The organism is Nocardioides luti, from assembly GCF_014212315.1.
Lineage (GTDB): Bacteria > Actinomycetota > Actinomycetes > Propionibacteriales > Nocardioidaceae > Nocardioides > Nocardioides luti.
The window spans coordinates 3439331-3552303 of record NZ_JACKXE010000001.1; the positions used below are offsets into that span (position 1 = coordinate 3439331).

Genomic DNA, 112973 nt, shown 5'->3' on the forward strand with positions numbered 1-112973 from the left:
AGGTCGTGGTCGTCCGGCGCTCCGGGACGGGCCACGGCCGCACCGACGGGGTCACCGGTGACCTCGTGATCCTCTACGCGGTCTGCGGGTCGCGCGGGCCGATCCGGGTGCGCACGAGCCTGCCCCGCGTCGCGCCCCTGTCGGTGCCGTGCGACGGGGTCGTGTCGCGGGCGCAGGTCTACACCGAGCCGGGCACGCGCTTCCGCGCGGTGGTCGACGCGCCGGACGCCACGTCGTGGCAGCTGCTCGTGACCCGGCGCGACGAGTGAACCAGCCGGCGGACCCGAGGGTCAGGGGCTGACGAGCCGGTAGCCCGCCGGGGTCAGCTCGATCCAGCGCGGGTCCGGCCGGTGCTCGCCCAGCCGGGTCAGCAGGCTGCTCATCGCCTGGTTCACCAGGAGCCGGTCCGACTCGAGCACGGGGCTGCCGGCGCGGTAGGTCTCGCCGCGCAGGCTCAGCGCGAGGTCCGCGGCGCTGCGGACCTGCTCGCCGGAGTAGAGCAGGATCTCGAGGAGGTCGAACTCCAGGGGCTGCAGGTCCACCGGTGCCCCGTCGACCACCAGCTCGCCGCGGCCGGGGTTCAGGTCCAGCCCGCGGAAGTGGATCCACTCGGCCGCGAACTCCACGCCGCCGCGGGGTGCCGGGACGGGCGCGGCCGGCTCGGCCACGGGCGCGGGTGCGGGCTCGGTGGGCGGGGCGGGGCGCACCGGCTCCACCGGGCCGGCGTACGGCGTCCGCGCGGGCCGCACCGGCTCCGGCGGGGCGTACGACGGGTGGGCCACGCGACGCTGCGGGCGGCGCAGCCCGGCCATGAACCGCGACCGGAGCTCGCGGGGGCGGAACGGCTTGCCGACGTAGTCGTCCGCGCCGGCCGCGAACCCGCCGAGGATGTCCGCCTCGGCCGTCAGCGCGCTGACCATGACGATGTAGGTCTCGCTGAAGCTCCGGATCCGCCGGGTCGCCTCGAAGCCGTCGAAGCCGGGCAGCGCGACGTCCACGGTCGTCACCACGGGCTCGTGGGAGCGCACGGCCTCGACGCCGCTGGGGCCGTCGTGCGCGACTCTTACGTCGAAGCCGGCCTGGGTCAGGATCACCAGCAGCAGGTGGGCGACCTCGGGGTCGTCCTCGATGACCACGGCCTTCGGCGGGACGAGGGCGCTCTCAGGAGCAAGGGACATTGCTGGCCTTCCCGCTGGGGGGTGTCAGGATCGTCTGGTCACAGGCAACCACGGTGCCGGTGCCCTGTGCGGCGCCCTCGGCGTCGACGGCGTAGCCGCCGCCCACGAGGGAGAAGATATTGCCCAGGACGCGGTTGCCTTCGCCCCAGCCCGGGAGCACGACGTGCACCTGGACGGCGTCGAGGCCGTCCGCGTCGATGCGGTTGCGGCTCAGCACCCACGCGTTGCCCTTGAGGTCGACGACCGAGTCCACCTCGTCGCCGACGGGGGAGTGCAGGCGGTTGCCGCGCAGGACACCGCCGGTGGTGCCCTCCTTGACGTCGATCGCCTCGGCCGTGGTGCGGGCGACCGTGTTGCCGACGAGCCGGTTGCGGTCGCTGCGGTCCGCGCGGCAGTCGGTGAGCTCGCACCAGTTGCTCTGCGCGCTGCCGACGTAGATGCCCTCGCCGTACGCCGGCTCGCGCAGCCCGGTGCCGCGCACGACGGAGTCCTCGAGGAGGTTGTCGCTGCTGCCGGCGCGCAGGTGCACGCCCTCGTCGCCCACGTCGCTCACCGCGAGCCCCGACAGGACGTTGCGCGAGGAGTGGTCCAGCATCACGCCCTTCTGGCCGCCGGTGACGCTGAAGCCCTGCAGGCGCCAGTGCGCCACGCCCTCGAGGTGCAGGGTGTAGCCGTGGTCCACCGGGCCGCCGTCGAGCACCGCGTCGCGCGACCCGCAGAGCGTGATCGGGGCCCGGCGCGTCCCGGACACGGCGATCCGGAAGCCGCCGGCGTACACCCCCGGCGCGAGCGCGATCGAGTCGCCGGGCGCGGCCTCGCGCAGGGCGTCGGCGAGCGCGACCGCGTCGTCCACGACGCGGGCGTCGGCGTCGCAGCCGGCGACCGGCGACGGCGCGGCCCGGTCGCCCGACGAGCCCCCCGAGCACGCGGTCGCGGACGCGACGACGAGCGCGAGGACGAGCCCGCGGAGCAGGGGAAGCACCCCACGAGTCTCACAGGCATCTCCTGCCCCCGCTGGAATGCGCCGAAATCCAGACGGGCCGCGTGCTGCGGCACTAGCCTTGGAGGCGCGGCTGCGTCCTGAACGAGCCGCCCGTGACCGCGATCTTCGCCGGGGGGAGGAGACCTCGCATGGACGCGCTGTCCTGGACGCAGCTCGGCGACGTGCCCTCCTGGCTGCTGCCCTTCGGGATCATCGGCATCATCTCCTGGACCTTCTGGCTGGTCCGCAAGGTGCTCTCCGCGACCTCGTCGCCGGTCCTCAACGACTTCCGGACCACGACCACGATCGTGGTGCCGTCCTTCCACGAGGACCCCGACGTCCTCCTGCGGTGCCTCGGCACCTGGCGCCGGCAGCGGCCCTCGCGGATCATCATCGTGCTCGACGTCGCCGACACCGAGTCCGAGGAACGGATCAACGCGCTGGGCGACCCGCGGGTCGAGGCGGTGATGTTCAAGCACCGGGGCAAGCGGTCCGCGCTGGGCGTCGGCCTGCGGATGGTGGACACCGAGCTGGTCGTCCTCGTCGACTCCGACACCGTGTGGGAGGAGGGCATGCACGAGCACATCCAGATGCCCTTCATCGACCCGGCCGTCGGCGCGGTGAGCACGCGGCAGAACGTCTACCTCCCCAAGACCAGCATCTGGCGCCGCGTCGCCGACTGGATCATCGACCTGCGCTACTACGACTACGCGCCCGCGATGGGCCGCTTCGGGGGCGTCATCTGCGCCTCCGGCCGCACCAGCTGCTACCGCTACGCCGCGATCCAGGACTGCATCGAGGACCTGGAGCACGAGATCTTCCACGGGCGCGAGTGCATCGCGGGCGACGACGGCCGGCTCACCTGGTTGGTGCTCGCCCAGGGCTTCCGGGTCGCGCACCAGGACAGCGCCCGCGCGCTGTCGATGTTCCCGGGCACGTTCCGCGCCTTCTGCAAGCAGCGGGTCCGCTGGAGCCGCAACTCCTACCGCTGCTACCTCACCGCGATCCGGAACGGCTGGATCTTCAAGACGCCGATCATCTCGCAGATCACCGTCATGCAGATCCTCATCACCCCGATCAGCAGCACGCTGGCGCTGACGTACGTCGGCCTCGCGCTGTGGTCCGGCCAGGACTGGCACTGGGGCGCGTTCGCGATGGCCGTGGCGTGGCTGTTCATCGGGCGCGGGATCCGCGGCATCTCGCACCTGTGGCGGCGTCCCGAGGACCTCTGGATCCTGCCGCTCATCACGCTCGTGGTGTTCTTCATCGCCGGCCCGATCAAGCTCTACGCGTTCTTCACCATGAACAAGCAGGGCTGGCTGACCCGCACCGACGACACCATCGGCGGCGAGGGGCAGACGGAGGCGAGCCTCACGAAGCCGGTGGCGGACGCGGCCGCGACCGACGACCCCGCCGCCCCGGTCGCGGTCCCCGTCGGGGTGGACGCATGACCGCTCCCGACCCGACGCCCGACGAGGACGTCTCGGCCACCGCGCGCGAGCGCGGCGACACGATCCCGCGCTGGCTGCGCAACGTGATCCGCCTGGTGGCCGTGCTGGCGCTGGTCGGTGCGACGGCCGGGCTCGCCCTGGCCCGCAACGACGGTTTGCCGGACCTGTCGGCCCCGCCGCCCCGCAAGGCCCCGACCGCGGGCGAGGAGGCCCGCCGGGTCGAGCCCGAGGTGCGGCTCCTCGCGGCGGAGGACGCCCGGCTGCGCGCGGTCAGCCTCGGCGAGGCCCGCCAGGTCGGCTGGGTCGACGGCACGCTGGTGCTGGGCGCCCGCCGGGCGCCGTACACCCTCGCGACGCTGGTCACCGCCGGCGCCGTGACACGCAGCGGCTCGACCTACCTGCTGACCCGTCCGGTCGTCGTACGCCGGGACGCGCGCCTCGTCCTCGACGCCCCCGGCGCCACCCTGCGGATGGCCAGCGCCCCGCGCGCCTTCACCAGCATCGTGTCCTGGGGCGGCTCGATCACGCTCGCCGGCACCGAGAAGCAGCACCTGCGGGTGGTCGGGTGGGACGCCCGGGTCACCGGCCCCGACAAGGTGACCGACGACGGGCGGGCCTACGTCCGCGTCAAGGACGGGACCCTGGACGTCGCCTGGACCGACCTGTCCTACCTCGGCTTCTGGAGCGGCCGCACGGGCGGGCTCGCGCTGACCGGGTCCTCGGAGACCTCGGCCACGGGGACCCTCGACCACGTGTCGGTGGCGTTCTCGCACATCGGGCTCTACCTCTCGGGTGCGCGCCAGGTGGACGTGCGCCACGCCGACATCCGCCACACCGACCGGCACGGCATCGAGGCCAGCAACCGCTCCGAGCGGGTGCACCTGCGGCAGGTCGAGATCCGCGACGCCGGCGAGGACGGCGTCAGCTCCTCCAACGGCAGCGCCCGGCTGCGGCTCGACGACGTCGAGGTGTCCGGGTCGGGCGGCTACGGCCTCGAGGTCGACGGGTCGCCGCTCGCGGACGGGATGAACTCCGCCGGCTACGGCACCGAGAACTACGCCGGTCTGCGCGTGGCGCACAGCGACTTCCGCGCCAACGCGCTCGGCGGCATCGCGGTGCGCTCGATGGACGCCGTCTCGGTCACCGACCGGACCACCGTCGAGTCCGACCGCACCGCGCTCGACGTGCACGGCGGCTCGCGGGGGCTGGTCGTCAGCGACAGCCGGCTGCTGTCCACGGGTGGGTCCGGGCTGGTCGTCCGGGCGGGGGTGCGCGACGCCAGCGTCAGCCGCTCGCGGATCCTGGGCGACACGGTGGCCGTCGAGGTGACGGGCTCGAGCGTGGACCTCTCGCAGAACGACATCGGGGTCGGCACGGGCCACGGGGTCGACGTGCGCGGCGCGAGCGCCACCGCGACGATCTCCGGCAACACGATCAGCGGCCGCGGCGCCGGGGCCGTCCACGGCGCCGACGGGGCGCAGCTGAGCCAGGCGTCGCCGAACGTGACCGACGACTGGACCTACCGGCCGTCCCTGCTGATGTGGGCCGAGAAGCACTCGGCCGCGATGCCGCTGCTGCTGGTGCTCGTCCTGCCGGTCCTCGGCACCGCCTTCGTCGTCCGCCGGCGCCGCCAGCAGCGCGAGCTGCGGCGCCTCTTCGAGGCGGCGCTCGTGAGCCAGGGCCGCAGCAGCATCGCGGCCTACGACCCGCAGTCGGGTCGCCGCACGCTCGACCTGCCCGCCGCGCGGGCCGCGGCGGAGCATCGCGGTGCCGCCGCCCGCGGCCCGCTGGTGGGCACCTCGGCCGCCGCGATCATCACCGACGGTGCGCCGCCGCGGGCCTCGGCCACGACCGGCACCGGCCTCGCCTCGCTCGAGGGCCGGCGGTTCGCCTCGGCCCGCGAGTTCGCCGTCGCGGCCGTCCTCGACGCCGGCTTCCCCGCCAGCCAGGTCGCGCAGGTGCTGCACCTGCCGACCTCGCGGGTCCGGGCCTGGGTCGCCGAGGGCGGGACCGGCCAGCCGGTGGTGCCGACCACGGCTCCGGTCGACCTGCCGGGCGACGCACCGGCCGAGGCGCCGGCCGACACGCCGGCCGACACGCCAAACGGGGCGAGCGGGGAGCCGCGAACCGACGACGAGGACGGGCCGCGCGACGCGGAGCCTGCCGACGAGGCCACCGACGACACCACCTCCGACGCCCCCGCCGAGACCACCTCGCCCGCCCACTGAGCCGCACACCGGCCCGGGCGACCCGGGCGGCGTACTAACCTCGACCCGATGCCTGCCGAATCCGCTGCCCTCATCGACTCCGTCGTCGACAAGTACGACGCCGAGCTGGTCGAGCTGCGCCGCGACCTGCACGCGCACCCCGAGCTCAGCTGGTCGGAGTCCCGGACGACCGACCTCCTCGCCGAGCGGGTCGAGCAGGCCGGCTGGCGCGTCACCCGGCTGCCCCGCACCGGCTTCGTGGCCGACCTCGGTGACGAGGGCCGCCTGGTCGCCCTGCGGGCCGACATCGACGCGCTGCCCGTGCACGACACCACCCGGGACCCCTGGGCGAGCACCGTCCCCGGCGTGGCCCACGCCTGCGGCCACGACGTGCACACCACGGCGCTGCTGGGCGCGGCGCACGCGCTGGCCGAGGTGCACGCGCGCGGGCAGCTGCCCGGCCGGGTGCGCCTGTTCTTCCAGCCCGCCGAGGAGGTCATGCCCGGGGGAGCGGTGCACCTGATCGGCCTCGGGGCGCTCCAGGACGTCGAGCGGGTCTTCGCCCTGCACTGCGACCCGGGCGTCGACGTCGGCCAGGTGGGCCTGCGGCTCGGGCCGCTGACGAGCGCCGCCGACCGGCTCGAGGTCCGCCTGGAGGGCCACGGCGGCCACACGTCGCGCCCGCACCTGACCGGGGACCTCACCTTCGCCCTGGCCAAGGTCACCACCGAGCTCCCGGCGATCCTGTCGCGCCGCTTCGACCCGCGCTCGGGGGTCAGCCTCGTCTGGGGGATCATCAACGCCGGCGCCGCCGCGAACGTCATCCCCGACAAGGGCGTGGTGGCCGGCACCGTGCGGATCCTGGACGCCGTCGCGTGGGCCGACTGCGAGGAGCTGGTCCGCGACCTGGTCCACGAGATCGTCCGCCCCTACGGCGTCACCGCCCACGTGGACTACCTCCGCGGCGTCCCGCCGGTGGTCAACGAGACGGTCTCGCACCGGATGATGGCCTCCGCCGTACGCCGCGTCCTCGGCGACAACGGCCCCGTGCCCGCCCACCAGAGCCTCGGGGGCGAGGACTTCGGGTGGTACCTCGACAGCGTCCCCGGCGCGATGGCCCGGCTCGGCACCCGCACGCCCGGCGGGCCGACGTACGACCTCCACCAGGGCAACCTGCGCGTCGACGAGCGGGCGATCGGGATCGGGGCCCGGGTGCTGGCGACCGCCGCGTGCGAAGCGTTGGTCACTGACCGATAACAACTCGGCGTTCTGTCACCTTTTGCCCATCCGGTCCCCGTCCCACCCCACTAGGGTGTGCGGGAATCTGCGCCGGTTCGACGGCGCGGGACCTGAGACGAGGAGGGCATCTTGCGTCGTGTGAGCAAGATTGCTGCCGTTGCCTGCATCGCTTCGATGGCGCTGACCGGCTGTGGCAAGAACGACACCACCAAGGCCTCGGGCGGGAGCTCGTCCGCGAGCAACGCCGACGCCTGCGACGGCGCCAGCGGCGACGGCCCCAAGGTCGGTCTGGCCTACGACGTGGGTGGCCGCGGCGACCAGTCCTTCAACGACTCGGCGTACGCCGGGCTCAAGAAGGCCGTCGACGAGCTCGGTGCCACCTGCACCGAGGGCGAGGCCACCGACGGCGAGGCCGAGTCGGCGCGCGAGACGCGTCTGCGCGACCTGGCCGACGCCGGCATGAACCCGATCATCGGGGTCGGCTTCGCCTACAGCGACGCGGTCAACGCCGTCGCGGTCGACTACCCGGACGTGAGCTTCGGCGTCATCGACGGCTTCGACCCCGACGACAAGGCCAACGACAACGTCGCCTACCTCGGCTTCGCCGAGAACGAGGGCTCCTTCCTCGTGGGTGTCGCCGCCGCCATGAAGACCGAGGCCGACCACATCGGCTTCGTCGGTGGTGTCCACAACGACCTCATCAAGAAGTTCGAGGCGGGCTACGTCGCGGGCGCCGAGGCCGTCAACCCGGACATCAAGGTCGACGTGAAGTACATCGAGGAGAGCGACCTCTCCGGTTTCGGCGACCCCGCCGGCGGCAAGGACGCGGCCACGGCCGAGTTCGACAACGGCGCGGACGTCGTCTACCACGCGGCGGGTGCCTCCGGCTCCGGCGTGTTCGAGGCGGCGGTCGACGCGGGCGACGGCAAGTGGGCCATCGGTGTCGACTCCGACCAGTACCTCACCGCTCCTGCCGAGCAGCAGGCGCACATCCTCACCTCGATGCTCAAGCGCGTCGACGTGGCGACGTTCAACATGATCAAGTCGGTCGCCGACGGCTCGCCGCTGGTGAGCTACCAGACGTACGACCTCAAGGCCGACGGCGTCGGCTACTCGACCTCGGGTGGCTTCATCGACGACATCACGTCGGACATCGACGGCTACGCCGACAAGATCAAGTCGGGCGACATCAAGGTGCCCACGGCTCCCTGATCGACCTCGCACGGCATCTGCAACAGGTGTGAAGCCCGGGCCCGGGGCCAGACGGTAGCGTCTGTCCCCGGGCCCGGAGCATGTCCGGCACCACGAGCACCACGGCACGGCACGAAGGAGCAGCACATGACGTCCCTGGCAACGGCGCCAGAGCACGGCCCCGTCACCGGCGGCATCGACGTACGCGGCATCACCAAGCGCTTCCCCGGCGTCGTCGCGAACAAGGACGTCGACATCACGATCCGTCCCGGGACGGTGCACGCCCTGATCGGGGAGAACGGCGCCGGCAAGTCGACGCTGATGAAGATCCTGTACGGCGTGCAGAAGCCCGACGAGGGCACCATCGCCGTCGACGGGACGACCGTCAGCTTCTCCTCGCCCACCGACGCCATCAAGGTCGGGATCGGCATGGTCTTCCAGCACTTCATGCTGGCCGACAACCTCACCGTGCTGGAGAACGTCGCGCTCGGGGCCGAGAAGCTCTTCGGCATCGGTGACGCCGCCCGCGCCGAGATCGTCCGCATCTCCGACGCCTACGGCTTCGGCCTCGACCCCGACGAGCTCGTCGAGCACCTCGGGGTCGGCCAGCGCCAGCGCGTCGAGATCCTCAAGGTCCTCTACCGCGGCGCCCGGATCATCATCCTGGACGAGCCGACCGCCGTCCTGGTGCCGCAGGAGGTCGACGCGCTGTTCGACAACCTGCGCGAGCTGCGCGCCTCCGGGCACACCATCCTCTTCATCTCGCACAAGCTCGACGAGATCCTCGACATCGCCGACGACATCACCGTGATGCGTCGCGGGACCACGGTCGGCGAGGCCGACCCCAAGACGGCGACCAAGCGCCAGCTCGCCGAGCTGATGGTCGGCTCCGAGCTCCCGTCGCCCGAGACCGAGGAGTCGACCGTCACCGACGTCGTCCTCCTCGACCTCGACCACGTCAACCTCGTCGACGCGCGCGGACGGCACCTGCTCCGCGACATCGACCTCACCATCCACAAGGGCGAGGTGCTCGGCATCGCCGGCGTCGAGGGCAACGGCCAGGCCGAGCTCGTCGAGACCATCATGGGCATGCGCAAGGGCACCGGCACGATCACCCTGGCCGACCGGCCGATGACCGACTGGGGCACCCGCGCACGGCGCGAGGCCGGCATCGGCTTCATCCCCGAGGACCGCCACCGCCACGGCCTGCTGCTCGACGCCCCCCTGTGGGAGAACCGCGTCCTGGGCCACCAGACCCGCAGGCCGGCCGACAAGCACGGCCTGATCGACCGCGCGGCCTCGAAGGCCGACACCCAGCGCATCGTCGAGGACTACGACGTGCGCACCCCCTCGATCAACACCCACGCGCGCGCGCTGTCCGGCGGCAACCAGCAGAAGCTGATCGTCGGCCGGGAGATGAGCGGGGACCCGGTCCTCCTCATCGCCGCCCACCCCACCCGGGGCGTGGACGTCGGCGCCCAGGCCGATATCTGGGACCACATCAAGCGCGCCCGGCGCCTCGGCCTCGGGGTGCTGCTGATCTCCGCCGACCTCGACGAGCTGATCGGCCTGTCCGACCGGATCCAGGTGATCCTGCGCGGTGAGATCGTCGGCGAGTTCGACCCCCAGGACGTCACCCCGCAGGACCTCGGCTCCGCCATGACCGGCGGGAAGGACACGGCATGACCGCCTCCCTCGCGCTGCGCAAGGCGGCGCAGACCCTGCTCGCGCCCCTGATCGCCGTCGTCGCAGCGGTCCTGGTCACCAGCGTGGTGGTCACGATCGCCGGTGCCTCGGTGAGCGACTTCTGGTCGGTGCTCACCACCGCGCCCAGCGGCCGCAACTGGGTCAACATCGTCAACCAGACGTCGATGATCTTCCTCGCGGCGCTCGCCGCGGCCATCGGCTTCCGGATGAACCTCTTCAACATCGGCGTCGAGGGGCAGTACACCATCGCGTCGTACGCCGCCGCGCTCGTCGCCGGCTTCGCGATCTTCCCCGGCAAGCTGAACGTGGTCGTCGCCGTCCTCGTGGCGGTCGTGACCGGCGCCCTGTGGGCCGGCATCGCCGGCCTGCTCAAAGTCACGCGCGGCGTCAGCGAGGTGATCTCCACGATCATGCTGAACGCGATCGCGGGCACCCTGGTCGGCTACCTGCTGTCCAACCACGGCGACCAGTACGGCCAGGGCCGCCGGACCACGCCGATCCCCGAGTCCAGCCAGTTCGCCGGGTGGACCTTCTTCGGCGCCCGGGACGGCGCGGTCTGGACGCTCGCGCTGCTGGCCGTCGCGGCCGGCGTGCTCGTGTCGTTCCTCATCAACCGGACCCGCTTCGGCTTCGACCTGCGCGCCACCGGGCAGAACGAGGACGCCGCCGTCGCGTCGGGCGTCCAGGTCAAGAAGATGGTGGTCGTCTCGATGCTGCTGTCCGGCGGCATCGCCGGCCTGATCTGGATGCCGGCGCTCTTTGGCGGCGCCGACTACTACGGCCCGCCGTTCCAGCACCAGCTCGGCTTCACCGGGATCGCGGTCGCCCTGCTCGGGCGCAACCGCCCCCTCGGCATCTTCTTCGGCGCGGTGCTCTTCGCGTGGCTCAGCGAGCAGGCCAACCCGCTCGGCCTGATCGCCGACATCTCCCCGTCGATCGTGCAGATCACCCAGGGCGTCGTCGTGCTCGCCGTGGTCATCGCCTACGAGGTCGTCCGGCGCTGGATCGCCGCCTCCGAGCAGCGCGCCCTGCGGGCCACGCTCGACCAGGCCGCCCCCGCCGGTGACGAGAAGAAGGAGGTCACGGCGTGAGCACCACGACCGCCCCCACGACCGGGACCCCGTCCCCGTCGCCTGCCGCGCGCAGCCGCGGCCGGGCGCAGAACTACTACCTGATCGCGCTCGCCGCGCTCGTCTCGATCGCCGCCGTGCGGATCATCGCCGGGGCCGACGAGATCGACTCCGCCGGCAGCCTCCGCGCCGCGATCGCGGCCACCTGCCCGATCCTGCTGGCCGCGCTCGGCGGCCTGTGGAGCGAGCGCGCCGGCGTCGTCAACATCGGCCTCGAGGGGCAGATGCTGCTCGGCACCTGGGGTGCCGCCTACTTCACCTACTACTACGGCCCGTACGCCGGTCTCATGGGCGCCGTGCTGTTCGGCGTCATCGGCGGGCTGATCCACGCGCTCGCCACGGTCACCTTCGGCGTCGACCACATCGTGTCCGGCGTCGCGCTCAACGTGATCGCCCTGGGCCTGACGACCTTCCTGGCCGAGGCCTACTTCTCCGACCTCGACTCGGAGTTCGGCCACGGCGGTGCCCAGCAGCTCACGGGCCTGCAGAAGCCCGACTCGATCACGATCCCCGGGATCTCGTCCGGGGCCGCGGACCTCGCCGACAAGCACTGGTTCGTCGTCTCGGACATCGCCTCGCTGGTGACCGCGCTGACCACCCGCATCTCGGTCGTGACGATCCTGGTGTTCGTGCTGGTCGCCGTGACGGCGTACGTCCTCTGGCGCACGCGGTTCGGCCTGCGGCTGCGCTCCTGCGGCGAGAACCCGCAGGCCGCCGAGAGCCTCGGCGTCAACGTGATCCGGCACAAGTACGCCGCCGTGCTCGTGTCCGGCGGGCTCGCCGGCCTCGGCGGTGGCTACCTCGCGCTCGTGTCGTCGCCGGGCTTCCACACCAACCAGACCAACGGGCGCGGCTACATCGGCCTCGCGGCGATGATCTTCGGCAACTGGCGCCCCGGAGGCGTGCTGCTCGGCTCGGGCATGTTCGGCTACACCGACAGCCTCCGCCTGCGCGACGCCTCCACGATCCACGCCCTGCTGCTGCTCGTCGGCTTCTGGCTGCTCGTGATCGGCGCCTGGCGCGCGCTCCGCACGGCCAACCGCGCCAGCGGCATGGTGCTCGCGGTCTTCGGTGCCGGCTTCCTCGTGTGGTTCTCCCTGACGGACTCGGTGCCGACCGACTTCACCAGCATGACGCCGTACGTCGCGACGCTCCTGGTGCTCGCCTTCGCCTCGCAACGGCTGAGGATGCCGAAGGCCGACGGGCAGATCTACCGCAAGGGCAGCGCGGGGTGACGGGCGAGGACTTCGACTGGGAGGCGCTCACCGAGCGCGCCCGGGAGGCGATGTCGCACGCCTACGCGCCGTACTCCCACTACCCCGTGGGGGCCGCGGCCGTGGTCGACGACGGCCGGGTCGTGGCGGGCTGCAACGTCGAGAACGCGGCGTACGGCGTCGCGCTCTGCGCCGAGTGCGGGCTCGTCTCCCAGCTGCACCTGACCGGCGGCGGGCGGCTGACCCACTTCGTGTGCGTGGACGGGCAGGGCGCGGTGCTGATGCCGTGCGGTCGCTGCCGCCAGCTGCTCTTCGAGAACGGCGGGCCCGACCTGCTGCTGATGACCGTCTCCGGCCTGCGCCGGATGGACGAGGTGCTGCCGGATGCCTTCGGTCCCGACAACCTCGCTTGACCTGGGCTCGGCGGCCGTCGTCGCGGACCCCTACCCGGCCTTCGCCGAGGAGCGGGCCGCGCACCCGGTCGCCTGGCACGAGCCGTCCGGGATGTTCCTGACGTTCGACCACGCGACCACGGGCGCCGTCCTGCGCAACCGGTCGCTGGGGAGGATCTGGCGCGACCGGCAGCCCGTCGACCACCTCGAGCCCTTCAACCTGCTGCACCGCAACCAGATGATGGAGAGCGAGCCGCCGGAGCACACCCGGCTGCGACGCCTGGTCGCCGGCGCCTTCAACCGCGGTCACGTCGAGCGGCTGCGGCCGCGGGTCCGCGAGCTCGCCGCCGGCCTGCTCGCGGAGACCTCGGGCGACGGGTTCGACGTCCTGGGCGACTACGCCGAGCCGCTCCCGGTCCTCGTCATCGCGGAGCTGCTGGGCGTGCCCGCGTCGTACGCCCCCGACCTGCGCGACTGGTCCCAGGCGATCGTGCGGATGTACGAAGTGGCCCCGCCGCCCGCGGTGGTGGACGCCGCCGTCGCCGCGGCCGCCGACTTCGCCGGGCTGGTCCGCGAGCTGGTCGCCGAGCGCCGGGCGCGGCCCGCCGACGACCTGGTCAGCGACCTGGCGGCCACCGACCTCTCCGACGACGAGGTGGTCGCCGCGGTCGTCCTGCTGCTCAACGCCGGCCACGAGGCCTCGGTCAACGTCTTCGGCAACGGCCTCGTCGCGATGCTGCGGCGCGGCCTGCGGCCGGGGGACGACGTGGCCGCCTGCGTCGAGGAGATGCTGCGCTTCGACTCCGCGCTGCAGCTCTTCGAGCGCACCGCCACCGCCACCGTCGAGATCGGCGGCGTGGTCGTCGAGGAGGGCCGCAAGATCGCGGCGCTGCTGGGCGCGGCCAACCGCGACCCAGCGGTCTTCGAGGCGCCGGACGAGTTCCGGGTCGCCCGAGCCCCCAACAACCACCTGGCCTTCGGGGCCGGGGTGCACTTCTGCCTGGGCGCGCCGCTGGCGCGCATGGAGCTGGTCGAGTCGGTGACGGCGCTGTGGGCGGCGTACCCCGACCTCGGGCTGGCGGGTGAGCCCGAGAGCCGGGGCACCTTCGTGTTGAGGGGCTACCGCACGGTGCCCGTGGGAGGAACCCATGCATGACGCCGTCGAGGTGATCCTCGCGAAGCGCGACCGCGCCGAGCTGAGCGACAGCCAGATCGACTGGGTGATCGACGCCTACACGCGCGGCGAGGTCGACGACGCGCAGATGTCGGCCCTGGCGATGGCGATCCTGCTCAACGGGATGGACCGCCGCGAGATCGCCCGCTGGACCGCCGCGATGATCGCGTCGGGGGAGCGGATGGACTTCTCCACGCTGTCCCGGCCGACCGCCGACAAGCACTCGACCGGTGGGGTGGGCGACAAGATCACCCTGCCGCTGGCGCCCCTCGTGGCGGCCTGCGGCGTCGCGGTGCCGCAGCTGTCCGGGCGCGGCCTGGGCCACACCGGCGGCACGCTCGACAAGCTCGAGTCGATCCCCGGCTGGCGGGCGGCGCTGTCGAACGACGAGATGTTCGCCCAGCTCGAGTCGGTCGGCGCGGTCATCTGCGCGGCCGGCGACGGCCTCGCGCCCGCGGACAAGAAGCTCTACGCCCTGCGCGACGTGACCGGCACCGTCGAGGCGATCCCGCTGATCGCGTCCTCGATCATGTCCAAGAAGATCGCCGAGGGCACCGGCTCGCTGGTCCTCGACGTCAAGGTCGGCACCGGCGCCTTCATGAAGTCCGTCGAGTCCGCCCGCGAGCTCGCCGCGACGATGGTGGGGCTCGGCCAGGACGCCGGCGTCCACACGGTCGCCCTGCTCACCGACATGTCCACGCCGCTCGGCCTGACCGCCGGCAACGCGATCGAGGTCGCCGAGTCGGTCGAGGTGCTCGCCGGAGGCGGTCCCGCCGACGTGGTCGAGCTGACGCTGGCCCTGGCCCGCGAGATGCTCGCCGGCGCCGGGGTCACCGACGTCGACCCGGCCGAGGTGCTCGCCTCCGGACGCGCCATGGACACCTGGAAGGCCATGGTCCGCGCCCAGGACGGCGACCCCGACGCCGACCTCCCGGTCGCCCACGAGTCCCACGTCGTGACCGCCCCCGCCACCGGGGTGCTGACCCGCCTCGACGCCATGGCCGTCGGCATGGCCGCCTGGCGCCTCGGCGCCGGCCGCGCCAAGGCCGGGGCCTCCGTCCAGGCCGGCGCCGGTGTCGTCTGGCACGCCCGGCCCGGGGACGCCGTCACCGAGGGCGCGCCGCTGTTCACGCTGCTCACCGACGAGCCGGACCGCTTCGAGCGCGCCCTCGACTCGCTCGAGGGCGGCTACGACGTCGCGGCCGCAGGGACGGCGTACACCCCCGACCCGCTGGTCATCGACCGGATCGGCTGAGGCTCGGGGGCGGGCGTCCGGCCGCCGGCGCCTCCGCCCCGCTCACTGCCAGGTGCTGATCGTCCCGAACGCGAGCCCGTCGGCGACCGGCCGTGCCAGGTGCGGGTCGTCGAGGCCGCAGCGCCGGCACGCGCGGTAGGGGTGCCCGTCCGAGGTCCGGAGCACCCGCCAGCGGTGCCGCAGGCCGAGCAGGCACCCGAGCGGGGGGTCCGGGTGGCCCCGGTGCGCGGCAGCCGCGGCGAGCACCGCCAGGCGCAAGGGCCACGCGGCCACGAGCAGCCGCAGGGCGTGCCCCGGCCGCCGGGACGCCGGCAGCTCGGCGAGCTCGGAGGCGAACTCGGCGCGGTAGCGGTCCCGGGCGTACGACGGCACGAGCAGCGCCGCCAGCCCGCTGATCGCGGCGCTCGGCCCGCGCGTCCGGCGGCTCACGACGTACCACCCAACGCGCCCGGCGCCAGCCCGAGCCGGGGCCGTCGTCGTGCGGCGTCCGCCGCAGCCAGCCGGGCCGCGGCCCGGGCGCGGCCCTCGTCGGTGAGGCGGTAGTACCGCCGGGCGGGCCGCCCGGCCGCCGCCGGGTCGACGTCCTCCCACTGCGAGACCACCCACCCGCTGCCCTCGAGCCGGGCCAGGATCGGGTGCACCGTGCCGCTGGGCAGCCCGGCCACCTCCCCGATCTCGAGGCCGTACCGCGCCGTGTCTGGGTCCTCCAGCAGCGCGGCGAGGACCAGCCGGGTCGGGATCGTGAGGCGAGCCACCATGGTCTTACTCTACCTAGGGTGGGGTGAGGTGCAAGGGGTGAGCGGCGGGCAGTTTCACCGGGTACCCGGTGAAACTGCCCCACGGTCCAGCCTCAGGGCAGCAGCAGCACGACGCTCTCGGCGACGCAGGCGGGCTTGTCCTGGCCCTCGATCTCGACGACGTGCTTGAGCGTGAGCTGCTTGCCGGCGGGCAGGTCGGTGACCTCGCCGACGGAGATGGTGGAGCGGATGCGGGAGCCCACGCGGACCGGGTTCGGGAAGCGGACCTTGTTGACGCCGTAGTTCAGCTTGGCGCCGGGGGTCTCCAGCGCGAAGACGGTGCTGCCGAGCCACGGGACCAGCGACAGGGTGAGGTAGCCGTGCGCGATGGTGCCGCCGAACGGGCCGTCGGCCGCGCGCTCGACGTCGACGTGGATCCACTGGTGGTCGCCGGTGGCCTCGGCGAACTGGTCGACGCGCTCCTGCTCGATCGTCACCCACTCGGAGGTGCCGAGCTCCTCGCCGGCTGCTGCGGCGATCTCGTCCAGGGTCGTGAAGGTGCGCATGCATCGCTCCTCGTGTGTCGGTCGCCGACGGCGACGCGGGCGGAAGGTGCTGACAGGATGGCGGCATGACCGCCACGACGGACGCTACCGTCCCCACCCGCGACCAGGTGCTCAGGGCGCCGAAGGTGCTGCTGCACGACCACCTCGACGGAGGCCTGCGGCCGCAGACGATCATCGACCTCGCGGCCGAGTGCGGGCACCCGCTGCCGGCCGACGACGCGGACGCGCTGGCCGCGTGGTTCGCCGAGTCCGCGGACTCCGGCTCGCTGGTCCGCTACCTCGAGACGTTCGACCACACGGTGGCCGTCATGCAGTCCGGACCGGCCATCGCCCGGGTCGCCCGCGAGTGCGTGGAGGACCTCGCCGCCGACGGGGTGGTGTACGCCGAGATCCGCTACGCCCCCGAGCAGCACGTCGAGGGCGGCCTCACGCTGGACGAGGTCGTCGCGGCGGTGCAGCAGGGCTTCGACGAGGCCACGGCGGCCGCGGGCGGGCGGATCGTCGTACGCCAGCTGCTCACCGCCATGCGCCACCAGGCGCGCTCGATGGAGATCGCGGAGCTCGCGGTCGCCTGGCGCGGGCGCGGCGTCGCCGGCTTCGACATCGCGGGGGCGGAGGCGGGCTATCCGCCCACCCGGCACCTCGACGCGTTCGAGTACCTCCAGCGCGAGAACTCCCACTTCACGATCCACGCGGGCGAGGCCTTCGGGCTGCCGTCGATCTGGCAGGCGATCCAGTGGTGCGGGGCCGACCGGCTCGGCCACGGCGTCCGCATCATCGACGACATCACCGTCGCCGACGACGGCTCGGTCGAGCTGGGCCGGCTCGCGGCGTACGTCCGCGACAAGCGGATCCCGCTCGAGATGTGCCCCGCCTCCAACATCCAGACCGGGGCGGCGGCCTCGATCGCCGAGCACCCGATCGGGCTGCTGACCCGGCTGCGGTTCCGCGTCACCGTCAACACCGACAACCGCCTGATGAGCGGCACCTCGATGACCGCGGAGATGTGGGCGCTGGTGGAGGCGTTCGGCTACACGCTCGACGACCTGCGCTGGTTCACCATCAACGCGATGAAGTCGGCCTTCCTGCCGTTCGACGAGCGCCTCGCGATCATCGACGGGGTCGTGAAGCCGGGGTACGCCGCGCTGGCGGCCGAAGGATGACCCGGTGACCGTCCACGTCCTGGCCTCCGCCCTGCTGCTGGGGGCGGGTGCCGTCTTCCTCCTCGGTGCGGGGCTGCTGTTCCTGCGCGGCCTGCGCCAGCGCCGCTTCGCGGCCGGCTTTCGGGCGAGCGCGGTCGAGGTGCTGGCCGAGGTGCTGTCGCTCGAGGCCAAGGACGTGAGCCTCACGACGAACCCGGAGACGCTGTACTTCCCGGTGGTCTCCTTCACCACCGCCGAGGGCCGCGCGGTCACCGCCGAGTGCCTGACCGGCGTGCCGGCCCCGCCGCCCCCGGTGGGTCAGCAGGTCGCCGTCCGCTACGACCCGCAGCACCCCGAGCGCGTCGAGGTCCTCGACGACGCCGAGGGTCCGGTGAGCGCCGCGCTCACGTCGTTCCTCCTCGCCCGGGTCCTGCTCGGGCTCGCGGTCGCCATGCCGCTCGCCTGGCTGGTGCTGGTCTTCGTGGTGTGGACGTCCTGACTCCTGGGTCCTGACGCCGCCCGCCGGCCGGCCGCGCCGGGACGTCCGACGATGTGGTCGTCCTGGCGACCAGTTCGCATGACGTCCCGCGTTCGCGCCGGGCGTCGGCCGGGCGAGGACGGTCAGGCCGGGACCACCACGCACCACGGACGGTCCCAGCCGGCCAGGCCGAGGCGGGCACCGGTGAAGGACGCCCGGTCGACGTCGACGAGCTGCCCGCGGGCGGGCTCGTAGCAGCGCAGCCGGCCCTCGACCGGGCCGAGCGCGAGGACGACATGGCGGGGCAGCCAGCGGTCGCCGACGTACACGGGGACAGGGCGACGGTCCCCGGTCACCGCGAGCAGCCGGTCGAAGACGCGTCCGCGGTCAGCCCCACCGGCACCACCGGGCCGCACCGGCCGGGCGACGTACCGCACGGGCGGCAGGTCCGCGCCCCCGGTCGTCGACATCTGGTGCGCCACCGCCCACGGCGGCGTGCCGAGCGCGCGCGGCCACGGCACCTGCAGGTGCCCCGCGGCGTCGACGGCGCCGGTGACGCGGTGGTGCATGCCGAGCACCTCGTAGCGGAACCGCCCGGCCACGTCCCCGGCCAGCGTCACGCCGGTACGGGGGTGGCGGCCGGTCGCGACCAGCTGGGCGTACGCCGGGTCGAGCAGCATCCGCGCGACCACCAGCACCGTGGCGCCGCACGAGCGCTGGTCGGGCTGGCGCAGGCGCTCGCGGAACGCGACGGCCGGCCAGTCGGGCTGGTCCGGGCCGCTCACGACCCGACGCCCGCCGAGCCGGCGGGGGAGCCGCCCGGCCGCGCCAGCGCCCGGATCGCCGCGAACGCCGCGTCCGGGGTGACCGGCTCGCAGCCCCGGGCGACCGCACCGGCCACCACCCGCCGCTGGTCGCGCAGCAGCGCCAGGCCGCGCCGCACCAGCACGAGCGGGGGCTTGCGGTGCTCGCGCAGGTCGCGGGTCAGCCGGCGCCAGAAGGTGACGACGGGGTGCTGGCGCACGCAGTACGCCGCGGCGAGCAGCCCGGCCTCCCGGCACGCAGGCACGACCTCCTGGGCGAAGATCCCCTCCGCGACGAACAGGTCGTGCCCGGCCAGGTCCAGCGTCCGGGAGCCGCAGCGTCCGTCCTGGGCGATCTCGTAGATCGGCACCTCGGCCCGGCCCGCACGGCACAGCTCCTCGAGCGTGGCCAGGGCGTCCTCGAGCAGCCACGACGCGGGCACGTCCCAGTCGACGATGCCGGCGTTGGCGCCCTCGGTGATCCGGGGCAGCGTCGGGTCGTCGCCGTTCTTGTAGAAGTCGTCGAGCCGCAGCACCGGCAAACCGGTGCGCTCCGCGAGTCGCGACTTGCCGGCCCCGGAGGGGCCGGCCAGGACGATCACCCGCGCGCGCATCCGGCCCATTCTGCCCCCTGCGTCGTCAGTCTCGATACGCCGGTCGCGGCCTCCTGCGTCGGCCGCGCGGCTACTCGACCTGGGTGCTGGTCTCCCGCCCTCGCGAGCTCGGGCGGGAGGCACCTCACACCCCGATCGGGTGCCAGACCGTCTTCGTCTCGAGGAACGCCGTCATCGCGTCGGTGCCGGGGTCGGCGCTCCAGTCGGGCTCGGCGGCCGGCGCGCGACGGACGCGCTTGAGGTTGTCGGCCGCGGCCACCTCGAGCGACGTCGCGAGCTCGGTGTCGCCGGCGACGCCGGTGAGGTCGATCGCGTTGACGTCCATGTGCGAGGCCAGCCACGGCGCGACGGTCGCCGCCGAGCCGGTGAGGATGTTGACGACGCCGCCGGGCAGGTCGGAGGTCGCGAGCACCTCGGAGAAGGTCACGGCCGGCAGCGGACGGGCGTACGACGACACCACGACGACCGTGTTCCCGGTGACGATGGCCGGCGCGACCACGCTCACGAGACCGAGCAGCGAGGAGTCCTGGGGGGCGAGGACGGCCACGACCCCGGTCGGCTCGGGCGTCGAGAGGTTGAAGAACGGCCCGGCGACGGGGTTGGCGCCCCCGACGACCTGGGTGATCTTGTCGGCCCAGCCGGCGTACCAGACGAGCCGGTCGATGGCCTCGTCGAGCACCTTCTCGGCGCGGGCGGCGCTCAGCCCCTCGGACTGGCGGACGGCGTCGACGAACTGCGGGCGACGGTCCTCCATGACCTCGGCGATGCGGTAGACGATCTGCGCGCGGTTGTACGCCGTACGCGAGGACCAGCCCCCGAAGGCCTTGCGGGCGGCGACGACCGCGTCGCGGGCGTCCTTGCGGGAGGCGAGTGCCGCGTTGGCCACGAACGCACCCTTCGAGTCGTGGACGACGTAGGAGTAGCCGGACTCCGAGCGCGGGAAGGCGCCGCCGATGAACAGCTTGTAGGTCTTGCGGACGTCGATGCGGCTCATGCCGAGGCTCCCTTCAGGTAGGCCTCGAGGCCGTGGCGGCCACCCTCGCGGCCGTAGCCCGACTCCTTGTAGCCGCCGAAGGGGCTGGTCGGGTCGAACTTGTTGAACGTGTTAGCCCACACGACGCCGGCGCGGAGCTGATTGGCCATGTGCAGGATCAGCGACCCCTTGTCGGTCCAGACGCCGGCGGAGAGGCCGTACGGCGTGTTGTTGGCCTTCTCGACCGCCTCGGACGGCGTGCGGAAGGTCAGCACGGACAGCACGGGGCCGAAGATCTCCTCGCGGGCGATCCGGTGCGCCTGGGTGACGTTGGTGAAGATCGTCGGGGGGAACCAGAAGCCCCGCTCCGGGAGCTCGCAGGCGGGGGACCAGCGGCCCGCGCCCTCGGCCTCGCCGAGGTCGCTGAGCTCGGTGATCCGGGCCAGCTGCTCGGCGGAGTTGATCGCCCCGATGTCGGTGTTCTTGTCGAGCGGGTCGCCGACGCGCAGGGTCGAGACCCGGCGCTTGAGCCGCTCGAGCACCTCGTCGGCGACGGACTCCTGCACGAGCAGGCGCGAGCCGGCGCAGCAGACGTGGCCCTGGTTGAAGAAGATGCCCGTCACGATGCCCTCGACCGCCTGGTCGATGGGGGCGTCGTCGAAGACGATGTTGGCGGCCTTGCCGCCGAGCTCGAGGGTGACCTTCTTGCTCGAGCCCGCGACGGCCTTGGCGATCGCGCGGCCGACGTCGGTGGACCCGGTGAAGGCGACCTTGTCGACGTCGGGGTGGGCGACCAGCGCGCGGCCGGTGTCACCGGCGCCGGTGACGATGTTGACGACGCCCGGCGGGAGGTCGGCCTGCTGGCAGATCTCCGCGAAGAGCAGCGCGGTCAGCGGGGTGGTCTCGGCGGGCTTGAGCACGACGGTGTTGCCGCAGGCCAGGGCCGGGGCGATCTTCCACGCGAGCATCAGCAGCGGGAAGTTCCACGGGATGACCTGGCCGGCCACACCGAGGGGCGTGGTGCCGTAGCCGGAGTACTCCAGCTTGTCGGCCCAGCCGGCGTAGTAGAAGAAGTGCGCCGCGGCCGTCGGGACGTCGACGTCGCGGGCCTCCTTGATCGGCTTGCCGTTGTCGATCGACTCCAGGACGGCGAGCTCGCGGCCGCGCTCCTGGATGATCCGGGCGATCCGGTAGAGGTACTTCGCGCGCTCGCGGCCAGGCATCCGGCCCCAGACGCGGGTGTGGGCGCGACGCGCGGCCTTCACGGCGAGGTCGACGTCGGCGTCGTCCGCCTCGGCGACCTCGGACAGCACCTCCTCGGTGGAGGGGCTGATGGTCTTGAAGGACGTGCCGTGGCCGTCGACGAACTCGCCGTTGACGAACAGGCCGTACGACGGCTTGATGTCGACGATCGCGCGCGACTCGGGGGCGGGGGCGTACTCGAAGGGGGAGCTCATGGTGATCAGTCCAGGGTGAAGTAGTCGGGACCGGAGTAGCGACCGGTCGTCATCTTGGTGCGCTGCATGAGCAGGTCGTTGAGCAGCGTGGAGGCGCCGAAGCGGAACCAGTCCGGGTCGAGCCAGTCCTGGCCGGCGATCTCGTTGACCATGACGAGGTACTTGATCGCGTCCTTGGTCGAGCGGATCCCGCCCGCGGGCTTGACCCCGACCATCTGGCCGGTGGCCTCGCGGAAGTCGCGGACCGCCTCGAGCATCACGAGCGTGACGGGCAGGGTCGCGGCGGGCTGCACCTTGCCGGTCGAGGTCTTGATGAAGTGGCCGCCCGCCATCATGGCGAGCCAGCTGGCGCGGCGGACGTTGTCGTAGGTCTGCAGCTCGCCGGTCTCGAAGATGACCTTCAGGTGGGCCGCGCCGCAGGCCTCGCGGACGGCGACGATCTCGTCGTACACGTCCTTGTAGCGGCCCGAGAGGAACGCGCCGCGGTCGATGACCATGTCGATCTCGTCGGCGCCGGCCTCGACGGCGTCGCGGGTGTCGGCCAGCTTGATGTCGAGGGCCGCCCGGCCGCTCGGGAAGGCGGTCGCGACGGCGGCCACGTGCACGCCGCTGTCGCCCAGGACCTCCTTGGCGGTCGCCACCATGTCGGGGTAGACGCACACGGCGGCCGTCATCGGGCACGAGGGGTCGGCCGGGTCGGGGTGCATCGCCTTGGCGGCGAGCGCGCGGACCTTGCCGTGGGTATCGGCGCCCTCGAGCGTCGTCAGGTCGACCATCCGGATCGCGAGGTCGATCGCGAAGGCCTTCGCCGTCGTCTTGATCGAGCGTGTGCCGAGGCCGGCCGCGCGGGCCTCCGCGCCGACCTGGTCGACGCCGGGGAGGCCGTGGAGGAAGCGCCGCAGCGTGGCATCCGAACGAGTGATGTCCGTGAAGTCCGCCGCCGGCGCCGTTGCCGTGGTGGTGGGGGTGCTTGTCACCGACCCAGCATAGGGTTGTCCGCGGATCGGGCGGGAATCGCCAGATCGGCACCCGAGGAGCGTTGATGAGTGACGAGGCGGTCGAGCGTTTCAGGCCCACGAGCGGCAAGGTCCTGGGCATCCTGGCCCTCGTCCTGTCCGCCGCGGTCGTGGTGATCGGGATCGTCGACCGCGACCACGGCTTCCCCTTCCCGGTGGTCGCCGGAGCCCTCGTCTTCGGGGTCCTGGTGTGGTCCGCGATGCTCCGTCCCCGGGTCTGGGTGACCTCCGACCGGCTCGTGCTGCGCAACATGCTCGACGAGGTCTCGATCCCCCTCGCGGCGATCGAGCAGGTCGTCGTGCGCCAGGTCCTCGCCGTCGGAGCGGGGGAGAAGCGCTACGTCTCGCCCGCCGTCGGGAAGAGCTGGCGCAAGCTCCGCGCCGGCAAGGACCAGACCGCCGACCCGCTGCAGTCCTACCCGGACTTCGTCCAGGACCGGATCAGCCAGCTGGCCGAGGACGCGCGTGCCCAGGCCGGCGTGAAGCTGCTCTCCGACGAGCAGCTGGCGCTCGCTGCCGGCGTACGCCGTCGCTGGGCGTGGCCGGAGGTCGTGGCGCTCGGGGCGTCGATCGTGCTGTTCCTCGTCGCCGTGGTCGTCTGAGGCCGCCGCGATGAGCGGGCTGGCGCTGCGTCCGATGACGGACGACGAGTACGCCGACTTCCTGGCGCGGCTCACCCGCGAGTACGCCGCCGAGCACACCGCCGCGGGCAACTGGCCGGCCGACGAGGCGCTCGAGCGGTCGCGCTCGGAGCTCGCGCAGCTGCTGCCGGACGGGCCCCGCACGACCGGGCACGACCTGCTGCTCGCGGTCGTGGACGACGAGGTCGTCGGCCACGTGTGGATCGACCACGGGGGCCGGCCGGGTGGCCGACGCGGCGCCTTCCTCTTCGACATCGAGCTCGTCGAGGCCGCCCGTGGCCGCGGCCTCGGACGGGCGCTGCTCGCCGCGACCGAGGCGCGGGTGCGGGAGGCGGGTGGCGACTCGCTCACGCTCAACGTCTTCGGCCACAACACGGTGGCCCGGCACCTCTACGAGACTGCCGGCTACGAGGTCGTCACCGAGAACCGTCGCAAGCAGCTCTCCTGACCGCTCGGGGTGGGGCAGCATCGGCGTCGTGGAGACGCTGAGCAGCACCGAGAGGTTCGCCAACCCGTGGCTCGCCGTGCGGGAGGACGTCGTCCGGCTGCCCGACGGCGGCACCGGCACCCGGACCGTGGTGACCGGCCCCGACATCGCGCTGGTCGTCGCGCTCGACGGCGACCGGGTGCACCTGGTCGAGCAGCACCGCCACCCGGTGGGCGGCCGGCGCTGGGAGCTGCCGTCCGGGTCCCTCGACGAGCGGGACGCCGACGCCGTCGCGGCGGCTGCCCGGGAGCTGCGCGAGGAGACCGGGCTGGTCGCCGGCACGCTCACCCCGCTCGGCACGCTCGAGATGTCGCCCAGCACGCTCGACCAGCGCTGCCGGGTGTTCCTGGCGACCGACCTCACCGCGGGCGCGCCGGCGCCGGACCCCGAGGAGCAGGACCTGCGGTCGGCGTGGTTCGCCCGCGCCGAGGTGGAGCAGATGGCGCGGGACGGTCGGCTCAGCGACGCGAAGTCGCTGGCGGCGTACGCCCTCCTGCTGCTGCACGAGCGCGCGACGCCGTCCTGACGACCCGGCTCAGATCCCGGCGGCGGCCTTGATCCCGCCGCGCAGGGCGTCCAGGCGACCCACGGCGGCGATCCGGGCGGCCTCGACGCCGTCCTCGGGGTGCACCGGGACGACGACCTCGAGGTAGCACTTCAGCTTGGGCTCGGTGCCGCTCGGCCGCACGATCACGCGGGCGCCGTCCGCCAGGCGGTAGCGCAGGCCCTCCGTGGGCGGCAGGTCCGCCGAGCCCTCGGCCAGGTCGTCGACCCCCTCGACGGCCAGGCCACCGAGGGAGGTCGGCGGGGTGGCGCGCAGGCGCTGCATGGCCGCGGCGATCTCGCCGAGGTCGCTGACCCGCACGGAGAGCTGGTCGGTGGCGTGCAGCCCGTGCTCGCGCGCGATGTCGTCGAGGAGGTCGGTGAGCCCGCGACCCTCGGCCTTCGCCGAGGCGGCCAGCTCGCAGAGCAGCAGCAGCGCGGAGACGCCGTCCTTGTCGCGCACGTGCTCGGGGTCGACGCAGTAGCCCAGCGCCTCCTCGTAGCCGAAGGCGAGGTTCTCGACGCGCCCGATCCACTTGAAGCCGGTGAGCGTCTCGACGTACGGCTGCCCGGCGGCGGCGGCCATCTTGCCGAGCAGCGACGAGGAGACGATCGAGGTGGCGTAGGTGCCCTGCTTGCCGGCCGCCAGGAGGTGCGCGGCGAGCAGTGCCCCCACCTCGTCGCCGCGCAGCATCCGCCAGCCGTGCGGGCCGGGGACGGCGGCGGCGCACCGGTCGGCGTCGGGGTCGTTGGCCACGACCAGGTCGGCGCCCTGGGCGTCCGCGAGCGCCATCGCGAGGTCCATCGCGCCGGGCTCCTCGGGGTTGGGGAAGGCCACGGTGGGGAAGTCGGGGTCGGGCTGCTCCTGCTGGCTGACCACGCGAGGGGCGTCGAAGCCAGCCGTCTCGAGCACCTGGACCACCGAGGCGCCGCCCACGCCGTGCAGAGGCGTGTAGACGATGTCGAGGTCGCGCGGGCCGTCGACGGCGAGGTCGGCGACGGTGTCGAGGTAGCGGTCGACGAGGTGCTCGTCCTGCACCGTGCCGGCCGGTCCGCGCGGCACGTCGGCCAGAGCGCCCACGGCGGCGATCGCCGCGGCGATCCCGGCGTCGGCGGGCGGCACGATCTGGCTGCCGTCGCCGAGGTAGACCTTGTAGCCGTTGTCCTCCGGTGGGTTGTGGCTCGCGGTCACCATGACGCCCGCGACGCAGCCCAGCTCGCGGATCGCGAAGGCCAGCAGCGGGGTGGGCAGCGGGCGGGGGAGGACGTGGGCCTTGAAGCCGGCGCCGGTCATCACCTCGGCGGTGTCGCGGGCGAAGACGTCGGAGTTGTGGCGGGCGTCGTACCCGATCACGACGGTGGCCTCGCGGGGCGCACCCTCGGCGCGGAGGTACGCCGCCAGCCCAGCGGCCGCGCGCGTGACGACGACCCGGTTCATCCGGTTGGAGCCGGGTCCGAGGGCGCCGCGCAGGCCGGCCGTGCCGAACTCCAGCGTGCCGTCGAAGCGGTCGGCCAGGTCGGTGGCGTCCCCGCCGGCCTCGACCCCCTCGACGATCGCCTCCAGCTCGCTGCGGGTCTGCGGGTCGGGGTCCTCCGCGGCCCAGGCCCGCGCACGCTCCAGGAGGGCGGTCACGTCAGGTGTCGTCATGGGCCGCACGTTAGTCCCTGCGCCGGGTGCGGCGAGAACCCGCCATAGTGGGCGGGTGACCCCCTCCCTGCCGCCCCCGACCGACCGCGACCTCCCGCTCGGGGTGCTGGTCGCGGAGCTGGTCGCCCTGGTCGGCGAGCCGGCCGTGGTCCGGGTCTGTCTCGACCTGCTCGGGGGGGCCCGTCGCGAGGACCACGTCGACGAGCTGGGCTACCTCACCGGGCTCAGCTTCGCGCCGGGGGAGCCGACCCTGGACGAGTCCAGTTGGAAGCCCTACTGGACCCGGTCCTGGGGTGCGCGCGGGCTGCTGTACGCCTGGGAGGACAGCGCCGCCCCGGCCGTCGTCGTGGGTCTCGACGACGAGCACTGGCGGGTCGCCGAGACCTGCCTCAAGGTCGCGACGCGCCGGGAGCTGGGCGAGGCCGGCCCCGGTGCCGTGCGCTTGCTCGGGCACGAACTCGACCGGGTCCGTGCGCAGGCGCTGCGGACCCTGGGCGCAGCCGGCGACACCGAGCACGTCGAGGCCGTCCGGGCGCTGCTGCACGACCCGCACCCCGACGTACGCCGTCAGGCCGGTCGGGCGCTGGAGCGGATGGGAGCGCGGCTCGACCTGCCCGCGTGAGGCCCGGCTGAGCGCGGCGAGTCAGTCGCCGGTGCCGGGCTCGTCGTCGGTGGTGCCGTGGCCCCGGCCGTCGGTGTTGTCGACCTCGGCGCCCTCGGGACGGTTCTCGGGAGCCAGGCGGCGCTCGCGCTCCTCCTCGATCTCCTTGATCTCCTCGTCGGAGGGCGGGTTGTCGCGGAAGGCCTGCGCGGGGTCGGAGGTGCCGTCGGCACCCTCGCCGGAGTGGTCGCCCTTGACGAAGTCCGGCATGTTCTCGCCCGTGTTGTCGACCTCGGCACCCTCGGGCCGGTTGTCCGGGTCGAGGCGGCGCTCGCGCTCCTCCTCCACTTCCTGCTCCGTGGCGGCGTCCGCGCCGTCCTGCGTGTCGGTGCGCTCGTCGGTCTCCGTGGAGCGGTCCGTGGCGGTGTCGGTGTCGGGCGCGTTCATGTACGACCTCCTCGATAGGCTCCGCGCCACGTTGCCACCGGCCTGCGACGTGGGTCACACCCGGAAGGGTGGTAGCCGTCGCAGGCCGGGGCGGTGGGCTCAGGTGTCGATCGAGCTCATGTCGCCGTACCGCGCGCCGGCGACCGCGTCGCGCGGGACCGCCCGCTCGAGCGCCGTGAGGTCGTCGGCGGAGAGCTCGACGGCGGTGGCGCCGACGTTCTCCTCGAGGTAGGTCACCCGCTTGGTGCCGGGGATCGGGGCGACGTCGTCGCCCTGGGCGAGCACCCACGCCAGCGCGAGCTGGCCCGGCGTGCAGCCGTGCTCGGTCGCGAGCGCCCGGACCTTCTCGACCAGCGCGAGGTTGGCGTCGAGGTTGTCGCCGGAGAAGCGGGGGAAGTACGCCGAGCGTCGCGAGTCGTGGTCGTCGAGGGCGTCCGGGCTGGTGATCGCGCCGGTCAGGATGCCGCGGCCCAGGGGCGAGTACGGCACCAGGCCGATGCCGAGCTCGCGGATCGTCGCGAGGATCTCGTCCTCGAGGTCGCGCGTGAAGAGGGAGTACTCCGTCTGCAGAGCGGTGATCGGGTGCGTGGCGTGCGCGCGGCGGATCGTGGCGGCCGAGGCCTCGGAGAGCCCGAGGTGGCGGACCTTGCCGGCCTCGACCAGCCCGGCCATCGCGCCGACGGTCTCCTCGATCGGGACGGACTGGTCGACGCGGTGCTGGTAGTAGAGGTCGAGGTGGTCGACCCCGAGCCGCTGGAGCGAGGCGTCGCAGGCGGCCACGACGTACTCCGGACTGCCGTTGATGCCGACCCGGGTGCCGTCGGGCAGCCGCTCGTTGCCGAACTTGGTGGCGAGCTGGACCTCGTCGCGGCGGTCGGCGATGGCCTGGCCGACGAGGCGCTCGTTGGTGAAGGGGCCGTACATGTCGGCGGTGTCGAGGAAGGTGACGCCCAGGTCCAGCGCGCGCTGGATGGTCGCGATGCCGGTGGCCTCGTCGCCGGTGCCGTAGAACTCCGACATGCCCATGCAGCCGAGGCCGAGCGCGGAGACGGTGAGGGGGGAGGTGGTGCCGAGGGTGCGTTGCTGAAGGCTCATGCCCCCACTCAAACGCTTGGAGCGCGCTCCAGGTCAAGGCCCTCGCGCAGCACCTTGTCCTCGTAGATGCCGATCTTCTTGTCGATCGCGCCCAGGTGCTCCTGGACCTCCGCCAGCTGGGCGAGGACGTGCTGGCGGTGCAGGCGCAGGAAGTCGAGGCGGGAGGCCTCGGTGCCCTCGCCCTGGCGGACCAGGTCGCCGTAGCGGCGCACGTCGCGGATCGGCATCCCGGTCGCGCGCAGGCAGGTGACCATGTGGATCCAGCGCAGGTCGGAGTCGGAGTAGCGCCGGTGCCCGGTCGCGGACCGGCCGACGGCCTCGAGCATCAGCCCGTCGCGCTCGTAGTAGCGCAGCGTGTCGGCGCTCAGGCCGGTCCGCTCGGCGGCCTCGGCGATGCTCAGTCCGGTCGTGGGGCTCATCGCGCCAGTGTGACTCCTGGAGTGCGCTCCAGGTCAACCGGGTCCGTGGGTGCCGCGGCCGCGGTCGCGGCCGCGTCTCGCGTCAGGAGCGGTCGAGGGCCGGTCGCTCGAACGTCGCGGTGGCGTAGGGGCCGCCGACGTGGGTCGCCTCGGCCTCGTCCTGCTCGCGGGGCGCCAGCCGGTCGGCGTACGTCGCGGCGTCGTCCTGCGGCTCGTAGCCCAGCGCGCGGCCGGGCTCGAGGTCCCACCAGGCGTCGCTGTTGGCGGAGATGCCGTAGAGGACCGCGAAGCCGGGGGCCGTCGCGGTGAGCGCGGCGTGCACCATCCGGACGCAGTCGTCGGGGGAGAGCCAGGTCGCGAGGTTGCGGACGGTCTCGGGCTCGGGGAGGAACGAGCCGATCCGGCAGGAGACCGCGTCGAGGCCGTGGCGGTCGGCGTACAGGCTCATCAGCGCCTCGGCCGCGACCTTGCTGACGCCGTAGTAGGTGTCGGGGCGGGGGCGTACGTCGGTGCCGAGCAGCTCGGAGCGCGGGGTGCGACCGACCGCGTGGTTGGAGCCGCCGTACACGAAGCGCGTCACGTCGTGCTCGACCATGGCATCCAGCAGCGCGGCCGTGGTGACGACGTGCGAGGTGAGCGAGTCCGGCAGGCTGGCCTCGCCGGGGTGCCCGGCCATGTGGACGACCGCGTCGAGCGACTCCTCGGCGAAGACGGCGGCGACGGCGTCGGGGTCGGCGCAGTCCGCGACGTGCCACGGCAGGTCGTAGCCGTTCGGCGCGGGGACGCGGTCGAGGCCGACGATCGTGTGGCCGCGGTCGGTGAGGCCGTCGACGAGGACCCGGCCGATGGCGCCGGCAGCGCCGGTGACGAGGACGCGCACGTCAGATCCTCGGAACGATCTGGCCGAGCAGGTCGCCCATCCGGGAGGCGGCGGCCTTGCCGGCCGCGAGCACCTCCGCGTGGTCGAGCGGCTCGCCGCTGATGCCGGCGGCGAGGTTGGTGACCAGGCTGATCCCGAGCACCTCCAGACCGGCCTCGCGGGCCGCGATCGCCTCGAGCGTGGTGCTCATGCCGACCAGGTGGCCGCCGATGGCGCGCACCATGCCGATCTCGGCCGGGGTCTCGTAGTGCGGGCCGGGGAACTGCACGTAGACGCCCTCGTCGAGGCTGCTGTCGACCTCGCGGCACATCGTGCGCAGGCGGCTGGAGTAGAGGTCGGTGAGGTCGACGAAGTTCGCGCCCTCGATCGGGCTCCGCCCCGTCAGGTTGATGTGGTCGCTGATCAGCACCGGCGTCCCGGGCTGCCACGTCTCCTTGAGGCCGCCGCACCCGTTCGTGAGCACGATCGCGCGGCACCCGGCGGCTGCCGCCGTACGGACCGGGTGCACGACCGCCCGCACGCCCTTGCCCTCGTAGTAGTGGGTGCGGCTGAGGAAGACGAGCAGGTTCCGCTCGCCCGCGCGGATGCTGCGGATCTTGCCGCTGTGGCCCACGACCGCCGCCGCGTTGAAGCCCGGCAGGTCCGTCGTGTCGATCTCCGCGGTCGCCTCGCCCAGCGCATCCACCGCCGGCAGCCACCCCGACCCCAGCACCAGGGCCACGTCGTGGCGCTCGACGCCGGTCAGCTCGGCGAGTCGGGTGGCGGCCTGCTGGGCCAGGTCCTGCGGGGTGGTCTCGTCGGTCACGCGGAAAGCCTAGTGCGGTGGGTGGGGGGTGTCGGAATCCCCGGATATCCGGGGAAGTTGGCGCTTTCCGGGTGTTGCAACACCCGGAAAGTGACAGGTTCCCCCGGTCAGTCCGCGCAGCGCCCGACGTTTTCCACAGATTCGGGATCGGCTGCGTGCCGGCGCTGCGGCCCGGGCATCTCACCTCCATGACAGCCAGACCACCCACCAAGGAGCTCCCGGAGCCCATGCTGCGACGCGAGCTCCTCGCCGTTGGTTTCGACGACCGCGCCATCGCCCGCCAGGTCAAGCACGGCCAGTGGATCCGGATCCGGCACGGCGCCTACGTCGACAGGGCGGCGTACTCCGCCCTCCAGCAGGACGCGAAGCACGCCGTCCGGGCCCGTGCGGTCCTCAAGGCGGCCAAGGTCGATGCCGTCCTGTCGCACGCGTCGGCCCTGTGGGAGTACGACGCGCCGACCTGGGGCGTGGATCTCACGGACGTGCACCTCACGCGGCTCGACAAGGAGGCGGGACGACCGGAGGCAGGGGTGCGGCAGCACTGCGGCACCGTGCTCCCCGGCGACGTCGAGGTGCGCAACGACGTCCCGGTGACGAGCGCGACGAGGCTGGCGCTCGACATGATCACCGTGGTCGACGTCGAGGTGGCCCTGGTGATCGTCAACCACCTCCTGCACGAGAACCTCACCTCGATGGCGCTGCTGAACGACCGGGCGCTGGGGATGGCGCACTGGCCGAACTCCCTCCGTGCCCACGTCGTGCTCAGGCTCGCCGACGGACGCTGCGAGTCCATCGGTGAGTCGCGGACCCTGTTCCTGCTCTGGAAGCAGGGCCTGCCGGCGCCGCAGCCGCAGTACAAGGTCCGCGATCGCACGGGGCGAGTGATCGCCCGGGTCGACTTCGCCTGGCCGGAGTACGGCGTCTTCCTCGAGTTCGACGGCCGGGTGAAGTACCTCCGCGACGCCGACGCCGAGGACGAGGACGACGTGGTCACGAAGGTCCTCCGCGAGAAGCGACGCGAGGAACGCGTCCGCGAGCTCACCGGATGGACGTGCATCCGGATCACCTGGGCCGACCTCGAGCACCCGCGCCGGACTGCGCAGCGGATCCGCGCCCTGCTGTTCCCGGCCACCGACGCCGCCTGAGCCACGCGCCGGCCGCTGGTCGCGAGGTCTGTCCCGGCTGCCCGACGATCGGGTAGAACGTCGGCATGCACCGATTCGTCCTCGACGATGCAGCCGCGGGCGATGCCGGCGACCAGTTGTGGCCGGTGTACGACTCCGTGTTCGGCGACCATCCCTCGGAGTCGGCGTGGCGGGAGGCCGTGTGGGACCGGCACCGGGTCCGGTCCGGGTTCCGGCTGGCGCGGGCGTACGACGGCGACGGCCTCGTCGGGTTCGGCTACGGCTACACCGGTGAGCCGGGGCAGTGGTGGACCGACCGGGCGCGCACGGTCCTGGACCCCGCGGTCGGTCGCGCCTGGCTGGGCGGGCACTTCGAGTTGGTCAGCCTCGGAGTGCTGGACCGGGCCCGACGTGCGGGTGTCGGCCGGTCGTTGATGCGCGCCCTCGTGCGGGACCTGCCCCACGACCGGTTGTTGCTCATGACGACCGACGACCCTGCTGACGCCGCACGACGGCTGTACGCCGCCGAAGGGTGGCACGTCCTCGGCCCGGGCATCGGCGACGGGACCGTGATCATGGGGCGGCGCCCGGATCACGCCGACTGACCGGGGGAAACTGTCACTTTCCGGGGGTTGCAACACCCGGAAAGTGACAGTTTCCCCGGATATCCGGGGAAATCGACGGCCCCCGCTGTCCGCGGCGTGCGGCAGGATCACGCCATGATCGATCACTTCGGCATCAACTGCGCGGACCTGGCGGCGTCCGCGGCGTTCTACGACAAGGTCCTCGGCGTGCTGGGCTACTCCCGGCAGATGGATGTCGAGGTCGCGATCGGGTACGGCGCCGGCTCACCCGACTTCTGGATCGGGGTCCAGCCGGCGGAGGGCCCGGCGTCCGGGCCGAACCGCGAGATCCACGTCGGGTTCACCGCGGCCGACGCGGCGGCGGTCCGGGCGTTCTTCGAGGCCGCGACGGCGCTCGGGGCGGAGGTGCTGCACGAGCCGCGGTTCTTCCCGGAGTACCACCCGTCGTACTACGGCGCCTTCGTCCGCGACCCCGACGGCAACAACGTCGAGGCGGTCTGCCACATGGCTCAGCCCGGCGACTGAGCCCGGCCGGCGTCTGCAGACGCGCCGACTCGGCTAGTGGCCGATGGAGCGGCAGGGCCGGCGGCGCAGCGCGGCCACGTAGTCGACGGGGGCGTCGGCGGCCTCCGCGGCGTCGGCGAGGACGCCGAGGTACGACGCCGAGGGCAGCCCGCCCTCGTAGGCGTCCAGCACGTAGGTCCACACGACGATCTCGCCGTTCATGGTCGCGACCCGGACCTTGGTCTTGCGGTAGAGCCCGAGGTCCGCGGCCTCCCAGCCGTCGAGGTTCGACTCGTCCTCGCGGGTGATGTCGTAGACCGCGACGAAGACCTGGTCGATGGGGTCCTCGACGATCGTCGAGAGCGCACCGTCCCAGCCGTGCTCCTCGCCGCCGAAGGTCAGCCGCCAGCCCTGCAGCCAGCCCGTCGTACGGAGCGGGGAGTGCGGGCAGCGCTCGCTCATGCGGGCCGGATCGAGGTTGGTCCCGTAGGCGGCGTAGAGCGTCACGGGCGCCCACGTTAGTGGACGGACCTCCCTGCCTTGGTCGTCGGCACGCACAACTCCTAGGCTGAGGGGCGTGACCCACTTCAACGTTCTCGTCCTTGGTGCCGGCCCCGGTGGATACGTGGCGGCCATCCGCGCCGCACAGCTCGGTCAGTCCGTGGCCGTCATCGAGGAGAAGTACTGGGGCGGTGTCTGCCTCAACGTCGGCTGCATCCCCTCCAAGGCGCTGCTCAAGAACGCCGAGCTCGCCCACGTGCTCACGCACGAGAAGGACAAGTACGGCATCGAGGGCGACGCCACCATGTCGTTCGGCCCGACCCACAAGCGGAGCCGTCAGGTGTCCGCCGGGATCGTCAAGGGCGTCCACTTCCTGATGAAGAAGAACAAGATCCAGGAGATCGACGGCTGGGGCACGATCCAGGCGCCCGCCGACGGCAAGCAGACCGTCGAGGTCCAGGACAAGGACGGCAAGACGACGACGTACACCTGCGACAACCTCATCGTCGCGGCCGGCGCGAAGGTCCGGATGCTGCCGGGCATGAAGGCCAGCGAGCACGTCGTCACCTACGAGGAGCAGATCCTCGACGAGAACCTCCCCGGCTCGGTCATCATCGGCGGCTCCGGCGCGATCGGCGTCGAGTTCGCCTACGTGATGAAGAACTTCGGCGTCGACGTCACCATCGTCGAGTTCCTCGACCGCATGGTGCCCACCGAGGACGCCGACGTGTCCAAGGAGCTGCTCAAGCACTACAAGAAGCTCGGCGTGAAGGTGCTGCTCTCGACCAAGGTCGAGAACGTCGAGGACACCGGCTCCGGTGTCCGCGTCACCGTCAGCAAGGACGGCAAGGAGGAGGTCCTCGAGGCCGACAAGATGCTGGCCGCCTTCGGCTTCGCCCCGCGCGTCGAGGGCTACGGCCTCGACAACGCCGGTGTCGAGCTGACCGAGCGCGGCGCGATCGCGGTCGACGGCCGTGGCCGCTCCAACGTCGAGGGCATCTACGCGATCGGCGACGTCACCGGCAAGATGATGCTGGCCCACGCCGCCGAGGCGATGGGCATCGTCGCGGCCGAGACGATCGCCGGCGCCGAGACGCAGGAGATCAACTTCGACATGATCCCGCGGGCGACGTACTGCCAGCCGCAGATCGGCTCGTTCGGCTACTCCGAGGCCCAGGCCAAGGAGAAGGGGTACGACGTCAAGACCGCGACCTTCCCGTTCTCCGCCAACGGCAAGGCGCAGGGGCTCGGCGACACCGCCGGCTTCGTCAAGATCGTCGCCGACGCGGAGTACAACGAGATCATCGGCGCCCACCTGATCGGCCCCGACGTCACCGAGCTGCTGCCGGCGCTGACCCTGGCCCAGCAGTGGGACCTCACCGCCGACGAGGTGGCCCGCAACATCTTCGCCCACCCGACGCTGGGCGAGTCCGTGAAGGAAGCCATCCACGGCATCGCCGGCCACATGATCAACTTCTGATGTCGCCGAGCGGGAGGACCGAACGCGTCGTGATCATCGGCGGCGGACCGGGCGGCTACGAGTCCGCCCTGGTCGCCGCGCAGCTCGGGGCGCAGGTCACGGTCGTCGACACCGACGGGCTGGGCGGCTCGGCCGTCCTGACCGACTGCGTGCCGAGCAAGACGCTGATCGCGACCGCGGAGCTGATGACGGACGTCGCGGGCGCCGCCGAGCTCGGCGTGAACTTCCAGGACCACGAGGGCGACGCCGCGACCACGATCCGGGTCGACCTGGCCCGGGTCAACGCGCGGGTCAAGCAGCTCGCGGCAGACCAGTCGGCCGACATCGGCCGCCGGCTCGCGAAGGAGGACGTCACGGTCGTCCGCGGCCGCGGCCGCCTCGACGGACCCGGCCGCGTGGTCGCGACGCTGCCGGACCACACCGAGCAGGTGCTCGAGGCCGACGCGATCCTGATCGCCACCGGTGCCGCGCCGCGCACGCTGCCCACCGCCCAGCCGGACGGCGAGCGGATCCTGACCTGGGAGCAGGTCTACGACCTCACCGAGGTGCCGACGAAGCTGATCGTCGTCGGCTCCGGCGTCACGGGTGCGGAGTTCGCCAGCGCCTACCTCGCGCTCGGCATCGACGTCACCCTCGTCTCCTCCCGCGACCGGGTGCTGCCCGGCGAGGACGCCGACGCCTCGGCCGTCCTCGAGGAGGTCTCCACCCGCCGCGGGATGAAGGTCCTCTCGACGTCGCGGATGGAGTCGGTGACCCGCGAGGGCGACACGGTGACCGTCACGCTGACCGACGGCCGCACCGTCGAGGGCTCGCACTGCATCCTGGCGCTCGGTTCGGTCCCGAACACCGACGGCCTCGGGCTCGAGGAGGCCGGGGTGAACCTCAAGGACGGCGGCTTCGTCAACGTCGACCGGGTCTCGCGCACCTCCGCGCGGGGCGTGTACGCCGCCGGCGACTGCACCGGTGTGCTGATGCTGGCCTCGGTCGCCGCGATGCAGGGCCGGATCGCCATGTGGCACTTCCTCGGCGACACCGTGCACCCGCTGGACCTCAAGAAGGTCTCCTCGAACGTCTTCACCGCGCCGGAGATCGCGACGGTCGGCTGGTCCCAGCAGTCCGTCGACAACGGCGAGATGCAGGCCGAGACCGTGATGCTGCCGCTCTCGGGCAACCCGCGCGCCAAGATGCAGGGCGTCCACGACGGCTTCGTGAAGCTGTTCTGCCGTCCCGGCACCGGCATCGTGGTCGGCGGGGTCGTCGTCGGTCCGCGCGCCAGCGAGCTGATCCACCCGGTCTCGATCGCGGTCGCGGAGTCCCTGACCGCCGACCAGCTGGCCCAGGCGTTCACGGTCTACCCGTCGATGAGCGGCTCGGTCGCCGAGGCGGCCCGGAGGCTGCACCGCATCTGAGCCGGCCTCAGATCGGGAAGCCGCCCATCCCGCCGCCGGTGGCGGTGTTGATCCCGGCGCGGATGCTGGCCTCGGCGACGGCTGCCTCGGTGAGCCGGGCGCGACCCCGGACGAGGTGCGCGCTGTAGCGCTCCGACGCGGCCGACTCGTGGGCGTACCACGGGACGTACCGGTCGCCCACCCGCACGAGCCGCACCTCGGGCTCCTCGCCGCCCTGCAGGCGGCGCAGGTCGGACCGGCAGACCGGCACGCTCCGCTCGACGCCCTGGGGCGGGGTCCACAGCACGTCGTCGACGGCCGGCCCGTGCTGCGGGTTGAAGAAGCAGGGCTCCCGGCGCTCCGGGAGCGCGACGCCGTCCCGCCGCGCCAGCACGCAGGCGAGGTGGAAGCGGCCGTCGTCGAGCACCGGCGTGATCGCGCGGACGGCCGGGGCGTCGGTCGCCGCGGCCAGGGACCGCTTGGCGTCGTCGTACAGGTCGAGCGCCTTCTGGTAGTCCCAGCGCATGTCCGGGTCGAGCTCCGTCGTCAGGGTGTCGACGTGCAGCTCGGCGAGCTGTTCGCCGAAGACCGTGACGTCGTCGTCGACCAGGTGCCGTGCCTGGCGCAGCTCCTCGAGCGCGGCCAGCCGTCGCTCCTTGCGTCCCCCGAAGAACCACATGGGGGCACGGTACGCCGTCCCGGCTTGCGTCGGGGGCTGCCGCGTGTTCGGATCGTGGCTCGTCGCCGCACGTCTCGGGGGAGATCACATGCCGTACGCCGTCCGCCTCAGCACCGCGCTCGGAAGCCTGGTGCTCGCCGCCGCCGGTGCGCTGACCACCGTCGGCGCCGCCACGGCCGACGACCCGTACGCCGTCCCGGACTCGGCCGTGATCACCATCGAGGGCGACGGCAGCGGCCACGGCAAGGGCATGTCGCAGTACGGCGCCTACGGGGCCGCCCGGTCCCCGTACCTCCTGAGCAGCCAGCAGATCCTGGACTTCTACTACCCCGGCACCCGCACGGGGAGCACCGGCGGCAAGGTCGCGGTGCTGATCAGTGCGGACGACGACGGATCCCTCGTCGTCGCCGACCGCGGCGGGCTGACCGCCCGCAGCCTGGCCAACGGCAGGACGGTCAAGCTGCGCGAGCCGAAGGCGAAGCGCTGGCGGATCACGCCGGCCGGCACGCGCAGCGAGATCGCCTACAAGACCCGACGCTGGCACACCCTGACGGTGCTGCGGGGCGACGCCGAGATCGCGGCCGGCGGCAGGCCGGTCGCGCTCCGGACGCCCGACGGGACGGTGTCCTACCGCGGCGCGCTGCGCTCGACGCACCACGCCGGCGACCGGGTCACCGTGAACGTGCTGCCGATGGAGAAGTACGTCGCCGGCGTCGTGCCCAGCGAGGTCGCCGCCCTGCGCTGGCCGCAGCAGGCGCTCCGGGCGCAGGCCGTCGCGTCGCGCACCTATGCGGCCTACGAGCGCGCTCACGGCGGCAACGCAGCGTACGACCTCTGCGACACCGCCGCCTGCCAGGCCTACGGCGGCGCGTCGGCCGAGTTCCCGTCCTCGGACGACGCCGTGCGCGCCACGGCCCGGCGGGTGCTGACCTACCAGGGCGAGCTGGCCTTCGCGCAGTTCTCCGCGAGCAACGGCGGCTGGACGGCGGCCGGCCAGTTCCCCTACCTGCCCGCGCAGGAGGACCCCTACGAGGGCTCGTCCAGCGACTACTACGGCTGGACCGAGACCGTCACGTCGGCGGCGATCGAGAAGGCCTACCACCTCGAGAACCTCACCTCCCTCCAGATCGAGACGCGGGACGGCAACGGACCGCGCGGCGGACGGGTGACGACGGTGCGGCTGCAGACCGAGGCGGGCTTCGACGGGACGGTCACCGGCGACAGCTTCCGCCGCAACCTCGGCCTGCGCTCCACGCTCCTCGAGATCACCGGCGTCGCGGCTGGCTGAGGCCTACTCTTCGACCATGTCGGGAGACGGGGACGCGAGGACCTGCACGAGCTGCGGCCTCGCCCTCCCCGCGAGCGCGAAGTTCTGCCTCGAGTGCGGCACCCCCGTCGTGGCTGCGGCGCCCGAGCGCGAGGTCCGCAAGACCGTCACCCTGCTGTTCACCGACGTCACGGGCTCGACGGTGCTGGGGGAGCAGCTGGACCCGGAGTCCTACCGCGGGGTGATGGGCCGCTACTTCACGGTCTCGCGGGCCGCGGTCGAGCGGCACGGCGGGACCGTCGAGAAGTTCGTCGGCGACGCGGTGCTGGCGGTGTTCGGCGTTCCGGAGGTCCGCGAGGACGACGCCCTGCGCGCGGTCCGGGCCGCCCACGAGCTCAACGCGGCGGTCGCCGCGCTGTCCGAGGAGCTGACCACCACGCTGGGCGTCCGGCTCGAGATCCGCACGGGGGTGAACACCGGCTCGGTCGTGACCGGGGCCGCCCGGGCGGGCGGGTCGTTCGCCACCGGCGACGCGGTCAACACCGCCGCGCGGCTGGAGCAGGCGGCCACCCCGGGCCAGATCCTGCTCGGGGAGACGACGTACGCGCTCGTCCGTGACGCGGTCGAGGTCGCCGAGGTCGAGCCGGTGGTGGCGAAGGGCAAGGCCGAGCCGGTGCGTGCCTTCCGGCTGGTGGCCGTCGACGGCGACGCCGCCGGCCGCCAGCGCCGACCGGACGCGCAGCTCATCGGCCGGGTCCGCGAGACGCGAGCCCTGGACGACGCGCTGGAGCGGACGCTGGAGAGCGGCCGCGGCCACCTGGTGACGGTGATGGGAGCTCCCGGAATCGGCAAGACCCGGCTCGTGGCGGAGTTCCTCGAGCGCGTCGGTGGCCGGGCCGACGTGCTGCGCGGCCGCTGCGTCGCCTACGGCCAGGGGATCACCTACTGGCCCGTCGTGCAGGTGCTGCGTGCCGCCGCCGGGCTGGAGGGCGACGAGTCGCCCGAGGTCACCCGGCACGCCCTGGTGCAGGCGATGTCCGACGCCCCGGGCGACGCGCTCGACGACGAGGCCGTCGACCTCCTGCTGAGCCTGCTCGGCAAGGGCGGCGAGCCAGGTGGCAGCGACCAGACCTTCTGGGCCGTGTCCCGGGTCCTCGAGCACCTCGCCGTACGCCGTCCGCTGGTCGTGACCGTCGACGACCTGCACTGGGCCGAGCCCACGCTCCTCGAGCTGCTCGAGCGGGTGCGCGACGAGACCCGCGACCTCCCGCTGCTGCTGGTCTGCCAGGCCCGGCCCGAGCTGATGGAGCAGCACCCCGAGTGGGGCCAGGGCTCGCTCAACGCGACCACCTTCGGGCTCGAGCCCTTCGACGAGGCCCTGACGGCGACGTCGCTGGCGTCCCTGCTCGGGCCGGGGGTCCCCGCCGAGGCCGTGAGCGCGGTGGCGGGCTGGTCGGGCGGGAACCCGCTCTTCGTCGAGGAGATCGCCACGCACCTCGTCGAGAGCGGCCTGCTCCGCCGAACCGACGACGGCTGGGCCGTCACCGGCGACCTGGCCTCCGCCGGGGTCCCGCCGACCGTGAGCGCCCTGCTGGCCGCCCGGCTCGACCGGCTGCCGCCCGACGAGCGCGACCTCCTCGAGCGGGCCTCGGTGATCGGGCTGGAGCTCACCACCGAGCAGGCGCGGCTGCTGGCCGAGCCCGAGCGGCGTCCGGCGGTGGCGGCCGTCCTGACGTCGCTGGCCCGGCGCGACCTGCTGCGGCGGGTCCGTGGCACGGTGGGGGAGACCTGGGCCTTCCGGCACGTCATGGTGCGCGACGCGGCGTACGACTCGCTGCCGAAGGCCACCCGCGCCGAGCTGCACCTCACTGTCGCCGACTACCTCGCCGCGAACACCGGCCAGGCCGGGGCGGAGGGCTCGGCGTTCGTCGCCCACCACCTCGGCCGCGCCACCGAGTACGCCGTGCTGCTGGCGCCCCACGCGCCCGCGACCCGGGCCCTCGCGGACCGCGCCGGCGCGGCGTTCGCCGAGGCCGCCCAGGACGCCCGGCTGCGGGAGGACCTGTCCGGTGCCGCGGCCCTGCTGGGCGACGGGCTCGCGCTGCCGACCGGCGCGCGGGTGCGCCGCGACCTCGCGGTCCGGCTGGAGCAGGTCGAGATCTTCCGCTACGACAACGACGCCCAGATCGCGGCCTCGGAGATCTTCGCCGCGACGCTCGCCGACGCGGACGAGCCACCCACCGAGCTGGACCTCGTGCACGACGAGCTGTCCCGGCTCGTGGGGGAGACGACGGCCGGCCGCTCGGTGGACGTCGAGGCCGCCCAGGCCCTGGCCGCGCGTGCGGCCGCCCTCGCCCGACAGGCGGGGGACACCCGCCGCGAGGTGATGGCCCTGGTCGCGCAGCAGCTGGTCGCCGCCATGAGGGCCCGCTTTGCCGACCTGGCGGGCGTCCTGGACGAGATCTGCCGCATCGGGGACGACCAGGACCGGCGCGACGCCCAGCACTGGCGCGGGGCCCAGCTGCTCTACGGCCCGGCTCCCCTCGAGCAGATGGTCGCGTGGTCGGTCCGGGGCGCCGCGGACGCGCGGTCGCCGGGCCAGCACGCCATGTACACCATGTTCACGGCCATCGCCCGCGTGTCCCGTGGTGACGAGGACGGCCCCGAGCTGGTGCGGTCGGCCGACGCGGAGTCCGAGGCGGTCGCGGGGGACGAGGCCATCTCCCTGATGATGCGGGGCATGGCCTGGGCGCTCGCAGGCCGACCCAGCGAGGCCGCCGACCGCCTCGAGCGGATGGTGGCGCTGGCCCGGAGCACCGGCGACTACAGCTACGGCAGCACCTACCTGGCCTGGCGCGCGCTGCTCGGCCTCGAGCTCGGCGAGGACCTGGCCGAGATCGTGCCGATGGCCGACGAGGCGGCGAGCTGGACGGCGCCCGAGGACGTCTGCTCCATGGCGCTCGTGGCGGCGCTGAAGGCCGTGATCGCGACCCGCGGCGGGGACCTCGACGCGGCGGACGCGCGGGCCGCCGAGGCGCTCGCGATCGTCGACCGCAGCGACCAGCTCTGGCAGCGGGCCGACGTCCGCCGCTGGGTGAGCGAGCTGCCGCGCCGACGCGGCGACGTCGAGGAGGAGCGCCGGCTGCTCACCGAGGCGATCGCGCTGTACGACGCCAAGCAGGTCGTGACCTGGCGCGCGGACCTCGAGGCCCGCCTCCGCGAGCTCGGCGGCACCCCCTGAGAACTACAGATCTGTAGTTCGCCGGCAACGATTGCGGGGCCGGTGTGACCCGTGGTGCGATGCGGTGTTGCCCCATCGTTCACTGCCGCCCCAGTCGTCACACTCGTCACCCCGGAGACCCGCCATGCGCTCCTTCCCGGCCCTCGCGCGCCGCACCGCCGTGCCCCTGATCGCGGCCGCCGTGGCGCTCGCCGGCGGGTCGCTGGCCCCGGCCGGTGCCGCCACCGGGGACTCCTGGAAGGTGCCCGCGCAGGCCTGGCTGACCATCAAGGGGCACGGCTACGGGCACGGCCACGGCATGTCGCAGTACGGCGCCGAGGGCGCGGCCCGCGAGGGCCTGAGCGCCCGCGAGATCATCGACTTCTACTACCCCGGCACCACGTGGGGGACGGCCAAGGGCCCGGTGAGCGTGCTGATCACCGCCGACACCGACGACGACCTGGTCGTGGTCGCCCGCCCCGGCCTGGTCCTGCGCGACAGCGCCGTCGAGGGCCGCACCGTGCTGCCGGACAACGGCGCCTCGCGGTGGCGGATCGACGTCGGCGGCGCCGGCTCGGACCGGGTCTCCTTCCTCAAGGGCGGACGCTGGCACCGGTTCTCGACCCTGCGCGGCACCGGTCAGCTCGGGGCGGCCGGGCAGCCGATCACGCTGGTCACGCCGAGCGGCACCCGGGCCTACCGCGGCTGGCTCCAGCTGGCCGCACCCTCCGGCTCCTCGCGGGCCCGCGACACCGTCAACGTCCTGACCCTGGAGAACTACGTCCGCGGCGTCGTCCCGCTCGAGATCCCCGCGCTCTGGAGCCCCGCGGCGGTGCAGGCGCAGTCGATCGCGGCACGCACCTACGCGTCGTACGAGCGCGCCCACCCGCTCGGCTCGACCTACCAGATCTGCGACACGTCGTCATGCCAGGTCTACGGCGGGTACGACGCGGAGCACCCGGCCGCGAACGACGCCGTCGACGCCACCCGCCGCCAGGCGCTGCTGGCCGACGGCGAGCCGGCGTTCACCCAGTTCGGCGCCAGCTCCGGCGGCTGGACCTCGGCCGGCTCGGTGTCCTACCTGACCGCCCGCGAGGACCCGTACGACGGCTGGTCGGGCAACCCCGTCCACGCCTGGTCCCTCAAGCTGGCCGACACCCGCCTCGAGCAGGCCTGGCCGGCGCTCGGCAACCTGCAGCGGATCACCGTCACCCGCCGCGACGGCAACGGCGACTGGGGCGGCCGGGTCGCGGCCATGACCCTCGTCGGCTCGGACGGCAAGGTCGTCGTCTCCGGCGACACCTTCCGCTCGGTGCTCGGGCTCCGCTCCACCTGGCTGACCTTCAAGGTGGGGCAGCGCAGCGGCGCCCGCCAGGTGATGGCGCCGCGCGACGCCACGCCCGACGTGCTGACGACCGGCACCCGCTAGCCGCCCGCCCCGAAGCCGGGCTCAGCCCAGCACGAGCACCAGGTCGCCGCCCTCGACGGCCTTGGGGCCGGCGATGGCGACCCGCTCGACCGTGCCGTCGACGGGCGCGGTGATCGAGGCCTCCATCTTCATCGCCTCGATGGTCGCGACCGTGTCACCGGCGGCGACCTTCGCACCCTCCTCGACGACCACGGTGACGACGCCCTGGAACGGCGCGGCCACCTGGCCCGGCTTCGACGTGTCGGCCTTCTCCGCGGCGGCGACGTCGGAGGACACGGACTTGTCGCGGATGCTGATCGGGCGCAGCTGGCCGTTGATCGTGGCCATCACCGTGCGGTAGCCGCGCTCGTCGGCGTCGCTGATCGCCTGCACCCCGAGGATGAGCGTCTTGCCCTCGGCGATCTCGACCTCGTGCTCCTCGCCCTGGCGCAGGCCGTAGAGGTAGTCGAGGGTCGGGAGGACCGACACGTCGCCGTAGGTCTCGCGGACCTCGTTGAACGCCTTCGTCGGGCCGGGGAACAGCAGCTCGTTGAGCGTCCGGCGTCGCACCGGGTTGGGGACGCCCGGCTCGCCGGCCAGACCGGCGCGCGCCTCGGCGCTGAGCTCCTCGGCGGGCGGCTTCCAGGAGCGGCCCTCGAGGGCCTTGGTGCGGAACGGCTCGGGCCAGCCGCCGGGCGGGTCACCGAGCTCGCCGTTGAGGAAGCCGATGACCGAGTCCGGGATGTCGAACTTCCCGGGGTTCTCGGCGAACTCGACCGGGTCGGCGCCGATCCCGACGAGTGCCAGCGCGAGGTCGCCCACGACCTTCGAGGACGGGGTCACCTTGACGATGTTGCCGAGGATGTCGTTCGCGGCGGCGTACATGTCCTCGATCTGCTCGAACTTCTCGCCGAGGCCGAGCGCGATCGCCTGCTGGCGCAGGTTGGAGAGCTGGCCGCCCGGGATCTCGTGGGTGTAGACGCGGCCGGTCGGCGACGGCAGGCCGGACTCGAACGGCGCGTAGACCCGGCGGGTCGCCTCCCAGTAGGGCTCGAGCGCGCAGACCGCCTCGAGCGACAGGCCGGTCTCCCGCGACGAGTGGTCGGTCGCCGAGACCAGCGCGGACAGCGCTGGCTGCGAGGTGGTGCCGGCCATCGACGCGGTGGCCGCGTCGACCGCGTCGACGCCGCTCTCGATCGCCGCGACCAGGGTCGCGAGCTGGCCGCCGGGGGTGTCGTGCGTGTGCAGGTGCACCGGCAGGTCGAAGCGCTCGCGCAGCGCCGTCACGAGGGTGCGGGCGGCGGGCGCCCGCAGCAGGCCGGCCATGTCCTTGATCGCCAGCACGTGCGCGCCGGCGTCGACGATCCGGTCGGCCAGCTCGAGGTAGTAGTCGAGCGTGTAGAGCCGCTCGTCGGGGTTCGACAGGTCGCCGGTGTAGCAGAGCGCGACCTCCGCGACCGTCGTGCCGGTCGCGCGGACGGCCTCGATCGCCGGACGCATCTGCTCGACGTCGTTGAGCGCGTCGAAGATCCGGAAGACGTCGATGCCGGTGGCCGCGGCCTCCTCGACGAAGGCGTTGGTGACGTCGGTGGGGTACGGCGTGTACCCGACGGTGTTGCGGCCACGGAGCAGCATCTGCAGGCAGATGTTCGGCACCGCCTGGCGCAGCGAGGCAAGCCGCTCCCACGGGTCCTCGGACAGGAAGCGCAGGGCCACGTCGTACGTCGCCCCGCCCCACGCCTCGAGGGACCACAGCTCCGGGGTGGTGCGGGCGACGTGGCCGGCGACCGCGAGCAGGTCCTTGGTGCGGACCCGCGTCGCGAGCAGCGACTGGTGGGCGTCGCGGAAGGTCGTGTCGGTGACGCCGATGCGGTCCTGCGCGCGCAGGCGGCGGGCGAACTCCTCGGGGCCGACCTCGAGCAGCAGCTGGCGCGAGCCGTCGGGGGCGGGCACGTCGAGCGAGAGCGGCGGCAGCTTCGTCGCCGGGTCGACGCTGACGGGCGCCGGGCCGTGCGGCTGGTTGACGGTGACGTCGGCGAGGTAGGTGATCAGCTTGCTGCCGCGGTCGCCCTTGCCGCGCGCCGCCATCAGCTGCGGGTGCGTCTCGATGAACGACGTCGTGATGTGGCCGCTCGCGAAGTCGGGGTCCTCGAGCACCGCCTGGAGGAAGGCGATGTTCGTGGAGACGCCGCGGATGCGGAACTCGGCGACCGCGCGACGGGCCTTCTCGACGGCCTTGTCGAAGGTGCGGCCGCGACACGTGAGCTTGGCCAGCATCGAGTCGAAGTGCGCGGAGACCTCGGCGCCGGTGTAGACCGTGCCGCCGTCGACGCGGACGCCGGCGCCGCCGGGGGAGCGGTACGTCGTGATCTTGCCCGTGTCGGGCCGGAACCCGTTCGCGGGGTCCTCGGTGGTGATCCGGCACTGCAGGGCGGCCCCGCGGAGCACCACGGTGTCCTGCGAGAGCCCGAGGTCGGCCAGCGACTCGCCCGACGCGATCCGCAGCTGCGACTGGACGAGGTCGACGTCGGTGACCTCCTCGGTCACGGTGTGCTCGACCTGGATGCGCGGGTTCATCTCGATGAAGACGTAGTTGCCGGACGGGTCGAGGAGGAACTCGACCGTCCCGGCGTTGCGGTAGCCGATCTCGGTCGCGAAGCGCACCGCGTCCGCGCACATCCGCTCGCGGAGCTCCGGGTCGAGGTTGGGCGCCGGCGCGATCTCGACGACCTTCTGGTGGCGGCGCTGGACCGAGCAGTCGCGCTCGAAGAGGTGGATCACGTTGCCCTGGCCGTCGGCGAGGATCTGCACCTCGATGTGGCGCGGGTCGACCACGGCCTGCTCGATGAAGACGGTCGGGTCGCCGAAGGCGCCCTCGCCCTCGCGCATGCAGGTCTCGACGGCCTCGCGCAGGTCCTTCGGGTCGTCGACGCGCCGCATGCCGCGACCGCCGCCCCCGGCGACCGCCTTCACGAAGAGCGGATAGGGGATCTCGGACGACTCGACGGCCGCGATGAGCGCGTCGACGTCGGTGGACGGCTCGACGGAGGCGAGCGTCGGGACGCCGGCGGCCTTGGCCGCGGCGATCGCGCGCGCCTTGTTGCCGGTCAGCTCGAGCACGTCGGAGGTCGGCCCGATGAAGGTGATGCCGGCGTTCGCGCAGGCCTCGGCCAGGGCCGGGTTCTCCGAGAGGAAGCCGTAGCCCGGGTAGACCGCGTCGGCGCCCGCGCGCACCGCGACCGCGACGATCGCCTCGGGGTCGAGGTAGGCGCGCACGGGGTGGCCGCGCTCGCCGATCTCGTAGGCCTCGTCGGCCTTGAGCCGGTGCTCGGACCAGCGGTCCTCGTGTGGGAAGACGGCGACGGTCCGCGCGCCGACCTCGTAGGCAGCACGGAACGCCCGGATCGCGATCTCGCCGCGGTTGGCCACGAGCACCTTGGTGAACATGGGCGACAGGCTAACGGCGTCCGGATGACGATCGTGTGTCGTGCGCGGGTGACGAGACGCCCGGGTCGCCGGCGGTGGGCTGGACCGGCGGCCGGTCGTGCAACCGACGGCGCCCGCGGGGCGTAGGAGCACCGGACGTCGTCACCGACCGGGTGGGCGACGTGCCCCGTCCACGGAGGGTCTCCCCATGCACCGCCTGCTCGTCCCGCTCGTCCTCACCTCGGCCGTCCTCGGCACCCTCGGGGTGCTCCCGCCCGACGCCTCGGCCGCGACGGTCCGGTGCCACGGGCTGGTCGCGACGCTCGTCGGCACGCCCCACGCCGACTTTCTCACCGGCACCCGCGGCCGCGACGTGGTCGTCGGGCTCGGCGGCGGCGACGTGATCGACGGGCGCGGGGGCGACGACGTCGTCTGTGCCGGGCCGGGTGCCGACCGGGTCAGCGGTGGCGCGGGCGACGACCGGCTGTACGGCGAGGGCGACCGGGTCGCGGGCCTGCCCGGCGGCCGGTACCTCGACGGCGACACCCTCGAGGGTGGTCCCGGGGACGACCTCCTCGACGTCGGGTACGACCCCCGCCACGAGCACGTCCTGCCCGACGCCGTCAGCTACGCCCGGGCGCCCCGCGGGATCGTCCTGGACACCACGCGTGACCGGGGCTCCGTCACCGGCCAGGGGCACGACACCGTGGTCGGCACGCCGCGCCTCGGGGTGGTCGGCTCGCCGTACGACGACCGGATCACCACCGGGCCGGGGCGCGACCACGTGGTCGGCGGAGCCGGCTCCGACGTGATCTCGACCGGCGCCGGGCGGGACGAGGTCCTGGCGGACTCGCTGGGCGCCGAGCCCGGCGACGACACCGTGCGCAGCGGCCCCGGCGCCGACCTCGTCGTGAGCCGGTCGGGGCACGACATCGTCGACGGCGGGCCGGGCGACGACACGGTCGAGGCCACCGGGGCCGACCCGACGACGGTCGACGCCGGCCCGGGCGACGACGTCGTCCAGCAGGACCTCACGGCGTCCGGCGGCGCCACGGCGTCGGGCGGCGACGGCACGGACGTGCTGGTGCTCCGCGGCAACGACCTGCCGGCGCCGGCCGGGACGCTGACGCTCGACCTGCGCGACGGCACCACGACGCTGGACCGCGGTGCCGCGGGCGGCGGGGCCGGTGCGGTCGCGGGCTTCGAGGACCACCGGTTGATCGGGGACCTCACGTGGGTCGTGCACGGCACCGACGGACCGGACCGGGTCTGGGCGCTCACCGGTGGACCGCTCCTGGCCCGGACGTACGCCGGCGACGACTGGGTCGTCGGCACCGAGCGCGACGACACGATCGACGCGGGCGAGGGCGTCGACGAGGTGCACGGCGTCGCGGGGTCCGACACCTGCGTCGGGTTCGAGACCGGGGAGTGCTGGGGCCCGGAGCGCCGCCGCTCAGGCGGTGAACTGGCCGACGAGGTGCGGCAGGGCCGTCTCGGCCAGCCGGACCGCGGCGTCCTCGGGGATGTCGAGGACGGCGACCCGCTGGTCGCCGCCGGCCGTGGTGGCGACCAGCGTGGTGAGCCCGGCCCGGCGCTGGAACCACGTGGCCCGGAAGTTCCACCCGATGACGTCGTCGGTGGCCAGCGCGCGACGGCGGCGGTCCAGGCTGCCGCTGCGGGACACGACGTACCCGTCCACCAGCGCGTGGCCCAGGCCCCGCGCGCGGTCCGCGGCGAGCGCGAGCGCGGCCACGGGGAGCACCAGCGCCGGCACCAGCAGCCACCACGGCCAGTCGCGCAGGACGACCAGCAGGAGCACGGCGACCACGACGGCCAGCGCCGGCACCAGGGCGCGCACGAAGCGGCGGGTCCGGGCCTGCGGACCGTGCCCCGTGAGCTCGGCGTCGACCGGGCCGGCGACCCCGAGCACCGTGCGCGCGACGCCCGCCACGACGTCGTACGGCGCCGGCGGGACCAGCAGCGACGAGCCCTGCTGCTTGCGGTCGAGCCCGGTGACGATCGCGGTCAGCCGGGCACCGCCGGCGGTACGGAGCCCGAGCGGCTCGCCGATGCTGATGCCGCCGACGCGCTCGTCGTCGAGGCTGGTCTCGCGGGTGGTGAGGAGTCCGCGGCGCAGGTGCCAGGCGCCGGCGGCGTGGCTCAGCGTGAAGCCCCAGGACGTCACGAGGTAGCCGCCGACCGAGAACAGCGACACCACGACGACGAAGGTCACGAGCCCCAGCGGGAGGGCCACCCACAGGGGCAGGGCGGACGTCCCGTCGACGATCCCGCTGACGTCGACCGACTCCCACCCGCCGAGCGCCTGCACGACCTGGCTGGTCGCCCCGATCGCGGCGGCGGCGATGACGAGCCCCGAGCTGGTGAGTGGGGCGAACCGGAGCCACGACGGGTCCAGCCGGACGACGACCCGCTCGGCGGGCGTGACGGGCGCGAGGCCCGCGGTCCCGGTGTCCGGGGTGGCGCCGCCGGTCGGCGCCGGGGTGGCCGCACCCAGCAGCCCCTCGCGCAGGCTCCGGGCCCGGTCGAGCGGCAGCCCGTCGAGGTCGAGCCGGTCGTCGCCGTCGGTGGACGACGTCCCCGTGCCCACGCGGACCGTGGTGAGGCCGAGCAGCCGGTGGATGGGGGAGGAGGTGAGGTCGACGGTCCGCACCCGGTCGAGCGGGGTCGACAGCACGTGGCGGTTCAGCAGCCCGCGCCGCAGCTCGACGCGGCCGCCGGCGATCCGGAAGCTGGTGGTCAGGTAGCGCAGCAGGCCCAGCCCGACCGGCACACCGACGCCGGCGAGGTGCCACCAGTCGCTGCCGCCGCCCGACGCGGTGCCGGCGACGAAGACGCCGACGAGGACCGGCAGGAAGCGGATCAGCTCGCGCACCGGGTGCACGAGGAGCATGCGCGGGTCGAGGCGCTGCCAGTGGTCGTCGCGGGCCAGCTCCGTGGGCACGCTCACGTGGCGTCGCCGGGGTCGACGTCGGCGCGCAGGGTCAGCTCGTCGACCAGCCGTCGGGCCCGGTCGCGGTCGAGGCCGGAGATCTCCAGCGCGCCGGCGGCCGAGGCCGTCGTGACGGTCACGCTGGCCAGCCCGAAGAGCCGCGAGACCGCGCCCTCGGCGTAGTCGACCGTCTGGATCCGCGACATCGGCGCGATCCGCCGCTCCCGCGCCCACCAGCCGGTCTGGGTGTAGACCGCGGTCTCGGTGACCTCCCAGCGGTGCACGAGGTAGCGCCACTGCGGCACCACCGCGGCGTACGCCGCCAGCACGGCCACGACGGGGACGTAGACCCACCCGGGCACGTCGACGAGCTCCCACAGGGTGCTGTTGAGCACCAGCAGGGCGACCACCACGACGCCCTCGAGCACGGCGGCGCTCACCCACATCAGCCGGGCCCGCGGGCTGACCCGCTGACCCGGCTCCCGCAGCGACGTGGCGTCCATGACCCGAACCTACGGCCCCGACCTACGGCCGGGGCCTATGGCCCGGCCCGGCCCGGCCCGGCCCGATCAGTCCTTGATCTCGCAGATCACGGCGCCGTTGGTCACGGTGGCGCCGACCTCGGCCTGCAGGCCCGTGACGGTGCCGGCCTTGTGCGCCTTGAGGGGCTGCTCCATCTTCATCGCCTCGAGCACCACGACGACGTCGCCCTCGGCGACCTCCTGGCCCTCCTCGACGGCGAGCTTGACGATGGTGCCCTGCATCGGGCTGGAGACCGCGTCGCCGCTGGCGGCGGCGCCGGCCTTCTTGCCCGCGGCCCGCTTCGGCTTCTTCGCACCGGCGGCCGGGCCGCTGGCGAGGCCGCCGAGGCCGGCCGGGAGGACGACCTCGAGGCGGCGACCGCCGACCTCGACGACCACCTTCTGGCGCTCACCGGGCTCCTCGGCCTCGGCCGAGTCGCCGGCGTACGGCTCGATCTGGTTGTCGAAGTCGGTCTCGATCCACTGCGTGTAGACGTCGAACGAGCCCTCGCCGGACGGCGTCGAGGGGCCGACGTACGCCGGGTCGCGGACGACCGCGCGGTGGAACGGGATCACGGTGGGCATGCCGTCGACGACGAACTCGTCGAGCGCGCGGCGCGAGCGCTCCAGCGCCTGCGTGCGGTCGCGGCCCGAGACGATGAGCTTGGCGATGAGCGAGTCGAAGGCGCCCGGGATGGTCTCGCCGTTCTCGTAGCCGCCGTCCAGGCGGATGCCGGGCCCGCTGGGCGGGCTCCAGGCCGAGAGGGTGCCGGGGGCGGGCATGAAGTTGCGGCCGCCGTCCTCGGCGTTGATGCGGTACTCGATGGAGTGGCCGCGGATCTCCGGGTCGTCGTACCCGAGCTCCTCGCCGGCCGCGATCCGGAACATCTCGCGGACCAGGTCGATCCCGGTGACCTCCTCGGAGACGCAGTGCTCGACCTGCAGGCGGGTGTTGACCTCGAGGAAGGAGATCGAGCCGTCCTGGGCGACGAGGAACTCGCACGTCCCGGCGCCGTAGTAGCCGGCCTCGCGCAGGATCCGCTTGGACGACTCGTAGAGCTCGGTCATCTGCTCGTCGGACAGGAACGGCGCGGGCGCCTCCTCGACGAGCTTCTGGTTGCGGCGCTGCAGCGAGCAGTCGCGGGTGGAGACGACGACGACGTTGCCGTGCTGGTCGGCCAGGCACTGGGTCTCGACGTGGCGCGGCTTGTCGAGGAACTTCTCGACCAGGCACTCGCCGCGGCCGAAGGCGCCGACCGCCTCGCGGACGGCCGACTCGAAGGCGTCGGGGATCTCCTCGATCGTGCGGGCGACCTTGAGGCCGCGGCCGCCACCGCCGAAGACCGCCTTGATGGCGATGGGGAGGCCGAACTCCTCCGCGAACGCGACGGCCTCGTCGGCGTCCTTGAGCGGGTCCTTGGTGCCGGGGGCGAGCGGGGCGTTCGCCTTCACGGCGATGTGCTTGGCCTTGGCCTTGTCGCCGAGCGCCTCGATGGCGGCGGGCGGGGGACCGATCCAGATCAGGCCGGCGTCGATCACGGCCTGCGCGAAGTCGGCGTTCTCGGCGAGGAAGCCGTAGCCCGGGTGCACGGAGTCAGCGCCGGACTTCTTCGCGACCGCGATGATCTTCTCGATGTCGAGGTAGGAGTCGGCGGGCGTCGCGCCGTCGAGCGAGTGCGCCTCGTCGGCGATCCGGACGAACATCGCGTCGCGGTCGGGCTCGGCGTAGACCGCCACGTTGCCGATCCCGGCGTCCTTGCACGCCCGGATGACCCGGACGGCGATCTCGCCTCGGTTGGCGACGAGGACCTTCTGCAGTGGCTTGCTCTCCGGCACGGACACTCCTGATCTCGGCTGACGGGACTCCGCTGGGCAGGGTATCGCCACCGGGACGTTCAGGCCCGAGCCGGGCGGCGCTCACGTGCCGTTCACCGCGGTCGGCGACGGTCGGGCTCCACCCAGCCGTCTCGGAGGACCCATGCGCATCACCCCGCTGCCCCTGCTCGCCACCACGTCCGTCGCGCTCGCCGCCGGCCTGGCCGTGGCCGTGCCGGCCGACGCCGGCTCCCCCCACGGCGCGCCGACGCCCCCGGCGTACTCCTTCGCCGTGATCGGCGACCTGCCGTACGGCGCCGACCAGATCGCCCGCTTCCCGGGCTGGATCCAGCAGATCAACGCGGACCCGGCGGTCCGTGCGGTGCTGCACGCCGGGGACATCAAGAACGGGTCGTCGGTGTGCAGCGACGACTACTTCGCGATGATCCGGAGCAATTTCGACACCTTCGAGGACCCGCTCGTCTACACGCCCGGCGACAACGAGTGGACCGACTGCCACCGCGCGAACAACGGCGCCTACGACCCGCTCGAGCGGCTCGCGAAGGTCCGCGAGGTGTTCTTCGACCAGCCGGGGACCACCCTCGGGCAGCACCCGCTGGAGGTCGCGTCCCAGGCGCGGCGCGGCTTCCCGGAGAACGTCGTCCTTCACCAGGCCGGCCTGAGCATCGCGGCCGTGAACGTCACCGGCAGCAACAACGGCCTCCAGCCCTGGACGGGTCTGGGGAAGACCGAGCCGACGCCGGAGCAGAGTGCGGCGGTGCGCGACCGGGTCCGCAACGACGTCGTCACGCTGCACCGGGCCTTCCAGGAGGCCCGCTCCCGGCACGACCGCGGCGTGGTGCTGCTGCAGCAGGCGGACATGTTCGACCCGACCTACACCCCGACGGAGAACGACATCAGCGCGTTCCGGCCCTGGGTGCAGGCGCTCGCCGCCGAGGCGGCGCGCTACCACGGCCCGGTCTACCTCTTCGACGGTGACAGCCACGTCTACAACGCGGACCGGCCGCTCGCGACCGGCTCGTCGTGGCTGACGACGTACGGCGTGAAGCGGGCCGCGGACAACCTCACCCGGGTGACGGTCGACGGCTCCTCGAACAACAACGACTACCTGCGGGTCACGGTGAACCAAGACCCGTCCGGCGACCTGCTGACGTGGGAGCGGGTGCCCTACACGAGCTGAGCCCCCTGGAGCAGAACGAGGCCGGCCCCGGCCCGGGATCGAGATCCCGGGCCGGGGCCGGCCGGTGCTGCTGGGTGGTGCGGGTGCTGCGGGGTGGTGCGTCAGCCGCGGTTGCCCGCGCCCTGGGGCGCGGCGACCTTGAGGTGGTAGCGGCCGTACTGCGTGACGGCCTCCGTCGGGTCGTACGGCGTCACGAGGACCGCCACGGTCGAGGCGGAGCTGCCGATGGCCTTGCGCAGCGCCTTGCCCTGGATCCAGCCGCGGTTCTCCTTGTTCAGCTCGAGCTGGTGGATCCAGCTCTTGCCGTTCGCGCCGATGGCGAGGATCTGGACGGTCCAGTCGTTCACCGGGACGGGGCTGACCTGGGTGATCGTCTGCCACCCGGCGATGGAGTCGCTGGGCAGCTTGGTGCCGGCCACGTCGATGTTGCGGACGAAGAACCCGCCCTCGTTGACGGCACCGTCGGTGATGTAGCGGAAGCCCACCAGGATCTTCTTGCCGGCGTACTTCGCCAGGTCGGCGTGCTCGGTGAGCCAGCCGCCCGAGTCACCGGTGAAGCCGGGGAGGTTCGCGACGACGCCGGGGTCGGCGGCCGGGTCGGGCTCCGAGGTGGTGTCCTCGGTGGCCAGCGACGTCCACGACTTGCCGCCGTCGGTCGAGACCTGGACGAAGCCGTAGTCCCACGTCTCCTCGGCGTCGAAGAGCGTCTCGAACGAGAGCGTGCCGCCGCCGGCCGGGACGGTGACCGCCCGGACGATGGAGCGGTCGAGGTTCTCGCCGCAGCCGCTGTAGAGCGCGGCCGCGCCGGTGCCGTCCTCGACCGCACCACAGGTGGTGTCGGCCGTGGTGGCGGCGGGCGGGGTCGAGTCGACGGTCCACTGGACCTTCGAGGGGGTGTAGCTCTCGGCGCCGTTGAAGCTGATCCGCTTGATCTTCTTGGCCTTCAGCCAGTGGTCGACCGAGCCGAGGCGGACGTAGTCCGCACCGTTGGTCGGGGCACCCTCGCTGTTGTAGGACTGCGGGTTCGACCAGTTGATCTCGCTGTTGAGCTGCGAGGCCGTCAGCCACTTCTTGCTGCCGCCCTTGACCGTGCCGCTCTCGTCGATGGCCGAGTCCAGCGCCATCGTGGCGAGCCAGTCGTGCAGGGTCTGCTTGGCGTTCTTGGTGGCGTCGAACTGCTTGAGGACCTTGTTCAGGCCCTTGATGCCGTTCGCGTCCTCACGGTGCAGCGTGCTCATGAAGTCCTCGCCGTAGTGCGAGGAGAGGTACATCATGAAGGAGTACGCCGCGCCGTAGTCGCAGAGGATCTCCGGACCACCCTGGTCGCCCCAGCGGGTCAGGGAGTTCTCGGCGCCGCCGTAGCTCTCGGGCAGGAAGCCCTGGAAGCAGCCGATGTGCGAGTCGGCGTCCTTGTCGGTCGGCGGGAGCGACGTGTCGACGTACCCGACGAGCGTCTGGGCGTAGTCCGAGAGGCCCTCGTTGACCCAGCTGGCCTCGTCGGCGTCCTCGTAGTGCTCCAGCAGGTGCTGGTACTCGTGGGCGAAGGTGCCCTCGTAGAGGCGCGGGTTCGGCTTCCCGGAGGCAGCGGCACAGGCCTGGTAGGCCGGGTCGGCCGAGTCGTCAGGAGGCGTGGCACCCGTGCGGTGCAGCCAGTCGTAGGCGTCGATCGTCATGATGTTGCGATCGGTGTAGTCGTTGAACGTCGAGTAGAAGAAGCCCGCGATGTACGTCTGGCCGTCGGGCGTCGACGGGTCGTAGTAGTTCGCGTCGCGGACGTTGTCGACGAGGACGACGATGTCGTCGGCCTGGGCGGCGGAGACCTCGTAGTAGTCGGCGCTGCCGTCGGGGCCGTTGATCAGGTTGTTCGTGCCGGAGAGGGACGGCGGGACCGAGAAGGACGCCGACTCCTTCGGGTAGATGTTGTTGTCGAACTGGTCGACGAAGCCGTTGACCTGGGCGTCGGTGATGTCCGTGAGGCCGAGGTCGTTGCGGCAGTCGCCGGCGGGGAACGTCGTGTCCTTGGCGACCCACACCTGGATGTGGTTGCCGAGGCCGCGCAGGACGTAGTCCTTGCGGTAGATGCTGCCGCTGACGTCGTTGTTCGCGAGCCAGCTGCGGGTCTCGCCGACGCTGGGGTCGTGCGGCGCGCGCTGCTGGGCGCCACGGTTGGCCGGGCCCTTCTTCACCGCGGTCTTCAGCTCGCCCGTGGCGGGCAGGGCCTTGCCGTCGTTGTAGTTCGGACCGACGGTCCGGACGTCCGAGCCCGGCGCGGTCTTGGCCTGGGCGGGTCGGTTGGGGGCCGACGGGTCGGCGGTGGCCGAACCGATCGGGGCCACCAGCGCAGCTGTCACGGCGGCTGCCGTGGCGATGCCGAGAATTGCGGCACCGTGCGTGCGTTGCATGTGCACTCCACTCATTGAGATGGGAAAGCGCGCGCACGGACTCCAGGGATGGTGTGCCCGAGATCGCGCCTGCCTGACCGGGCCAGACAACACGCAAATGTGGTGGGTGGCAACAGTCGTGCCGGACGATTTACAGGAATGTGACGCCGCAGGTGTCCGACTTCCGGTGCGGCCGCCTGGTTCACCCCGCCCGCGCCGACGGTTAACAAACGCTAACCACGGGCGCTAGCATGGCGGCCATGACGTACGAGCTGTCCCGTGAGCACGAAGAGTTCCGCCGCAGCGTCCGCGAGTTCGCGGAGGCCGAGATCGCGCCGCACGCGGCGCAGTGGGACCGCGACCACCACTTCCCGGTCGACGTGGTGCAGAAGATGGGCAAGCTCGGGCTCTTCGGGCTGACCTCGCCCGAGGAGTACGGCGGTGCGGGGGAGGACGGCGACTTCACCAGCCTGTGCGTCGCCATCGAGGAGATCGGCCGCGTCGACCAGTCGATGGGGATCACCCTGCAGGCCGGCGTGGGCCTCGGCATCAACCCGATCCTGACCTACGGCACCGACGAGCAGAAGCAGCAGTGGCTGCCCGACCTCGTCGCCGCCGACCGGCTCGCGGGCTTCGGCCTGACCGAGCCCGGCGCCGGCTCCGACGCCGGCGCCACGAAGACCAAGGCCGAGCTGGTCGGCGACGAGTGGGTCGTCAACGGCGCCAAGCAGTTCATCACCAACTCGGGCTCCGAGATCACCAGCCTGGTCACGGTCACCGCCCGGACCGGCACGCGCGAGGACGGCCGGCCGGAGATCTCCGCGATCATGGTCCCCTCCGACACCGCGGGCTTCACCGCCGAGAAGGCCTACGACAAGCTCGGCTGGCACGCCTCCGACACCCACCCGCTGTCGTTCGCCGACGCGCACGTCCCCGCCGGCAACCTGCTCGGCGAGCAGGGCCGCGGGTACGCACAGTTCCTCGCCACCCTCGACGACGGCCGGGTCGCGATCTCCGCCCTGTCGGTCGGTTGCATCCAGGCCTGCCTCGACATGGCGCTGCAGTACGCCGGCGAGCGCCAGACCTTCGGGGGCCCGATCGGCCGCAAGCAGGGGGTCGCGTTCCAAATCGCCGACCTCGAGACGATGCTGCACGCCGCCCGCCTGCTGACCTACCGGGCCGCCTCGATGAAGGACGCCGGAGCGCCGTACAAGGAGTTCAAGCAGGCCGCCGCCGTCGCCAAGCTCTACTCCACCGAGTCCGCCGTGACCGCGACCCGGATCGCCACCCAGGTCTTCGGCGGCTACGGCTTCATGGAGGAGTACCCCGTCGCCCGGTTCTACCGCGACGCCAAGGTGCTCGAGATCGGCGAGGGCACCTCCGAGGTGCAGCGGATGCTGATCGCGCGGGGGCTCGGCCTGCCGGTCGAGTGAGTCGGGGAACCGGCCGGCGGCGGTGAGCGTCCGACCCGCATCGATGCGGACGGAGGCGGCCTCGTGCGGACGGCAGTGAGGACCTTGACGGCGGTGGCGGCCGTGGTCGCGGCGACCTCGGTCGCCGGCTGCCGGGGCGAGTCCGGTGGGACGGCCCCCGACGACGTACCGCCCACTCCGGTGGTCGAGGGGGCGCACGCCGGCTCGTTGACCGCGGAGGAGCGGGCGCTCGCGACGTCGATCGCCCAGCATCGGCAGCGCCAGGTGGAGGGCACCTTCGTCGGTGCCACTGCCGTTGTCACGCGCGGCACGCCGTTCGACCCGGGATCGGCCTGCAACGGTGGCGAGCGCTGGCTCGACATCCGGCTGGTGTGGGAGTCGCCCGCCGACTTCGTCCACTCCGGCATGCCGGGTGCGCCACCCGACGGGCCCCGCCAGGCGCTGCTGCTCGTCGCCGACCCCGTCACCGGGCACCTCTGCCAGACCGCGGCGATGTACCGCGACGTGGGCGCGGGGCCGGACGAGGCCCTGCTGTACGGCGCCTGGCCGGATCCGGCCGACAGCTAGAGCGGGCGGACCTGCCCCGGCGAGCTGTTGCCATGCTCAGATCCCCTGTCACTCCGTGCAGAGGGTCGACGGAGCCGGCTGGGAGCGACGCTTGATGGTGCCCGGTCGAGGCGTCGTCAGTCGCGCATCGGACCTTGACCGGCCTCCTCATTCGGCACCAGTCCGGTCACGACGAGCGATGGAGTAGCCACCCTGAATAGGAGGTCACCAGGTCTTGTCATCGAACAGGTGTTCGGTTATCATGTGACATGGCCGTCGATCTCGTCACCGAGCTCGACCCCGGGCAGACGCTACGGGGTCTGGAGCTGATGGTGGTGCGCCGCCGGGCGGTCGAGGTCGACGAGCTGTTGCTGGTGGCGCGGTGGTGCGAGCTGCAGTCCACCGACCCGCGTGACGACCCGCGACCGCACCCGGAGCGGCCGTTGCCGCCCGGCTCGGACCGGTTGGTCCGTCTGGGTGGGGTCGGGACGCCGTCGGTGCGGGAGCTGACCCTGGCCGAGCTCGGCATCGCTCGTGGTGTGCACGTGTTGTCCGCCCGTGCGGTCGCGGCGGACGTGCTGGACCTGCGGTTCCGGCTGCCCCGGACCTGGGAGGTCTTCCTCGACGGCCGCTGCGACGCCTGGGTCGCCCGCCGGGTCGCGTCGATGTCCCGGAAGCTGTCCGTCCAGGGGGCTGCCCTCGTCGATGCCGCTGTCGCGGAGGTCATCGGGTCCGAGGCACCCGGCCGGGTGCTGGCGATCGCGGAGGCCAAGGTCGTCGAGGCCGACGTCGCCGCCCACGAGGAAGCCGTCGCCGCGGAGAAGCGCCGTCGGTACGTCTCCCTCACCCGCACCGACGAGCACGGCCTCCGCACCGTGATCGCGCGCATCGGGGCCGGCGACGCCGCCTACGTCGACGCCGTCGTGACCCGGGTCGCCGACATCCTCGCCACCCGCCCCGAGCACACCGACACCACCCGCGACGTCCTCCGCGCACTCGCGTTCGGGTGGCTCGCCCGCCCCGCCGAGCTCCTCACCCTCCTCCTCGAGCACACCGAAGAACCCGAAGAGGACCCCGAGGTGCCGTCGCGGGCCCTCGCGTTCCCCGCCGACCTCCTGCCAGCCCTGCGGGCCGTGGACCCGAAGCAGCTCCGCCCGAAGGCCGTGCTCTACGTCCACCTCCACGAGGCCGCCCTCACCGGCACCCCCGCCGTGGCCCGGGTCGAGGGCATCGGCCCGCACACCCTGTCCCAGCTCAAGGACCTCCTCGCCGGCACGGACGTGGTCGTGAAGCCCGTGATCGACCTGACCGACCGGGTCAGCGTCAACTGCTACGAGCACCCCACCCGGATCGCCGAGCGCGTCCACCTCGAACAACCCGGCGACACCTTCCCCCACGCCCGGACCGTCTCGCGGAGCTTGGATCTCGACCACCGCCGCGCCTACCGAGCCCAAGGACCACCCGGTCAGACCGGGCTCGACACCTCACAACCCCTCGGCCGCACCGCCCACCGGGCCAAGACCCACCTCGGCTACCAGGTGAAACCCGTCCCCGGCGGCGGCACCCTGTGGCGCACCCCGCACGCACTCGTCCGTGTCGTCGACGAGCACGGCACCCACCACGTCACCCCCGCCGAAGCCGCAGCCCTCACCGGCACCGACGCCTACGAGCGCGCCATCACCCGCGTGGTGATCCAGGTCCGCACCGGCCAGATCACCCGCTGACGACCGCGCGGGTCAGTCCGGCTCGAGCGCGTCGCGGAAGTACGACACGCTGCCGTCCCGGTTCCGCACGAACCACTCGCCCGGGCCTCCGTCGGGCTCCTCGGGCAGCTCGCGCGTCGGCGAGGGCTCCCAGTCGTGGGTCGAGAACACCAGGAACGCCGTGCCCTCCGGTGTCGCCAGCACCCGCTCCCTCAGCCACGTCACGCCCGGGTCGTCGCTGCCGTGGACGACCCCCAGGTGCGTGGACCACTCGTCCGGCGTCATCACCACCTCGACGGTCCGGGGCGCACCGTCCGCGGTCTCGAACGTGACCTCGAGGCCGCCGGGGACCTCCCGGACGAGAGCCCAGGAGCCGACGTACGCGAGGAGTCGCTGCCAGTCGAGGTCGTCGTGGGCGCGCACTACTCGTCGCCCGCGCCGTCCCACGCCACGGGGTGCACGGCGTGCACGCCGGCGAAGCCCTTGAGCTCGACCTCGCGCGGCTCGGCGAAGGCGAGGTCGGCGTCGTCGGCCAGCGCGGCGCGGACGGGCTCGGAGACCAGGACCTCGCCGCCCTCGGCCAGTCCGGCGACCCGGGCGGCGAAGGCGACGTTGCGGCCGAAGAGGTCGCCGTCGAGGTGGACGGCGTCGCCCTGGTGGACGCCGATCCGGACCCGGAGGGGCGTACGCCCGGGGCGCCGGCGGCGGGCCGCGAGCGAGCGCTGGACGTCCACGGCGCAGCCCACCGCCTGCCGGGGCGTGCCGAAGGCGACCATGAAGCCGTCGCCCTGGGTCTTCACCACGTGGCCGGCGTGCTGGTCCACGCGGTCGCGGACGATCCGGTCGTGCTTGCCGAGCAGCCGCACCCAGTCGCGGTCGCCGAGCTGTTCGTTGAGGGCCGTCGAGCCCTCGATGTCGGAGAACAGGATGGCCACGGTCCCGTCCGCGTCCGCGAGCCGGGCGAGGTCCGGCCGCTCCACCTGCGCCCAGCCGGCCAGGTCCTCGATCGAGCTGCGCAGCGCCCCGCCGACCCCCTTGTCGCGGACCAGCGCGGCGGTCTCCCAGACCGCCTTCACCGCCTCGCGCCCGGTGGGCAGCCCGCTCGGGAGCACGCCCGGCAGGACCCCGGGCAGCACGCGACGGCGCTCGCGCCCGGGGGTGGGAGCGCTCAGGGCCTCGACCACGGCGTCGAGGTCGGCCACCCGGCGACGGCTGCGGCGCAGCGCGAGGGCCAGCGCGCCGAGGGCGACGGCCTCGAGCAGGGCGACCAGGCCGAGCGCGAGGGCGACCCAGGGCTCGGACACGGCGTCATCGTGCCAGAGAGTGCCCGGTCGGTGATTGAAGACTGGTCTACCGGGTACGCGTGACCCAACTCACCATGGAGGTGTCTCGTGGTTCCGTCCTTCCTCGCCCGGGAGAAGACCGTCGCCGGTCCCGGCTACAGCCGTTGGCTGATCCCGCCCGCCGCTCTCGCCGTCCACCTGTGCATCGGCCAGGTCTACGCAACGAGCGTCTACAAGAACGCGCTCGTCGCACACTTCGACACCAGCCTCACCGCCGTCGGCGTGATCTTCTCGATCGCGATCGTGATGCTCGGCCTCTCGGCCGCCGTCTTCGGCACCTGGGTCGACACCAACGGCCCCCGCGCGGCCATGTTCGTGGCCGCCTGCCTGTGGAGCCTCGGCTTCCTGGTCGGGGCCGTCGGCATCGGCACCGGCCAGCTCTGGCTCGTCTACCTCGGGTACGGCGGCATCGGCGGCATCGGTCTCGGCATCGGCTACATCTCGCCGGTCTCCACGCTGATCAAGTGGTTCCCGGACCGCCCCGGCCTCGCGACCGGCATGGCGATCATGGGCTTCGGCGGCGGCGCGCTGATCGCCAGCCCGCTGAGCGGTCGCCTGATGGCGCTCTACGACTCGTCGTACGTCGCCACGGACGTGACATCGGTCCCCGACGGCCACGCGGTGATGATGCTGTTCATCACGCTCGGCATCGTCTACTTCTGCTTCATGATGTTCGGCGCCTTCACCGTCCGGGTGCCGGCCGACGACTGGAAGCCCGAGGGCTTCGAGCCCAGCCAGGTCGCGTCCAAGGCCCTGGTCACGACCGCCAGCGTCTCCGCGGCCAACGCGATCAGGACGCCGCAGTTCTGGCTGCTCTGGACGGTGCTGTTCTGCAACGTCACCGCCGGCATCGGCATCCTCGAGCAGGCCGCCCCGATGATCCAGGACTTCTTCCGCGACGGCGCCGACTCCAGCGTCAGCGCCGCTGCTGCCGCCGGCTTCGTCGGGCTGCTGTCGCTGGCCAACATGGCCGGCCGCTTCGTCTGGTCCTCGACGTCGGACGTCGTGGGGCGCAAGCCGATCTACGTCGTCTACCTCGGGGTCGGGCTGGTGCTCTACCTGCTGCTCGCGCTCACCGGCTCGTCCAGCACGCTGCTGTTCGTGCTGCTGGCCGCGGTCATCATCTCGTTCTACGGCGGCGGCTTCGCCACGGTCCCGGCGTACCTCCGCGACCTGTTCGGCACCTTCCAGGTCGGCGCCATCCACGGCCGGCTGCTGACGGCTTGGGCCGCGGCCGGCGTCGCCGGTCCGCTCATCGTCAACAAGTTCCTGGACGCGCAGGGCACGCCCGGTGAGCTGGTCGCGGCGGACTACCGCAACGGCCTGCTGACGATGGTCGTGCTGCTCGCCATCGGCTCGGTGGCCAACCTGCTCATCCGTCCCGTCGACGACCGGTTCCACGAGCCGGAGTCGCACGACAAGCTCGAGGAGGCACGCGCATGACCGCACGCATCACGGTGGCCTGGGCCCTGGTCGGCATCCCGCTGGCGTACGGCCTGGTCGAGACGATCCGCAAGGCGGCGACGCTCTTCTCGGGCTGACCTCGCCTCACGACTCCCGCGGGTACGCCACCCGCGGGAGTCGTGCCTGCGGTCGCCCGGGCGCGGGGTTGGTTAGCCTTGCGCCCATGGGAAGCCGTTGGCAGCGCCTGCTCGCCGAGGTCGGGCGCTTCCTCACCGTCGGCGGAGTCGCCACGATCGTGGCGTTCGTGATCTTCAACTTCCTCGTGCACGGCTTCAACACCGAGCACAAGGCGCTCCTCGACGACCACGTGATCGTGGCCTACGTGCTCGCCAACACGGTCGGCATGCTGATCTCCTACCGCGGCAGCCGCAGCTGGGCCTTCCGCGACCGGCCCCCGGTGCACGCCGACGGCGGCCGCACCGCGTTCGTCATCATCAACCTGGCGACGATGGTGCTGCCGATCGGCTGCCTGGCCGTCAGCCGCAACGTCCTCGGCCTCGACGACCCGTACTCCGACAACATCTCCGCGAACGTCATCGGCCTGTTCCTCGGCCTGGTCGCGCGGTTCTACCTGTTCCGGACGTTCGTCTTCCGGCTGCCGGTCGCGCACGTGCCGAACCTGCCCGAGCTGCTGCTGCAGCTCGAGGAGGAGGGGACGCCCGGGACGCCGCTCAGCGGGTCCACAGACCTGTCCACGCGTGGCCCAGCTCTGCCACCAGCTCCCTGACCAGCGGCAGGCTCACCCCGACCACGTTGTGGTGGTCGCCCTCGATCCCGGTGACGAACGCGCCGCCGAGCCCGTCGACGGTGAAGGCGCCGGCGACGTGCAGCGGCTCGCCGGTCGCGACGTACGCCGCCACCTCGTCGTCGCCGATGTCCGCGAAGTGCACGGTGGTGGACGCGGTCGCCGCGGCGACCCGGTCGGTCGCGGTGTCGCGCAGGCAGTGACCGGTGCGCAGCACGCCGGTGCGGCCGCGCATCGCGTGCCAGCGCCGGACCGCCTCGTCGGCGTCGGCGGGCTTGCCGAGCGCCTCGCCGTCGAGCTCGAGCACGGAGTCGCACCCGAGCACCAGGGCGCCGGCCGGGAGATCCGCACGGGCGGCGACCGCCCCGCACTTGAGCTCCGCGAGCTGCAGGGCGAGCTCGGCCGGCGGCAGGCCGTCGAGCTGGGACTCGTCGACCCCGGACACGATCACGACCGGCTCGATCCCGGCGCTGCGGAGGGTGGCGAGGCGGGCCGGGGAGGCGGAGGCGAGCACCAGCGTCGTCATGGGTCGAGCGTAGTGCGGTCGCCGCTCGTTCAGGTTCCTGCCACCTGAGCCGTGTAAGCATGGGGCATGGTCTCGGGTGGCTCACCTTCGCTCGGTCGACCCGAGTACTGGTGGTACCGCGCACGGGCCGACCTGCTCCGGGTCGCCCTGGGCGAGCACGTGGGCAGCCCCGCCCGCCTGCTCGACGTGGGCAGCGCCGACGGGCCGAGCGTCGGCTGGCTGGCCCGCTCCGGGCACCGCGTGGCGGTCGACCTTGACCCGCGGGGACTCGGCCGCGGCGACGTCTGCGCCTCGGTGATGGACCTGCCCTTCGCCGACGGCTCGTTCGACGTGGTGGCCGCCTTCGACGTGGTCGAGCACTGCGAGCCCGAGGCCCGGGCCCTGGCCGAGATCGCCCGCGTCCTGGCGCCGGGCGGACGGTTGCTGATGAGCGTGCCGGCCTACCAGTGGGCCTGGACGCACTTCGACGAGCACAACCACCACCACCGCCGCTACACGCGACCCCGCGCGGTCCGCGCGGTCGAGGCGGGCGGCCTCGAGGTGCTGCGGGCGTCGTACCTCTTCGCCGGCACGCTGCCGTTCTTCGCCGCGGACCGGCTCCGCACCCGCCTGCGCGAGCGGGGCCGCCGCGCCGACCGTCTCGACGAGGGGGACGTGCCGGGCCTGCCCGAGGTCGCCCCGTGGATCGAGCGGACCCTGCTCGCCGCGACGGCGGTCGACCGCCGGTTGCTCGGCCTCGTCGACCTGCCGTTCGGGTCGTCGGTCGTGGTGGCCGCCCGCAAGCCGCTGTCGACCCCGCACGCCGACGAGCAGTCGTCGACCCGGACCCCGTCAGGAGCACGCCGATGAGCACCGCCCCGCGCGAGCACACCGTCTCGGTCGTGGTGCCGGTCTACCGCGGCGCCGTCACGCTGGACGCGCTCGTGGCGGAGATCGCCGCCCTCGCCGAGCCGTTCCGGACGCCGGGCGGCCACCTGGCGCGGGTCTCCGAGGTGGTCCTGGTCCACGACTGCGGGCCCGACGACTCCGACGTCGTGATCCGCCGGCTCGCGGCGGCGCACGACTGGGTGCGCCCCGTGTGGCTCAGCCGCAACTACGGCCAGCACGCGGCGAGCATGGCCGGCATGGCGTCCTCCGGCGGGGACTGGGTGGCCACGATCGACGAGGACGGCCAGCACGACCCCGCCGACCTCGGCGCCCTGCTCGACCGCGCGATCACCGAGCGCGCCGACGTCGTCTACGCCGCGCCCACGAACCCCGCGCCCCACGGCGCCTTCCGCAACACCGTCTCGCGCGGGGCCAAGACGTCGCTGAGGTGGATGACCGGCAACCGCGACGCCAGCAGCTTCCACAGCTACCGCCTGGTGCTCGGCGAGGTGGCCCGCAGCGTCGCGGCGTACGCCGGGTCGGGGGTCTACCTCGACGTCGCCCTCGGCTGGGTCTCCCGGCGGGTCGCGACGCAGCCGGTCCGGCTGCGGGCCGAGGGGGACCGGCCGTCGGGCTACTCCTTCGGCACCCTGCTCTCGCACTACCGCCGGATGGTCGTCACGGGCGGCACCCGCCTGCTGCGGGTGGTGAGCCTGGTCGGGCTCCTCCTGGCCGTCCTCGGCTTCCTCGGCGCGATCGCGATCGTGTGGGCGCGGATCCACGGGAGCGTGGTCGTGCAGGGCTGGGCGTCGATGATGGTCGTCACCCTGATCTCGTCGGGCTTCGTGCTCGTGTCGCTCGGCGTCGTCGCGGAGTACGTCGGCGCCGCGGTCAACATGGCGCTGGGCCGCCCGCTCTACGTCATCGTGCGCGACCGCGAGGACGGGCCGCTCGGCAGCGCCGGGGCCGTGCGCGCGACGGACGACGAGGAGGCGCTGCGGTGACCACGCTGGTGGTGGGGCGGGGGCTGCTCGGCTCCCAGGTCGAGGCGCGGCTGCGCGGTGACGGCGACTGCGTCCGCACCGTCGACGTCCCGTGGGGCGACCACGACGCCGCGCTCGCGGCGCTGCTCGCCGCGACCCGCGCGGCCGCGGCGTCCGGCGGCCGCTGGCGCCTCGTGTGGACGGCGGGGGCCGGCGTGGTCGCCACCCCGGCCGAGGACGTCGCCGCCGAGGTCGCGCTCTTCCGGGCCTTCGTGGCGGGCGTGGTCGACCTGCCGGACGACTTCTTCCTGGCCTCGTCGGCCGGTGGCGTCTACGCCGGCTCCCCGGATCCCGCCCCGTTCTCCGAGACCTCCGCGACGCACGCGCTGGCGCCGTACGGCCACGCGAAGCTGGCGATGGAGGTCGCCGTGCGCGACCTGGCCGCCCGGGGCACCCGTGTCCTGGTGGGGCGGCTCGCCAACCTCTACGGCCCCGGCCAGGACCTCGCCAAGCCCCAGGGGCTGGTCTCCCAGGTCTGCCTGACCCAGCTCACCCGCACGACGCTCAACCTCTACGTCTCCCTCGACACCCTGCGGGACTACCTCTACGTCGCGGACGCGGCGGCCATGGTGGTCGCGGGGCTCGACCTGCTGGCCGCCGAGCCGCCCGGAACGGTGGTGACCAAGGTGCTGGCCTCCGGGCGCTCGCTCAGCGTGGCCGCGGTCGTGGGGGAGTCCAGCCGCGGGTTCCGGCGTCGGCCGCGGCTGTCGACGCGCTCGGCGACCGGGCCGCAGGTGCTCGACCTCCGGCTCCGCTCCGAGGTCTGGACCGAGCTGGACGTCCTGGCCACGACGCCGTTCGCGGTGGGGCTGCACTCGACCACGGAGGACATCGCCGCGCAGCTGCGGTCGGCCGACCTCCAGGTAGCCGGCGCGTGACGGACCCGCCCGGCGGCCAGGGCGGCGGCTCGGCCGCTCACGAACGCACCTGGCTGCTGGTCGCCCTGGCGGCGGTCTGGCTCGCGTGGGCCTTCCCCCTGCTCGGGGACGGCCGGCACTACTTCCAGGGCGACACCGCGAACGCGTACTACGGCTGGTTCCACCACTTCGGCACGGCGCTGCTGCACGGCCACTGGCCGATGTTCGACGCCCAGGCCGGCTCCGCGGGCAACCCGCTCGCCGAGGGGCAGGAGGGGCTCTACAGCCCGCTGACCGCCCTCATCGCCGTGGGCGCCGCGGTGGCGCCGCAGGTCGTCGTCTACGCCACGCTGGTGAAGTTCGCCATCGTCACGATCTCCGTCACGGGCGTCTTCGCCCTGGCGAGGTCGTACGCCGTCCGCCCGGGTCTGGCCGCTGCGGCCGCCGTCGCCGTGCCGCTGTGCGGCTTCACCCTCACCAACGACGCCCCGCGCTGGGTGGCCGGCCAGCTGGTCGCCGCGCTGCTGCCGTGGGCCTGGTGCACCGCCCGCCGGATGCTGGCCGGCGGGCACCCGTGGCCGGCGCTGCTGAGCGCGGCGCTCGTGGTCACGACCGGCTACGTCTTCGGGACGATGTACCTCGCGCTCGTCCTGGGTGGGCTGCTCCTGGAGCGGCTGGTCGCGCGCGAGTGGGTCGCCGTGCGCCGGCTGCTCCTGCTCGGCGTCTTCTGTGCCCTGCTCGCGGTCACGGTCTACCTGCCGGGGATCCTGACCGCGCCCGTGACCTTCCGCAACGCCTGGACCGTCGGCGGCGACGGCTTCCTCCAGATGGACCCACTCACCCTGCTGCTCACCGGCCAGCCGACCACCGTCCCGCCCACGGTCGACCTGCTCCCGGACCCCGTGCTGGGCGCCCGGCAGGTGCCGTTCACCTACGTCGCGTGGTTCCTGCCCGTGCTCCTCTGGCTCGACCCGGCCCGGCTGCGCGGGCGCGGGCCGACCTGGATCTCGCTGCTGGTGCCGCTCGTGCTGACGGCGGTCTGGACGCTGCTGCCCTACAACATGGGCCCGATCCGGATGCCCGGCCGCGTGATGTCCGCGCTGAGCCTCGCGCTGGTGCTCCTCGTGGTCGTGCTGCTCGACCGGGCCGTGGTCCGCCGCCCGGGGCCGGTCCGGATCGGCGCGACCCTGGTCTGGGCGGTCGGGGCCGCGGTGCTGGCCGCCCTGCTGCACCCCGCGAGCGCCTGGCTGCAGGTCGCCGGTGGCGCGGCGGTGGTGGTCGGTCTGGTGGTCGCGACCTGGGCGGCCCGCCGCGGCCGTGGCCTCCCCGTCGTGCTCGTGGCGGCCTCGGTCGGTGTGGCCGTCCTGCAGCTCGCCCTCCTGCCCGACTCGATCGGCGGGCAGCGCCACGCGCCGTCGCACCTGGACGACTATCCCGCGGTGCTGCAGGACAGCCGGGGCGACGTCTTCGCGATCGGCCTCACCCGCACGGCCATCGACACGCACCCCGAGGTGTCGCAGGCGATGCTCACCGGCAGCATGTGGGACCTCACCGGGAAGCCGGTCCACAACGGCTACACGACGATCGGCTTCCGCGGCTACAACGACCGGTTCTGCCTGCGCTACAACGGCGAGGCCTGCCCGGCCGCCCTCGCCGCGATGTTCACGGTGCAGCCCGAGACCGGGCTGCGGTGGGTCGACCTGCACGCGATCAGCACGCTGGTCCTGTACGACGACCCCGACGTCCCGGTGGGGGACCCGCCCGCAGGCTGGCACGTGGCCGGGCGCAACGGCGTCGTGGTCACCTGGGTCCGTGACGACGTCGTGCCCACCGCCGGCGGCGTCGTGTGGTCGTCGGCCGGGACGCAGGTGCACCAGGTCGCGCAGTCCGAGACGAGCACGTCGTTCGTGGTCGACGCGGTGGGGGACGACCCGAGCGTGGTCCTGAGCCGCCTGGCCTGGCCCGGCTACGAGGTCGACGGCGCGCGGTTCGGGTCACCGCTCGAGCGCCAGCTGGTCCGGGTCGAGCTCGACCCCGACCGGGTGGGGGAGACCGTCACGGTGACCTTCCGCCCGCCCGGGTGGCACCTGGAGCTGGCGACGCTCGGCGGGGCGGTGCTGCTGGGTGCCGGCTGGTGCGTGGTCGCGAAGCGCCGGCGTCGCGCCGTCGGCTAGGCGGGCGGGGCCAGGCCCGGCAGGGCGTCGCCGAAGGCGCACAGGGTGAGGGCCGACAGGGGACTCTGCGGGTCGACGTGCTCGGGTGCCCGCATCGAGATCATCACGTTGAGCAGCATCCCGTAGGCCACGAAGTCACGCGCCTGCTCGTCGTCCCAGCCGGTGCGCTTGATGGTCGCGAACACCTCGCCCATGCAGCGCCGGGCGGCGGCCGCGATCTCCTCGGTGCCGCCGGACGAGAAGCCGTGCATCATCACCTGCAGGAAGTCGCGGTCCTCGAGCAGCTCGCTGTAGGCCATCCCCATCCGGGCCTTGTCGTCCTCGCTGGCCGGGTCGAAGTCGCCGTCGTCCAGGACGGCCGCGAAGGCGTCGCGGATCCGCCCGACGGCACGCTCGAAGACCTCGAGGAACAGCTCGAGCTTGGTGCCGAAGATCCGCACGACGTACGGCTGCGACACCCCGGCCTCGCGGGCCACCGCGTCGGTGCTGGTGCCGTGGAACCCGCCCCGCGCGAACGCCCGGGTCGCCGCCTCGAGCACGAGCTCGCGGCGGTCGTCGGCGCTCATCCGGGGGATGCGTTCGGTGCTCACGCTTGACAGGTTATCACTTGATTACTTAACCTCGCGGCATCAAGTAATCATTCAATGCCTTCTTCCACTCCCAGGGGTCACCATGTCCGTCCTCCCGCCCGAGGTCCTCGCCCCGGCTCCGTCCGTCGACACCCAGCAGGCACCTCGGCCGCAGCGCCGCGTGCCGGTCTGGCTGGCCGTGGTCGCCGCCTCGCTCCCGATGTTCATGGCCACGCTCGACAACCTCGTGATGACCACGGCGCTGCCCGTCATCCGCGCCGACCTCGGCTCCACGGTCGGCCAGCTGTCGTGGTTCATGAACGCCTACACGCTCGTCTTCGCCACCTTCATGCTGCCGGCGGCCACGCTCGGCGACCGGCTCGGCCGGCGCCGGATGATGCTGGTGGGCCTCTCGGTCTTCACGCTCGCGTCGATCGCCTCGGCGCTCAGCACCACCTCGGAGGCGCTGATCGCCGCCCGGGCCGTGCAGGGCCTGGGCGCCGCGGCGATCATGCCGCTCTCGTTGAGCCTGCTCGCGGCCGCCGTCCCGCCCGCCCGCCGCGCGGTCGCGATCGGGGTGTGGGGCGGGGTCTCCGGCCTGGGCGTCGCGCTCGGTCCGGTCATCGGCGGCGCCGTCGTCGAGGGCGTGAGCTGGCAGGCGATCTTCTGGCTCAACGTCCCGGTCGCCGTCGTCGCGCTGCCGCTGCTCCTGGTGGCCGTCCCCGAGTCGCGCGGCCTGTGGCAGCGCCTCGACCTCCCCGGCACGGCGATGCTCGGTGGCGCGGTGTTCCTCGGCATCTGGGGGATCGTGCACGGCAACGACGACGGGTGGACCGACCCGTGGGTGCTGGGTCCGCTCGTCGCGGCCGCGCTGCTCGTCCCGGCGTACGCCGTGTGGGCCCGCGGACGGGCGCACGCGGTGCTGCCGCTGCGGCTCTTCTCCTCGCGCGGCTTCTCGGTGGCCAACGTCATCGGCCTCTTCTTCACGCTCGGCATGTTCGGGACGGTCTTCCTGCTCTCGCAGTACCTCCAGATCGTCCAGGGCTACACGCCCCTCGAGGCCGGGCTGCGGACCCTGCCGTGGACGGCCGCGCCGATGGTGGTGGCACCGGTCGCCGGGATGCTCGCAGCGCGGACCGGGCTGCGCTCGCTGCTGCTCGTCGGGCTGACCCTGCAGACGGCCTCGCTGGTGTGGTTCGCCGCGCTGACCGAGAGCGGGGCGGCGTACTCCTCCTTCGTGGTGCCGCTCGCGATGGCGGGCGTCGGCATGGGCCTGACGTTCGCGCCGAGCGCGACCGCGGTGCTGGAGGGGCTCCCCGAGGACGACTTCGCCATCGCCAGCTCGGCGAACTCCACGATCCGCGAGTTCGGCGTGGCCCTGGGGATCGCGCTGCTGACGGCGGTCTTCCTCGGGAACGGCGGACAGCTCACCCCGGCCGGCTACGACGGCGCGATCGGGCCGGCGCTGCTGACCGGCGCGGCGGCGGTGGCGGTCGCGGTGGTGGCGGCCCTCGTCGCTCCCGGACGGGTGCGTCGCTGACGCTGTGGGACGCCGGGGCAGACTGTGCGCGTGACTCTGCGCGTGCCCCGGCGTCCCCGGTCGGTCCTGCTGACGGCCCTGCTCGTGGCGACGGCGTTGACCGGGTGCTCGTCGCCCGCCGAGGAGAAGCCCGTGGACGCCCAGGCCGTGAACCCGTTCTCCGAGGAGGCGGGGTACGCCGAGCCCGACTCGCGCGCGGCCCAGGCAGCCTCCCAGGCCGAGGCCGACGGTGAGAGCGAGAAGCAGCGGGTCTTCAGCCGCCTGGCCGCCGTGCCCCAGGGCATCTGGCTGACGCCGGAGGAGTACCCACCCGGCCAGGTCGGCCCCTACGTCACCTCCCTGGTCACGGCCGCCGACAAGGCGGGCAAGCTGCCGCTGCTCGTCGTCTACGGCATCCCCGACCGGGACTGCTCGGGCGGCTTCTCCGAGGGCGGGCTGACCGCGGCGCGCTACCCCGCGTGGGTGCAGGAGATCGCGACCGCCGCCGGCGCGGCCGACCGGGTCGCGGTCGTGCTCGAGCCGGACGCGCTCGCGGCCGCCCTGCAGTGCGCCGAGCTCGACCAGCGGATCCGCCTGATGAAGGCGGCCGTCGACGCGCTCGCGAAGGCCGGCGTGACGACGTACGTCGACGGGGGCCACTCCGACTGGATCTCGCCGACGGCCCTCGCGAAGCTGATGCGCGACGTCGGGGTGGCCAAGGTGCGCGGCTTCGCCACCAACGTCGCGAACTACCAGACCGACGACGACGAGCGCGACTACGCCGGCAAGCTCTCCAAGCTGCTGGGCGGCGCCCACTTCGTGATCGACACCGGTCGCAACGGCAACGGCTCGACGTCGGACTGGTGCAACCCGCCCGGACGCGCCTTCGGCACCGCTCCCGGCTTCGTCGACGACGGCACCGGCCTGGACGCCTTCGTCTGGATCAAGCCCCCGGGCGAGAGCGACGGCGAGTGCGGGGGAGGCCCTCCGGCGGGGGAGTTCTGGCCGGAGCGCACGATGGAGATCGCGGCCGCCTCCGGCTGGTGATCCTCGCCAAGTCGGCCGCCCAACTGGTGGTGCGCCGCCCGCGGAACCTCCCATCGTTGTTAGCATTCGGGCATGGGTGGGGAAGACTGGGTCGCGGTCATCGTCGAGGACGATCCGGACGTGCGTGACCTGATCGACATCGTGCTCACCCAGTCCGGGTTCCGGACCGTGAAGACGGAGAACGGCACCGAGGGTGTCGAGGCCGTCCGGGTCCACAACCCCCTCATCACGACGCTCGACGTCAACATGCCGGGCATGGACGGCTTCGCCGTCGCCAAGCGGCTGCGCGAGTTCAGCAACACCTACCTGATCATGATCACCGCGCTCGGCGACGAGATCGACGTCGTCCAGGGCTTCGAGGCCGGCGCCGACGACTACCTCGTCAAGCCGTTCCGCCCGCGCGAGCTGCGCGCCCGCGCCGACTCGATGCTGCGACGCCCGCGCTCGCGCCAGGACGCCCCGTCGAGCTGGACCGACGGCGACGCGCGCGAGGCCGAGCCGGCCCCCGCTGAGCCCACGGCACCGGCGGCGCCGCAGGAGGAGTCGTGGGCGGCCAAGGCGGCTCGCGACCTGACGGCCAACGCCCCGCTCTTCGCCCCCGAGACGCCGCGCTCCGCACCGGCCCCGGAGGCTCCGGCCCCGGCGGCGCCCGTCGCGCCCCAGCCGCCCGCCCAGCAGCCGGTCCAGCCGACCTACCAGCCGCCGGCCCCGGCAGCGCCCCCGGCGTACGTCCCGCCGCAGGAGCCGGCCTACCAGCCGCCCGCCCCGCAGCAGCCGGCCTACCAGCCGGCCTACCAGGCGCCCGAGCAGGCACCCCCGGCCTACGAGCCCCCGCCGGCTGCACCTGCGTATCAGCAGCCCACCTACCAGCAGCCGGCGTACGAGCCCCCCGCTCCCGCACCCCGGCACGCCGCGCCGACGCCGGACGGCTCGCCCGTCCCCGAGGGCAACTGGGTGCGCTTCAACGGCCTGGTGCTCAACCAGGAGACCCGCGTGGTCACCGTCAGCGGCGGCTCGGTCGACCTGACCCGCACCGAGTTCGACCTGCTGGCCTCGCTGCTCGGCACCGGCCGACGCGTGCGCAGCAAGGCCGACCTGGTGCTGACGATGCGCGGGCAGCAGTACGTCACGTCGTACTTCGTCAACGAGGCCGACAAGCGGTCCGTCGAGGTCCACATCGCGAGCCTGCGCCGCAAGCTCGGCGACGAGGGGTCCTCCCCGCGCTACATCGAGACCGTGCGCGGGGTCGGCTACCGCCTCGCCGAGGCGGCCTGACCCCTCCCCGGGCCGGTGCCGGCCCGGGACGCTCTAGTTCGCGTCGACCGGGATCTGGGCGACGTCGGTCTTCTTCTTCGAGCTGAAGATCGCGATCGGCACGGTCTGCCTGATCTTGCGCTCGTAGAACTTCGCCGAGCCGGGCGACGTCTGGATGTGCACGGTGGCGGTGAAGAGCAGGTCGATGCCGCGGGTGTCCAGCGACGTCGGGCCGATCTTCTGGTTGCGGAGCTCGAAGGCACCCTTCGGCGAGGTGATGATCATCCCGTAGCGGGTGGTCACGGGCTCGGGGTCGAAGGTGATCTCCTTCGCGACGGCCTTGAGGTTGTACGGGTGCTGCGTCCGGCCGCCGCCGGTGGTCTTGGTCCGCGACGTCACCTCGATGTCGCTCAGGTAGACCTTGCGCTTGGTCGCGAAGCGGTCGCGGATCGCGCGGTTCAGGTCGTAGGCCTGGAAGGTGAACGAGAAGAACTTGTTGCCGCGGGGGTACCACTCGTTGGTGCGCGGCGTCGACTTCGTGGGGTAGAGCGTGTAGACGAAGTCGAGGCCGTTGACCTCGATGTGCGACTGGAACGTGCCGTCGCGCGTGAACTGCGAGTCGTACGGCGTGGGCGTCGCGCTCGGCACGGCGCTCGTCTTCGACGAGCCGGGGTCGTCGCTCGTGCCGATGCCGACGATGGAGCAACCGGACAGCAGGGCCGACGTCGCCACGAGGCCGGCGAGGGCGCTCGCCAGTCGGGTGCGGACGGGTCGGTTCATGGGGGACTCCTGGGACGGGTGGTGGACGGCGGACGGGGTCCGTCGGGTCATGCCTTGAAGCCCCGGTAGCGGCGCATCGACTTCATGATCATCCACACGGTCTGCAGGATCGTGATGATGCCGAGGATCGGCCAGCCGACGGCCAGGATGTTCGAGGTCGTCTCGATCGGGATCTGGGTCCAGGCGACGCCGATGCCGGCGAGGAAGACGGCCAGGGCGAGGAAGGGGTAGAGCCACGCGGTGCCCTTGCCCCGCTCGGCCTTGGCCTGGGCCGCCCAGTTGTCGGTCTGCTGGCGGCTGAAGAACTTCAGCCAGGCGCGCACGAAGTGGCCCATGCGGACCATCATGTAGAGCTCCGCCGGGAAGACCAGCAGGACGAAGAGGTAGTCCTTGCGGTTGCGGAACTGCATCGAGTGCGCGACGCGGAAGTTCAGCCAGACGGCGGCGACCGGCGGGACGATCCACCAGGCGCGGAAGACGAAGGCGTTGATGGTCAGGGCGCCCATCAGCAGGATGAAGAACATCAGGCGGGTGGTCATGTTGATGACCATCGAGAGGTGCTCGAACCACCGCAGCCGCAGGTTGGGGTGGAAGGGCTGGCCCTTGGTGTCGCCGCGCTGGCCGGGCCACATCAGGTCGATGGCGCCGAAGTTCCACTTGACCTGCTGGGCGTCCAGCGAGCGGAGGGTGTTCATGCCGCCGACGTGGGCGCGGGCCCGGGCGCTGATCTTGGTGAGGTAGCCGGCGCTCTTGATCTGCAGCGACAGGAGGGAGTCCTCGACCTCGCTGTCGTTGACCCACGGGGTGCGCTGGTGGCTGTCGCGCAGCACGTCGCGCAGGGCCTGCGTGGAGAAGATCGAGAACTGGCCGCCGAGGACCGCCATGTTGCGGCCCTTGAGCATGTTCTGCATGTTGAAGGCGGAGAACTGCGCACGCTGGCCGGCGATGAGGAACTTCTCGATCGGGCCCTTGAGCGCGCTGTCGTCGATGCTGTAGACCGCGGAGATGCCGCCGATCCGGTCGTCGCTGGCGATCTCGTTGATGAGGTGCTCGACGGCGTCCGGCTCGGGGGTCGTGTCGCCGTCCACGCCGAGGAGGTAGTCCATCGTCTCGACCAGGCTGTAGCCGTAGTTGAGCGCGCCGACCTTCTTGTCGGGGTTCTTGCCGATGTCGTGGACGTAGATGACCGTGCTCTGCTCGCCCGTCGCGGTCTGGCGGGTGTGCGGACCGGCGTAGTGGCTGGCGACCTCGACCGAGTCGTCGCTGGTGTTGTTGATGATGACGTGGATGGCGTCCGGCAGGCGGGTCTGCTGGAGCAGGGAGTCGAGCACGCCGGCGATGGTCTCGCCCTCGTTGTACGCCGGGATGACGCACCCGATCGTGGGGCGGTAGGTCGGGATCGACTGGACCTCGTCGAGGAACTGGTCGGCGTAGGCGGACAGGCTCGGGTCGGGCGCCCGGACGTAGCGCGGGTCCTCGAGGCCGTCCGGCAGCAGCCAGGTGGCTTCCGGGCTCAGGCTGTTCGGGTCCACGCGTCTCGTCTCCTGTCGGGGCCGAGGGAGGGGCGGCCCGGTGTTTCGTGAGACCAGTCTGCTGAGGCCACCTCAAGGGTCACCTCAACAAACCCGCAAGTTTCCCCACCATTATGCGCAACGGGGCGGCCCCGTGGGGGAAATCCGCGGCCTCAGCGGGGCAGGCCGCTGGCGCGCCACCCGCCGGGGCCGGGCGCCAGCGCCGGGCGGACCCGGCGCTGGTGGGACTGCCACGCGGGCGTCCGGCGCCGCGGCTCCTCCGGGGCGCCCCCGAGCGAGCTGAGGACCGCGACCAGGGCCGCGATCTCCTCCGGCGTCGCGTCGGGGCTCACCACGCGCAGCAGTGGCGGCGTGGCGCCCTCGGTGGTCGGGCCGTCCCCGGTGGTCGAGCCTGTCGAGACCTCGTCGGCCATCAGAGCGGGATGTTCCCGTGCTTCTTCGCGGGCAGGACCTCCCGCTTGGAGCGCAGCAGGCGCAGCGCCCGGACGATCTCGATGCGGGTCTCGTGCGGCCGGATCACCGCGTCGACGTAGCCGCGCTCGGCGGCGACGTACGGGTTGGCCAGCGTGGTCTCGTACTCGTCGATGAGCTGGGCGCGCTTCGCCTCGACGTCGCCGCCCTCCTTCTCGACCTTGGCGAGCGTCTTGCGGTGGACGATGTTGGCGGCGCCCTGGGCGCCCATCACGGCGATCTGGGCGGTCGGCCAGGCCAGGTTGACGTCGGCACCGAGGTGCTTGGAGCCCATGACGTCGTAGGCCCCGCCGTACGCCTTGCGGGTGATGATCGTGACGAGCGGGACGGTCGCCTCGGCGTAGGCGTAGATCAGCTTGGCGCCACGGCGGATGATGCCGTTCCACTCCTGGTCGGTGCCGGGCAGGAAGCCGGGGACGTCGACGAAGGTGAGGACCGGGATGTTGAAGGCGTCGCAGGTCCGCACGAAGCGGGCGGCCTTCTCGGAGGCGTCGATGTCGAGCGTGCCCGCGAACTGCATCGGCTGGTTCGCGACGACGCCGACGGGGCGGCCCTCGACCCGGCCGTAGCCGATGAGGATGTTCGGCGCGAACAGCGGCATGACCTCGAGGAACTCCTCGTCGTCCATCACCGCCGTGATCACGTCGTGCATGTCGTAGGGCTGGTTGGGGGAGTCCGGGATCAGCACGTCGAGCGAGCGGTCGAGGTCGGAGACGTCGAGGACGCCCTGGCCCAGCTCGAACTCGGGGTAGACGACCGGCTCGTCGAGGTTGTTCTGCGGCAGGTAGGACAGCAGCGCCTTGACGTACTCGATGGCGTCAGCCTCGTCCGAGCCCATGTAGTGGGCGTTGCCGGACTTGGTGTTGTGCGTGCGCGCGCCGCCGAGGTCCTCCATCGAGACGTCCTCGCCGGTGACGGTCTTGATGACGTCGGGCCCGGTGATGAACATGTTGGAGGTGCCGTCGACCATGATCGTGAAGTCGGTGACCGCGGGGGAGTAGACGTGCCCGCCGGCGCAGGAGCCCATGATCATCGAGATCTGTGGGATGACGCCCGAGGCGTGCACGTTGCGGCGGAAGATCTCGCCGTACAGACCGAGCGAGACGACACCCTCCTGGATGCGCGCCCCCGCACCCTCGTTGATGCCGATGATCGGGCAGCCGGTCTTGATGGCGAGGTCCATCACCTTGACGATCTTCTCGCCGTAGACCTCGCCGAGGGAGCCGCCGAAGACCGTGAAGTCCTGGGAGAAGACGCAGACCTGCCGGCCGTCGATCGTGCCGTAGCCGGTCACGACGCCGTCGCCGTACGGGCGGTTCTTCTCGAGGCCGAACGCCACGGAGCGGTGCCGCGCCAGCTCGTCGAGCTCGACGAAGGAGCCCTCGTCGAAGAGCTGCTCGATGCGCTCGCGGGCCGTCTGGCGGCCCTTGGCGTGCTGCTTCTCGACGGCCTTGGCGGACCCGGCGTGGACGGCTTCGTCGAGCCGTCGCTCCAGGTCGGCCAGCTTGCCGGCGGTCGTGTGGATGTCGATGTCCTCGGGGACGTCGGTGCCTTCACCCGGGTGTGCGCTCACGCGTCTGGCCTCCTGGCTGGGTCGTGGGCCGATTCGTGGGCCAATGTAGTGCCCATGACCTCCGACCTGCCCGCTCGCCCACCCCTCGATGTCCCGCGGCTCACCGCGGCCGCTGCCGTGGAGGTGGTCGCGGCGACGCCCTCGACCAACGCGCTCGCCGTCGCCCGCGCCCGCGAGGGCGCCGCGGAGGGCCTCGTCGTCGTGACCGAGCACCAGACCGCCGGCCGCGGCCGGCTGGACCGCACCTGGGAGACCCCGGAGCGGGCGGCCCTGACCTTCTCGGTGCTGCTCCGTCCCGAGGTGCCCGCGGCCCGGTGGCCGTGGCTGCCGCTGCTGACGGGGTACGTCGTCGGCGAGGTGCTGCGCGAGCACGGGGCGGACGCCGGGGTGAAGTGGCCCAACGACGTCCTCGTGGGTCCGCTCAAGCTGGTGGGGATCCTGGTCGAGCGCGTCGACAGCCCCAGCGGCCCCGCCGCCGTCGTCGGCATCGGCATCAACGTCACGACGACGCGCGCCGAGCTGCCGGTCGAGACCGCCACCTCGCTGGCCCTCGAGGGCGTCGACGTCGACCGGAGCGACCTGCTCCTCGCGCTCGTCGCGCGCCTGCTGGGGGAGTACGCCGCGTGGCAGCGCGACCCCGGCACGACCCTGCGGGCGGCGTACGAGCAGGCGTGCGTGACGATCGGCCGCGAGGTCCGCGTCGAGCTGCCGACCGGCGCCCCGCTGACCGGGACCGCGACCGGCATCGACGCCGGCGGGCGGCTGCTCGTGCGCGGCCCGGACGGCGAGACGGCCGTCGGTGCCGGCGACGTGGTGCACGTCCGGGCGGTCGGCGGCGGCTCGTCCGGGGGCTGAGGGACCGCGTGCGCGGATCTGGCCTCGGGCCGCCCGTGCTGGTGCCATGATGCGGTGGTGGCCATCTCGCAGAAACTGCTCAACGACGGCGAGACCGTCGTCATCAGCACCCGCACGCACCCCAAGGCCCTGCTGGGCCCGCTGTTCTGGCTGGTCGTCGTGCTCGCGGTCGCCGTCGTGGCGACGCAGTACATCGACAACGGCACCGCCGACCTGGTCGTCTGGGTCCTGGCGGCCGCGGCCGTGGTCTGGCTCGTGCTGCGACCGCTGCTCGTCTGGCTGACCGCGTCGTACACCATCACCAACCGCCGGCTGATCACCCGCCACGGCGTGCTGACCCGGCGCGGGCACGACATCCCGCTGTCGCGGATCAGCGACGTGTCCTACGAGCTCGGGCTGATCGACCGGATGCTCGGCTGCGGCACGCTCGTCATCAGCGACGCCAGCACCAACGGTCGCGTCGCGCTGCCGGACATCCCGCACGTCGAGGAGACCCAGCGCCGCCTCAACCAGCTGCTCCACGAGATGAACGACCCGTCGCCGCGACATGACGGCGCCTGAGCCGGAGGGAGTCGGCGAGGAGCTCGAGCGCGCGATCCTCGGTGAGCGGCCGGCGTTCAACGCGAACGAGGTGGCGTCCGAGACCGGCGTGACGATCGAGGAGGCCCGTCGGCTCTGGCGTGCCCTCGGATTCCCCGAGCACGGGATGGCCACCGCGTTCACGCACGCCGACGTCGGCGCGGTCTCGACCCTGACCGAGCTGGTGGGCTCCGGGCTGCTGGACTTCGACACGGCGGTCAACCTGACCCGGGCGGTCGGCCAGACCATGGCCCGGCTCGCCGACTGGGAGGTCGCGACGCTGCTGCACCGCATCGAGCAGCTCGAGCAGGGCGACCAGTCGACCGGCAGCCGGGCCGGCTCCGCGACCCGGATGGTCGACGAGCTGAGCGGTCCCTTCGAGGAGCTGCTCCTCTACGCCTGGCGCCGGCACCTCGCGGCCGCGGTCGCGCGGATCGAGGCGCTCGGGGCGAACGAGGAGGACCTGCACACCACGCAGCTGACCGTCGGGTTCGCCGACATCGTCAGCTTCACCGCGCTCTCCAACCAGCTCAGCCAGGACAAGATCGGCGACCTCGTCGAGGTCTTCGAGTCCCGCTGCGCCGACGTCGTGGCCGCGCAGCGCGGCCGGGTGATCAAGAGCATCGGCGACTCGGTCCTGTTCGTGAACGACGACCCGATCCGGGCGTTCGACACCGCCGAGGGGATCATCAGCGTGATCGGCCGCGACGCGCGGATGCCCGACGTGCGCCTGGGCCTGGCGAGCGGCTCCGTCGTGATGCGGCTCGGCGACGTCTTCGGCCCGCCGGTCAACATGGCCGCGCGGCTCACCGCCGTGGCGCGGCGCAACCGCGTGATCATCGACGCCGACACCGCGGCCCTGCTGCCCGGCGACCAGTTCGAGACCCGGCGGCTGCCGGCCCGGCCGGTGCGCGGCTTCGGGCTCGTCGAGCCCGTCGCCGTACGCCGGCACTGAGCACCGGCCGTCCCGCGGCCGCCCACCCTGCGCCCCACCAGCCCCACCGGTCCAGCCGAGTCACGCGGGAGAGGGGCAATTTGGGCATTCGGCCCCTCGCGGGCGGCGACGTTCCTACCGTGGTCATGTGTTCGAGGTGCAGGGGATCCGGGTGGACCCGGACGAGCGGCGCGCGTGGCGGGGTGCCGAGGAGGTGGCCCTGTCGCGCAAGGAGTTCGACCTCGTGCACGCCCTGATCGCCCGGGCGGGCGACATCGTCAGCCGCGACGAGCTGATGCGCGACGTCTGGCACACGAACTTCTGGACCTCCTCGAAGACCATCGACGTCCACCTCGGGTGGGTGCGGCGCAAGCTCGGCGACGACAGCCGGCACCCGCACCTGATCACGACGATCCGCGGCCAGGGTCTGCGCTTCGAGACCGAGGACACCACGCGGCAGCCCGGCGTACCCCCCGCACTACGCTGACCGGGTGCCCGACTCCGCCCCGACCCTCGCCGTCATCGGTGGCGGGCAGCTCGCCCGGATGATGGCGCAGCCCGCGATCGCCCTCGGTCTGCCGCTCCGCCTCCTCGCCGAGGCCGAGGGCGTCTCCGCCGCCCAGGTGATCCCCGACCAGCTGGTCGGCGACTACCGCGACCTCGCCACGCTGCGCGCCGTGACCGCCGGCTGCCAGGTGGTGACCTTCGACCACGAGCACGTGCCCACCGAGCACCTCCACGCCCTGCAGGACGACGGGATCGCCGTGCGTCCCGGGCCCGAGGCGCTCGTGCACGCCCAGGACAAGGGCGTCATGCGCGAGCGGCTCGCCGAGCTGGGCGTCCCCTGCCCGCGCAACGCCATCGTGACGAGCGTCGACGACGTGGCGGCGTTCGGCTTTCCCTGCGTCCTCAAGACGACGCGGGGCGGGTACGACGGCAAGGGGGTGTGGTTCGTGCGGTCGGCCGACGACTGCGCGCTGCCGTTCCGCGCCGCCGAGCAGGCGGGGGTGCGGCTGCTGGCCGAGGAGCTCGTCGACTTCCGCCGCGAGCTGTCCGCGCTGGTCGCCCGGTCGCCGAGCGGCCAGGCCGCGGCGTACCCCGTCGTCGCCTCGACCCAGAAGGACGGCATCTGCCACGAGGTCGTCGCCCCGGCACCGGACCTGTCCGAGGCGCTGTCCGGACAGGCCCAGGAGATCGCGCTGCGCATCGCCGGTGCCCTCGACGTCACCGGCATCCTGGCCGTCGAGCTCTTCGAGACCACCGACGGCCGGATCCTCGTCAACGAGCTGGCCATGCGCCCGCACAACACCGGCCACTGGACCCAGGACGGCAGCGTCACGTCGCAGTTCGAGAACCACCTCCGTGCGGTGCTCGACCTGCCGCTCGGCTCGCCGGCCACCCGGGCCCGGTGGACCGTGATGGTGAACATCCTCGGCGCCGACCACGGTCCGGACCACCGGGGTGTCGGCCGGCTCTACGACGGCTTCCCGCACGCGATGGCGCGCGACCCGCGGCTGCGGGTGCACCTGTACGGCAAGGAGTTACGCCCTGGGCGAAAGGTCGGCCACGTCAACGCCTACGGGGACGACCTCGATGATTGCCTCGAGCGAGCGCGGCACGCCGCCGCCTGGTTCCGGGGCGACCTGGGCAACGAGAGTGAGTGAGGTGAGCCCGATGGCCACGTCCGTCGAGACCGATGGCACGACACCGCGCGTCGGCATCGTGATGGGGTCGGACTCCGACTGGCCGGTGATGAAGGCGGCCGGTGAGGCGCTGACCGAGCTGGGCGTCGCCTTCGAGGCCGACGTCGTGTCCGCGCACCGGATGCCCGACGAGATGCTGGCCTACGGCCGCGACGCCGCGGGCCGCGGCCTGTCGGTGATCATCGCCGGCGCCGGGGGAGCCGCGCACCTGCCCGGGATGCTGGCGTCCGTGACGCCGCTGCCGGTGATCGGCGTCCCCGTGCCGCTCAAGCACCTGGACGGCATGGACTCCCTGCTGTCGATCGTGCAGATGCCGGCCGGCGTCCCCGTCGCCACCGTCGGGGTCGGCAACGCCCGCAACGCCGGCCTGCTCGCTGCCCGGATCCTGGGGGTGGCCGACCCGGCGCTCCTGCAGCGGATGGTCGACTTCCAGACCGAGCTGGCCGCCACCGCGCGCGAGAAGGGCAAGGCCGTGCGCGGCGAGGCGTCGCACAAGCTCGGCTTCTGAGCGAGGGGCGCGGCTACTCGCCGGTGACCCGGCCCCGCAGCGACTTGGTCCGACCGCGCTGCTTCTTGGCCTCCAGCCGGCGCCGCTGCGAGCCCCGGGTGGGTCGCGTGGCGCGCCGGGGTGCCGGGGGCGGGGCGAGCGCGGTGCGGAGCAGCTCCGCGAGCCGCTCGCGGGCGGCGACCCGGTTGCGGTGCTGGGAGCGGTGCTCCGAGGCGACCACCACCACGGTGTCGCCCACGAGCTGACCGGCCAGGGCGGCCAGCACGCGCTCCCGCTGCCGGTCGTCCAGCGCCGACGAGGCGGCCACGTCGTACACCAGCTCGACGCGGGTGTCGCTCGTGTTGACCGACTGTCCGCCGGGACCGGGCGAGCGGGAGAACCGCTCGACGAGCTCGGCGGCGGGCACGACGAGCCCGCGGGGGAGACCGGGGCCGGACGGCACCGCCAGGTCCTCCCCGGGTCGGCTCACCGCCGTCGCCACTCGATGGCGGGGCAGGTGTCCATCACCATCGGCACGCCGGCGGCGCGGGTGCGGGCGAACGCGTCCTCGTCGACCACGCCCAGCTGGAGCCACACCCCGCGGGCGCCGACGGCCACCGCCTGGTCGGCGAACTCGCCGGCCGCCTCCGAGCGCCGGAAGACGTCGACGACGTCGACGGGGAAGGGGACCTCGGCCAGCGTGGCGTACCCCTGCTCGCCGAGCACCACGGGCGCGGCCGGGTGGATCGGCACGATCCGCTTGCCGCGCGACTGCAGGAGCTCCGCGATGCCGTACGCCGTGCGCGTGGGGTCGCCGGAGAGCCCGACGACCGCCCAGGTCTCGCAGTCGTCGAGCATGAACCGGACCGCCTCGGGGTCCTGCCAGTCACCCATGCGACCCAATCTAGGACCCCCCTCGCAGGCGTCGGCGAGGGGCGCGTGTGACGGGTGCCACTAGTTTTGGCATTCGGCCCCGTCCGGGGCCACCTGCCGGTTAGCGTGATCCGTCTTCACTACCGGGAGGTAGTGCCAACACATGCTTGAGGGAGCACCTCTGATGAACGTCGTCACCATGTCCAAGCGCTTCGCCGCCACCGGCGCCGTCGCCGCACTCGCGACCACCGGCCTGGTCGGCCTGAGCACCACCGCCGCCCACGCGGACCCGGTCGTCACCAACACCTACTCGTGCTCCGCTGCCGGGACCACCTTCCCGGTCGGCCTGACCACCAACGCCGTGGGCATCGAGGGCTTCCCGACGATCGCGGCCGGCTTCACGGTCCCTGCCGGGCTGCTGACGGTCACCAACACCTTCACCATCCCGGACCAGGTGCACTCTGCCCTGGGTCAGTTCCAGGTCACCTCGATCGCCGCCCCCACGTTCGCGGGCGACTTCGGCGGCAACCAGGTCCACGTGGCCGGCATCTCGGTCACCCTGGCGGGCATGACGCAGAACGCGGACACCTCGTGGAGCTCCGACTCCACGGACACGGACGGCGACGCCCGCGAGGGTGACGGGGTGAACGAGGACTTCGTGGTGCCGCAGGCCGGCGTCTACGACATCTTCTCGCCCTCGTCGCTGGACCTGGTCGCCACCACCGCCAGCGGCGGCAGCATCCCGGTCTCGTGCACCCTCGCGCCCAGCACCACGGCCGGTGCCTACCACCACATCACCGTGACCAAGAACAAGTCGGCCACGGCCGAGAAGGTCCTGGGCAAGATGACGCACACCAAGGCCACCAAGATCAAGGCCACGGTCACCACGCCCGGCACCAGCAACAAGGTCCCCAGCGGCATGGTCATCGTCAAGAAGGGCTCCAAGACCCTCGGCAAGGGCACGCTGAACGCCAAGGGCATCGCCACGATCAACCTGGGCAAGCTCAAGAAGGGTGTCTACAAGAAGGTCGTCACCGTCTATAAGGGCGACGGCTACACCACCACGAGCAAGTCGGCGCCGGCCAAGTTCACGATCAAGTGACCTCTGCCTGACCCTGCTCCACCCCGCAACATCCCGGAACGCCCGGTCGGTGCCACGTGCACCGGCCGGGCGTTCCCGCGTCCGGACCACCCGTCCACGAGCCCGTTACCCGGCAGTAGGATCCGACCCATGAGCTCCGACTTCCCGCTGTACGCCCTCTCCGAGGAGCACCAGGCCATCCGCGAGGCCGTCCGCGCCGTCTGCGACGCCAAGGTGGCGCCGTACGCCGCCGCCGTGGACGAGGAGGCCCGCTACCCGCAGGAGGCGCACGACGCCCTGCTCGCCGCGGACTTCCACGCCCCGCACGTGCCAGAGGAGTACGGCGGCGCCGGGGCCGACGCCCTGGCGACCGTGCTCGTCATCGAGGAGGTGGCGCGCGCCTGCGTGAGCTCGTCGCTGATCCCGGCGGTGAACAAGCTCGGCTCGCTGCCGGTGCAGATCAGCGGCTCCGAGGAGCTCAAGAGCCACTACCTCGGCAAGCTCGCCGCGGGCGAGGGTGGCTTCTCCTACTGCCTCTCCGAGCCGGACGCCGGCTCGGACGCGGTCGGCATGAAGACCCGGGCCGTGCGCGACGGGGACGAGTGGGTCCTCAACGGCGTCAAGCGCTGGATCACCAACGCCGGCGTCTCGGAGTACTACACCGTCATGGCGGTCACGGACCCCGAGAAGCGCTCCAAGGGCATCTCGGCCTTCGTCGTCGAGAAGTCCGACGAGGGCGTCTCCTTTGGCGCGCCGGAGAAGAAGCTCGGCATCAAGGGCTCGCCGACCCGCGAGGTCTACCTCGACAACGTCCGGATCCCGGCGTCCCGGATGATCGGCGCCGAGGGCACCGGCTTCGAGACCGCGATGAAGACCCTCGACCACACCCGGGTCACCATCGCCGCCCAGGCTGTCGGTGTCGCCCAGGGCGCGCTCGACTACGCGCTGGGCTACGCCCAGGAGCGCAAGCAGTTCGGCACGCCGATCGCGGACTTCCAGGGCCTGCAGTTCCTGCTCGCCGACATGGGCATGAAGGTCGAGGCCGCCCGCCAGATGACCTACGCCGCCGCCGGTCGCTCGGAGCGCGGGGACAAGGACCTGACGTTCTTCGGTGCCGCGGCCAAGTGCTTCGCCTCCGACGTCGCCATGGAGGTCACCACCAACGCCGTCCAGGTGCTCGGCGGCTACGGCTACACCCGCGACTACCCCGTCGAGCGGATGATGCGCGACGCGAAGATCACGCAGATCTACGAAGGGACCAACCAGGTGCAGCGGATCGTGATGGCCCGCCAGCTGCTCGCCGGGATCCAGTCCGAGCTCTGAGCAGGGCCGCGACGGGCGGCGCAACGGTGCTCACGCGTGGACCAGGGCGCTCGCGTCCAGGTCGCGGTGGTGCCCGACCCCGGCGATGCTGAGGGTGATCTCGAGCTCGGCGAGGAGCGTCCGGAGCATGTGGCGGACGCCGTCCTCGCCGGCGAGCGCCAGGCCGTGGACGTACGGTCGCCCGACGAGGACGGCGTCGGCCCCGAGGGCCAGCGACCGGAACACGTCGGTGCCCGTCCGGGCCCCCGCGCCGAAGAGCACCGCGAGCTTGCCCCCGACCGCGTCGGCGATCCGCGGCAGGGCGTCGATCGTCCCGCCGACGCCGGGACGACGGCGCCCGCGCTCGTTCGAGACGACGATGCCGTCGAGACCGTGGCGGACCGCCCGGCGTGCGTCGGACACGTGCTGGAGGCCGCCGAGCACGATCGGCCCGTCCCAGGTCCCGCGGATGTCGCGGAGCGCCGCCCAGCCCTGTCCGGGCTGCGGGGGCGACAGCAGGAGGTGGGTGCACCCGGCCGCCTGCGCCCGGGTGAGCAGCACGGGATCGACGTCGCGCTCGTCCGGCCAGTCCAGGCCGAACCAACGCGGGCCGTCCGGCGCGGCCGCGGCGACCTCCTCGAGCGACCGGCTCGCCCGCTCGGAGTGGACGTAGGTGAGGCCCAGCCCCGAGGCCGCCCGGGCGGTCGCGACCTCGCCGTCGGGGTGGGCGAGGGCCTGGCGTCCGACCGGGCCGAGGAGGACCGGGGCCGGCATCTCGACGCCGAGCACCGTGGTCGTGAGGTCGCGTTCGCTGCGGTCGATGAACATCCGCGGGACGATCCGCCACGCGTGCAGCGCCCGCGCGTTGGCGCGCTCGGCGGCGGCGCCCCCCGCCCAGGCGCGCAGGTGCCGTCGGGCGCCCGCGGAGAGCACGTCGTGGGCGGCGACCTCGAGGTCGGACAGGTTCGTGGTGAAGATCGGCTCGGTGCCGGCGCTCATCCCGGCGATGTAGATCTCGGACTGGTAGCTGCCGAACGGGGCGCCCGGACCGACGGGGGCCGGCGACGACGCGAGGAGCCGGGGTACGGCGGGAGATCGGGGAGTGGCGGGCGCCGCCGGGGCGGGCGGTCGCCCGGGCTCGCCGGACGCTGCCGGCGCGATGAGGCTGACGGCGGCGGTCGCGGCGGCGACCTCGAGGAACTGGCGACGGGTGTGCTCGGACATGTCGGACTCCGTTTCAGCGCGCGCGGGTCAGGGAGGAGCGGGACAGCGTGCGGTGGCTGCGGTGCCGCGCTCGCCGGACCTCGTGCTCGAGCTCGTCGACCAGGGTCCGCATGACGCGCCGGGCGCCCCGCTGCCCGTCCAGCGCGAGCCCGTAGAGGTACGGACGGCCGACGAGCACCGCGTCGGCGCCGAGCGCCAGCGCCTTGAAGGCGTCGCGGCCGGTGCGGATGCCGGAGTCGAAGAGCACGGGCATCCGGCCGTCGACCGCGTCGACGACCGGAACGAGCGCGTCGAGCGACGCGATCGCGCCGTCGACCTGGCGCCCGCCGTGGTTCGAGACGACGATGCCGTCGATGCCGTGCTTGACCGCGAGCCGGGCGTCACGAGGGCTCTGGATCCCCTTGAGCAGGATCGGGCCGTCCCAGTTCCGGCGGATCAGCGGGAGCTGGTCCCAGCTCAGGCCGGGGTTCTGGAAGACCCCCGCGAAGGCGACGCCGGCCGCCAGCGGGGCGACCTCGGCCGGCACGGGCATGTGCTTGCGCTGGAAGACCGGGTCGCTCGTGTAGTTCGCGATGCCCTTGTTCTCGAGGAACGGCGAGTAGCCGATGTCGAGGTCGAGCGGCCGCCACCCGAGCAGCGTCGTGTCGAGCGTGATCACCAGGTGGGTGTAGCCCGCGGCGGCGGCGCGGCTCAGGAAGGACGCCACCAGCTCGTCGTCCGTGGGCCAGTAGAGCTGGTACCACCGCGCGCCGTCGCCGTTTGCCCGCGCGACGTCCTCCATCTTGTAGGCGCCCTGCGTCGAGTGCACGTAGGTCAGCCCGAGCTCGGCCGCCGCACGTGCGGTGGCGAGGTCGCCCTGCGGGTGCGCGAGCGTCTGCACCCCGACCGGCGCGAAGAGGACCGGCGCCGGCATCCGCGTCCCCAGGATGGTGGTCGAGAGGTCGACCTTCTCCGGCGTGCGACCCGGGCGCCGCTTGATCCGCCAGCGACGGAACGCCGCCGCGTTGGCGCGCGTGGAGTCGCGGTCCCCGGCCCCGGCGCGGATGTAGCCGAGGGACTCGGGGCTCAGGCTCTCGGCGGCGCGCGCCTCCAGCTGGGCGAGGTCGCGGGGGACGGTCTGCTCGGTCGTCGTCACGTGAGGCGAACGAGCCGGCCCGTCGTCGGGCTACGGGTGGCGGCCCGATCGGCTCAGGCGTCGATGACGATCGAGATGATCAGCGGACTGCGGCGGAAGGTCTTGTGCGACCAGCGGCCGATGTCGCGGGTGAGCATCTGCTCGAGCTGGTGCGCGTCGGCGATCCCCTCGGACGCGGCCCGGGCCAGGGTGCGCTCGATGATCGGCTCGGCCGGGTCGAAGGCGCCGTCCTGGTGGACGAAGCCGCGCACCAGGAACTCGGGCCGGTCGGCGAGCAGGCCGGTGTCCGCGTCGACGATGACCAGGACGGTGACCACGCCCTCCTCGGCGAGGGTGCGCCGGTCCTGGAGGGTGGCCTCGGTGGCGCCGCCGACGGTCTGCGCGTCGACGTACACGTTGCCGGCCGCGACCTTGCCGGTGATCTTCGCGTGCCCGTCGACCAGGTCGACGACGACGCCGTCCTCGGCGATCACGACATGGTCGGGGTCGATGCCGGTGCTGATGGCCAGGTCGGCGTTGGCGCGCAGGTGGCGCCACTCGCCGTGCACGGGCATCACGTTGCGCGGCTCGATGATGTTGTAGCAGTAGACGAGCTCGCCGGCGCTGGCGTGGCCGGAGACGTGCACCTTGGCGTTGCCCTTGTGCACGACGTGCGCGCCCCAGCGGGTCAGGCCGTTGATGACGTTGGAGATGGCGTTCTCGTTGCCCGGGATGACCGAGCTGGCCATCAGGACCGTGTCGCCCTCGGCGACGCGGATCTTGTGGTCGCGGTTGGCCATCCGGGACAGCGCGGCCATCGGCTCGCCCTGGGAGCCGGTGCAGATCAGCGTGGCCTTGTTCGGCGGCAGCTTCTCGAGCTCGTGCAGCGGGACGACGAGGTTCGGCGGGACGTCAAGGTAGCCGAGGTCCTGGGCCACGCCCATGTTCCGCACCATCGAGCGGCCGACGAAGGCGACCTTGCGGCCGTGCTGGTGCGCGGCGTCCAGCACCTGCTGGATGCGGTGCACGTGGCTGGCGAAGCTCGAGACGATGACGCGGCGCGGGGCGTCGCGGAAGACCTTCTGGATGGCCGGGGCCAGGTCGCGCTCGGAGGTCGTGAAGCCGGGGACCTCGGCGTTGGTCGAGTCGACGAGGAACAGGTCGACGCCCTCGTCGGCGAGGCGCGCGAAGCCGCGGAGGTCGGTGATCCGCTGGTCGAGGGGGAACTGGTCCATCTTGAAGTCACCGGTGTGCAGGACCAGGCCGGCGCCGGTGCGGATCGCGACGGCCAGGCCGTCGGGGATCGAGTGGTTCACGGCGAGGAACTCGGTGCTGAACGGGCCGAGGTCCAGCTCGTCGCCCTCGGCGACCTCGCGGAGCTCGGGACGGATCCGGTGCTCCTTGAGCTTCTCCTTGATCAGGGCCAGCGTCAGCCGGGAGCCGATGAGCGGGATGTCGGCCCGCTCGCGCAGGAGGTACGGCACCCCGCCGATGTGGTCCTCGTGGCCGTGGGTCAGGACGACGCCGACGATCGCGTCGAGGCGGTCCCGGATCCAGCTGAAGTCCGGCAGGATCACGTCGATGCCGGGCTGGTGCTCCTCGGGGAAGAGCACGCCGCAGTCGACGATGAGCAGCTTGCCCTGGTACTCGAAGACGGTCATGTTGCGACCGATCTCCCCGAGGCCGCCGAGCCCCACGACCCGGAGGCCGTTCTTCGGCAGGGGCTTGGGCTTCTGCAGCTCGGGATGCGAGTGGCGCACGAACGACTCCGTTCAGAGGAAAAGATGGTGCTGCCGCGGTGCTCCCGCGGCCCAGAACCGTATCGCGTGCAGCCCCGGTCGCCTGCATGCGCGGAGGCGCCCGACGGCGTACGCCGTCACAGCACCTTGCCGGGATTGAGGATGCCGTGCGGGTCGAGGGCCTGCTTGACCGCCCGCTGCATGGCGACGACCTGGGGCGAGAGCTCCTGCGCGAGGCCCTCGCGCTTGAGCAGCCCGACGCCGTGCTCGCCGCTGACGGTGCCGCCGAGGTCGAGCGCGTCGGCGATGATCTGGCGGAACGCCTCCTGGGCCCGGTCGCGGGCCGCGTCGTCCCCGGGCGGGGTGCTGATGAGCGGGTGCAGGTTGCCGTCGCCGGCGTGCGCGATGTTCGCGATCAGGACGTCGTGCCGGGTCGCCGCCGCCTCGACGCGGGCGAGCATCTCGGGCACCGCGGCCTTCGGGACGCAGACGTCCTCGGTCAGCAGCGGCCCCAGCCGCTCCAGGGCCGGGTAGGCCAGCCGGCGCGCGTCGAAGAGCGCCTCCGCCTCCGCCTCGTCGGTCGAGGCCGCGGCGAAGGTCGCGCCGGCCTCCTCGAAGCAGCGCAGCATCGTCGCGGACTCCTCGTCACCGGCCGGACCGGGGGCGTCGCTTCGGCCGAGGAGCACGACGTTCGCGTCGACCGAGAGACCCATGTTCTTCCAGGCGTCGACGGCCTCGAGGCAGTGCCGGTCGACCAGCTCGAGCGCGGACGGGACGACGCCGCTCGCGCCGACCGCCTCCACCGCGCGGCCGGCGTCGACGACGGAGTCGAAGTAGCCGACCACCGTGCGCTCGGGGGCCCGGGAGCCGCGCAGCCGCACGGTCACCTCGGTGACGACGCCGAGGGTGCCCTCGCTGCCGACCATCAGCCCGACCAGGTCGTAGCCGACGACGCCCTTGGCCGTGCGGCGGCCGACCCGGACCACCTCGCCGAGACCGTTGACGAGCTCCAGCTCGAGCACGTAGTCGCGGGTGACGCCGTACTTCACGCAGCACAGGCCCCCGGCGTTGGTCGCCACGTTCCCGCCGATCGTCGACCACGGGGCGCTGGCGGGGTCCGGGGGGTACCAGAGGCCCTCCGCCGCGCAGGCCGCGCGCAGGTCGTCGTTCACCACGCCGGGCTGCACGACCGCGAGCCGCTCGACGCCGTTGATCTCCGTGATCGCGGCCATCTTCTCGGTGGAGAGCACGACGCAGCCGTCGACGGCGTTGGCGGCGCCGGACAGGCCGGTGCCGGCGCCGCGGGTCACCAGGGCAGTGCCGTGCTCGAGGCAGGCCAGGACCACCGCCCGCACCTCCTCGGTGCTGCGCGGTCGGACCAGCGCGGCCGGGGTGCCGTACTCCGCCCACTCCGCCTCGTCGTGGACGTAGGACGCGAGCACCCCCGGGTCGACGACCACCCGGTCGGCCGGCAGGGCGGACCGCAGCGTGGCGAGGACGGGGGCTTCGGTGGAGACGTCGGTGGGGGTCACCTCGCCAGTCAACCCCGGACGGGGTCGTCGCGCGAGCGCCGCCGGGCTGGGGGATCATCGGAGGGTGACCGACGCCCCCGCCGCCGCGCCGCTCCGGCACCGGACCGTCGTGCTGCCCGACGGCGCCCGGCTCGCGGTGCAGGAGTCCGGCCCCGGCGACGGGCCGGCGCTGCTGCTGCTCCCGGGGCAGGCGAACTCGCACGACTGGTGGACGGGGTTGCGCGACGGCTTCGCGGACCGGTTCCGCACGATCACCTTCGACTACCGCGGGACCGGCGCGACCCGCGCGGTCGAGGAGCCCTGGTCGACCGACCTCTTCGCCGACGACGCCCGCCGGGTGCTCGCGGCCTGCGGCGTCCCGCGCGCCCACGTCTACGCCACGTCGATGGGCGGGCGGGTCGCCCAGGTCCTGGCGGCCGACCACCCGGCGTACGTCGACCGGCTGGTGCTCGCCTGCACGTCGCCCGGGGGCGCGGTCGGGCTCGAGCGCAGCCAGGACGTCCGTCGGGCCCTCGGCCAGCGCGACCGCGCCGCGCGCACCCGTGCCCTGCTCGACCTGATGTACACCCCGGACTGGTCGGGCCGGGGCCTGCGCAGCCACCTGCTCGGCGACCCGACGATGACCGGCCGCGCCCAGGAGCTGCACCTGCGCGTCAGCGCCCGCCACGACGCCGTCGACCGGCTGCCGTCGGTCGCGGCCCCGACGCTGGTGCTGCACGGCAGCGACGACCTGATGTCGCCGGTCGGCAACGCCGCGCTGCTCGCGGAGCGGCTGCCCGACGCCGAGGTCGAGATCACCGACGGCGGCCGGCACGGCTTCTTCGACGAGCACCGCGAGCCGGTCGGCGCGCGGGTGCGGTCCTTCCTGCTCGGCTGACCCGGCGGGCCCAGCCGACTCAGCGGGCGACGGACGCGACGCCGTGGTCGCGGAGCGGCCCCGGCACGAGCCCGAGCGCGCGGACGTCGGCGACGATCCCCGGGAGGGCGTCCAGGGTCGAGCGCCAGGCGGCGGGGGCCGAGGTGCAGTCGCTGTCGTGCAGCAGGACCGTGCCGCCGGCCCCGAGGTGGCGGGCGACGTCGGCGCGGACCGTGGCGCCGGTCGCGCGGCGCCGCCAGTCCCGGCCCCACGTCGTCCACAGCACCGGGGTCATGCCGAGGTCGCGCGCGGCCCGGTCGGCGGCCCGGGTCAGCACGCCGTACGGCGGCCGGTAGCGCGTCGGGGTGACGCCGCACGTGGCCTCGACCTGCGCGTGGGCGCGGGCCAGGTCCGCCCGGGTCGAGGCCGGGCCGCGCAGGGGGAGCGGCCGGTGGCTCCAGCCGTGGACGCCGACCTCGTGGCCGGCGGCGACGAGCGCGCGCCCGACGTCGGGGTGGCGCGCCAGCATGGCGCCCAGCACGAAGAAGGTCGCGCGGACGTCGAGGTCGTCCAGCAGCGCCAGCACCTGCGGGGTGGAGGCCGGGTCGGGCCCGTCGTCGAAGGTGATCGCGACCCGGCCCGGGTCGCCGAGCCCGGACAGCGCGCCGCGGCGCTCGGACCACCGGTTGGCGATCACGCGGCGGCCACGAGTGGCGCGGGCAGGAGCGCCGCCCAGTCGAGGACGCCCGGCGCGGCGGCCGGAGGCTCGGCCCCGAGCACGGCGAGGAGCGTCGCGCCGAGGTCCCGGGGACCGTGTGCCCACGCGGCCCACCCGGCCGCCGCCAGCGCGGCGTTGTTGGTGCGTCCGTGACCGGGCAGCGAGCGGTAGGTCAGCACGGGCAGGCCGCACTGGCGGGCCTCGAGCGAGGTGAGGCCACCGGCGTTCTGGACGACGACGTCGCAGGAGCGCATGAGGGACGCCATGTCGTCCACCCAGCCGAGGGCGACCGCACCCGGCAGGCCCAGCACCCGGCGACGCAGCCCCTGGTTGGTCCCGCAGACCACCACCGGAGTGACCAGGCCGGTCGCGAGCAGGTCCTCGACGGTGCGGGCGACGTCGCCGACGCCCCACGAGCCGGCCACGACGAGCGTCCGGGGACGGGTGTCCCGAGGCCCGGTGCCGACGCGCGCCGGCCCGGGGCGGAACGCCGGCGCGACCATCGGACCGGTGACGACCACCCCTGCGGCACCGAGTCCCCGCGCCTGCGCGGCCGGCAGGTCGTGCAGCGCCAGGTGGTGGTCGATCCCGGGGGCCACCCACAAGGGGTGCACGCTCATGTCGGTGAGGAAGGTGGCCACCGGGCAGGTCAGGCTGCCGTCCAGGCGGAGGCGGCCCAGCGCCTGGCTGGCGAGGGGGTACGTCGAGAGCACCAGCTCGGTGCCCGGGCGGCAGGCCGCGAGCAGGCCGCGTCGGGCCAGCCGCGCCGAGAGCGCCGCGGGCCCGGACCCGGCGCCGCCCAGCCGGGGCATCAGCCAGCCCCAGGTCGCGGGCGCCACGAGCAGCTGCAGGTGGTAGGCCGACCGCAGGACCCGGCCGACGCCCCGGGGCAGCAGCTCGAGGAAGTCGGCCCGGTCGACGGCGTACCCCTCGGCCGCGGCGCGGCGGGCCAGCTCGTCCGCGGCGCCGTCGTGGCCGGCGCCCACGCTCGCGGACACGACCAGGACGCGGGGGCCTCCGGTCGGTGCGGGGCTCCGGGGCTCGGGCGGCGGCGCGGGAGCGGCGAACACCAGCCACCGGTAGGCGACGAAGCGGAAGAGGGTTCCCAGCGCCACCCCGACGACGTTGGCGGACAGGTTGTCGGCCAGCCGGCTGGTGAGGCGGAGCAGGTCGTGGGAGACCAGGAGGCAGCCGACCGAGAAGCCGAAGCCGACCAGGTTGACCAGCACGAAGAGCGCCACCTCGCGCCGGCGGTCGCCCGCCGGGACGCCGCGCCAGGTCAGCCAGCGGTTGCCGGCGTACGTCACGACCATGGCGGCGAGCACCGCCACTGTCCGGGCCCAGGCCGGGTCGGTCGTGGCCAGCGCGCCCTGGGCCCGGAGCAGGTTGAACACGGCCACGTCGACGACGTAGCCGCTGCCGCCCACGGCGAGGAAGGTGAGGAGCTCGCGGCTCGCGATCCGCGGCATGGTCGGCATGGCGCAAGCGTCCGGTCCCGGCCCTGCCAGGAACCTGACCACCGGGTGGCTACGGTCGCCCCCATGGGAGAGACCATCGAGATCGAGACCCCCGACGGCCCGGCCGAGGCCTACGTGACCCGCCCCGACGACGGGGAGACCCACCCGGGCGTGCTGTTCTTCGTCGACGCGATCGGGCTGCGACCGCGGATCGAGGAGATGGCCGACCGGATCGCCTCCTGGGGCTACGTCGTGCTGGCGCCGAACGTGTTCCACCGCGACGGGCGCGCCGAGGACCTGGCCCCGTCCACCGACCTGACGGTCGCGGCCAACCGCGAGAAGTTCTTCGAGGGCGCGATGAAGCGCGTCCGGGCGCTCACCCCCGACCGGTCCGACCCCGACACCGTCGCCTGGATCGAGGCGCTGCTCGAGCGCGCCGACGGCCCGATCGGGGTCACCGGCTACTGCATGGGGGCCCGGCTCGCGACCCGCGCCGCGGGTCAGCACCCCGACACCGTCGCGGCGGTCGGCGGCTTCCACGGCGGCGGCCTGGTCACCGACGGCGAGGACAGCCCGCACCGGCAGCTCGCGACCGCGACCGCGGCGTTCGTCTACGGCCACGCCGACCAGGACGGCTCGATGCCGCCCGAGGCGGTCGCCGCGCTCGGGGACGCGCTCGAGGAGGCCGGCCTGACGCACACCAACGAGGTCTACGAGGGCGCCTCCCACGGCTACTCGATGGCCGACGCGGCGCCGTACGACGAGGCCGCGACCGAGCGGCACTTCGAGGCCCTGCGCGAGCTCCTCGACCGCACGCTCTAGACGAGGTTTGCCGCCCCCGCCGCCGGGTACTGACCGGGCCGGAGACAGGTCCGGTCGGGAGGAGCGGCAGTGCCTCAGCAGGGATGGAGCAAGAAGCGCGAGCGGCAGTACGACGCGATCAAGGACGGGCTCGAGGAGCGCGGCCGCGACGAGGACGTGGCGGCCGAGATCGCGGCGCGGACCGTGAACAAGGCCCGGGCCCGGGCCGGGGAGTCGGCGACCGCCAGCCGGACGTCGACCGAGGACATCTCCTCCGGACGCCGCGGCGGGCTCCGGTCGCACTCCGGAGCGGCCGGCCGGACCCGTGACCAGCTCTACGCCGAGGCCCGCAAGCGCAACATCGCGGGGCGCTCCTCGATGACGAAAGCGGAGCTCGAGCGTGCTCTCGACGACTGAATCCACTCACCCAGCGGGGTGTGGCACCCAGGAGAGGGCACTGTCAGTGTCATTTGTTGTGGCTTCAACCAATGCACCACCTCTGACCGCTCCCGGAGCGGTCGCCCATCCGCAAGCCCAACCGGCCCCTGAACCCGGCCCCGCACGATCGCACCGCCGCACCGAGACCGCCCGCCTCCTGCTGGAGGCCGCCGGCACCACCGACGACCACGAGCGCACCCGCCTCGAGGAAGAGGCGATCCGCCTCAACATGGGCGTCGCCGTCGAGATCGCCCGCCGCTACCACGGCCGAGGCATCGCCGGCGACGACCTGGACCAGGTCGCCTACCTCGGCCTCGTGAAGGCCGTCCGGGGCTTCGACCCCACGCACGGCTCCGACTTCCTCAGCTTCGCCGTCCCCACGATGCGCGGCGAGATCCGACGCTACTTCCGCGACTTCGGCTGGACCGTCCGGCCGCCCCGCTCCGTGCAGGAGCTCCAGGCCAAGATCACGGCCGCCGAGAGCGAGATGTACCAGTCCCTCGGCCGCTCCCCGCGCCCCTCCGAGCTGGCCGAGCACCTCGGGGTCGACCTCGACCTCGTCGTCGACTCGCTGGCCGCCAACGGCTGCTTCTCGCCCGTCTCGCTCGACGCCCCCGTCGGCGAGGGTGAGCGCTCGCCCTCCGAGCGGCTCGGCGGCTGGGACGCCGCCTTCGGCAGCGCCGAGGCGCGTGTCGCCCTCCAGCCCCTCCTGGCCACGCTCACCGAGCGCGAGCGCAAGATCCTCGAGATGCGCTTCGTCGGCGGCTGCACGCAGGCCGAGATCGGCGCCGAGGTCGGCGTGACGCAGATGCAGGTCTCGCGGCTGCTCGCCCGGATCCTCACCCGCCTGCGCCGGCGGCTCGAGGACGCCGCCTGAGGCTGTCGGGCTAGCCTGACGGCGTGACTCCCGAGCAGATCGCCCGCGGCAGCGCGGAGGCGATGTGGGCCGAGGACCGCGCCAGCCAGGCGCTCGGCATGACCCTCGACGAGGTCGGCCCCGGCACCGCCACGCTGCGGATGACCGTCCGCGACGACATGGTCAACGGGCACGACATCGGGCACGGCGGGCTCACCTTCACGCTGGCGGACTCGGCGTTCGCCTTCGCGTGCAACTCCTACAACCGCCGCACCGTCGCGGCCGGGGCGGAGATCCGCTTCCGTGCCCCGACCCGGGCCGGTGACGAGCTGGTCGCGGTCGCCGTCGAGCGCGAGCGGGTCGGCCGGGACGGGACGTACGACGTCACCGTGACCGCGGGCGAGACGGTCGTGGCAACGTTCGTCGGCCGGTCCAAGGAGATCGGCGGCGCCTTCTGGGGCGAGACGGGGAGCGAGGCGCCCGGTGGCCGGTGAGATCCCGGACCTCGACCGTGCCGGGCTCGAGGCCCTCCAGCTGGAGCGGCTGCGCGACACCCTGCGCCGTGCCCACGAGCACGTGCCGCACTACCGACGCGCGTTCGCGGACGCCGGGGTCACGCCCGACGACCTGCACACGCTGGCGGACCTCGCCCGGTTCCCCTTCACGGCCAAGGCCGACCTCCGCGACAACTACCCCTTCGGCATGTTCGCGGTGCCCCGCGAGGACGTCTCCCGGGTCCACGCCAGCAGCGGCACCACCGGCAAGCCCACCGTCGTCGGCTACACCCGCGAGGACCTCGACACCTGGGCCGAGGTGATGGCGCGCTCGATCCGCGCCGCCGGTGGCCGCCCGGGCGACCTCGTGCACGTGGCCTACGGCTACGGCCTGTTCACCGGCGGCCTCGGCGCGCACTACGGCGCCGAGCGGCTCGGCTGCACCGTGGTGCCCGTCAGCGGCGGGATGACCGAGCGCCAGGTCCAGCTCATCGTCGACTTCCGGCCCCGCGTGATCATGGTGACCCCGTCGTACTTCCTCGCGATCCTCGACGAGATGGACGCCCAGGGCATCGACCCGCGCAGCACCTCGCTCGAGGTGGGCATCTTCGGTGCGGAGCCGTGGACCGACGAGATGCGCCGGGCGGTCGAGCGCCGCTCCGGGCTGCGGGCCGTCGACATCTACGGCCTGTCGGAGGTGATGGGCCCGGGCGTCTCGCAGGAGGCGGGGGAGACCCAGGACGGCCTGCACGTGTGGGAGGACCACTTCCTCCCCGAGGTCATCGACCCGGTCACCCACGAGGTGCTGCCCGACGGCGAGGAGGGTGAGCTGGTGTTCACCTCGCTCACCAAGCAGGCGATGCCCGTCGTCCGCTACCGGACGCGCGACCTGACCCGGCTGCTCCCCGGGACGGCGTACCCCGCCTTCCGCAGGATGCAGAAGGTCACCGGCCGCACCGACGACATGATGATCGTGCGCGGGGTGAACGTCTTCCCGACCCAGGTCGAGGAGCAGATCCTCGCGGTCGAGGGGCTCGCCCCGCACTACCTCTGCGTGCTGACCCGTCCCGGCAACCTCGACGAGCTCACCGTGCAGGTCGAGGCCGCGGAGGCGTCGTACGACGCCGGGCGCGCCGACCTGCTGGGCGCCGAGCTCGCCGGGCGGGTCAAGAGCCGGATCGGGGTCACCGCCCGCGTCGAGGTGCTGGCACCGCACGCCCTCGAGCGCTCGCTCGGCAAGGCGAAGCGGATCAGCGACCGGCGCTGAGGCACCCGGCCGCCCGCGTCAGCGCGGGAAGATCTCGGGCAGCTCGGACGCGCGGCCGGTGAACTCCGGCGTGCGCTTCTCCTTGAAGGCCGCGACGCCCTCCTTGCCGTCGCCGATCGACGTGTGGAACATCGCCAGCGAGTCGGAGAGGTGGGCGTCGAGCGGCTCGGGCGCCGCGCCGTTGCGGTAGAGCAGCTGCTTGGCCAGCGCCAGGGCCACGGGGGAGCGGTCCACGACGAAGGAGCGCGCCAGCTCCAGGGCCGCGGGCAGCAGGTCGTCGGGCTCGTGGACCGAGCGGACCAGCCGGCCGGTCAGCGCCTGCTCGGCGGTGAGGATGTCGGCGGCGTACACCCACTCCAGCGCCTGCTGGATCCCGACGATGCGCGGCAGGAACCACGACGAGCAGGCCTCGGGCACGATGCCGAGACGGCCGAAGACGAAGCCGATCCGGGCCTTGGTCGACGCCATCCGGATGTCCATCGCGAGCGTCATGGTGGCGCCGATGCCGACCGCCGCGCCGTTGATCGCGCCGATGACGGGCTTGGGCAGCGCGTGGATCGCCAGGGTGACCCGGCCGCCGGTGTCGCGGAGGGCCGAGTGGAACGGCTCCTCGGTGAGGTGGTCGCGCAGGTCCTCGGGCGTCGGGCTGAGCGACTCGTCGAGACCGAAGACGTTGCCCTCGGCCGACAGGTCCATGCCGGCGCAGAACGCCCGCCCGGACCCGGTGACCACGACGGCCCGGACCGCGTCGTCGCGCGCGTCGGTGAGGAAGACCCGCTCCAGCTCGCGGGCCATCGTGAGGTCGAAGGCGTTGAGCGCGTCGGGGCGGTTCAGGGTCAGCGTGGCGATGCCGTCGGCGTCGACCGACCAGTCCAGGGTCTCGTAGGTCATGCGCCGATCCTCTCCGATCACCCGGTGGCGCCCTTCGGCAGGCCCGTGGGGGTGCAGAGGCTCTTCGGGATGTCGGCCGTCTGGTCCTTGATGATGTAGCCGAACATCTGCTTGCTGCGGGTCGGGTCCCAGTGCACGGCCAGGTCGGCGATCGGGACGACGCAGCTCAGGCCGTTGTCCCCGTTGACGTGCGTCATCGCGGAGGCCCACTGGCCGGCCCGGAGCACCGAGGTGCCCTCGCCGAAGGCGAAGAAGTCCGGGACCGCGGTGAGCAGGTTCCAGTAGCGGAACGGGTTGAGGAACGTCCACGGCGAGACGACCTTCTTGCCGACCGCGGCCACGACCTCCCGCTGGTGCTTGACCCGGTCGATGTCGCCGATGTTCGAGGTGTGCCGCGAGCGGGCGTAGCCCAGCGCGGTGGCGCCGTCGGCCTCCTGGCAGCCCTTCTTGATGTCGAGCTTGGCCAGCTTGTCCTGCATGTCGGTGGTGGGGCAGATGGTGATGCCGCCGACCGCGTCGACGACGCCGGCCAGCCCGCCGAGGCCGATCTCCACGTAGTCGTCGATCCGGATGCCGGTGTTGCTCTCGACGGTGCGCACGAGCAGCTTGGCGCCGCCGTACGCGAAGGCCGCGTTGATCTTGGTCGTGCCGTGGCCCGGGATGTCGACGAGCGAGTCGCGCGGGATCGACATGAGCAGGTTCGGGCCCGAGCCGGTGTGCAGGATCAGGATCGTGTCCGTGCGCTGGCCCTGGGCGTTGCCGGTGCCGAGGCGCTTGCGCTCGGCGGGGCTGAGGCCGGCCCGCGAGTCGCTGCCGACCAGGAGGTACGTCGTGCCCGGCTGGTCGTCGGGGCGGTTGCCGCTCGGCTCCCACGGGACCTTGTTGACGTTGTGCCAGGCGTAGATCGGCACGAAGACCAGGTAAACGAGGTAGAGCAGGACCAGCAGGAAGATCCACCGGAGCCGGAAGCGCGGGCGGCGGAACCCACGGCCGGTGCGGCCGGTCGAGCCCGGCGGGGGAGCGGCCGGGGGCGGTGTGGGACGGGTCGCGGGGCGCGGCGGCTGCTGCCCACGCGGGGTGTCGCGGGGGACCGCGGGCATCATCCGGGTCTCGTCGGGGCGCGGCTGGCGCGGCACCGCGCGGGTCGCGTCGTCGTTGCCGGGGGCGGGCGCGCCACCCTTGCCGTAGAGCCAGTTGTACTCGGGCGTCCCCTTCTCGGGGCCGCCGTTTCCCCGGGGACCGTCAGCCATGCCCGGAACGCTACCGTGCCCCCATGTGCCCGGAGCCGAACGCCGTCCCGCCGTCGTACGCCCGCGTGTCGCTGGCCGTCATCACCTCCACGCGTGAGGCGAACCTGCTCGGCAACGTGCACGGCGGCGAGATCATGAAGCTGGCCGACTCCACGGCCGGCGCGGTCGCCCAGCGGCACAGCGGTGGCCCCGCCGTGACCGCCGCGATGGACGAGATGGCCTTCCTCGAGCCGGTGCACGTGGGCGACATCGTGCGCACCTTCGCCCAGGTCAACTGGACCGGACGCTCCTCCATGGAGATCGGGGTGCGGATCGAGACCCAGCCCTGGAACGACCCCTCGCAGGTCTCGCTGCACGTGGCCTCGGCGTACTTCGTCTTCGTCGCGATCGACGCCGAGGGCCGCTCCCGCCCCATCCCGCAGCTGCACCCGGAGACGCCCGACGAGGTGCGCCGGATGCGGGAGGCCGAGATCCGCCGCTCGCACCGGCTGGCCAAGAAGCAGGAGATCGAGGTCGGGCGCGAGGGTTCCTGACCCGTTCGGGTCGACCTCGCGGGCTCCGGCGCGTCGCGGCCGCGTGTGACCCCTGTGACTGGTGATACTGGCGGGCAGTACTTCCCCACAGCCCCACCCTCAGCAGAGAGGCATCTCGATGCCACCCGTCTCTTCCCCCGGGTTGCACGACAGCCACCGTCAGGGTCCCCGCTTCACGGCCGGTGACCGGGCGGCCCGCGTGCGCTTCCGCCGTGCCATGGCGCTCATGGCCATGACCCTCGTCCTGCCCGGATCCGCCCAGCTGGTCGCCGGGAACCGCCGGGTCGGCCTGATCGCCCTGCGCATCTGGTTCGCCCTCGTCGTCGCGGTCGTCACCACCGGCGTGATCGGGCTGGCCTGGCACGAGCTGGTCTTCAAGCTGGCCACCGAGACGCTCCTGCTCGGGCTGCTGCGCTTCGCCCTGATGCTGCTCGCGATCGGGTGGGCCGGGCTCTTCGTCGACGCGTGGCGGATCGGCCAGCCGTTGACGCTGGCGATGGGCCACCGCCGGGCCGCGGTCGGCGTGAACGGCGTGCTCTGCCTCTCCGTCGCCGGCTCCCTGCTCTTCGGCGCGCACCTCGTCGGGGTGCAGCGCGACCTGATGCTCACGATGTTCGGCAACGGCGCGGCCTCCGGCTCGCACGACGGCCGCTACAACGTGCTGCTCGTCGGCGGCGACTCCGGCGCCGGCCGCTGGGGCCTGCGCCCCGACTCCATGACGATCGCCAGCATCGACGAGGAGACCGGCAAGACGGTCCTCATCGGGCTGCCGCGCAACATGACGAACTTCCCCTTCGTCAAGGGCTCCGTCATGCACCAGCAGTTCCCCGACGGCTTCGACGCGGACTACCTCAACGGCGTCAGCACCTGGGCCCAGGACAACACCGAGCTCTTCCCAAAGAGCGACACCCCGGGCATGGACGCCACGATCATGGCGATCGAGGGCATCACCGGGCTCAAGATCAACTACTGGGCGATGGTCAACCTCCAGGGCTTCAAGGACCTGGTCGACGCCGTCGGCGGGGTCACCCTCACCGTCCGCTCGCCGATCCCGGTCGGCGGCCTCGGCAGCGACGTCACCGGCTACATCCAGCCCGGCACGCGCAAGCTCAACGGGCACGACACGCTCTGGTACGCCCGGGCCCGCGAGGGCTCCGACGACTACTCGCGGATGGCCCGCCAGAAGTGCGTGATGAACGCGATGCTGCAGCAGATCAGCCCCCAGGTCGCGGTCCGGAACTTCGAGAAGATCGCCCAGGCGAGCTCCGCGATGATCTCGACCGACATCCCCGCCGGCGAGGTCGACCGCTTCCTCTCCCTGGCCCTCAAGGCCAAGAGCCAGAAGGTCGCGACGCTGTCGCTGGTGCCGCCGATGATCAACACCGCGGACCCCGACATCAAGCTGATCAAGCGCAAGGTGACCGAGGCCATCGACCGCTCCGAGGGCACCGCCAAGGCGGCGCCGGCGAAGAAGAAGAAGAGCGCCGACGTGGTCACGGGCGGGTCCGTGGGGTCGCTGGCCAACGGGTACGCCGCCAACCAGTCGGACGACCTCGGCTCCGCTTGCTGACCGGGTCGCCGACCTCCCTACTACTGTGTCGGCCGTGACTCCCGAGCCGACCGCTGCCCCGCGCGTGGTCGGCGTCGTCGTCACCTTCAACCGCCTTGAGCTGCTCCAGCGGCTCGTCGCGCGGCTGCGGGAGGTCCCCGAGCTCGACGAGGTCCTGGTCGTCGACAACGCGTCCACCGACGGCACGGGGGCGTGGCTGGTCGAGGCGGCCGCGGCGGCGGCCGACGGCCCCCACCTGCGGGTGCGCACCCTGGCCGACAACCGCGGCGGCGCCGGCGGGTTCCACGACGGGCTGGCGTGGGCGCTCGAGCGCGACGCGGACCTCGTCTGGCTGATGGACGACGACGGGCTGCCCGACCCCGACTGCCTCGCGACCCTGCTCGCGCGCCGCGACGACCTCGACTTCTGGGGTCCGGTCGTCGTCGACCAGGCCGACCACGACCGCCTGGTGTTCCCGATCCGGCTGCCCGGCGGCACCCGCAGCGTGCACCGGATGCGCGACGTCGAGGCCGCGGCGCCCGACGGCGTGATCCGCGACGTGGTGATCCCGTTCAACGGCGTGCTGGTGACCCGCGAGCTGGTCGAGCGGATCGGCCTGCCGCGCGAGGAGTTCTTCATCTGGGGCGACGACGTCGAGTACCTCTGGCGCGCCCGGGCGGCCGGTGCCCGGGTCGCCACCGTGGTCGGCGCGCGCGTCCTGCACCCCAGCGTCGGCGAGCTCGGCACCCCGATGATGCTCGGGCGCACGACGTACAACCACAGCCCCAGCGACCTGAAGCACTACTGCATGGCCCGCAACAACCTGGTGAACCTGCGCGCCTACCACGGCTGGCCGCACGCCCTGGCCTTCGTCGCCAAGACCGTCTGGTTCTACTCCTTCACCCGGCCCTCGCGCCGGCGCCTCGCGCTCAGCGCCGACGCGATGCGCGCCGGGCTGCGCGGCGACTTCTCGGGGCACCGGAGGTTCCTGGCGTGAGCGAGACCGTGGCCGTCGTCATCGTGACGTTCAACCGGGCCGACCTGCTGGTGCGGATGCTGGACGGGCTCGCCCACCAGACCCACCGTCCCGACGCCGTCTTCGTCGTCGACAACGCCAGCGTGGACCACACCCGCGAGGTGCTGGGCCGCTACGACCTGCCGCTGCACATCACCCACCTCGACGAGAACCTCGGCGGTGCCGGCGGCTTCCACCTCGGCACCCGGCAGGCGTACGACGCCGGCTTCGACCGGATCTGGCTCGTCGACGACGACGTCGTCCCGGCCCCGGACTGCCTCGAGGTGCTGATGGCCCAGGACGAGGCCTGCGTGATGTCGGTGCGCGAGGACACCTCTGGGCGGCTGGTCGAGAAGGCCGCCACGACCTTCGACCTCCGCAACCCGCTCGCGATCAAGCCCAAGACCGGCATGGTCGAGACCGACTACGGCACCCGGGCCGCCATGCCCGAGCGCGTGCAGCTGGAGAACGTCGCCTTCGAGGGCTTCATGTTCCGCCGCGAAGTCGTCGACACCATCGGGCTCCCGGACCCGACCTACTTCATCTTCTACGACGACGTCGACTTCGCCGTCCGGGCCCGGCGCGCCGGCTACCGGATCTGGGCGGTGCGCGACGCGGTGCTGGTGCGCCAGCTGGACTTCGACCAGCAGCACTCGCTCGACACGTGGAAGGGGTTCTACATGTTCCGGAACCTCTTCGTGGTCCACTTCCGGTACGGCGAGAACGCGCTGGTGCGGCTGAAGCCCTACCTCATCGTGCTCGCCGTGCTCCTGCTCAGCCCGGTGCGGGGCGGGCGGGGCGAGGCTGCCAATGTGATCCGGGCCATCAGGTCGGCGCGGTCCATGCGTCGGGTGCCCGGTGCGGGTCCCGGCCCTCGCTAGACTGCCCGTTGCGTCAACTGTCAGGAGAGCACCCCTTGTCCGTGTCCCCACCCGATTCGGGCACGCCCGACCTCGTCGTCGTCGGCTCCGGTTTCTTCGGCCTCACCATCGCCGAGCGCTGTGCCAGCGAGCTGGGCCTGAAGGTCCTCGTGCTCGAGCGGCGCCACCACCTCGGGGGCAACGCCTACAGCGAGTTCGACGAGGAGACGGGGATCGAGGTCCACGTCTACGGGACGCACCTGTTCCACACGTCGAACAAGCGGGTCTGGGACTACGTCACCCGGTTCACGGCGTTCACGAACTACCAGCACCGGGTGTTCGCGAAGTACCAGGGCCAGGTCTACTCGTTCCCGATGAACCTCGGCCTGATCAACCAGTTCTTCGGCAAGAGCCACACCCCCGACGAGGCGCGCGCGCTCATCGCCGAGCAGGCCAGCGAGATCGCCACCGAGGACGCGTCGAACCTCGAGGAGAAGGCGATCAGCCTGATCGGGCGGCCGCTCTACGAGGCGTTCGTCAAGGGCTACACCGCGAAGCAGTGGCAGACCGACCCCACCGAGCTGTCCGCGGACATCATCACCCGGCTGCCGGTGCGCTACACGTTCGACAACCGCTACTTCAACGACACCTACGAGGGCCTCCCGGTCGACGGCTACACCGCCTGGCTGACCCGGATGGCCGACCACCCGAACATCGAGGTCCGCCTCGACACCGACTTCTTCGACGAGGCCAACGGCACCCGCGCCGAGTTCACCGGCAAGGTCCCGATCGTCTACACCGGCCCCGTCGACGAGTACTTCGCCAACTCCGAGGGCCGCCTGTCCTGGCGCACCATCGACCTCGAGCGCGAGACCCTCGACGTCGACGACTACCAGGGCACCGGCGTCGTGAACGCCAACGACGAGGACCTGCCCTACACCCGGACGCTGGAGTTCAAGCACCTCCACCCGGAGCGCACCCACCTGCCCGGCAAGACGGTCGTCGTGCACGAGTTCTCCCGCTTCGCGGAGGAGGGCGACGAGCCGTACTACCCGATCAACACCGCCGAGGACCGCGAGAAGCTGCTGAGGTACCGCGAGCTGGCCAAGCGGGAGCCGATGGTGCTCTTCGGCGGCCGGCTCGGGACGTACAAGTACCTCGACATGCACATGGCGATCGGCTCGGCCCTGTCCATGTTCGACAACAAGCTGCGGCCGCACTTCTCCGAGGGTGCGGCCCTCCAGAGCGGAGGGGTCGACGCATGACCACCAGGCTCCTGCAGCGGCAGATCCTGCCGCTGGACCGGGACTTCGACGTGCTCGCGCTGTACGTCGACCCGGACGACGCGAAGCTCGACGCCGACAAGTACGAGATCGGCGGCTCCCGGGCCGCGAAGGCGCTCAACAACGCCGCGATCCGCCAGTCGACGGCCAGCGGCGTCACCATCCACCCCGACCAGATCGAGTCGCGCACCGCGCTGCGGGTCGTCCAGGGTGAGCGGCTCTCGTTCGGCACCTACTTCAACGCGTTCCCCGCGAGCTACTGGCGCCGCTGGACCGTCGTCACCGACGTCACCCTGACCGTGCACCTGCGCGGCCGGGGCGCGGCCGTGATCGTCTACAAGTCGATGGCCAACGGGCGCTCCCAACGTGTCGACTCCGCCTCCACGGGCGCGGAGGCCGAGGGCACCTTCAGCTTCGAGCTGCCGCTCAAGCCCTTCGTCGACGGCGGGTGGTACTGGTACAACGTCGTCGCCGGTGACGAGGACGTCGTCGTGGAGTCGGCCGAGTGGACCGCCGAGGTCCCCGAGGACCGGGCCGAGCACGGCACCGTCGACCTCGCGATCACGACCATGAACCGCGCCGACTTCTGCGCCAAGCTGCTCGGCCAGATCGGCGACGACGAGGTGCTCCGCCCCTACCTCGACACCGTCTTCGTGATGGAGCAGGGCACCCAGAAGGTCGTCGACTCGCCGTTCTTCCCGAAGGCCGAGGGCGCGCTGGGCTCGCTGCTGCGCGTCATCGAGCAGGGCAACCTCGGCGGCTCCGGCGGCTACGCCCGGGGCCAGCTCGAGTCGGTCCGCAAGGGCACCGCGACGTACGCCATGATGATGGACGACGACGTCGTCTGCGAGCCCGAGGGCATCGTCCGGGCGGTCACGTTCGGCGACCTGGCCCGCCGGCCCACCATCGTCGGTGGGCACATGTTCAGCATCTACTCGCGCTCGCGGCTGCACAGCTTCGGCGAGATCGTGCACCCGTGGCGCTTCTGGTGGCAGTCGCCGCCGGACGTCTACTCCGACTGGGACTTCGCGGCCCGCAACCTGCGCTCCTCGCGCTGGCTGCACAAGCGCGTCGACGTCGACTTCAACGGCTGGTTCATGTGCCTCATCCCGCGCCAGGTGCTGGAGGAGATCGGGCTCTCGCTGCCGCTGTTCCTCAAGTGGGACGACTCGGAGTTCGGGCTGCGCGCCAAGGCGGCGGGCTTCCCGACCGTGACGTTCCCGGGTGCCGCGGTCTGGCACGTGCCGTGGACCGACAAGAACGACGCGCTCGACTGGCAGGCCTACTTCCACCAGCGCAACCGGTTCGTCGCGGCGCTGCTGCACTCGCAGTACCCCAAGGGCGGCCGCCTGGTGCGCGAGAGCCTCAACCACCAGATCGCCCACCTCGTCTCGATGCAGTACTCCACCGCCGAGCTGCGGCTGATGGCGATGGAGGACGTGCTGGCCGGTCCGGAGGGCCTGCACGCCCTGCTCGCGACGCGCCTGGCCGACGTCAACGCCTTCCGCAAGCAGTTCTCCGACGCCCGGCTCGAGGCCGACCCGGACGCCTTCCCGGCCGTGCGCCGCGAGAAGCCGCCGCGCAAGGGCAAGGACGCCTCCGAGGTGCCGGGCCGGCTGGCCCAGCTCGTCAGCGCCGGGCTCCAGCCGCTGCGCCAGCTCAAGGCGCCGCGTGCGCTGTCGCGCGAGCACCCCGAGGCCGAGGTCCGCGCGATGGACGCCAAGTGGTACCGCCTGGCGTCGTACGACTCCGCGGTCGTCTCGATGAACGACGGCACCTCGGCGGCGTTCTACCAGCGCGACCCCGAGCAGTTCCGTGACCTGATGAAGCGGACGCTCGCGATCCACGAGCGGTACCGCCGCGAGTGGCCCCAGCTCGCCGAGCAGTACCGCGCGAGCCTGGCCCACATCACCTCCCCGGAGGCGTGGGACGAGACGTTCCGGCCCTGGACCGGACCGAGCGAGATGGGCAGCGGCGATGACTGACACCTCCGAGCGTCCCGCCGGCACGCCCGACAACCACGGCGTCCGCGTCGTCGACGCGCCGCTGCTGCCGCCGGCCGCGAACAACGGCCTGGTGGGGGTCTTCCAGCGCCGCTACCTGCTCAAGCTGCTGGTGCGCCGCGAGATCAGCGCGCGCTACCAGGGCTCGTTCCTGGGGCTGATCTGGTCCTACATCAACCCGCTCTCGCAGTTCCTCATCTACTACGTCGTGATGGGCATCCTGTTCAAGCTCCACCAGGACGTGCCGAACTTCGCGATCCACATGTTCTGCGGGATCATCATCGTCCACTTCTTCAACGAGACCTTCAACGCCGGGACGCGCTCGATCGTGCGCAACAAGTCCCTGGTCAAGAAGATGGCGGTGCCGCGGGAGATGTTCCCGGTCGCGTCGATGCTGGTCTCCGGCTACCACGTGCTGCCGCAGCTGGTGATCATGGTGATCGCCTGCACCTGGCTGGGCTGGGTCCCCGACGCCGGCGGCGCGCTGGCGCTGGCGCTCGCGCTGCTCATCATCATGACGATGGGCACCGCGATGGCGCTGCTGTTCAGCGCCGCCAACGTCTTCTTCCGCGACATCTCCAACGTCGCGAACATCCTGACGAACTTCGTGCGCTTCGGCGTGCCGATGATCTACCCCTTCAGCTACGTCGACGACCGCTTCGGCCGGTTCGCGGCGTACTACCTCTGGAACCCGATCGCCGACGCCGTGCTGCTCTTCCAGCGCGCGTTCTGGATCGGCACCACCAAGGACGCGAAGCCGACGCCGGCCACCGACCTGCCCGACACCCTCTTCGCCTACGGCTTCGCCGCGCTGCTCGCGTCGGTCGTCGTGCTCGGCATCGGGCAGCTCGTCTTCAGCCGCCTCGAGGACAAGATCCCGGAGCGCCTCTGATGACCTACTCCGACACCACGTCCATCGTCGTCGACAACGTCACGAAGGACTTCACGCTCCGCTACCACCGGACGTTCAAGCAGATGAGCGTCGCGATGCTCAAGGGTCGCGAGATCAGCGACACCTTCCAGGCCATCGACGGCGTCTCCTTCACCGTCGAGCAGGGCGAGTCGATCGGCCTGATGGGGCTCAACGGCTCCGGCAAGAGCACCCTGCTCAAGATGATCAACGGGGTGATGAAGCCCGACACCGGCCAGATCCTCACCCGCGGCCGGATCGCGGGCCTGATCGCGACCGGCGCGGGCTTCCACCCGCAGCTCAGCGGCCGCGAGAACGTCTACCTCAACGCCGCCATCCTCGGCATGGGGGAGAAGGAGACCGAGGCGAAGTTCGACGAGATCATCGAGTTCGCCGGCATCGGCCGCTTCCTCGACACCCCCGTCGGCAACTACTCCTCGGGCATGTACGCCCGCCTCGGCTTCTCGGTCGCCGTGCACGTCGACTCCGACATCTTCCTGGCCGACGAGGTGCTCGCGGTCGGTGACCGCCCCTTCAAGAAGAAGTGCCTGGAGAAGATGCAGGAGGTCCGCGAGAGCGGACGCACCCTCTTCTACGTCAGCCACGCCGCCGGGTCGGTCCGCAAGATGTGCGACCGGGTGATCGTGCTCGAGAACGGCCGGGTCGGCTTCGACGGCGACGTCAACGAGGGGATCCGCTACCTCAAGTACGACGACGACAAGGTCGAGAACGAGCCGGACGAGAACGACGAGATGGACGACGAGGAGCTCGGCGCCGACATCTGAGGATGTCGCCGCGCTGGTGCGCGGCTGAGGGTGTGCGACCGGGGCTATCTCTCCGGTCAGCCGGGCGGCGTCCTGCGTCTGGCTGGGTGCCCCTCCTCGCGTCGGCTGCGCCGGTTCCTGCGGTCCGAGGGGGCGGGCGGGCGGGAACCACCCCTTCCGCTCGTTCCTCGCTCCAGGGGGGCCAGTCCCAGCCACCGCCCGCCCGCCCCCTCGGCCCTCCGGACCCGACTCCGCCGCCGCGGTCCGGGGCGCCTTGCCTGCGGGTCGCCGTCCGGGTGTGCGGAGGCGCTCCGCCCGGCTGTTGCGGTGGGTGGGGGAGGGGGAGTCCGGGTGCGGACTCGTTCATTGAGCGTGAGATCAGGATTTCGGGCCCGAGATCTTGATCCCATGCACAAAGCCCGGGTTCGGCGGCTGCGCCGTTCCTGCGGTCCGAGGGGCGCGCTGGCGCGCGGGGGTGTGCGACCGGGGCGTTCTCTCCGGTCACTCGGCGGCGTCGTGCGGTCTGGCTGGGCGTCCCTCCCCGCGTCGGCTGCGCCGGCTCCTGCGGTCCGAGGGGGCGGGCGGGCGGGAACCACCCCTTCCGCTCGTTCCTCGCTCCAGGGGGGCCAGTCCCAGCCACCGCCCGCCCGCCCCCTCGGCCCTCCGGACCCGCCTCCGCCGCCGCGGTCCGGGGCGGCTTGCCTGCCCGGCGCCGTCCGGGTGTGCGGAGGCGCTCCGCCCGGCTGTTGGGCCGGTGGGGGGAGTCCGGTGCGGACTCGTTCCTCCTCCCTCCACCTCCGTCCCGAGGTGTGCCTGCGGCGAGGCCGGGGGCCACCCGGACCGCGGCGGCGGAGCCGGCCTGTCCTCGCGCGCCGTGGTTGGGTCTGGCCCCCTCGGAGCGACGAAGGAGCGGAGAGGGTGGTAGGCGCGCGAGGACAGGCGGGCGCAGCCGGTGCGGGGAGGGTGGTCCCCGTCCGCGAGCGGGGCTCGCCGACCAGCGTCGCGCCGCCCCCGGCGCTCACCCTGCGCCGCGCCCGGCGCCGAGATGTGCCCGATCGACTTCTTGACAAATCTCGGATTCGTCGGCGTGTCGAGTGGAAATTACACGATTGTAGTTACTCACCACCTCTTCCGGGGCGGGTGTGACGCATGTGAAAGTTGCGCAACGTGTGATTCTTCCCCCGCACTGGAGCAACGCCATGCCGCCCAGCAAGACCCGCTTCATCACGGCCTGTCAGCAGATGCTGGCCCTGGCCGTGGTGCTCGCTGCCCTGACCCCCGCCGCCAGTGTCGTGACCCTCGACGTCGTCCGTGAGGTGCCCGGCTCGCACGGCACCCGCACCGAGGTCGTCGGGGACCTCGCCGCCTACGTCCGTGCCTCGGCGCGCACCTCGAAGGTGCCCACCCAGGTGGTCGACGCGAAGGTCCAGGAGTACCCCCTCACCGCGCCCGCCACCTCCCTGTCGAGCGCCCGCGGCAAGAGCGCCTCGCTGGCGGCCGCGACCACCAGCCTGGCCCGGACCAAGCCGGGCACGCTGCCCGGCAGCACCGAGCTGCTCAGCCGCCCGCAGCCGGTCACCGGCTACGGCACCATCGGCGTCACGTGGGCGCACGGCGTCCAGGTCCCCGAGGACGAGATCAGCTTCGACGTCCGCTGGCTCGACCACGGCGTCTGGTCCGACTGGCTCGCGATGAGCTACCACGACGACCACGGCCCCGACGCGGGCTCCGCCGAGGCGCGGCACGCGCGCCCCGGCACCGACGAGCTGATCGTCGGCGACGTCGACCAGGTCCAGGTCCGCTCCACCTCCACCGACGGCATCGTCCCGGCCGACATGCAGCTCGCGGTCATCGACCCGGGCGAGGAGCCGGCGACGGCGGTCGAGAAGCCCGCGATCGACACGAACACGATGGACGGCTCCACGGTGCCCGCCGAGGCCGCGCCCGCCACCCCCGCCGACGCGGACACGGACGCGACGACCACGACCGGCGAGGCGACCGACGGTTCGCTGGCGCTGCAGGCGGCGACGTACACGCCGAAGCCGGTCATCTACTCGCGCGCCCAGTGGGGTGCCGACGAGCGGATGCGCGACAAGAGCTCGCTGCACTACTTCGAGGTGCACGCCGGGTTCGTCCACCACACGGTGAACGCCAACGACTACACGCGCGCCGAGGTGCCCGGGATCCTGCGCAGCATCTACGCGTACCACACCCAGTCCAAGGGCTGGAGCGACATCGGGTACAACTTCCTCGTCGACCGCTTCGGCCGGATCTGGGAGGGCCGCTACGGCGGCGTCGACCGCCCCGTCGTCGGCGCGCACACGCTCAACTACAACGACTACTCCTTCGCGATGTCGGCGATCGGCAACTACGACATCCACCAGCCCAGCGCCGCGATGATCCAGGCGTACGGCGCCCTCTTCGCGTGGAAGCTCTCGCTGCACGGGGTCGACGCGTCGTCGACCAAGCAGTGGGTCGGCACCAAGGACTTCCAGGCGATCAACGGCCACCGTGACGCCGGCCAGACCGCGTGCCCTGGGCGCTACCTGTACGCCAAGATCCCGAAGATCCGGCAGCTCGCGGCGGAGGCGCAGCGGGGCTGGGCCGGGCGCGAGCTGGAGTCGAACCTCGCCTCGACGCCGCACCCCGACCTCGTGGTCCGCCGGCCGAGCGACGGGCACGCCCTGGTGATCCCCACGGGCGGGCTCACGCAGTTCACCGACCCGGTGACCGTCGCGGCCCCCTGGACCGCCGCCGACACGGCCGTCGTCTCGCCCGACCTCACCGGTGACGGCTTCTCGGACGTCGTCGTGCAGGTCGCCGGCGGTGCCGCGCAGGTCTACCCCGGCGACGGGGTGGGCGGCCTCGGCTCGCCGATCAAGAAGACCGACGACTTCGACGGCCACGACCTGCTCACCGCCGTGGGCGACCTGAACGGCGACGGCCGAAACGACCTCGTCGCCCGGCGCACGGCCAACGGCCGCCTCGACCTCTTCGCCGGCACCGGCAACGGCGGCTTCCAGCGCAAGGTGCTCGACGCCGACACGGACTGGAACGGCTACAACCTGCTGGTCGCCACCGGCGACGTGAACGGGGACGGCAAGGCCGACCTGATGGCGCGTACGCCGGGGGGCTCGCTCGTCCTGCGGCCGGGCACCGGCTCGGTGGCGCTCGGGCCGGCCGTCACCGTCTCGGGCGGCTGGGGCAAGTTCGACACCGTGGCCGGCTACGGCGACTTCACCAGCGACGGCGTCGCGGACCTGGTCGTCCGGCGGGCCGGCAAGCCGGCCTTCCTGCGGCCCGGGCGCGGCGACGGCACCTTCGGCCACCAGCTCGGGCCGATCGACCGGCTCTCCGGGGTCACCGCGATCACCGGTGGCAACCTGACCGGGACCGCGGCCTCGGACGTGCTGGCCCGCAAGGGCGGCTCGCTCGTGCTGGTGCCCAACGCCGGCACCTTCGAGACCGGCACCCCGATCGACTCGGGCATCAGCGTGCGCAACGCGGACCTGCTGCTGAACGCCGGCGACTGGGACCGCGACGGCTTCGGCGACATCATCACGCGCAAGGCGACCAACGGCTCGCTCTTCGTCCGCCGCGGCGACGGCACCGGGCACTTCTCCAAGGCTCTCCGGATCGGCACCGGCTTCGGCGGGGTCTCCCTGCTGGCCGCGGTCGGGGACATGACCGGCGACGGCCTGCCGGACCTGATGGGCCAGCCGGCCGGCGGCGCGATCCGGATCTACCCCGGCAACGGGTTGGCCGGGCTCAGCACCAGCTACGTCGCGCACGAGCGGATCAAGGCGGGCGAGCAGATCCCGGTCGGTCGCTGGGACGGCGACGGGGCCCCGGACACGCTGTTCCGCTCCGGCAACGCGCTGACGCTCTTCCCGGGCAACGGACCGGGTGGCCTGACGAGCCCGAGGTCGCTGTCGCTGGACCTCTCGCCGTACGACTGGGTGATCGGCGTCAGCGACGTCGACCTCACCGGGCGCCCGGACCTCCTGGTCCGGGCGACGAAGACCGGCTACCTGTGGCTGCTCAAGGCCACGGCGACGGGCTTCGAGCCGCGACGGTTCCTGGGGGAGGGGATGAACGCCTACGACCTGGCCGGCTGACGCCGGTCACGGACCTGGCCCACGATCAAGGGAAGCGAGCCGTGGCGCGCTCGGCGACGTACGTCGCCTCGAGACGTCCCGGCTCGGCGTGGGAGACCAGGACCAGTGAGCCGCCGCGTGCGAGCGGCTCCGCAAACGAGGCGATCCCCGGTGGGGAAGCCGGGTTCGCCTCCGTGAGGAGACGGCCGCCGTCGGTGAGGAGACTCCCGGCGGCGGCCGTTCGCCACAGCTCGCCCTGCGTGCGGCCGGGCAGTGCCGGGTCGTCCTCGCCCGGCGGGTCGTACGCCGTGAACGCGTCCGGCTGCGACCAGACGTCGACGCCGACGTCGTGCACGCCGGGCGGCAGCGGCTCGGCGAAGCGGACGCCCATCGGGCGCAGCGAGCACGCCAGCACCGGGAGCGTGTCGGCCAGCGGGGCCCAGGCCTCGAGACCGTCGGGTCCGCACACGACGGCGTCCGGGGCCGCGCCGGCCGGGTCGTCCTCGACCAGGACCTCCAGGCCGATCGTCCACGCGGCCCCGAGGAACACCGGCCCGAGCCAGTGCGTCGGCAGGTCGACCCGCAGCCGCTGGTCCCGCTCGAGGTCGTGCTCCTCGACGAGCAGCGACGCGGTCTTCGCCACCCAGTTGGCGTACGTCGTCACCGAGAGCTCCACGCGCTCGCCGGTCGCGTGGTCGTAGAAGGTGACCAGCGGGCGGCCGGGGTCGGTGCGCAGGAGCCGGGACAGCACGGCGGCGAAGGTCGTCACGCGTCCACCGTAGAAGGGCGCACGCGAGGGCCCCCGCGCCCCCTAGGGTTCTGGTCATGTCTGGCATCGAGCACTTCTGGGCCGTGATCCCTGCCGGGGGCGCCGGGACGCGGCTGTGGCCGCTCTCGCGCCGCTCCTCGCCCAAGTTCCTCCACGACCTCACCGGCAGCGGGCGCTCGCTGCTCCAGGACACCCACGACCGGCTGGCGCCGCTCGCGGGCGACCGCTTCGTCGTCGTGACCGGCGAGGCCCACCACGAGGCGGTGACGGCCCAGCTGGACGGCGTCGCGCCCGACGCGGTGCTCGCGGAGCCGAGCCCCCGCGACTCGATGGCCGCGATCGGCCTGGCCGCCGCCCGGCTCGAGCTCGCCG

At 72.8% G+C, this 112973-nt stretch carries 105 protein-coding genes and 1 pseudogene (2 of these 106 running past the window's edge); 64 read left to right on the forward strand and 42 right to left on the reverse strand.

Translation table 11 applies throughout. From position 1 onward, the window contains the following. On the forward strand, positions 1–269 hold the 3' portion of the coding sequence (locus tag H5V45_RS16325) for a hypothetical protein (RefSeq protein ID WP_185253905.1). Its footprint begins 187 nt before the window's first position; only the last 269 of its 456 coding nucleotides appear in the window; its start codon lies beyond the left edge, outside the window; its stop codon occupies positions 267–269. A 21-nt stretch (positions 270–290) separates the two neighbouring features. Here the strand turns inward: H5V45_RS16325 and H5V45_RS21565 are convergent, their stop codons facing one another. Next, positions 291–1178 carry a response regulator transcription factor gene (locus tag H5V45_RS21565; RefSeq protein WP_221634033.1) on the reverse strand — a complete coding sequence of 296 codons (888 nt, stop codon included), beginning with the start codon at positions 1176–1178 and terminating at the stop codon, positions 291–293. Continuing rightward, positions 1162–2160: a right-handed parallel beta-helix repeat-containing protein gene (locus H5V45_RS16335; RefSeq protein WP_185253906.1), complete on the reverse strand. Its 999-nt coding sequence runs from the start codon at positions 2158–2160 to the stop codon at positions 1162–1164. The genes H5V45_RS21565 and H5V45_RS16335 overlap by 17 nt, the downstream gene beginning before the upstream one ends. 149 nt (positions 2161–2309) lie before the next feature. On the opposite strand from H5V45_RS16335, the gene H5V45_RS16340 reads away from it, so the two are divergent. The 10 genes from H5V45_RS16340 (at position 2310) to H5V45_RS16380 (ending at position 15120) form a co-directional block, all read left to right on the forward strand. Next, positions 2310–3611: a glycosyltransferase gene (locus tag H5V45_RS16340; protein ID WP_185253907.1), complete on the forward strand. Its 1302-nt coding sequence runs from the start codon at positions 2310–2312 to the stop codon at positions 3609–3611. Next, entirely contained in the window at positions 3608–5839 is a 2232-nt protein-coding gene (locus H5V45_RS16345) for a right-handed parallel beta-helix repeat-containing protein (RefSeq protein WP_185253908.1), read from the forward strand. Before H5V45_RS16340 ends, H5V45_RS16345 begins: the two co-directional genes overlap by 4 nt. A gap of 48 nt (positions 5840–5887) precedes the next feature. Beyond that, the gene (locus tag H5V45_RS16350) at positions 5888–7075 is read left to right on the forward strand and encodes an amidohydrolase (RefSeq protein ID WP_185253909.1); all 1188 of its coding nucleotides are present in this window, start codon (positions 5888–5890) and stop codon (positions 7073–7075) included. Positions 7076–7195: 120 nt separating this feature from the next. Beyond that, a complete protein-coding gene (locus H5V45_RS16355) occupies positions 7196–8269 on the forward strand; it encodes a BMP family lipoprotein (RefSeq protein ID WP_343061595.1) in 1074 nt (357 codons plus the stop codon). Positions 8270–8395: 126 nt separating this feature from the next. Further along, entirely contained in the window at positions 8396–9934 is a 1539-nt protein-coding gene (locus H5V45_RS16360; protein WP_185253911.1) for an ABC transporter ATP-binding protein, read from the forward strand. Next, positions 9931–11046, forward strand: a complete 1116-nt coding sequence (locus H5V45_RS16365; protein ID WP_185253912.1) for an ABC transporter permease — start codon at positions 9931–9933, stop codon at positions 11044–11046. Before H5V45_RS16360 ends, H5V45_RS16365 begins: the two co-directional genes overlap by 4 nt. Next, positions 11043–12320: an ABC transporter permease gene (locus tag H5V45_RS21990; RefSeq protein WP_343061596.1), complete on the forward strand. Its 1278-nt coding sequence runs from the start codon at positions 11043–11045 to the stop codon at positions 12318–12320. Before H5V45_RS16365 ends, H5V45_RS21990 begins: the two co-directional genes overlap by 4 nt. Continuing rightward, positions 12317–12712, forward strand: coding sequence for a cytidine deaminase (locus H5V45_RS22740; RefSeq protein WP_343061597.1), 396 nt, complete (start codon positions 12317–12319; stop codon positions 12710–12712). The genes H5V45_RS21990 and H5V45_RS22740 overlap by 4 nt, the downstream gene beginning before the upstream one ends. Next, positions 12684–13847 carry a cytochrome P450 gene (locus tag H5V45_RS16375; protein WP_185253914.1) on the forward strand — a complete coding sequence of 388 codons (1164 nt, stop codon included), beginning with the start codon at positions 12684–12686 and terminating at the stop codon, positions 13845–13847. The genes H5V45_RS22740 and H5V45_RS16375 overlap by 29 nt, the downstream gene beginning before the upstream one ends. Beyond that, positions 13840–15120, forward strand: coding sequence for a thymidine phosphorylase (locus tag H5V45_RS16380; protein WP_185253915.1), 1281 nt, complete (start codon positions 13840–13842; stop codon positions 15118–15120). Before H5V45_RS16375 ends, H5V45_RS16380 begins: the two co-directional genes overlap by 8 nt. Before the next feature lie 42 nt (positions 15121–15162). On the opposite strand, the gene H5V45_RS16385 is transcribed toward H5V45_RS16380, so the two are convergent. The 3 genes from H5V45_RS16385 to H5V45_RS16395 form a co-directional block, all read right to left on the reverse strand. After that, complete coding sequence (locus H5V45_RS16385; RefSeq protein ID WP_185253916.1) at positions 15163–15549, reverse strand: hypothetical protein; 387 nt, start codon at positions 15547–15549, stop codon at positions 15163–15165. Continuing rightward, a complete protein-coding gene (locus tag H5V45_RS16390) occupies positions 15546–15878 on the reverse strand; it encodes a PadR family transcriptional regulator (protein ID WP_185253917.1) in 333 nt (110 codons plus the stop codon). The genes H5V45_RS16385 and H5V45_RS16390 overlap by 4 nt, the downstream gene beginning before the upstream one ends. Positions 15879–15970: 92 nt before the next feature. Next, a complete protein-coding gene (locus H5V45_RS16395; RefSeq protein ID WP_185253918.1) occupies positions 15971–16423 on the reverse strand; it encodes a MaoC family dehydratase in 453 nt (150 codons plus the stop codon). Positions 16424–16488: 65 nt separating this feature from the next. Here H5V45_RS16395 and H5V45_RS16400 point away from each other — a divergent pair, with 65 nt between their 5' ends. Then, positions 16489–17586: an adenosine deaminase gene (locus H5V45_RS16400; protein WP_185253919.1), complete on the forward strand. Its 1098-nt coding sequence runs from the start codon at positions 16489–16491 to the stop codon at positions 17584–17586. A 4-nt stretch (positions 17587–17590) separates the two neighbouring features. After that, a complete protein-coding gene (locus H5V45_RS16405) occupies positions 17591–18064 on the forward strand; it encodes a DUF3592 domain-containing protein (RefSeq protein ID WP_185253920.1) in 474 nt (157 codons plus the stop codon). A 122-nt stretch (positions 18065–18186) separates the two neighbouring features. Here the strand turns inward: H5V45_RS16405 and H5V45_RS16410 are convergent, their stop codons facing one another. The 5 genes from H5V45_RS16410 to deoC all read right to left on the reverse strand — a co-directional run bounded on the left by H5V45_RS16410 (position 18187) and on the right by deoC (position 22867). Then, entirely contained in the window at positions 18187–18828 is a 642-nt protein-coding gene (locus tag H5V45_RS16410; RefSeq protein ID WP_185253921.1) for a hypothetical protein, read from the reverse strand. After that, on the reverse strand, positions 18825–19460 hold the full coding sequence (locus H5V45_RS16415; RefSeq protein WP_185253922.1) for a nucleoside/nucleotide kinase family protein: 636 nt from the start codon (positions 19458–19460) through the stop codon (positions 18825–18827). Before H5V45_RS16415 ends, H5V45_RS16410 begins: the two co-directional genes overlap by 4 nt. A gap of 124 nt (positions 19461–19584) precedes the next feature. Beyond that, the gene (locus tag H5V45_RS16420; RefSeq protein WP_185253923.1) at positions 19585–20454 is read right to left on the reverse strand and encodes an aldehyde dehydrogenase family protein; all 870 of its coding nucleotides are present in this window, start codon (positions 20452–20454) and stop codon (positions 19585–19587) included. Next, entirely contained in the window at positions 20451–21890 is a 1440-nt protein-coding gene (locus H5V45_RS16425; protein WP_185253924.1) for an aldehyde dehydrogenase family protein, read from the reverse strand. The genes H5V45_RS16420 and H5V45_RS16425 overlap by 4 nt, the downstream gene beginning before the upstream one ends. A gap of 5 nt (positions 21891–21895) precedes the next feature. Continuing rightward, positions 21896–22867 carry a deoxyribose-phosphate aldolase gene (deoC, locus tag H5V45_RS16430; protein WP_185253925.1) on the reverse strand — a complete coding sequence of 324 codons (972 nt, stop codon included), beginning with the start codon at positions 22865–22867 and terminating at the stop codon, positions 21896–21898. Between the two features lie 65 nt (positions 22868–22932). Here deoC and H5V45_RS16435 point away from each other — a divergent pair, with 65 nt between their 5' ends. From H5V45_RS16435 to H5V45_RS16445, 3 genes are read left to right on the forward strand one after another with little or no spacing between them, the layout of a single operon-like run. Beyond that, positions 22933–23508 (forward strand): hypothetical protein, encoded by a 576-nt coding sequence (locus tag H5V45_RS16435; RefSeq protein ID WP_185253926.1) that lies wholly within the window; start codon positions 22933–22935, stop codon positions 23506–23508. Positions 23509–23518: 10 nt separating this feature from the next. Further along, positions 23519–23995 (forward strand): GNAT family N-acetyltransferase, encoded by a 477-nt coding sequence (locus H5V45_RS16440; protein WP_185253927.1) that lies wholly within the window; start codon positions 23519–23521, stop codon positions 23993–23995. A 28-nt stretch (positions 23996–24023) separates the two neighbouring features. Further along, positions 24024–24560 carry an NUDIX domain-containing protein gene (locus H5V45_RS16445; RefSeq protein ID WP_343061598.1) on the forward strand — a complete coding sequence of 179 codons (537 nt, stop codon included), beginning with the start codon at positions 24024–24026 and terminating at the stop codon, positions 24558–24560. A gap of 9 nt (positions 24561–24569) precedes the next feature. Here H5V45_RS16445 and H5V45_RS16450 read toward each other — a convergent pair whose 3' ends face one another. Continuing rightward, entirely contained in the window at positions 24570–26225 is a 1656-nt protein-coding gene (locus H5V45_RS16450) for a phospho-sugar mutase (RefSeq protein WP_185253928.1), read from the reverse strand. 55 nt (positions 26226–26280) lie between these two features. Here H5V45_RS16450 and H5V45_RS16455 point away from each other — a divergent pair, with 55 nt between their 5' ends. Continuing rightward, positions 26281–26847 (forward strand): HEAT repeat domain-containing protein, encoded by a 567-nt coding sequence (locus H5V45_RS16455; protein WP_185253929.1) that lies wholly within the window; start codon positions 26281–26283, stop codon positions 26845–26847. 21 nt (positions 26848–26868) lie between these two features. On the opposite strand, the gene H5V45_RS16460 is transcribed toward H5V45_RS16455, so the two are convergent. From H5V45_RS16460 to H5V45_RS16480, 5 genes are all read right to left on the reverse strand, one after another. Further along, positions 26869–27273 (reverse strand): hypothetical protein, encoded by a 405-nt coding sequence (locus tag H5V45_RS16460; protein WP_185253930.1) that lies wholly within the window; start codon positions 27271–27273, stop codon positions 26869–26871. Between the two features lie 99 nt (positions 27274–27372). Beyond that, the gene (locus H5V45_RS16465; RefSeq protein ID WP_185253931.1) at positions 27373–28368 is read right to left on the reverse strand and encodes an aldo/keto reductase; all 996 of its coding nucleotides are present in this window, start codon (positions 28366–28368) and stop codon (positions 27373–27375) included. A gap of 8 nt (positions 28369–28376) precedes the next feature. Then, positions 28377–28787, reverse strand: a complete 411-nt coding sequence (locus H5V45_RS16470) for a MerR family transcriptional regulator (RefSeq protein ID WP_185253932.1) — start codon at positions 28785–28787, stop codon at positions 28377–28379. Between the two features lie 82 nt (positions 28788–28869). Beyond that, positions 28870–29667, reverse strand: a complete 798-nt coding sequence (locus H5V45_RS16475; RefSeq protein WP_185253933.1) for an NAD-dependent epimerase/dehydratase family protein — start codon at positions 29665–29667, stop codon at positions 28870–28872. Position 29668: 1 nt separating this feature from the next. Continuing rightward, positions 29669–30472, reverse strand: a complete 804-nt coding sequence (locus tag H5V45_RS16480) for a purine-nucleoside phosphorylase (protein WP_185253934.1) — start codon at positions 30470–30472, stop codon at positions 29669–29671. Positions 30473–30660: 188 nt separating this feature from the next. Here H5V45_RS16480 and H5V45_RS16485 point away from each other — a divergent pair, with 188 nt between their 5' ends. From H5V45_RS16485 to H5V45_RS16495, 3 genes are all read left to right on the forward strand, one after another. Continuing rightward, positions 30661–31617, forward strand: a complete 957-nt coding sequence (locus H5V45_RS16485) for a type IV toxin-antitoxin system AbiEi family antitoxin domain-containing protein (RefSeq protein ID WP_185253935.1) — start codon at positions 30661–30663, stop codon at positions 31615–31617. 65 nt (positions 31618–31682) lie between these two features. Then, entirely contained in the window at positions 31683–32201 is a 519-nt protein-coding gene (locus tag H5V45_RS16490) for a GNAT family N-acetyltransferase (RefSeq protein ID WP_185253936.1), read from the forward strand. 114 nt (positions 32202–32315) lie between these two features. Then, positions 32316–32705, forward strand: coding sequence for a VOC family protein (locus tag H5V45_RS16495; protein ID WP_185253937.1), 390 nt, complete (start codon positions 32316–32318; stop codon positions 32703–32705). A gap of 33 nt (positions 32706–32738) precedes the next feature. Here H5V45_RS16495 and H5V45_RS16500 read toward each other — a convergent pair whose 3' ends face one another. Beyond that, positions 32739–33191, reverse strand: coding sequence for a gamma-glutamylcyclotransferase (locus tag H5V45_RS16500; protein WP_185253938.1), 453 nt, complete (start codon positions 33189–33191; stop codon positions 32739–32741). Between the two features lie 70 nt (positions 33192–33261). On the opposite strand from H5V45_RS16500, the gene lpdA reads away from it, so the two are divergent. Both lpdA and H5V45_RS16510 read left to right on the forward strand, forming a co-directional pair. Continuing rightward, positions 33262–34665, forward strand: a complete 1404-nt coding sequence (gene lpdA, locus H5V45_RS16505) for a dihydrolipoyl dehydrogenase (protein WP_185253939.1) — start codon at positions 33262–33264, stop codon at positions 34663–34665. Next, entirely contained in the window at positions 34665–36074 is a 1410-nt protein-coding gene (locus tag H5V45_RS16510) for an NAD(P)H-quinone dehydrogenase (RefSeq protein ID WP_185253940.1), read from the forward strand. Before lpdA ends, H5V45_RS16510 begins: the two co-directional genes overlap by 1 nt. Before the next feature lie 7 nt (positions 36075–36081). On the opposite strand, the gene H5V45_RS16515 is transcribed toward H5V45_RS16510, so the two are convergent. Beyond that, positions 36082–36732 carry a hypothetical protein gene (locus tag H5V45_RS16515; protein WP_185253941.1) on the reverse strand — a complete coding sequence of 217 codons (651 nt, stop codon included), beginning with the start codon at positions 36730–36732 and terminating at the stop codon, positions 36082–36084. Positions 36733–36775: 43 nt separating this feature from the next. Here H5V45_RS16515 and H5V45_RS22445 point away from each other — a divergent pair, with 43 nt between their 5' ends. The 3 genes from H5V45_RS22445 to H5V45_RS16530 all read left to right on the forward strand — a co-directional run bounded on the left by H5V45_RS22445 (position 36776) and on the right by H5V45_RS16530 (position 42648). After that, on the forward strand, positions 36776–38020 hold the full coding sequence (locus H5V45_RS22445; RefSeq protein WP_185253942.1) for a SpoIID/LytB domain-containing protein: 1245 nt from the start codon (positions 36776–36778) through the stop codon (positions 38018–38020). A 16-nt stretch (positions 38021–38036) separates the two neighbouring features. After that, positions 38037–41240 (forward strand): adenylate/guanylate cyclase domain-containing protein, encoded by a 3204-nt coding sequence (locus tag H5V45_RS16525; RefSeq protein WP_185253943.1) that lies wholly within the window; start codon positions 38037–38039, stop codon positions 41238–41240. A 124-nt stretch (positions 41241–41364) separates the two neighbouring features. Then, positions 41365–42648, forward strand: a complete 1284-nt coding sequence (locus tag H5V45_RS16530) for a SpoIID/LytB domain-containing protein (protein ID WP_185253944.1) — start codon at positions 41365–41367, stop codon at positions 42646–42648. 21 nt (positions 42649–42669) lie between these two features. Here H5V45_RS16530 and H5V45_RS16535 read toward each other — a convergent pair whose 3' ends face one another. Beyond that, complete coding sequence (locus H5V45_RS16535) at positions 42670–46074, reverse strand: pyruvate carboxylase (protein ID WP_185253945.1); 3405 nt, start codon at positions 46072–46074, stop codon at positions 42670–42672. Positions 46075–46261: 187 nt separating this feature from the next. Here H5V45_RS16535 and H5V45_RS22900 point away from each other — a divergent pair. Continuing rightward, positions 46262–47446 (forward strand): annotated as a pseudogene (locus H5V45_RS22900) (calcium-binding protein); the annotation flags it as partial. A gap of 60 nt (positions 47447–47506) precedes the next feature. Here H5V45_RS22900 and H5V45_RS16555 read toward each other — a convergent pair. The 3 genes from H5V45_RS16555 to H5V45_RS16565 all read right to left on the reverse strand — a co-directional run bounded on the left by H5V45_RS16555 (position 47507) and on the right by H5V45_RS16565 (position 51360). Beyond that, on the reverse strand, positions 47507–49021 hold the full coding sequence (locus H5V45_RS16555) for a PH domain-containing protein (protein WP_185253946.1): 1515 nt from the start codon (positions 49019–49021) through the stop codon (positions 47507–47509). After that, on the reverse strand, positions 49018–49506 hold the full coding sequence (locus H5V45_RS16560) for a PH domain-containing protein (RefSeq protein WP_185253947.1): 489 nt from the start codon (positions 49504–49506) through the stop codon (positions 49018–49020). Before H5V45_RS16560 ends, H5V45_RS16555 begins: the two co-directional genes overlap by 4 nt. A gap of 66 nt (positions 49507–49572) precedes the next feature. Next, a complete protein-coding gene (locus H5V45_RS16565) occupies positions 49573–51360 on the reverse strand; it encodes an ATP-binding protein (protein ID WP_185253948.1) in 1788 nt (595 codons plus the stop codon). Between the two features lie 142 nt (positions 51361–51502). On the opposite strand from H5V45_RS16565, the gene H5V45_RS16570 reads away from it, so the two are divergent. Next, positions 51503–52540: a metallophosphoesterase gene (locus H5V45_RS16570; protein ID WP_185253949.1), complete on the forward strand. Its 1038-nt coding sequence runs from the start codon at positions 51503–51505 to the stop codon at positions 52538–52540. Positions 52541–52641: 101 nt separating this feature from the next. Here the strand turns inward: H5V45_RS16570 and H5V45_RS22450 are convergent, their stop codons facing one another. Next, positions 52642–54942 (reverse strand): M6 family metallopeptidase, encoded by a 2301-nt coding sequence (locus H5V45_RS22450; RefSeq protein WP_185253950.1) that lies wholly within the window; start codon positions 54940–54942, stop codon positions 52642–52644. Between the two features lie 239 nt (positions 54943–55181). On the opposite strand from H5V45_RS22450, the gene H5V45_RS16580 reads away from it, so the two are divergent. From H5V45_RS16580 to H5V45_RS16590, 3 genes are all read left to right on the forward strand, one after another. After that, the gene (locus H5V45_RS16580) at positions 55182–56354 is read left to right on the forward strand and encodes an acyl-CoA dehydrogenase family protein (RefSeq protein ID WP_185253951.1); all 1173 of its coding nucleotides are present in this window, start codon (positions 55182–55184) and stop codon (positions 56352–56354) included. 75 nt (positions 56355–56429) lie between these two features. Continuing rightward, entirely contained in the window at positions 56430–56921 is a 492-nt protein-coding gene (locus H5V45_RS16585; protein ID WP_185253952.1) for a hypothetical protein, read from the forward strand. Between the two features lie 248 nt (positions 56922–57169). Then, positions 57170–58624: a hypothetical protein gene (locus H5V45_RS16590; RefSeq protein ID WP_185253953.1), complete on the forward strand. Its 1455-nt coding sequence runs from the start codon at positions 57170–57172 to the stop codon at positions 58622–58624. A 12-nt stretch (positions 58625–58636) separates the two neighbouring features. On the opposite strand, the gene H5V45_RS16595 is transcribed toward H5V45_RS16590, so the two are convergent. Both H5V45_RS16595 and H5V45_RS22015 read right to left on the reverse strand, forming a co-directional pair. Then, the gene (locus H5V45_RS16595) at positions 58637–59026 is read right to left on the reverse strand and encodes a hypothetical protein (protein ID WP_185253954.1); all 390 of its coding nucleotides are present in this window, start codon (positions 59024–59026) and stop codon (positions 58637–58639) included. Beyond that, positions 59026–59907, reverse strand: a complete 882-nt coding sequence (locus tag H5V45_RS22015; protein WP_221634035.1) for an adenylate/guanylate cyclase domain-containing protein — start codon at positions 59905–59907, stop codon at positions 59026–59028. The genes H5V45_RS16595 and H5V45_RS22015 overlap by 1 nt, the downstream gene beginning before the upstream one ends. Positions 59908–59994: 87 nt before the next feature. Between H5V45_RS22015 and H5V45_RS16605 the strand changes: the two genes are divergently transcribed. The 3 genes from H5V45_RS16605 (at position 59995) to H5V45_RS16610 (ending at position 62137) form a co-directional block, all read left to right on the forward strand. Beyond that, a complete protein-coding gene (locus H5V45_RS16605) occupies positions 59995–61389 on the forward strand; it encodes an MFS transporter (RefSeq protein WP_185253955.1) in 1395 nt (464 codons plus the stop codon). After that, positions 61386–61487 (forward strand): MFS transporter small subunit, encoded by a 102-nt coding sequence (locus H5V45_RS22905; RefSeq protein ID WP_425491449.1) that lies wholly within the window; start codon positions 61386–61388, stop codon positions 61485–61487. Before H5V45_RS16605 ends, H5V45_RS22905 begins: the two co-directional genes overlap by 4 nt. Positions 61488–61573: 86 nt before the next feature. Beyond that, on the forward strand, positions 61574–62137 hold the full coding sequence (locus tag H5V45_RS16610; protein ID WP_185253956.1) for a GtrA family protein: 564 nt from the start codon (positions 61574–61576) through the stop codon (positions 62135–62137). Here H5V45_RS16610 and H5V45_RS16615 read toward each other — a convergent pair. After that, entirely contained in the window at positions 62082–62681 is a 600-nt protein-coding gene (locus H5V45_RS16615; protein WP_185253957.1) for a Maf family protein, read from the reverse strand. The two genes, H5V45_RS16610 and H5V45_RS16615, sit on opposite strands and share 56 nt — an antisense overlap. 66 nt (positions 62682–62747) lie before the next feature. On the opposite strand from H5V45_RS16615, the gene H5V45_RS16620 reads away from it, so the two are divergent. Genes H5V45_RS16620 through H5V45_RS16635 form a run of 4 tightly spaced genes read left to right on the forward strand, consistent with a single transcriptional unit; the run spans position 62748 to position 67622 of the window. Then, positions 62748–63530, forward strand: coding sequence for a class I SAM-dependent methyltransferase (locus H5V45_RS16620; protein WP_185253958.1), 783 nt, complete (start codon positions 62748–62750; stop codon positions 63528–63530). Then, positions 63527–64552, forward strand: coding sequence for a glycosyltransferase (locus H5V45_RS16625; RefSeq protein WP_185253959.1), 1026 nt, complete (start codon positions 63527–63529; stop codon positions 64550–64552). Before H5V45_RS16620 ends, H5V45_RS16625 begins: the two co-directional genes overlap by 4 nt. Next, on the forward strand, positions 64549–65469 hold the full coding sequence (locus H5V45_RS16630) for an NAD-dependent epimerase/dehydratase family protein (RefSeq protein ID WP_185253960.1): 921 nt from the start codon (positions 64549–64551) through the stop codon (positions 65467–65469). Before H5V45_RS16625 ends, H5V45_RS16630 begins: the two co-directional genes overlap by 4 nt. Next, positions 65466–67622, forward strand: coding sequence for a hypothetical protein (locus H5V45_RS16635; protein ID WP_185253961.1), 2157 nt, complete (start codon positions 65466–65468; stop codon positions 67620–67622). Before H5V45_RS16630 ends, H5V45_RS16635 begins: the two co-directional genes overlap by 4 nt. Here the strand turns inward: H5V45_RS16635 and H5V45_RS16640 are convergent. Further along, complete coding sequence (locus tag H5V45_RS16640; protein WP_343061600.1) at positions 67619–68212, reverse strand: TetR/AcrR family transcriptional regulator; 594 nt, start codon at positions 68210–68212, stop codon at positions 67619–67621. The two genes, H5V45_RS16635 and H5V45_RS16640, sit on opposite strands and share 4 nt — an antisense overlap. Positions 68213–68294: 82 nt before the next feature. Here H5V45_RS16640 and H5V45_RS16645 point away from each other — a divergent pair, with 82 nt between their 5' ends. The 3 genes from H5V45_RS16645 to H5V45_RS16655 all read left to right on the forward strand — a co-directional run bounded on the left by H5V45_RS16645 (position 68295) and on the right by H5V45_RS16655 (position 72032). Next, positions 68295–69731 carry an MFS transporter gene (locus H5V45_RS16645; RefSeq protein ID WP_185253962.1) on the forward strand — a complete coding sequence of 479 codons (1437 nt, stop codon included), beginning with the start codon at positions 68295–68297 and terminating at the stop codon, positions 69729–69731. Positions 69732–69761: 30 nt separating this feature from the next. Further along, positions 69762–70757 (forward strand): glycoside hydrolase family 6 protein, encoded by a 996-nt coding sequence (locus H5V45_RS16650; protein ID WP_185253963.1) that lies wholly within the window; start codon positions 69762–69764, stop codon positions 70755–70757. A 72-nt stretch (positions 70758–70829) separates the two neighbouring features. Further along, the gene (locus H5V45_RS16655; protein WP_185253964.1) at positions 70830–72032 is read left to right on the forward strand and encodes a winged helix-turn-helix transcriptional regulator; all 1203 of its coding nucleotides are present in this window, start codon (positions 70830–70832) and stop codon (positions 72030–72032) included. A gap of 33 nt (positions 72033–72065) precedes the next feature. On the opposite strand, the gene H5V45_RS16660 is transcribed toward H5V45_RS16655, so the two are convergent. The 4 genes from H5V45_RS16660 to H5V45_RS16675 form a co-directional block, all read right to left on the reverse strand. After that, complete coding sequence (locus H5V45_RS16660) at positions 72066–72791, reverse strand: hypothetical protein (RefSeq protein ID WP_185253965.1); 726 nt, start codon at positions 72789–72791, stop codon at positions 72066–72068. A gap of 47 nt (positions 72792–72838) precedes the next feature. Continuing rightward, positions 72839–74323 carry a glycosyltransferase family 2 protein gene (locus H5V45_RS16665; protein WP_343061601.1) on the reverse strand — a complete coding sequence of 495 codons (1485 nt, stop codon included), beginning with the start codon at positions 74321–74323 and terminating at the stop codon, positions 72839–72841. Between the two features lie 152 nt (positions 74324–74475). Then, positions 74476–74736: an acyl-CoA carboxylase subunit epsilon gene (locus H5V45_RS16670; protein ID WP_185253966.1), complete on the reverse strand. Its 261-nt coding sequence runs from the start codon at positions 74734–74736 to the stop codon at positions 74476–74478. Next, on the reverse strand, positions 74736–76367 hold the full coding sequence (locus H5V45_RS16675; protein ID WP_185253967.1) for a carboxyl transferase domain-containing protein: 1632 nt from the start codon (positions 76365–76367) through the stop codon (positions 74736–74738). Before H5V45_RS16675 ends, H5V45_RS16670 begins: the two co-directional genes overlap by 1 nt. A 54-nt stretch (positions 76368–76421) precedes the next feature. Here H5V45_RS16675 and H5V45_RS16680 point away from each other — a divergent pair, with 54 nt between their 5' ends. From H5V45_RS16680 to purE, 6 genes are all read left to right on the forward strand, one after another. After that, positions 76422–77222 carry a biotin--[acetyl-CoA-carboxylase] ligase gene (locus H5V45_RS16680; RefSeq protein ID WP_185253968.1) on the forward strand — a complete coding sequence of 267 codons (801 nt, stop codon included), beginning with the start codon at positions 76422–76424 and terminating at the stop codon, positions 77220–77222. A gap of 57 nt (positions 77223–77279) precedes the next feature. Then, a complete protein-coding gene (locus tag H5V45_RS16685) occupies positions 77280–77783 on the forward strand; it encodes a PH domain-containing protein (RefSeq protein ID WP_185253969.1) in 504 nt (167 codons plus the stop codon). Beyond that, complete coding sequence (locus tag H5V45_RS16690; protein WP_185253970.1) at positions 77770–78756, forward strand: adenylate/guanylate cyclase domain-containing protein; 987 nt, start codon at positions 77770–77772, stop codon at positions 78754–78756. Before H5V45_RS16685 ends, H5V45_RS16690 begins: the two co-directional genes overlap by 14 nt. 127 nt (positions 78757–78883) lie before the next feature. Further along, positions 78884–79222, forward strand: a complete 339-nt coding sequence (locus H5V45_RS16695; RefSeq protein ID WP_185253971.1) for a winged helix-turn-helix domain-containing protein — start codon at positions 78884–78886, stop codon at positions 79220–79222. 4 nt (positions 79223–79226) lie between these two features. Then, entirely contained in the window at positions 79227–80399 is a 1173-nt protein-coding gene (locus tag H5V45_RS16700; RefSeq protein WP_185253972.1) for a 5-(carboxyamino)imidazole ribonucleotide synthase, read from the forward strand. Positions 80400–80409: 10 nt separating this feature from the next. After that, a complete protein-coding gene (purE, locus tag H5V45_RS16705) occupies positions 80410–80946 on the forward strand; it encodes a 5-(carboxyamino)imidazole ribonucleotide mutase (RefSeq protein WP_185253973.1) in 537 nt (178 codons plus the stop codon). 13 nt (positions 80947–80959) lie between these two features. On the opposite strand, the gene arfB is transcribed toward purE, so the two are convergent. Together arfB and H5V45_RS16715 are read right to left on the reverse strand one after the other, a co-directional pair. After that, positions 80960–81415, reverse strand: coding sequence for an alternative ribosome rescue aminoacyl-tRNA hydrolase ArfB (gene arfB, locus H5V45_RS16710; protein ID WP_185253974.1), 456 nt, complete (start codon positions 81413–81415; stop codon positions 80960–80962). Beyond that, positions 81412–81819, reverse strand: coding sequence for a CoA-binding protein (locus tag H5V45_RS16715; protein ID WP_185253975.1), 408 nt, complete (start codon positions 81817–81819; stop codon positions 81412–81414). Before H5V45_RS16715 ends, arfB begins: the two co-directional genes overlap by 4 nt. A 163-nt stretch (positions 81820–81982) precedes the next feature. Between H5V45_RS16715 and H5V45_RS16720 the strand changes: the two genes are divergently transcribed. Further along, positions 81983–82900, forward strand: coding sequence for an Ig-like domain repeat protein (locus H5V45_RS16720; RefSeq protein ID WP_185253976.1), 918 nt, complete (start codon positions 81983–81985; stop codon positions 82898–82900). Between the two features lie 129 nt (positions 82901–83029). After that, on the forward strand, positions 83030–84202 hold the full coding sequence (locus tag H5V45_RS16725) for an acyl-CoA dehydrogenase family protein (protein WP_185253977.1): 1173 nt from the start codon (positions 83030–83032) through the stop codon (positions 84200–84202). A 30-nt stretch (positions 84203–84232) separates the two neighbouring features. Here H5V45_RS16725 and H5V45_RS16730 read toward each other — a convergent pair whose 3' ends face one another. The 4 genes from H5V45_RS16730 to H5V45_RS16745 all read right to left on the reverse strand — a co-directional run bounded on the left by H5V45_RS16730 (position 84233) and on the right by H5V45_RS16745 (position 89790). Next, positions 84233–85405 carry an alpha-hydroxy-acid oxidizing protein gene (locus tag H5V45_RS16730; RefSeq protein ID WP_281385841.1) on the reverse strand — a complete coding sequence of 391 codons (1173 nt, stop codon included), beginning with the start codon at positions 85403–85405 and terminating at the stop codon, positions 84233–84235. A 13-nt stretch (positions 85406–85418) separates the two neighbouring features. Beyond that, the gene (locus tag H5V45_RS16735; RefSeq protein ID WP_185253978.1) at positions 85419–86540 is read right to left on the reverse strand and encodes an alpha-hydroxy-acid oxidizing protein; all 1122 of its coding nucleotides are present in this window, start codon (positions 86538–86540) and stop codon (positions 85419–85421) included. 53 nt (positions 86541–86593) lie between these two features. Then, positions 86594–88279, reverse strand: coding sequence for an RNase J family beta-CASP ribonuclease (locus tag H5V45_RS16740; RefSeq protein ID WP_185253979.1), 1686 nt, complete (start codon positions 88277–88279; stop codon positions 86594–86596). Between the two features lie 116 nt (positions 88280–88395). Next, a complete protein-coding gene (locus tag H5V45_RS16745; protein WP_185253980.1) occupies positions 88396–89790 on the reverse strand; it encodes an FAD-linked oxidase C-terminal domain-containing protein in 1395 nt (464 codons plus the stop codon). A gap of 64 nt (positions 89791–89854) precedes the next feature. Between H5V45_RS16745 and H5V45_RS16750 the strand changes: the two genes are divergently transcribed. Then, positions 89855–90667 carry an alpha/beta fold hydrolase gene (locus H5V45_RS16750; RefSeq protein ID WP_221634036.1) on the forward strand — a complete coding sequence of 271 codons (813 nt, stop codon included), beginning with the start codon at positions 89855–89857 and terminating at the stop codon, positions 90665–90667. Positions 90668–90686: 19 nt separating this feature from the next. On the opposite strand, the gene H5V45_RS16755 is transcribed toward H5V45_RS16750, so the two are convergent. Together H5V45_RS16755 and H5V45_RS16760 are read right to left on the reverse strand one after the other, a co-directional pair. Then, positions 90687–91343 carry a polysaccharide deacetylase family protein gene (locus H5V45_RS16755; RefSeq protein WP_221634037.1) on the reverse strand — a complete coding sequence of 219 codons (657 nt, stop codon included), beginning with the start codon at positions 91341–91343 and terminating at the stop codon, positions 90687–90689. Further along, positions 91340–92842 carry a GtrA family protein gene (locus tag H5V45_RS16760; protein ID WP_185253981.1) on the reverse strand — a complete coding sequence of 501 codons (1503 nt, stop codon included), beginning with the start codon at positions 92840–92842 and terminating at the stop codon, positions 91340–91342. Before H5V45_RS16760 ends, H5V45_RS16755 begins: the two co-directional genes overlap by 4 nt. Before the next feature lie 63 nt (positions 92843–92905). Between H5V45_RS16760 and H5V45_RS16765 the strand changes: the two genes are divergently transcribed. From H5V45_RS16765 to paaK, 5 genes are all read left to right on the forward strand, one after another. After that, positions 92906–93643, forward strand: a complete 738-nt coding sequence (locus tag H5V45_RS16765) for a dienelactone hydrolase family protein (RefSeq protein ID WP_185253982.1) — start codon at positions 92906–92908, stop codon at positions 93641–93643. 69 nt (positions 93644–93712) lie between these two features. Then, complete coding sequence (locus tag H5V45_RS16770) at positions 93713–94039, forward strand: plasmid stabilization protein (RefSeq protein WP_185253983.1); 327 nt, start codon at positions 93713–93715, stop codon at positions 94037–94039. A gap of 58 nt (positions 94040–94097) precedes the next feature. Next, a complete protein-coding gene (locus H5V45_RS16775) occupies positions 94098–94937 on the forward strand; it encodes a sigma-70 family RNA polymerase sigma factor (RefSeq protein ID WP_343061602.1) in 840 nt (279 codons plus the stop codon). A gap of 23 nt (positions 94938–94960) precedes the next feature. Then, positions 94961–95410 (forward strand): hydroxyphenylacetyl-CoA thioesterase PaaI, encoded by a 450-nt coding sequence (gene paaI, locus H5V45_RS16780; protein WP_343061603.1) that lies wholly within the window; start codon positions 94961–94963, stop codon positions 95408–95410. After that, on the forward strand, positions 95400–96677 hold the full coding sequence (paaK, locus tag H5V45_RS16785) for a phenylacetate--CoA ligase PaaK (RefSeq protein WP_185253984.1): 1278 nt from the start codon (positions 95400–95402) through the stop codon (positions 96675–96677). Before paaI ends, paaK begins: the two co-directional genes overlap by 11 nt. A gap of 18 nt (positions 96678–96695) precedes the next feature. Here the strand turns inward: paaK and H5V45_RS16790 are convergent, their stop codons facing one another. After that, positions 96696–97568: a crotonase/enoyl-CoA hydratase family protein gene (locus H5V45_RS16790; protein ID WP_185253985.1), complete on the reverse strand. Its 873-nt coding sequence runs from the start codon at positions 97566–97568 to the stop codon at positions 96696–96698. 17 nt (positions 97569–97585) lie between these two features. Then, entirely contained in the window at positions 97586–98818 is a 1233-nt protein-coding gene (locus H5V45_RS16795; protein ID WP_185253986.1) for an LCP family protein, read from the reverse strand. A 23-nt stretch (positions 98819–98841) separates the two neighbouring features. On the opposite strand from H5V45_RS16795, the gene H5V45_RS16800 reads away from it, so the two are divergent. The 9 genes from H5V45_RS16800 to H5V45_RS16840 all read left to right on the forward strand — a co-directional run bounded on the left by H5V45_RS16800 (position 98842) and on the right by H5V45_RS16840 (position 111853). Further along, positions 98842–99351 (forward strand): acyl-CoA thioesterase, encoded by a 510-nt coding sequence (locus tag H5V45_RS16800; RefSeq protein WP_185253987.1) that lies wholly within the window; start codon positions 98842–98844, stop codon positions 99349–99351. 118 nt (positions 99352–99469) lie between these two features. Beyond that, a complete protein-coding gene (locus H5V45_RS16805; protein ID WP_185253988.1) occupies positions 99470–100921 on the forward strand; it encodes an LCP family protein in 1452 nt (483 codons plus the stop codon). 34 nt (positions 100922–100955) lie between these two features. Then, positions 100956–101897 carry a glycosyltransferase gene (locus tag H5V45_RS16810; RefSeq protein WP_185253989.1) on the forward strand — a complete coding sequence of 314 codons (942 nt, stop codon included), beginning with the start codon at positions 100956–100958 and terminating at the stop codon, positions 101895–101897. Next, positions 101894–102796, forward strand: a complete 903-nt coding sequence (locus H5V45_RS16815) for a glycosyltransferase (RefSeq protein ID WP_185253990.1) — start codon at positions 101894–101896, stop codon at positions 102794–102796. Before H5V45_RS16810 ends, H5V45_RS16815 begins: the two co-directional genes overlap by 4 nt. A gap of 41 nt (positions 102797–102837) precedes the next feature. Then, complete coding sequence (gene glf, locus H5V45_RS16820) at positions 102838–104040, forward strand: UDP-galactopyranose mutase (RefSeq protein WP_185253991.1); 1203 nt, start codon at positions 102838–102840, stop codon at positions 104038–104040. Further along, entirely contained in the window at positions 104037–106043 is a 2007-nt protein-coding gene (locus tag H5V45_RS16825; protein WP_185253992.1) for a glycosyltransferase, read from the forward strand. Before glf ends, H5V45_RS16825 begins: the two co-directional genes overlap by 4 nt. Continuing rightward, positions 106036–106953, forward strand: coding sequence for an ABC transporter permease (locus H5V45_RS16830; protein WP_185253993.1), 918 nt, complete (start codon positions 106036–106038; stop codon positions 106951–106953). Before H5V45_RS16825 ends, H5V45_RS16830 begins: the two co-directional genes overlap by 8 nt. Continuing rightward, the gene (locus tag H5V45_RS16835) at positions 106953–107756 is read left to right on the forward strand and encodes an ABC transporter ATP-binding protein (RefSeq protein WP_185253994.1); all 804 of its coding nucleotides are present in this window, start codon (positions 106953–106955) and stop codon (positions 107754–107756) included. The genes H5V45_RS16830 and H5V45_RS16835 overlap by 1 nt, the downstream gene beginning before the upstream one ends. A gap of 1178 nt (positions 107757–108934) precedes the next feature. Further along, entirely contained in the window at positions 108935–111853 is a 2919-nt protein-coding gene (locus H5V45_RS16840) for an FG-GAP-like repeat-containing protein (RefSeq protein WP_185253995.1), read from the forward strand. A gap of 25 nt (positions 111854–111878) precedes the next feature. On the opposite strand, the gene H5V45_RS16845 is transcribed toward H5V45_RS16840, so the two are convergent. Continuing rightward, positions 111879–112601, reverse strand: a complete 723-nt coding sequence (locus H5V45_RS16845; protein WP_185253996.1) for a TIGR03089 family protein — start codon at positions 112599–112601, stop codon at positions 111879–111881. A gap of 56 nt (positions 112602–112657) precedes the next feature. Here H5V45_RS16845 and H5V45_RS16850 point away from each other — a divergent pair, with 56 nt between their 5' ends. After that, positions 112658–112973 carry the 5' end (the start) of a mannose-1-phosphate guanylyltransferase gene (locus H5V45_RS16850; RefSeq protein WP_185253997.1) on the forward strand. It continues 767 nt past the right edge of the window, so the window shows 316 of its 1083 coding nt (coding positions 1–316); the start codon lies at positions 112658–112660; its stop codon lies off the right edge, out of view.

Coding starts and splice junctions, on each gene's coding strand:
- H5V45_RS21565 (WP_221634033.1), bottom strand. CDS start 1,178: ATGTCCCTTGCTCCTGAGAGCGCCCTCGTCCCGCCGAAGGCCGTGGTC.
- H5V45_RS16340 (WP_185253907.1), top strand. CDS start 2,310: ATGGACGCGCTGTCCTGGACGCAGCTCGGCGACGTGCCCTCCTGGCTG.
- H5V45_RS16345 (WP_185253908.1), top strand. CDS start 3,608: ATGACCGCTCCCGACCCGACGCCCGACGAGGACGTCTCGGCCACCGCG.
- H5V45_RS16350 (WP_185253909.1), top strand. CDS start 5,888: ATGCCTGCCGAATCCGCTGCCCTCATCGACTCCGTCGTCGACAAGTAC.
- H5V45_RS16360 (WP_185253911.1), top strand. CDS start 8,396: ATGACGTCCCTGGCAACGGCGCCAGAGCACGGCCCCGTCACCGGCGGC.
- H5V45_RS16365 (WP_185253912.1), top strand. CDS start 9,931: ATGACCGCCTCCCTCGCGCTGCGCAAGGCGGCGCAGACCCTGCTCGCG.
- H5V45_RS16375 (WP_185253914.1), top strand. CDS start 12,684: ATGCCTTCGGTCCCGACAACCTCGCTTGACCTGGGCTCGGCGGCCGTC.
- H5V45_RS16380 (WP_185253915.1), top strand. CDS start 13,840: ATGCATGACGCCGTCGAGGTGATCCTCGCGAAGCGCGACCGCGCCGAG.
- H5V45_RS16390 (WP_185253917.1), bottom strand. CDS start 15,878: ATGGTGGCTCGCCTCACGATCCCGACCCGGCTGGTCCTCGCCGCGCTG.
- H5V45_RS16395 (WP_185253918.1), bottom strand. CDS start 16,423: ATGCGCACCTTCACGACCCTGGACGAGATCGCCGCAGCAGCCGGCGAG.
- H5V45_RS16400 (WP_185253919.1), top strand. CDS start 16,489: ATGACCGCCACGACGGACGCTACCGTCCCCACCCGCGACCAGGTGCTC.
- H5V45_RS16415 (WP_185253922.1), bottom strand. CDS start 19,460: ATGCGCGCGCGGGTGATCGTCCTGGCCGGCCCCTCCGGGGCCGGCAAG.
- H5V45_RS16420 (WP_185253923.1), bottom strand. CDS start 20,454: ATGAGCCGCATCGACGTCCGCAAGACCTACAAGCTGTTCATCGGCGGC.
- H5V45_RS16425 (WP_185253924.1), bottom strand. CDS start 21,890: ATGAGCTCCCCCTTCGAGTACGCCCCCGCCCCCGAGTCGCGCGCGATC.
- H5V45_RS16435 (WP_185253926.1), top strand. CDS start 22,933: ATGAGTGACGAGGCGGTCGAGCGTTTCAGGCCCACGAGCGGCAAGGTC.
- H5V45_RS16440 (WP_185253927.1), top strand. CDS start 23,519: ATGAGCGGGCTGGCGCTGCGTCCGATGACGGACGACGAGTACGCCGAC.
- H5V45_RS16450 (WP_185253928.1), bottom strand. CDS start 26,225: ATGACGACACCTGACGTGACCGCCCTCCTGGAGCGTGCGCGGGCCTGG.
- H5V45_RS16460 (WP_185253930.1), bottom strand. CDS start 27,273: ATGAACGCGCCCGACACCGACACCGCCACGGACCGCTCCACGGAGACC.
- H5V45_RS16465 (WP_185253931.1), bottom strand. CDS start 28,368: ATGAGCCTTCAGCAACGCACCCTCGGCACCACCTCCCCCCTCACCGTC.
- H5V45_RS16470 (WP_185253932.1), bottom strand. CDS start 28,787: ATGAGCCCCACGACCGGACTGAGCATCGCCGAGGCCGCCGAGCGGACC.
- H5V45_RS16485 (WP_185253935.1), top strand. CDS start 30,661: ATGACAGCCAGACCACCCACCAAGGAGCTCCCGGAGCCCATGCTGCGA.
- H5V45_RS16490 (WP_185253936.1), top strand. CDS start 31,683: ATGCACCGATTCGTCCTCGACGATGCAGCCGCGGGCGATGCCGGCGAC.
- H5V45_RS16495 (WP_185253937.1), top strand. CDS start 32,316: ATGATCGATCACTTCGGCATCAACTGCGCGGACCTGGCGGCGTCCGCG.
- H5V45_RS16510 (WP_185253940.1), top strand. CDS start 34,665: ATGTCGCCGAGCGGGAGGACCGAACGCGTCGTGATCATCGGCGGCGGA.
- H5V45_RS16515 (WP_185253941.1), bottom strand. CDS start 36,732: ATGTGGTTCTTCGGGGGACGCAAGGAGCGACGGCTGGCCGCGCTCGAG.
- H5V45_RS16525 (WP_185253943.1), top strand. CDS start 38,037: ATGTCGGGAGACGGGGACGCGAGGACCTGCACGAGCTGCGGCCTCGCC.
- H5V45_RS16530 (WP_185253944.1), top strand. CDS start 41,365: ATGCGCTCCTTCCCGGCCCTCGCGCGCCGCACCGCCGTGCCCCTGATC.
- H5V45_RS16535 (WP_185253945.1), bottom strand. CDS start 46,074: ATGTTCACCAAGGTGCTCGTGGCCAACCGCGGCGAGATCGCGATCCGG.
- H5V45_RS16560 (WP_185253947.1), bottom strand. CDS start 49,506: ATGGACGCCACGTCGCTGCGGGAGCCGGGTCAGCGGGTCAGCCCGCGG.
- H5V45_RS16570 (WP_185253949.1), top strand. CDS start 51,503: ATGCGCATCACCCCGCTGCCCCTGCTCGCCACCACGTCCGTCGCGCTC.
- H5V45_RS22450 (WP_185253950.1), bottom strand. CDS start 54,942: ATGCAACGCACGCACGGTGCCGCAATTCTCGGCATCGCCACGGCAGCC.
- H5V45_RS16580 (WP_185253951.1), top strand. CDS start 55,182: ATGACGTACGAGCTGTCCCGTGAGCACGAAGAGTTCCGCCGCAGCGTC.
- H5V45_RS16590 (WP_185253953.1), top strand. CDS start 57,170: ATGGCCGTCGATCTCGTCACCGAGCTCGACCCCGGGCAGACGCTACGG.
- H5V45_RS22905 (WP_425491449.1), top strand. CDS start 61,386: ATGACCGCACGCATCACGGTGGCCTGGGCCCTGGTCGGCATCCCGCTG.
- H5V45_RS16610 (WP_185253956.1), top strand. CDS start 61,574: ATGGGAAGCCGTTGGCAGCGCCTGCTCGCCGAGGTCGGGCGCTTCCTC.
- H5V45_RS16615 (WP_185253957.1), bottom strand. CDS start 62,681: ATGACGACGCTGGTGCTCGCCTCCGCCTCCCCGGCCCGCCTCGCCACC.
- H5V45_RS16620 (WP_185253958.1), top strand. CDS start 62,748: ATGGTCTCGGGTGGCTCACCTTCGCTCGGTCGACCCGAGTACTGGTGG.
- H5V45_RS16625 (WP_185253959.1), top strand. CDS start 63,527: ATGAGCACCGCCCCGCGCGAGCACACCGTCTCGGTCGTGGTGCCGGTC.
- H5V45_RS16645 (WP_185253962.1), top strand. CDS start 68,295: ATGTCCGTCCTCCCGCCCGAGGTCCTCGCCCCGGCTCCGTCCGTCGAC.
- H5V45_RS16655 (WP_185253964.1), top strand. CDS start 70,830: ATGGGTGGGGAAGACTGGGTCGCGGTCATCGTCGAGGACGATCCGGAC.
- H5V45_RS16660 (WP_185253965.1), bottom strand. CDS start 72,791: ATGAACCGACCCGTCCGCACCCGACTGGCGAGCGCCCTCGCCGGCCTC.
- H5V45_RS16670 (WP_185253966.1), bottom strand. CDS start 74,736: ATGGCCGACGAGGTCTCGACAGGCTCGACCACCGGGGACGGCCCGACC.
- H5V45_RS16680 (WP_185253968.1), top strand. CDS start 76,422: ATGACCTCCGACCTGCCCGCTCGCCCACCCCTCGATGTCCCGCGGCTC.
- H5V45_RS16690 (WP_185253970.1), top strand. CDS start 77,770: ATGACGGCGCCTGAGCCGGAGGGAGTCGGCGAGGAGCTCGAGCGCGCG.
- purE (WP_185253973.1), top strand. CDS start 80,410: ATGGCCACGTCCGTCGAGACCGATGGCACGACACCGCGCGTCGGCATC.
- H5V45_RS16715 (WP_185253975.1), bottom strand. CDS start 81,819: ATGGGTGACTGGCAGGACCCCGAGGCGGTCCGGTTCATGCTCGACGAC.
- H5V45_RS16720 (WP_185253976.1), top strand. CDS start 81,983: ATGAACGTCGTCACCATGTCCAAGCGCTTCGCCGCCACCGGCGCCGTC.
- H5V45_RS16725 (WP_185253977.1), top strand. CDS start 83,030: ATGAGCTCCGACTTCCCGCTGTACGCCCTCTCCGAGGAGCACCAGGCC.
- H5V45_RS16730 (WP_281385841.1), bottom strand. CDS start 85,405: ATGTCCGAGCACACCCGTCGCCAGTTCCTCGAGGTCGCCGCCGCGACC.
- H5V45_RS16760 (WP_185253981.1), bottom strand. CDS start 92,842: ATGCCGACCATGCCGCGGATCGCGAGCCGCGAGCTCCTCACCTTCCTC.
- H5V45_RS16765 (WP_185253982.1), top strand. CDS start 92,906: ATGGGAGAGACCATCGAGATCGAGACCCCCGACGGCCCGGCCGAGGCC.
- H5V45_RS16790 (WP_185253985.1), bottom strand. CDS start 97,568: ATGACCTACGAGACCCTGGACTGGTCGGTCGACGCCGACGGCATCGCC.
- H5V45_RS16795 (WP_185253986.1), bottom strand. CDS start 98,818: ATGGCTGACGGTCCCCGGGGAAACGGCGGCCCCGAGAAGGGGACGCCC.
- H5V45_RS16800 (WP_185253987.1), top strand. CDS start 98,842: ATGTGCCCGGAGCCGAACGCCGTCCCGCCGTCGTACGCCCGCGTGTCG.
- H5V45_RS16805 (WP_185253988.1), top strand. CDS start 99,470: ATGCCACCCGTCTCTTCCCCCGGGTTGCACGACAGCCACCGTCAGGGT.
- H5V45_RS16825 (WP_185253992.1), top strand. CDS start 104,037: ATGACCACCAGGCTCCTGCAGCGGCAGATCCTGCCGCTGGACCGGGAC.
- H5V45_RS16830 (WP_185253993.1), top strand. CDS start 106,036: ATGACTGACACCTCCGAGCGTCCCGCCGGCACGCCCGACAACCACGGC.
- H5V45_RS16835 (WP_185253994.1), top strand. CDS start 106,953: ATGACCTACTCCGACACCACGTCCATCGTCGTCGACAACGTCACGAAG.
- H5V45_RS16840 (WP_185253995.1), top strand. CDS start 108,935: ATGCCGCCCAGCAAGACCCGCTTCATCACGGCCTGTCAGCAGATGCTG.